Source organism: Hymenobacter daeguensis, assembly GCF_054780555.1.
This window is the reverse complement of the sequence record NZ_BAAGWC010000009.1, coordinates 22,487-137,829: the sequence shown is the minus strand read 5'-3', so window position 1 is coordinate 137,829 and position 115,343 is coordinate 22,487. Positions and strand designations below refer to the sequence as shown.

92 protein-coding genes (1 of these 92 cut by a window edge) are annotated in these 115,343 nt (G+C 61.0%); 37 read left to right on the top strand and 55 right to left on the bottom strand.

What is annotated here, in order from left to right; translation table 11 throughout:
* The 11 genes from ACYVHT_RS12235 to ACYVHT_RS12185 all read right to left on the bottom strand — a co-directional run.
* Window positions 1–805: the 5' portion of a PfkB family carbohydrate kinase gene (locus ACYVHT_RS12235; protein WP_460551866.1), read on the bottom strand. 206 nt of this gene lie to the left of the window's left edge; 805 of the gene's 1,011 nt are visible here — the first part of the coding sequence; its start codon is at window positions 803–805; its stop codon lies beyond the left edge, outside the window.
* Between the two features lie 128 nt (window positions 806–933).
* Window positions 934–2,367, bottom strand: coding sequence for a glucuronate isomerase (gene uxaC / locus ACYVHT_RS12230; protein ID WP_460551863.1), 1,434 nt, complete (start codon window positions 2,365–2,367; stop codon window positions 934–936).
* Between the two features lie 246 nt (window positions 2,368–2,613).
* On the bottom strand, window positions 2,614–4,269 hold the full coding sequence (locus tag ACYVHT_RS12225) for a UxaA family hydrolase (protein WP_460551861.1): 1,656 nt from the start codon (window positions 4,267–4,269) through the stop codon (window positions 2,614–2,616).
* A gap of 34 nt (window positions 4,270–4,303) precedes the next feature.
* Window positions 4,304–5,836: a tagaturonate reductase gene (locus ACYVHT_RS12220; RefSeq protein ID WP_460551858.1), complete on the bottom strand. Its 1,533-nt coding sequence runs from the start codon at window positions 5,834–5,836 to the stop codon at window positions 4,304–4,306.
* Between the two features lie 52 nt (window positions 5,837–5,888).
* Window positions 5,889–7,940, bottom strand: coding sequence for a pectate lyase (gene pelA, locus ACYVHT_RS12215; protein WP_460551855.1), 2,052 nt, complete (start codon window positions 7,938–7,940; stop codon window positions 5,889–5,891).
* Between the two features lie 180 nt (window positions 7,941–8,120).
* Window positions 8,121–9,917 carry a RagB/SusD family nutrient uptake outer membrane protein gene (locus tag ACYVHT_RS12210; protein ID WP_460551852.1) on the bottom strand — a complete coding sequence of 599 codons (1,797 nt, stop codon included), beginning with the start codon at window positions 9,915–9,917 and terminating at the stop codon, window positions 8,121–8,123.
* Between the two features lie 27 nt (window positions 9,918–9,944).
* Window positions 9,945–13,223 carry a SusC/RagA family TonB-linked outer membrane protein gene (locus ACYVHT_RS12205; RefSeq protein ID WP_460551849.1) on the bottom strand — a complete coding sequence of 1,093 codons (3,279 nt, stop codon included), beginning with the start codon at window positions 13,221–13,223 and terminating at the stop codon, window positions 9,945–9,947.
* A 530-nt stretch (window positions 13,224–13,753) separates the two neighbouring features.
* Window positions 13,754–15,448: a sodium/sugar symporter gene (locus ACYVHT_RS12200; protein WP_460551846.1), complete on the bottom strand. Its 1,695-nt coding sequence runs from the start codon at window positions 15,446–15,448 to the stop codon at window positions 13,754–13,756.
* A 286-nt stretch (window positions 15,449–15,734) separates the two neighbouring features.
* Window positions 15,735–17,645 (bottom strand): glycoside hydrolase family 88 protein, encoded by a 1,911-nt coding sequence (locus ACYVHT_RS12195; RefSeq protein ID WP_460551843.1) that lies wholly within the window; start codon window positions 17,643–17,645, stop codon window positions 15,735–15,737.
* A 74-nt stretch (window positions 17,646–17,719) separates the two neighbouring features.
* Window positions 17,720–19,423, bottom strand: a complete 1,704-nt coding sequence (locus tag ACYVHT_RS12190; RefSeq protein ID WP_460551840.1) for a glycoside hydrolase family 28 protein — start codon at window positions 19,421–19,423, stop codon at window positions 17,720–17,722.
* Between the two features lie 354 nt (window positions 19,424–19,777).
* On the bottom strand, window positions 19,778–22,294 hold the full coding sequence (locus ACYVHT_RS12185; protein WP_460551837.1) for a TonB-dependent receptor plug domain-containing protein: 2,517 nt from the start codon (window positions 22,292–22,294) through the stop codon (window positions 19,778–19,780).
* A gap of 211 nt (window positions 22,295–22,505) precedes the next feature.
* Between ACYVHT_RS12185 and ACYVHT_RS12180 the strand changes: the two genes are divergently transcribed.
* A complete protein-coding gene (locus ACYVHT_RS12180; RefSeq protein WP_460551834.1) occupies window positions 22,506–23,537 on the top strand; it encodes a LacI family DNA-binding transcriptional regulator in 1,032 nt (343 codons plus the stop codon).
* Window positions 23,538–23,539: 2 nt separating this feature from the next.
* Here ACYVHT_RS12180 and ACYVHT_RS12175 read toward each other — a convergent pair whose 3' ends face one another.
* The 8 genes from ACYVHT_RS12175 to ACYVHT_RS12140 all read right to left on the bottom strand — a co-directional run bounded on the left by ACYVHT_RS12175 (window position 23,540) and on the right by ACYVHT_RS12140 (window position 34,761).
* Complete coding sequence (locus ACYVHT_RS12175) at window positions 23,540–24,325, bottom strand: rhamnogalacturonan acetylesterase (RefSeq protein ID WP_460551831.1); 786 nt, start codon at window positions 24,323–24,325, stop codon at window positions 23,540–23,542.
* A 180-nt stretch (window positions 24,326–24,505) separates the two neighbouring features.
* A complete protein-coding gene (gene prmA, locus ACYVHT_RS12170; protein ID WP_460551828.1) occupies window positions 24,506–25,336 on the bottom strand; it encodes a 50S ribosomal protein L11 methyltransferase in 831 nt (276 codons plus the stop codon).
* Window positions 25,337–25,428: 92 nt separating this feature from the next.
* Window positions 25,429–28,827: a DEAD/DEAH box helicase gene (locus ACYVHT_RS12165; RefSeq protein WP_460551825.1), complete on the bottom strand. Its 3,399-nt coding sequence runs from the start codon at window positions 28,825–28,827 to the stop codon at window positions 25,429–25,431.
* A 45-nt stretch (window positions 28,828–28,872) separates the two neighbouring features.
* A complete protein-coding gene (locus ACYVHT_RS12160) occupies window positions 28,873–29,226 on the bottom strand; it encodes a DUF6150 family protein (RefSeq protein WP_460551822.1) in 354 nt (117 codons plus the stop codon).
* Window positions 29,227–29,325: 99 nt separating this feature from the next.
* A complete protein-coding gene (gene tpiA, locus ACYVHT_RS12155) occupies window positions 29,326–30,093 on the bottom strand; it encodes a triose-phosphate isomerase family protein (protein ID WP_460551819.1) in 768 nt (255 codons plus the stop codon).
* A 78-nt stretch (window positions 30,094–30,171) separates the two neighbouring features.
* Window positions 30,172–31,086, bottom strand: coding sequence for a TspO/MBR family protein (locus ACYVHT_RS12150; protein ID WP_460551816.1), 915 nt, complete (start codon window positions 31,084–31,086; stop codon window positions 30,172–30,174).
* Window positions 31,087–31,265: 179 nt separating this feature from the next.
* Window positions 31,266–34,109 (bottom strand): excinuclease ABC subunit UvrA, encoded by a 2,844-nt coding sequence (gene uvrA, locus ACYVHT_RS12145; protein WP_460551813.1) that lies wholly within the window; start codon window positions 34,107–34,109, stop codon window positions 31,266–31,268.
* Between the two features lie 103 nt (window positions 34,110–34,212).
* On the bottom strand, window positions 34,213–34,761 hold the full coding sequence (locus tag ACYVHT_RS12140) for a hypothetical protein (RefSeq protein WP_460551811.1): 549 nt from the start codon (window positions 34,759–34,761) through the stop codon (window positions 34,213–34,215).
* A 126-nt stretch (window positions 34,762–34,887) separates the two neighbouring features.
* Between ACYVHT_RS12140 and ACYVHT_RS12135 the strand changes: the two genes are divergently transcribed.
* The 8 genes from ACYVHT_RS12135 to ACYVHT_RS12100 all read left to right on the top strand — a co-directional run bounded on the left by ACYVHT_RS12135 (window position 34,888) and on the right by ACYVHT_RS12100 (window position 44,559).
* Window positions 34,888–36,285 (top strand): alpha/beta hydrolase family protein, encoded by a 1,398-nt coding sequence (locus tag ACYVHT_RS12135; protein WP_460551808.1) that lies wholly within the window; start codon window positions 34,888–34,890, stop codon window positions 36,283–36,285.
* Window positions 36,286–36,464: 179 nt separating this feature from the next.
* Window positions 36,465–37,949, top strand: coding sequence for an alpha/beta hydrolase family protein (locus ACYVHT_RS12130; protein ID WP_460551805.1), 1,485 nt, complete (start codon window positions 36,465–36,467; stop codon window positions 37,947–37,949).
* A gap of 98 nt (window positions 37,950–38,047) precedes the next feature.
* On the top strand, window positions 38,048–39,100 hold the full coding sequence (locus ACYVHT_RS12125; protein WP_460551802.1) for a ComEA family DNA-binding protein: 1,053 nt from the start codon (window positions 38,048–38,050) through the stop codon (window positions 39,098–39,100).
* 156 nt (window positions 39,101–39,256) lie between these two features.
* On the top strand, window positions 39,257–39,895 hold the full coding sequence (locus tag ACYVHT_RS12120; protein ID WP_460551996.1) for a (2Fe-2S)-binding protein: 639 nt from the start codon (window positions 39,257–39,259) through the stop codon (window positions 39,893–39,895).
* 17 nt (window positions 39,896–39,912) lie between these two features.
* A complete protein-coding gene (locus ACYVHT_RS12115) occupies window positions 39,913–40,899 on the top strand; it encodes an FAD binding domain-containing protein (protein WP_460551799.1) in 987 nt (328 codons plus the stop codon).
* A 12-nt stretch (window positions 40,900–40,911) separates the two neighbouring features.
* Entirely contained in the window at window positions 40,912–43,245 is a 2,334-nt protein-coding gene (locus ACYVHT_RS12110; RefSeq protein WP_460551796.1) for a xanthine dehydrogenase family protein molybdopterin-binding subunit, read from the top strand.
* A 3-nt stretch (window positions 43,246–43,248) separates the two neighbouring features.
* A complete protein-coding gene (locus tag ACYVHT_RS12105) occupies window positions 43,249–43,884 on the top strand; it encodes a nucleotidyltransferase family protein (protein ID WP_460551793.1) in 636 nt (211 codons plus the stop codon).
* A gap of 36 nt (window positions 43,885–43,920) precedes the next feature.
* Window positions 43,921–44,559 (top strand): NUDIX hydrolase, encoded by a 639-nt coding sequence (locus ACYVHT_RS12100; RefSeq protein WP_460551790.1) that lies wholly within the window; start codon window positions 43,921–43,923, stop codon window positions 44,557–44,559.
* Between the two features lie 6 nt (window positions 44,560–44,565).
* Here ACYVHT_RS12100 and ACYVHT_RS12095 read toward each other — a convergent pair whose 3' ends face one another.
* Window positions 44,566–45,843 (bottom strand): MFS transporter, encoded by a 1,278-nt coding sequence (locus ACYVHT_RS12095; RefSeq protein WP_460551787.1) that lies wholly within the window; start codon window positions 45,841–45,843, stop codon window positions 44,566–44,568.
* Between the two features lie 130 nt (window positions 45,844–45,973).
* Here ACYVHT_RS12095 and ACYVHT_RS12090 point away from each other — a divergent pair, with 130 nt between their 5' ends.
* The 3 genes from ACYVHT_RS12090 to nth all read left to right on the top strand — a co-directional run bounded on the left by ACYVHT_RS12090 (window position 45,974) and on the right by nth (window position 48,407).
* Window positions 45,974–46,378, top strand: a complete 405-nt coding sequence (locus ACYVHT_RS12090) for a hypothetical protein (RefSeq protein WP_460551784.1) — start codon at window positions 45,974–45,976, stop codon at window positions 46,376–46,378.
* A gap of 298 nt (window positions 46,379–46,676) precedes the next feature.
* Window positions 46,677–47,312, top strand: a complete 636-nt coding sequence (locus ACYVHT_RS12085; RefSeq protein ID WP_460551782.1) for an RNA polymerase sigma factor — start codon at window positions 46,677–46,679, stop codon at window positions 47,310–47,312.
* A 417-nt stretch (window positions 47,313–47,729) separates the two neighbouring features.
* Complete coding sequence (gene nth / locus ACYVHT_RS12080) at window positions 47,730–48,407, top strand: endonuclease III domain-containing protein (RefSeq protein ID WP_460551779.1); 678 nt, start codon at window positions 47,730–47,732, stop codon at window positions 48,405–48,407.
* 116 nt (window positions 48,408–48,523) lie between these two features.
* Here the strand turns inward: nth and ACYVHT_RS12075 are convergent, their stop codons facing one another.
* Both ACYVHT_RS12075 and gldB read right to left on the bottom strand, forming a co-directional pair.
* Window positions 48,524–49,726 (bottom strand): glycosyltransferase family 4 protein, encoded by a 1,203-nt coding sequence (locus ACYVHT_RS12075; protein ID WP_460551776.1) that lies wholly within the window; start codon window positions 49,724–49,726, stop codon window positions 48,524–48,526.
* An 84-nt stretch (window positions 49,727–49,810) separates the two neighbouring features.
* On the bottom strand, window positions 49,811–50,833 hold the full coding sequence (gene gldB, locus ACYVHT_RS12070; protein WP_460551773.1) for a gliding motility lipoprotein GldB: 1,023 nt from the start codon (window positions 50,831–50,833) through the stop codon (window positions 49,811–49,813).
* 81 nt (window positions 50,834–50,914) lie between these two features.
* On the opposite strand from gldB, the gene ACYVHT_RS12065 reads away from it, so the two are divergent.
* Window positions 50,915–51,592 carry a porin family protein gene (locus ACYVHT_RS12065; RefSeq protein ID WP_460551770.1) on the top strand — a complete coding sequence of 226 codons (678 nt, stop codon included), beginning with the start codon at window positions 50,915–50,917 and terminating at the stop codon, window positions 51,590–51,592.
* Between the two features lie 81 nt (window positions 51,593–51,673).
* Here ACYVHT_RS12065 and ACYVHT_RS12060 read toward each other — a convergent pair whose 3' ends face one another.
* The 3 genes from ACYVHT_RS12060 to ACYVHT_RS12050 all read right to left on the bottom strand — a co-directional run bounded on the left by ACYVHT_RS12060 (window position 51,674) and on the right by ACYVHT_RS12050 (window position 55,096).
* Window positions 51,674–53,281 carry an Rne/Rng family ribonuclease gene (locus tag ACYVHT_RS12060; protein ID WP_460551767.1) on the bottom strand — a complete coding sequence of 536 codons (1,608 nt, stop codon included), beginning with the start codon at window positions 53,279–53,281 and terminating at the stop codon, window positions 51,674–51,676.
* Window positions 53,282–53,717: 436 nt separating this feature from the next.
* A complete protein-coding gene (locus tag ACYVHT_RS12055) occupies window positions 53,718–54,638 on the bottom strand; it encodes a tetratricopeptide repeat protein (protein ID WP_460551764.1) in 921 nt (306 codons plus the stop codon).
* Window positions 54,639–54,787: 149 nt separating this feature from the next.
* Complete coding sequence (locus tag ACYVHT_RS12050) at window positions 54,788–55,096, bottom strand: HU family DNA-binding protein (protein ID WP_196286816.1); 309 nt, start codon at window positions 55,094–55,096, stop codon at window positions 54,788–54,790.
* A 220-nt stretch (window positions 55,097–55,316) separates the two neighbouring features.
* Between ACYVHT_RS12050 and mutY the strand changes: the two genes are divergently transcribed.
* The 4 genes from mutY (at window position 55,317) to recG (ending at window position 59,858) form a co-directional block, all read left to right on the top strand.
* On the top strand, window positions 55,317–56,369 hold the full coding sequence (mutY, locus tag ACYVHT_RS12045; protein WP_460551760.1) for an A/G-specific adenine glycosylase: 1,053 nt from the start codon (window positions 55,317–55,319) through the stop codon (window positions 56,367–56,369).
* Between the two features lie 143 nt (window positions 56,370–56,512).
* Entirely contained in the window at window positions 56,513–56,944 is a 432-nt protein-coding gene (locus ACYVHT_RS12040; protein WP_460551757.1) for a single-stranded DNA-binding protein, read from the top strand.
* Between the two features lie 156 nt (window positions 56,945–57,100).
* On the top strand, window positions 57,101–57,685 hold the full coding sequence (gene gldD / locus ACYVHT_RS12035; RefSeq protein ID WP_460551754.1) for a gliding motility lipoprotein GldD: 585 nt from the start codon (window positions 57,101–57,103) through the stop codon (window positions 57,683–57,685).
* 73 nt (window positions 57,686–57,758) lie between these two features.
* The gene (recG, locus tag ACYVHT_RS12030; RefSeq protein ID WP_460551751.1) at window positions 57,759–59,858 is read left to right on the top strand and encodes an ATP-dependent DNA helicase RecG; all 2,100 of its coding nucleotides are present in this window, start codon (window positions 57,759–57,761) and stop codon (window positions 59,856–59,858) included.
* Between the two features lie 63 nt (window positions 59,859–59,921).
* Here the strand turns inward: recG and ACYVHT_RS12025 are convergent, their stop codons facing one another.
* Window positions 59,922–60,149 (bottom strand): ADP-ribosylation factor GTPase-activating family protein, encoded by a 228-nt coding sequence (locus ACYVHT_RS12025; RefSeq protein WP_460551748.1) that lies wholly within the window; start codon window positions 60,147–60,149, stop codon window positions 59,922–59,924.
* Between the two features lie 361 nt (window positions 60,150–60,510).
* Between ACYVHT_RS12025 and ACYVHT_RS12020 the strand changes: the two genes are divergently transcribed.
* The gene (locus ACYVHT_RS12020) at window positions 60,511–61,968 is read left to right on the top strand and encodes a hypothetical protein (protein WP_460551745.1); all 1,458 of its coding nucleotides are present in this window, start codon (window positions 60,511–60,513) and stop codon (window positions 61,966–61,968) included.
* Between the two features lie 84 nt (window positions 61,969–62,052).
* On the opposite strand, the gene ACYVHT_RS12015 is transcribed toward ACYVHT_RS12020, so the two are convergent.
* From ACYVHT_RS12015 to ACYVHT_RS11985, 7 genes are all read right to left on the bottom strand, one after another.
* On the bottom strand, window positions 62,053–63,561 hold the full coding sequence (locus ACYVHT_RS12015) for a fibronectin type III domain-containing protein (protein WP_460551742.1): 1,509 nt from the start codon (window positions 63,559–63,561) through the stop codon (window positions 62,053–62,055).
* Window positions 63,562–63,787: 226 nt separating this feature from the next.
* The gene (locus tag ACYVHT_RS12010) at window positions 63,788–65,578 is read right to left on the bottom strand and encodes an acyl-CoA dehydrogenase family protein (RefSeq protein ID WP_460551739.1); all 1,791 of its coding nucleotides are present in this window, start codon (window positions 65,576–65,578) and stop codon (window positions 63,788–63,790) included.
* Between the two features lie 293 nt (window positions 65,579–65,871).
* Complete coding sequence (locus ACYVHT_RS12005; protein WP_460551736.1) at window positions 65,872–67,062, bottom strand: acetyl-CoA C-acetyltransferase; 1,191 nt, start codon at window positions 67,060–67,062, stop codon at window positions 65,872–65,874.
* A 45-nt stretch (window positions 67,063–67,107) separates the two neighbouring features.
* Window positions 67,108–67,473 (bottom strand): four helix bundle protein, encoded by a 366-nt coding sequence (locus ACYVHT_RS12000; protein WP_460551733.1) that lies wholly within the window; start codon window positions 67,471–67,473, stop codon window positions 67,108–67,110.
* Between the two features lie 127 nt (window positions 67,474–67,600).
* On the bottom strand, window positions 67,601–70,006 hold the full coding sequence (locus ACYVHT_RS11995) for a 3-hydroxyacyl-CoA dehydrogenase/enoyl-CoA hydratase family protein (RefSeq protein WP_460551730.1): 2,406 nt from the start codon (window positions 70,004–70,006) through the stop codon (window positions 67,601–67,603).
* Window positions 70,007–70,128: 122 nt separating this feature from the next.
* The gene (locus ACYVHT_RS11990; protein ID WP_460551728.1) at window positions 70,129–70,614 is read right to left on the bottom strand and encodes a MarR family winged helix-turn-helix transcriptional regulator; all 486 of its coding nucleotides are present in this window, start codon (window positions 70,612–70,614) and stop codon (window positions 70,129–70,131) included.
* Between the two features lie 100 nt (window positions 70,615–70,714).
* On the bottom strand, window positions 70,715–72,514 hold the full coding sequence (locus ACYVHT_RS11985; protein ID WP_460551725.1) for an AMP-dependent synthetase/ligase: 1,800 nt from the start codon (window positions 72,512–72,514) through the stop codon (window positions 70,715–70,717).
* A gap of 197 nt (window positions 72,515–72,711) precedes the next feature.
* Between ACYVHT_RS11985 and ACYVHT_RS11980 the strand changes: the two genes are divergently transcribed.
* From ACYVHT_RS11980 to ACYVHT_RS11965, 4 genes are all read left to right on the top strand, one after another.
* Window positions 72,712–73,869, top strand: a complete 1,158-nt coding sequence (locus ACYVHT_RS11980; protein WP_460551722.1) for a formimidoylglutamase — start codon at window positions 72,712–72,714, stop codon at window positions 73,867–73,869.
* Window positions 73,870–73,894: 25 nt separating this feature from the next.
* On the top strand, window positions 73,895–74,137 hold the full coding sequence (locus ACYVHT_RS11975; RefSeq protein WP_460551719.1) for a cytochrome b5 domain-containing protein: 243 nt from the start codon (window positions 73,895–73,897) through the stop codon (window positions 74,135–74,137).
* 42 nt (window positions 74,138–74,179) lie between these two features.
* Window positions 74,180–75,010, top strand: a complete 831-nt coding sequence (murQ, locus tag ACYVHT_RS11970) for an N-acetylmuramic acid 6-phosphate etherase (RefSeq protein WP_460551716.1) — start codon at window positions 74,180–74,182, stop codon at window positions 75,008–75,010.
* 95 nt (window positions 75,011–75,105) lie between these two features.
* Window positions 75,106–75,690, top strand: coding sequence for a hypothetical protein (locus tag ACYVHT_RS11965; protein WP_460551713.1), 585 nt, complete (start codon window positions 75,106–75,108; stop codon window positions 75,688–75,690).
* 92 nt (window positions 75,691–75,782) lie between these two features.
* Here ACYVHT_RS11965 and ACYVHT_RS11960 read toward each other — a convergent pair whose 3' ends face one another.
* From ACYVHT_RS11960 to era, 3 genes are all read right to left on the bottom strand, one after another.
* Window positions 75,783–76,052, bottom strand: coding sequence for a hypothetical protein (locus ACYVHT_RS11960; RefSeq protein ID WP_460551710.1), 270 nt, complete (start codon window positions 76,050–76,052; stop codon window positions 75,783–75,785).
* A gap of 168 nt (window positions 76,053–76,220) precedes the next feature.
* Entirely contained in the window at window positions 76,221–77,549 is a 1,329-nt protein-coding gene (der, locus tag ACYVHT_RS11955) for a ribosome biogenesis GTPase Der (protein WP_460551706.1), read from the bottom strand.
* A gap of 192 nt (window positions 77,550–77,741) precedes the next feature.
* The gene (gene era / locus ACYVHT_RS11950) at window positions 77,742–78,638 is read right to left on the bottom strand and encodes a GTPase Era (RefSeq protein WP_198978190.1); all 897 of its coding nucleotides are present in this window, start codon (window positions 78,636–78,638) and stop codon (window positions 77,742–77,744) included.
* 229 nt (window positions 78,639–78,867) lie between these two features.
* Between era and hemH the strand changes: the two genes are divergently transcribed.
* Window positions 78,868–79,914, top strand: a complete 1,047-nt coding sequence (gene hemH / locus ACYVHT_RS11945; RefSeq protein ID WP_460551701.1) for a ferrochelatase — start codon at window positions 78,868–78,870, stop codon at window positions 79,912–79,914.
* Window positions 79,915–79,980: 66 nt separating this feature from the next.
* Here the strand turns inward: hemH and ACYVHT_RS11940 are convergent, their stop codons facing one another.
* Together ACYVHT_RS11940 and ACYVHT_RS11935 are read right to left on the bottom strand one after the other, a co-directional pair.
* Window positions 79,981–80,433, bottom strand: a complete 453-nt coding sequence (locus ACYVHT_RS11940; protein ID WP_460551698.1) for a YlmC/YmxH family sporulation protein — start codon at window positions 80,431–80,433, stop codon at window positions 79,981–79,983.
* Window positions 80,434–80,449: 16 nt separating this feature from the next.
* A complete protein-coding gene (locus ACYVHT_RS11935) occupies window positions 80,450–81,106 on the bottom strand; it encodes a hypothetical protein (RefSeq protein WP_460551695.1) in 657 nt (218 codons plus the stop codon).
* Window positions 81,107–81,214: 108 nt separating this feature from the next.
* On the opposite strand from ACYVHT_RS11935, the gene ACYVHT_RS11930 reads away from it, so the two are divergent.
* Both ACYVHT_RS11930 and ACYVHT_RS11925 read left to right on the top strand, forming a co-directional pair.
* Entirely contained in the window at window positions 81,215–82,249 is a 1,035-nt protein-coding gene (locus ACYVHT_RS11930) for a DUF2157 domain-containing protein (RefSeq protein WP_460551692.1), read from the top strand.
* Window positions 82,246–83,439 carry a hypothetical protein gene (locus ACYVHT_RS11925; RefSeq protein WP_460551689.1) on the top strand — a complete coding sequence of 398 codons (1,194 nt, stop codon included), beginning with the start codon at window positions 82,246–82,248 and terminating at the stop codon, window positions 83,437–83,439. The genes ACYVHT_RS11930 and ACYVHT_RS11925 overlap by 4 nt, the downstream gene beginning before the upstream one ends.
* Before the next feature lie 58 nt (window positions 83,440–83,497).
* Here ACYVHT_RS11925 and ACYVHT_RS11920 read toward each other — a convergent pair whose 3' ends face one another.
* Both ACYVHT_RS11920 and glmM read right to left on the bottom strand, forming a co-directional pair.
* Window positions 83,498–84,658 carry a cysteine desulfurase family protein gene (locus ACYVHT_RS11920; RefSeq protein ID WP_460551686.1) on the bottom strand — a complete coding sequence of 387 codons (1,161 nt, stop codon included), beginning with the start codon at window positions 84,656–84,658 and terminating at the stop codon, window positions 83,498–83,500.
* Window positions 84,659–84,808: 150 nt separating this feature from the next.
* Window positions 84,809–86,206 (bottom strand): phosphohexomutase domain-containing protein, encoded by a 1,398-nt coding sequence (gene glmM / locus ACYVHT_RS11915; RefSeq protein ID WP_460551683.1) that lies wholly within the window; start codon window positions 86,204–86,206, stop codon window positions 84,809–84,811.
* Between the two features lie 74 nt (window positions 86,207–86,280).
* Here glmM and mazG point away from each other — a divergent pair, with 74 nt between their 5' ends.
* The 8 genes from mazG (at window position 86,281) to ACYVHT_RS11875 (ending at window position 93,661) form a co-directional block, all read left to right on the top strand.
* The gene (gene mazG, locus ACYVHT_RS11910) at window positions 86,281–87,138 is read left to right on the top strand and encodes a nucleoside triphosphate pyrophosphohydrolase (RefSeq protein WP_460551680.1); all 858 of its coding nucleotides are present in this window, start codon (window positions 86,281–86,283) and stop codon (window positions 87,136–87,138) included.
* A gap of 268 nt (window positions 87,139–87,406) precedes the next feature.
* Window positions 87,407–88,291, top strand: a complete 885-nt coding sequence (locus ACYVHT_RS11905; protein ID WP_460551677.1) for a MotA/TolQ/ExbB proton channel family protein — start codon at window positions 87,407–87,409, stop codon at window positions 88,289–88,291.
* Between the two features lie 92 nt (window positions 88,292–88,383).
* On the top strand, window positions 88,384–89,013 hold the full coding sequence (locus tag ACYVHT_RS11900) for an ExbD/TolR family protein (RefSeq protein WP_460551674.1): 630 nt from the start codon (window positions 88,384–88,386) through the stop codon (window positions 89,011–89,013).
* 53 nt (window positions 89,014–89,066) lie between these two features.
* On the top strand, window positions 89,067–89,603 hold the full coding sequence (locus tag ACYVHT_RS11895) for an ExbD/TolR family protein (protein ID WP_460551671.1): 537 nt from the start codon (window positions 89,067–89,069) through the stop codon (window positions 89,601–89,603).
* Window positions 89,600–90,427 (top strand): energy transducer TonB, encoded by an 828-nt coding sequence (locus ACYVHT_RS11890; RefSeq protein ID WP_460551668.1) that lies wholly within the window; start codon window positions 89,600–89,602, stop codon window positions 90,425–90,427. Before ACYVHT_RS11895 ends, ACYVHT_RS11890 begins: the two co-directional genes overlap by 4 nt.
* Window positions 90,428–90,717: 290 nt before the next feature.
* Window positions 90,718–90,987: a hypothetical protein gene (locus ACYVHT_RS11885; protein WP_460551665.1), complete on the top strand. Its 270-nt coding sequence runs from the start codon at window positions 90,718–90,720 to the stop codon at window positions 90,985–90,987.
* Window positions 90,988–91,042: 55 nt separating this feature from the next.
* Complete coding sequence (locus ACYVHT_RS11880) at window positions 91,043–91,975, top strand: PstS family phosphate ABC transporter substrate-binding protein (protein ID WP_460551662.1); 933 nt, start codon at window positions 91,043–91,045, stop codon at window positions 91,973–91,975.
* Window positions 91,976–92,029: 54 nt separating this feature from the next.
* Window positions 92,030–93,661, top strand: coding sequence for a tetratricopeptide repeat protein (locus tag ACYVHT_RS11875; protein WP_460551659.1), 1,632 nt, complete (start codon window positions 92,030–92,032; stop codon window positions 93,659–93,661).
* Between the two features lie 69 nt (window positions 93,662–93,730).
* On the opposite strand, the gene ACYVHT_RS11870 is transcribed toward ACYVHT_RS11875, so the two are convergent.
* The 14 genes from ACYVHT_RS11870 to ACYVHT_RS11805 form a co-directional block, all read right to left on the bottom strand.
* Complete coding sequence (locus ACYVHT_RS11870) at window positions 93,731–94,792, bottom strand: RluA family pseudouridine synthase (protein ID WP_460551656.1); 1,062 nt, start codon at window positions 94,790–94,792, stop codon at window positions 93,731–93,733.
* Between the two features lie 84 nt (window positions 94,793–94,876).
* The gene (locus ACYVHT_RS11865) at window positions 94,877–95,509 is read right to left on the bottom strand and encodes an OmpH/Skp family outer membrane protein (protein ID WP_460551653.1); all 633 of its coding nucleotides are present in this window, start codon (window positions 95,507–95,509) and stop codon (window positions 94,877–94,879) included.
* Window positions 95,510–95,550: 41 nt separating this feature from the next.
* Window positions 95,551–96,234: an OmpH/Skp family outer membrane protein gene (locus tag ACYVHT_RS11860; protein WP_460551650.1), complete on the bottom strand. Its 684-nt coding sequence runs from the start codon at window positions 96,232–96,234 to the stop codon at window positions 95,551–95,553.
* Window positions 96,235–96,273: 39 nt separating this feature from the next.
* Entirely contained in the window at window positions 96,274–98,727 is a 2,454-nt protein-coding gene (gene bamA, locus ACYVHT_RS11855) for an outer membrane protein assembly factor BamA (RefSeq protein ID WP_460551647.1), read from the bottom strand.
* A 78-nt stretch (window positions 98,728–98,805) separates the two neighbouring features.
* Complete coding sequence (locus ACYVHT_RS11850; RefSeq protein WP_460551644.1) at window positions 98,806–99,552, bottom strand: isoprenyl transferase; 747 nt, start codon at window positions 99,550–99,552, stop codon at window positions 98,806–98,808.
* Window positions 99,553–99,684: 132 nt separating this feature from the next.
* Window positions 99,685–100,440 (bottom strand): type IX secretion system protein PorG, encoded by a 756-nt coding sequence (porG, locus tag ACYVHT_RS11845; protein ID WP_460551641.1) that lies wholly within the window; start codon window positions 100,438–100,440, stop codon window positions 99,685–99,687.
* Window positions 100,441–100,490: 50 nt separating this feature from the next.
* On the bottom strand, window positions 100,491–101,372 hold the full coding sequence (locus tag ACYVHT_RS11840; RefSeq protein ID WP_460551638.1) for a DUF6089 family protein: 882 nt from the start codon (window positions 101,370–101,372) through the stop codon (window positions 100,491–100,493).
* A 136-nt stretch (window positions 101,373–101,508) separates the two neighbouring features.
* Window positions 101,509–102,402 (bottom strand): diacylglycerol kinase catalytic domain-containing protein, encoded by an 894-nt coding sequence (locus tag ACYVHT_RS11835; protein WP_460551635.1) that lies wholly within the window; start codon window positions 102,400–102,402, stop codon window positions 101,509–101,511.
* A gap of 69 nt (window positions 102,403–102,471) precedes the next feature.
* Window positions 102,472–103,920, bottom strand: coding sequence for a BamA/TamA family outer membrane protein (locus tag ACYVHT_RS11830; RefSeq protein WP_460551631.1), 1,449 nt, complete (start codon window positions 103,918–103,920; stop codon window positions 102,472–102,474).
* A 9-nt stretch (window positions 103,921–103,929) separates the two neighbouring features.
* Window positions 103,930–104,604 carry a CBS domain-containing protein gene (locus ACYVHT_RS11825; RefSeq protein WP_460551628.1) on the bottom strand — a complete coding sequence of 225 codons (675 nt, stop codon included), beginning with the start codon at window positions 104,602–104,604 and terminating at the stop codon, window positions 103,930–103,932.
* 134 nt (window positions 104,605–104,738) lie between these two features.
* Window positions 104,739–105,515, bottom strand: a complete 777-nt coding sequence (locus ACYVHT_RS11820; RefSeq protein ID WP_460551625.1) for an alpha/beta fold hydrolase — start codon at window positions 105,513–105,515, stop codon at window positions 104,739–104,741.
* 98 nt (window positions 105,516–105,613) lie between these two features.
* On the bottom strand, window positions 105,614–106,204 hold the full coding sequence (locus tag ACYVHT_RS11815) for an anthranilate synthase component II (RefSeq protein ID WP_460551622.1): 591 nt from the start codon (window positions 106,202–106,204) through the stop codon (window positions 105,614–105,616).
* An 80-nt stretch (window positions 106,205–106,284) separates the two neighbouring features.
* Complete coding sequence (locus ACYVHT_RS11810) at window positions 106,285–106,815, bottom strand: CvpA family protein (protein WP_460551619.1); 531 nt, start codon at window positions 106,813–106,815, stop codon at window positions 106,285–106,287.
* Window positions 106,816–106,909: 94 nt separating this feature from the next.
* The gene (locus tag ACYVHT_RS11805) at window positions 106,910–107,371 is read right to left on the bottom strand and encodes a GatB/YqeY domain-containing protein (RefSeq protein ID WP_460551616.1); all 462 of its coding nucleotides are present in this window, start codon (window positions 107,369–107,371) and stop codon (window positions 106,910–106,912) included.
* A 276-nt stretch (window positions 107,372–107,647) separates the two neighbouring features.
* Here ACYVHT_RS11805 and ACYVHT_RS11800 point away from each other — a divergent pair, with 276 nt between their 5' ends.
* From ACYVHT_RS11800 to ACYVHT_RS11790, 3 genes are all read left to right on the top strand, one after another.
* Window positions 107,648–108,361, top strand: a complete 714-nt coding sequence (locus ACYVHT_RS11800; protein ID WP_460551613.1) for a pyridoxine 5'-phosphate synthase — start codon at window positions 107,648–107,650, stop codon at window positions 108,359–108,361.
* A gap of 239 nt (window positions 108,362–108,600) precedes the next feature.
* Window positions 108,601–109,638: a tRNA 2-selenouridine(34) synthase MnmH gene (mnmH, locus tag ACYVHT_RS11795; RefSeq protein WP_460551610.1), complete on the top strand. Its 1,038-nt coding sequence runs from the start codon at window positions 108,601–108,603 to the stop codon at window positions 109,636–109,638.
* A 165-nt stretch (window positions 109,639–109,803) separates the two neighbouring features.
* On the top strand, window positions 109,804–113,103 hold the full coding sequence (locus tag ACYVHT_RS11790) for a T9SS type A sorting domain-containing protein (RefSeq protein WP_460551607.1): 3,300 nt from the start codon (window positions 109,804–109,806) through the stop codon (window positions 113,101–113,103).
* Between the two features lie 107 nt (window positions 113,104–113,210).
* Here ACYVHT_RS11790 and ACYVHT_RS11785 read toward each other — a convergent pair whose 3' ends face one another.
* A complete protein-coding gene (locus tag ACYVHT_RS11785; RefSeq protein WP_460551604.1) occupies window positions 113,211–114,209 on the bottom strand; it encodes an AAA family ATPase in 999 nt (332 codons plus the stop codon).
* Between the two features lie 456 nt (window positions 114,210–114,665).
* Between ACYVHT_RS11785 and ACYVHT_RS11780 the strand changes: the two genes are divergently transcribed.
* Window positions 114,666–115,343 (top strand): hypothetical protein (locus ACYVHT_RS11780; RefSeq protein ID WP_460551601.1); only part of this gene is annotated, 678 nt, incomplete at its 3' end.

Here is a 115,343-nt window from a genome sequence, read left to right as displayed (position 1 = left end):
TGGGGTTGATGTCGTAGGTCACGGTTTCCAGAAACTGCTGGCCGTCGTAAAAAATGCCTTTCAGGCCATTGTGCGAGGCGCTGTGCGTCTTGCGGCGGGTAGTGACCACCTGCTTGATTTGGGGAAACCGCGCCATCACCTGCCGGGCCACCGACACAAATTTGTTGTCGGTGCCGGGCTCGGGCACGATGCCGAACAGGTCTTCCGCATCGTTTTCGGAGCACACCACCACGTCGCAGCCCTGCACCAGCTCGCTCATCACGGCCTGGGCCGTCTGGCCATACTGCCACAGGTTGCGGCGGTAGTTCACGTCGGCCGATACGGTGATGCCTAGGCGGCGCGCGGCGGCAATGGCCTGGCGCGTGGCCTCGGCCGTGGTGGCCGAGATGGCGGGCGTGATGCCCGTCCAGTGCAGCCAGCCGGCGTTTTTCAGGATTTCATCCCAGTTGAAAGCAGCCGGGTCCAGGTTGGCGAAAGCCGAGTTGGCGCGGTCGTACACCACCTTGCTGGCGCGCATCCCCGCTCCCACTTCCAGAAAATACAGCCCAAGGCGGTCGCCCTGAAAAACCGTCGCGTCCATGTTCACGCCCAGGGCGCGGAAGCTTTGGGCAGCGGCGCGGCCCAGGTCATTGGCCGGGAAGCAGGTGACGTGGGCGGCGGGCACCCCCAGGCCAGCCAGCGAGGCGCCTACGTTGGCATCGCCGCCCCCGTACACGATTTCGAGGTGCTGGGCCTGGGCGAACCGATAGTTCAGCGGCGGCGAGAGCCGCATCATGATTTCGCCAAACGTGACAACTTGCTTCATTCTGGGGGGACTATGGGTAATATTCGGGTGCAGGGGCGGGGCCTGGCCCCGCCTGTTCGTTGCATTCGTGCTAACGGCGACTGTTCAACGATTCGGGCGGGGACAAGCCCCGCCCCTACTTATTCATTTTAAGCGGTTACAGCAGCGGCTTCCGCCACTTTGCCGAAGCCGAAATACTGTTTGGCGTTGCCGTAGCAGATATTCTGCACCATCGTGCCGAGCAGGTCCATATCGGCGGGGATTTCGCCGTTTTCCACATCGTTGCCGAGCAGGTTGCAGAGCACGCGGCGGAAATACTCGTGGCGCGGATACGAAAGGAAGCTGCGCGAATCCGTCAGCATACCCACGAAGCGCGAGAGCAGGCCCATGTTGCTCAGGGCGTTGATTTGCTTTTCCATGCCGTCCTTCTGGTCGAGGAACCACCAGCCGGAGCCGAACTGAATCTTGCCCGCCACCGAGCCGTCGTTGAAGTTACCAATCATGGTGGCAATCAACTCGTTGTCGGCCGGGTTCAGGTTGTAGATGATGGTTTTCGCCAGCTTGTCCTGCCCATCGAGGCGGTCGAGGAAGGTGCTCAGGGCGCGGCCCTGCGGGAAATCGCCGATGGAGTCCCAGCCAGTGTCGGGGCCGAGCTCGCGGAGCATGCGCGAGTTGTTGTTGCGCAGCGCGCCAATGTGGTACTGCTGCGTCCAGCCTTTCTCCCAGTCCAGCACGGCCAGCAGCACCAGCATGGCCGACTTGAATTTCAGCACCTCGTCGGCAGTCAGCTCGGCCCCGCCGCGCACTTTCGCGAAGATGGCGTCGATTTCCGCATCGGTGTATTCAGCGGCATAAATCTGCTCCAGGCCGTGGTCCGACAGGCGGCAGCCCACGCTGGCAAAGAAGTCGTGGCGCAGGCGCAGCGCCTTTTCGAGGTCGGCGAAGGTGCTGATTTCCACTTCGGCCGCTGCGCCCAGCTTGTCGAGGTACTGGTTGTAGGCGGCGGCCGATTCCGGGGCCATCGCCTTGTCGGCGCGGAAGGTGGGCAGCACGTTCACGGCGAAGCCGGAAGCGGCCAGCGCCTGGTGGTGCTCCAGCGAGTCGGCCGGGTCGTCGGTGGTGCAGAGGGTTTCCACCTGCATCAGCTGCAGCAGGCTCTGCACCGAGTATTCGGGCGTTTGCAACTTGGCGTTGCACTCGTCGTAGATGCGGCGGGCGCTGTCCTTGTTCAGCAGCTCGGTGATGCCAAAGTAGCGGCGCAGCTCCAGGTGCGTCCAGTGGTAGAGCGGGTTGCGCAGGGTGTAGGGCACCGTCTCGGCCCACTTCTCAAACTTCTCCCAGTCCGAGGCATCGCCCGTGATGTAGCGCTCGGGCACGCCGTTGGCCCGCATGGCGCGCCACTTGTAATGGTCGCCGTAGAGCCAGATTTGGGTAATGTTCTCGAACTGCTTGTCCTCGGCTATCTGGTCGGGCAGCAGGTGGTTGTGGTAGTCGATGATGGGCATCTGCTTGGCATACTCATGGTAGAGCGTGCTGGCCGTGGCCGTTTGCAGCAGGAAGTCGTCGGACAGGAAGGGTTTCATAAGCAGCGAAAATGAGGATGGGTGGGAGCCCTGATTGTGCGAGTGCTTCGGGAACCGAAGGTAGGCCGGGGGTGGGGCCTTATCTATCCTGAAGGCTCCTGAGCCCGGTATTTATTAACGAAAACGGTTGCGCAAATAAGTTTCGTTTGTCATCCTGAGCGGAGCGAAGGACCTTATCACCGAAGAACAGATTGCAGCAATTCAGCCGTGACAAGGTCCTTCGCTCCGCTCAGGATGACAAATGACTTACAGCGATACCCCACGCTTCCACGGAATGAAATCCGTCTGGTCGTGGCGCACGGCCGCAATTTCTTCTTCCCCGCTGGCCACGCGAATCACGTAATCGAGAATGCGCTCGCCGGCCTGCTCGATGGTTTCTTCGCCATCAATCACCGTTCCGGTGTTCACGTCGATGATGTCGGGCATGCGCTTGGCCAGGGCCGTGTTGCTGGCCACCTTGATGACCGGGGCAATGGGGTTGCCGGTGGGCGTGCCCAGGCCGGTGGTGAAGAGGACGATATTAGCCCCCGACCCTACTTCGGCCGTGGTCGATTCCACGTCGTTGCCGGGCGTGCAGAGCAGGTTCAGGCCGGGCTTGGTCACCAGCTCGGGGTAGTCGAGCACGGCCACCACGGGCGAGGAGCCGCCCTTGCGGGCCGCACCGGCCGATTTCATGGCGTCAGTAATCAACCCGTCGCGGATGTTGCCTGGCGAGGGGTTCATGTCGAAGCCCGAGCCGACGGCCACGGCGCTGTCGCCGTAAGCTTTCATGAGGCTGCTGAACCGCTCGGCGGTGGGCCGGTCCACGCTGCGGTCCACGAGTTCCTGCTCCACGCCGCACAGCTCCGGGAATTCGGCCAGAATGACCGAGCCGCCCAGCGCCACCAGCATGTCGGACACGTGGCCCAGGGCCGGGTTGGCCGAGATGCCGGAGAAGCCATCGGAGCCGCCGCATTCCAGCCCAATGTTCAACGCCTTCAGAGGGGCCGGCTCGCGGCGGGCCTGGTTGGCAATCATCAGGCCGGCAAAGGTTTGACGCAGAGCCGTGCTGATGAGGGTTTCCTCGGTGCCGAGCTTTTGCTGGTCGAGGATGTAGAGCGGCTTGCTGAAGTTCGGGTCGCGCTTCGCGATTTCGTCCTGCAGCATGCTGGCCTGCGCGTTCTGGCAGCCCAGGCTGAGCACGGTGGCGCCGGCCACGTTGGGGTGCGTGATGTAGCCGGCCAGCAGGCCGCACAGCGTCTGGGCATCCTGCCGGATGCCGCCGCAGCCGCCCTCGTGCGCAAGGAAGCGGATGCCGTCCACGTTCGGAAACGGGCGCGAGCTGCGGGCCGTGTCTTCGCCGGCGGCGAGGTCGGCGCTCAGGATTTCTTCAACCGACTTGCCGGCCTGCATCAGCTCCACCAGCTTGCGGGTTTCGGGCTGGTAGTTCTTGCGGCGGGCGTAGCCGAGGTCGGTAATCAGGGCATCCTGCAGCACCTGAATGTTGCGGTTTTCGCAGAATACCAGCGGAATCACCAGCCAGTAGTTGGCCGTACCCACGCGGCCATCGGCGCGGTGGTAGCCCATAAACGTGCGGTCCTGCCAGGAGCTTACATCGGGCGCGGTCCAGGCGGCGCGCTGGTGCGAGTTTTCGTCGTAGCTGTTGGTGGCGTGCTGCATGTTGGCCGTGGTGAGGCGGCCGCCGGGGCGAATATCCTGTTTGGCTTTGCCCACCAGCACACCGTACATCGTCACGGGCTGGCCCACGCTCAGGCCCAGGGGCGAGAGCTTGTGCTTGGCCGGAATGGCTTCGGAAGTAGTAACGAATCCATTTTCCCACGGCACTTCGGTGCCGATGGGCAGGTCGACGAGGGCGACCAGCACGTTATCGGCGGGATGGATACGGGCAACTTGATGTTTCATAACGGAGGTCAATAGCGCAGCTGTAATTCTAAAATTAATTAGCCAGGGCTGTTTTTTTGGTGAAAAATGCGCCCAGCGTGGCGGGCGCACCATCCTGTAACAATTGATTGAGGTAATGGCTTACCCGCTCATCGAAGCCGGGCAGGCTGCTCAGGTCGTGGCCCCAGAGCACGGTGTTGCGGAGCACGGCAGTGGTCAGCTCCTCGGGCGAGAGCTTGGTCCAGAGGTCGGCGAAGTAGCCGGCGCGGTCGTCCTGAATGAGGTAGGTTTCGCCGTTGGCTTCGCCCTGGCCGCTGCTGGGGCCGGTGGCGGTGTTGCGCATAAACAGCAGGTAGGCCGCAAAGCCCAGCGCCATGTAGTGCGGCACGGCCTCGTGCTGCTGGTAGTAGTGCAGCAGCGTAGGCATGTTGCGCATCTGCATCTTGGCGGTGCCCTGCATGGCAATGGCCAGCCAGCGGTGCTCCAGGAAAGGGTTGCGGAACCGGTCGAGCACCTGCATACCGAAGCGCTGGCCCACTTTCTCGTCTACCTGGTACGGGATGCCGGGCAGCAAATCGGCCAGCATCAGGTTGTGAATGAAGCGGGCCAGGTTTTCTTCTTCCAGGGCTTCGCGCACCGTGGTGCAGCCCATGAGGTGGGCCAGGGCGAAGCTCAGGGTGTGCGTGCCGTTGAGCAGGCGCAGCTTCAGCTCGCGGAACAGGGTGATGTCGGGCCGGATGACCACGCCCGTGGCCACGCTGTGGAACGAGAGCACCTCGCGCACCCGCTCGCCGCCCTCAATGGCCCACAGCGCGTAGGCTTCGGCCACGGTCAGCAGGTCGTCCTGGTAGCCGAGGTCGGCCTGCAGCTGGGCGTAGGTGGCGTCGTCGGGCTTGCCGGGCACAATGCGGTCCACCAGCGTGTTGCAGAAGTGGTTGGCCGTTTCGAGCCAGTCGATGAAGGCGCTGCCCAGGTCGTTGCGGTGGGCCAGCTCCAGCACAATAGCTTCGAGCTTGCGGCCGTTGTCGGGTATCAGTTCGGTGGGCACAATCACCAGCCCGCGCTCCGCGTCGCCTTTGAACGCTTCGAAGCGGGCGTGCAGCACGGCCAGCAGCTTGCCCGGAAACGACGAGGGCGGCGTGAGGTGAATGTCCTCGTTCACCAGCTGAATGCCGACTTCGGTGGTGTTGGAAATCACCACCTGCAGGTCGGGGCTCTTGGCAAATTCCAGCACCTCGGCCCACTGGCTTTTGGCCGAGAGCACGCGGCTGATGCTGCTGCACACCACGTTTTCTTCCACGGGCTTGCCGTCGTCCACGCCGCGCACGGCCACGGTATAAAGGCCGTCCTGGCGGGCAAAGGCGGTGGCATCGCCGCCGTCGGTGCTTTTCACCACCACGATGCGGCCGTTGAACACGCCCTGGCGGTTGGCCTCGTCAATCATAAAATCGGGCAGGCCGCGCAGCAGCACGCCGGTGCCGAACTGCAACACTTTTTCGGGAAGCTCAAACAGGGCCGGTGTAGGCCAGGCAACGGCCACAGCGCTGCTGGGGGCGGCCAGGGCCAGAGATTTATTCAGGATGTCCATTGCGGGTACGATGGGGCTAATGGTTATGGCGAAACGAAGCTAGCGGCGGGGTTTATCTGCTCCCTCCCGTACTCACCCGCTTCTGCCAGGCAGGATATTCTTTGGTCAATAATTTTTCGGGCCAGGTGCCGGCGTAGAGGTAGCCGGCGCGGCGCTCGTTTTCGATTTCAGCCAGCTGGTAATGCACCTGGCTGTCGCGGCCCACGAAAATGGGCCGGTCGGTATTCAGCTCGTAAAACCGCGCCCAGAGCGTGGCGCCCGCCTCGGGCACGATGACCCGGTCGCGGCCGGTCTTCTCCTTCGGGGCGACTATTTCCTTCATCGTGGTGTCCTTCAGCTTCACCTTCTCGAACCACGCCACCGCGCTTTCGATGGCCGTTTTCACCTCGGCCGAGGGGTTCTCCACCCCCATCAGAAACCGCACAATGTCCACCGACTCATCCCCGCTCAGCGAGGCCAGCTCGAAGGCGCGGGCCTTGGCCGGCTGCAGGGTCTTCTCGTCGTACTGCGCGCACCAGGCCGTGAGCTGGCCCTGGCGGCGGTACTGCGTTTTCAGCATGCAGTCCACGCCCCGGTCCACGGCCGTTTTGGCGCGCTGGGCGTAGCCGGCATCGAGCACGGCATACGGGCCGGTTTGGCCGGCCACTTTGCGCAGCACCAGCAGGGCGCGCACCATGGCGTTGTCGTTGTAGGTAATCTGGTGGCGGTAGAGGCTGAAATCGGGGTAATACTGCGGGAAGCCGCCGTTGGCGTACTGCATTTTCAGCAGGTAGTTCACGCCGGCTTCGGCGGCGGCGCGGTAGGCCGGGTTGTTGGTTTTCTGGTAGGCCTCCACCAGGTAGGTTATCTCGCGGGTGGTGGCATTGTTGTCGATGGTCGCGTCGGTGCGGCCTTTATCGGCCAGGGTGCTGGCGCGCACGGCGGGCGTGAGGCGGTGGCCGTAGTCCACCTTCTCGCTGCCCACGGCCTTGGGCCAGCCGCCCACATTGCGCTGGTACACCAGCATTTTCTCGGCGGTGCTGTCCGTTGCCACCGGCGCAATGGCCGGAGCCGGCAGGGCCGGCTGGGTCTTGTCCACGTTCCAGCGCCCGCCGAATGCCCAGTTGGCGGTGATTTGCTCGGGCCGGGGAGCCCCGGCGGCGGTGGCCAGGTTGTCCTTCATCCAGGCGTAGTCGCCGCCCTGGCGGTGGCAGTCGGCGTAGTACACGCGCCGGCCCCAGAGCCGGGCCCCGGGCCCCGACTGCGCCCAGTAGATGTCGGCATCGGCCATGTTCTGCGCGAACTTGCAGCCCACCAGGTAGAACTGCGCCTCCCGGTGAAACCGGCCCAGCTTGAAGCCATCGTCGCCGGTGAAGGTGCAGTTTCTCAGCACCGTTTTTGAGTCCTGGCTGCCCGAGCCGTCGTGCCAGATGGCGGCACTGGTGCTGTGGCATTCGAAGCGGCAGTTCTCGGCGTAGGCCCAGCCGCGCGGGCAGTAGAAATCCACGCCGCCTTCCAGGGTGCAGTCCTTGAAATAGAACAGGCCATTCTCCGTATCCCAGGGGCTCACGGTGTCGCCGCCCAGGGCCCGGAACGTGCAGTGTTTCACTGCAATGCGCGGCGAGCCGGCGAAGGTGCGCAGCGCCATCTGGTGGCCGCCGGAACCGATTTTCTTCGGCTCCGTGCTCCCAATGCAGGTTATTACTTCATCGGGCTTGCCCTGGCGGTCGAAGCCGTGGGAGTTGATGACCGTCAGGTTTTCGAGGGTCAGGTCGGGGGCGTTGCGCACGTTGAGGGTGGCCACGCCCCAGTCGTCGGGGCCGGCGGTGCAGTGCCAGGCATCGCGCGACTGGGCGTAGGTCAGCACCACGCCCTTCTCGCTTTCGCCCTGCAGCACCACCTGGTCCTTGCCGTCGATGTAGAGCTTCTCGTGGTACGTCCCGTTCTTAATCAGAATGGTGCGGGGCTGCGCGGCGTGGGCCGGCAGGCTGTTGATGGCCTCCTGCACGGTGCGAAAATCGCCCTTGCCGCTGGCCGCTACCACCACCGGCCCGGGGGCCGCAGGAGCTGCCCAGCCGGCAGGCGCCAGCGCCAGCAGCCATCCAAAAATCAGCACGCTTTTCATCGATAAGCACCGGCCCGCAGGCCCCGGAAAGTTCAGTTTACAGCAAGTGTTTATTCAATGGCGAAATAACAAGGGGCCGTGCGCCGCGAACAATGAAGAATTAGCCACGAGCAATAGGATATTAGCCGATTTGCTCATCATTCATCGCGCACAGCCCACGGCCCCTTGTTTTAAAAGCCCTTAGTAGCCGAAGTTCTGCTTCACGTTGGGGTCGGTATCCAGGGTGCTCTGCGGGATGGGCATGAGCTCCTTGCCGGCGTTGGGCACGAAGTCGGCGGCGAGGCCGGTGCCGCCGGGGCGGGTGTTGGTCAGGTAGGCGGCATCCACGGCCAGGCGCCAGTTTACGCGGGTAGTGCCGGTGGGCGTGGCAGCCGGGGAAGGCCGGTAGAACGAGCGGGCCCACTGAATCACGCCGTTTACCACGCGGTAGTACTGGTATTGCGGCACGTTGGTGTAAGGTGCGGTGCCGGCCTGCATCTTGGCCAGCTCGGCTTTGGTTTCGGCCAGCTTGCTGGCCAGCATGCCCCAGCGCAACAGGTCGTATTTGCGGATGCCTTCGCCACCAAACTCCAGCAGGCGCTCCTTGGTCAGCACGTTGAAGAAGCTCTCCTTGGTAGAGAAATCCAGGCCGGCGGCGGCGCGGGTGGCGTTGCCGCCGAAGCCCCGGGTACGCACTTCGAGCAGGGCGGCCCGAGCAGCGGCGGTGGGGCCGTTCAATTCATTCTCCGCTTCGGCAAACATCAGCAGCACATCAGCAAAACGAATGAGCACCCAGTTGTAGCCCAGGTAGTTGCCGGTACCCGAGAGGGTGGGCACGCGCCAGTCGCGGCGGAACTTGCCCGTGGTGACCACGGCCAGCGTAGTGCCAGCCTGGGCGTTGGTCGTGCCGATGGTGTAGGGCGTGAGGGTGATGTCGCGGCGCACGTCCGTCGAGTCGAAGGCGTAGAAGTAAGTGGGCACAGCCACGATGGTGCCCTGCGTGGAGCCATAGAGGGGCGAGGCGTTCAGGCGGGGGCCGTCGTAGTAGCCCAGCTTGCTGTCCGACACGGCGCTGCTGCCGCCCATGGCCACCTCAAACATGATTTCGTTCGAAGTCTCGCGGCGCTGCTCGTTGATGCTCTTGAACAGGTCGTAGTAGCTGGGGTTGAGCGTGTGCTGGCTGCGGTTGCGCATCAGGTCGGCGCACTCCTGCTGGGCAATGCGGTAGTAGGTCAGGTAGTCGGCCGGCCGCTCGATGACGCCGGTGCGGGCATTGGCCGAGTAGCCGCCGCGCTGCAGGGCCAGGCGGGCGCGCAGCGCCTTGATGCCGCCCTTGGTCACGCGCTCAGAAGCAGCCGCAATGTTGCTGCGCCAGGGCACCAGCTTTTCGGCTTTGTAGAGGTTGGCAATCAGGGTGTCGAGGGTCACGTTGCGGTCGCGCTGCAGCAGCTGGAAGCTGGCGCTGGCGTCGGTGGGCACGAAGGGGGCCGGCACGTCGCCCCAGTTGCGCACCAGTTCGTAGAGGTACTGGGCGCGCAGGGTCAGCGACTCGCCGTAGAGGCGGTGCAGGGCGGCGGTATCGGCAGCGGTGCCGTTGCGGTAAAGGCTCATCTGCGGGATGTTTTTGATGCAGATGTTGGCCCGCTCCACGCCCACGTACAGGTCGTTCCAGGGGTTGATGATTTCGGCGTTCGACGGCAGCGCTTTGTAGCGCGAGAGGCCCCGGTTGCCGGAGTTGGCCACGCCGGGTGCGCCAATCAGCTCATCGGTATCATACGGGTAATACAGGTTCAGGCGGGTGCCGTAGGTGCGGTCGCCGGAGAGCAAATCGTAGGCCCCGATAACGGCCGTGGTGGCCCCACTCACCGTGCTGAACAGCTGCTCGGTGGTGTAGTAGGCGTCGGGGGTTACGTCGAGGTAGTCTTTGCAGGCGCTCAGGCCGCCCACCAGGGCCAGCGCGGCGGCGCTCAGTGCCAGGCGAATATTGATGCGTTTCATCGGAAATGAGTCGGAATGTGGGTGGGATTACAGGGCGAGGTTCACACCGAAGAGGAAGGCGCGGCTGCGCGGGTACGCGGCGTAGTCGACGCCGGGCGTGAGGCCCGTGGAGCGGCGCGTGTTGGCTTCGGGGTCGTAGCCGGTGTATTTGGTGAAGGTGTACAGGTTGTTGGCCGTCACGTAGAAGCGCAGCTGCGTGAGCTTGGCTTTGCTGATGAGCGTTTTGGGCAGCGAGTAGCCCAGCGTGAGGTTGTTGATGCGCAGGAACGAGCCATCCTCGATGGCCCAGGAGTGGGTGAACAGCTGGCGGGTGGGCGTCCAGATTTGGGCGTTCTGGTTCAGGTCGCGCGACACAGCGGGGTCGGTAATCAGGTTGCCGTTGCCGTCGATGGTGCGGTACCGGTCGTTCATCAGGGCCAGCATGTTGCTGAGCGGGTTGATGGCACTGGTGAACTCCAGCTTGTTGGCGTTGTACACGTCGTTGCCATACACGAAGTTCACGAATATGCTGGCATCAAAGCCTTTATAGCTGAACTGGTTGTTGAAGCCGCCCGTGAGCTTGGGGTTGGCATTGCCGATAACCGTGCGGTCAAACTCATTCACAACGCCGTCGGGCACGCCGTTCGGCCCCGAAATGTCCTTGAGTTTGATGATGCCCGGGGCCACGGCCTGGCCCTGCACACCCGCATCGGAGGCTACGCTCGACTTCAGCACCCAGGCCTTAGTAGTGGCATTGTAGCCTTCAAAATCATCCACCGTATAGAAGCCCTTGCGGCCGTTGTCGAAGTCGGTCACGTAGCCATACATCAGGCCGATGGGCGAGCCCACGCGGGCCACAAAATCCTGCGAGATGGCCGTGCTGGCCCAGCCCGAGTACACGCCCGGAATTTCAGGCGCACCGCCCAGGTCCTCAATCCGGCCGCGGTTGAACGACGAGTTCAGGTTGGCCGTCCAGGTGAAGTCGGGGGTTTGCACGATGGTGCCGCTCAGCTGCAGCTCCAGGCCCCGGTTGCTGGTCGAGCCAATGTTTTGCAGCTGCGAGGCGTAGCCGGTGATGACCGGAATGGGCTTGGCCACGAGCAGGTCTTTGGTGGTGTTGTAGTACACGTCGGCCGTGAGCTGCAGGCGGTTATTGAACAGGGCCAGGTCCATGCCCACGTTGCGGGCAATGGTGGTTTCCCATTTCAGGTCAGGGTTTTCGAGGAAGGGCACGTTGGCGCCGCCCACCCGAATGTGGTTCAGCCAATACTCGCCGCCGCCGCCGCTTAGCAGGCGCAGGTAAGAGAAGTCGTTGATGCGGTTGTTGCCGGAGTGCCCGTAGCTGAGGCGGAACTTCAGGTCCGAAATCACCGAAATCGACTTGATGAAGTCTTCCTGCGAGGCGCGCCAGGCAAACGAAGCCGCCGGGAAATACCCCACGCGGTTGCCCGATTCCTTGGAATATTTCGACGAACCGTCGGCCCGGGCCGTGAAGGTGAACAGGTATTTGTCGGCGTAGGAGTAATTCAGGCGGGCAAAGCCGGAAAGCAGGCGCGAATTGGCCGATACGCCGGTGGTGGGCAGAATGGGCTGGGCCACCGTGCCGGCCGGCAGCACGCCCTGGTTGATGTTGGCCAACGCCTGCGCCGCCGTGATGTCGAGCGGCAGGAAGTTGGTTTGAATGTACTGCGTGGTGCCTTTCTGGGTGTAGATTTCCTGGCCCAGCAAACCGTCGAAGCTGTGCTTGCCTTTCTGCAGCGAATAGGTCAGCACGTTGGAGTTGTTGATGGTGGTGAGCACGCTCGACGTGAGCGAGGCAAACGGCAGGGCGGCGTAGTTGCCGGCCACCTGCCGGATGGTGGGCGAGTAGCGGCCGTTGAAGGTTTCGAGGCGCGAGTCGGTAATATCGAAGCCGGCCGTGGAGCGGAACACCAGGTTGGGCAGGATGGTCAGGGCCGCGTTGCCGCTCAGGTTATAGGTGCGGCGCTTGTCGAGGCGGTACTCGTTATCGATGGCAATAATCGGGTTCACCAGGCTCGACTGCTGGAAGAAGTCTTCGTCGAACTGCGTGGGGTCGAGGGCCCCGGCCAGCGGCACGGCCAACGGCTGAAACTCCACGGCGTTGCGCAGGCGCGAGGTGATGGTCGAGAGTGAGCTCGACGTACCGGCGCCGTTGATGGCCTGGTCGTTGAAACGGGCGTTCAGGCCAAACGAGAACTTCTCGGTGGCCTTGTTGTCGAAACGGAAGTTCACCAGCTTGCGCTCGTAGTCGGAGCCGCGCTGAATGCCGTCTTCCTTGTTGTCGGTCAGGCTCAGCGAGTACGTGGTGCCTTTGGCGCCGCCGGCCACCGACACGTTGTGGGTTTGCTGGAAGGCGTTGCGGCCAAACACCTGCTCCTGCCAGTCGATGAACGGCGCATTGCGGCTGCGGTTCAGCGTATCGCTCAGGTAGTTCTTCGAGCCGAAAGCCGTCTTAAAGGTATTGATGCCGCCAGCGGCCGTGCCCAGCGACTGGGCCCGCTCAAACTGGTAGTTCACGTACTCGGAAGGCTGCATCAGGTCGAGCTTGCGCGAGAGCTGGCGCACCCCGACAAAGCCGTTGTAGCTCACCACCACTTTGCCGTCGCGGCCCTTTTTGGTGGTGATGATAACCACGCCATTGGCGCCGCGCGCGCCGTAAATGGCTGTGGCCGAGGCATCCTTCAGCACGTCAACCGAGGCAATGTCCTGCGGCGAAATCACCGACAGCGCATTTTCTACCTGAATGCCATCGACCACGTACAGCGGCGAGTTGTCCTGGGTAATGGAGCCGCCGCCGCGCACCCGAATCTGCACGTTGGCGTTGCCGGGCGTGCCTTCGGCCGAGGTGAGCTGCACGCCGGCCAGGCGGCCCGTCAGGGCCTCGGCGGCCGAGTTCACGGGCACGTCCTTAATCTGCTGCGCCCCGACCGACGACACCGAGCCGGTTACGTCGCGACGCTGCACGGCCTGGTAGCCAATCACGACCACGTCTTCCAGCTGCTTGCTGTCCGAAGCCAGCGACACGTTGATGGTGGACTGGCTGCCCACTTTCACGGCCTGCGACACGTAGCCCACGTAGCTGAAGCGCAGCGTGGCGTCCTTGGTGTTGGCTGGCAGCGTAATCGAGTAGTCACCGTTCGGGCCGGTGGAAGCGCCATTGGTAGTGCCCTCCACGAGCACCGTAACGCCGGGCAGGGCCTCGCCCTCCGCCGATTTGACAACGCCCTGAACCTGACGGCTCTGGGCTGCCACAAAGCCAATGCTCCCCAGGAGCAGCAGCCAAAGCAGGAGAAAATGTTTTTTCATAAAGTGAGAAAAAAGTGGGGTGGGAGTTTAAAAAAGAGTTATGGCTGGAAGGAGGCCCCTCTACCAGCAGAGCTGGCCGGCAAAGTGCCGGGGAGGCGCAGGTAGAAAAAGGACGATACAGAGAAGGTGAGCGAGTGCTTCCACACCCCTGTGCTTACGAGGTGGCGGGGCTGCTTCTTAAAGGTTTCATGAATCATTCACCAAAAGCAAGAGTTGGACAATCTTTTTTTGTGCAATCGATGCCGGGAACGATGCCAGTCTTCAATCCGGCCCTAACTTATTGGGCTAAAACCGTCTGAGCAGCTCAAAAAGAAAGAACCCGGCTTTGGTCAGCACCACGCCGGGCTTTTCACCTTTTTTTGAATTATTCCGATAAACCCGCCCTTGCAGGCCGATTTATCTCTCAGTCCATCGGGGCCGTCCTCATCGGCCCACTGTTTCCGGCTCCGCGCCTGCCACCGGTCCAAAAAAAATGGCAGCGGGCTTGCGCCTGCTGCCATTGACTACCCCAAAAGAGGAACCCCGGGCGACTACCAGTAAATGGTGTAGAGCGCCGTGAGAATAACAATGATGGATGCCGCACCAATCACGAAGCTGGGCTGCGGCTTGAACATGCTGCTGTCGATTTCCAGGCCCTTGGTTTTCACGCCACGGGCGTTTTCAAACAGGCTGATGATAATCATCATGATGACGCAGATGACGAACACGAAGCCCATGCGGTCAAGGAACGGAATCTCATACACACTCGAGCCCTTGGGCTGCACGGCGAAACCGAACGGGGCCAGGAAAGACAAGTCGACGTAGGTGGGCAGAAATTTGAACATCACCGACAGCAGGAAGCCACCGATGGTGGCAAACAGCGCCGCCGTCGAAGTCGTTTTCTTCCAGAAGAAGCCCAGGATGAACATGGCGAAAATACCCGGCGATACGAAGCCGGTGTACTCCTGAATGTACTGGAACCCCCCTTTCTTATCGATACCCAGGTGCGGCGCGATGAGCACGCCCAGAATCATGGCCACGACCACGGCAATTTTGCCGGTGGCCACCAGCTGCTTCTCGGTGGCGTCGGTTTTGAAGATTTTGTGGTACACGTCGAGCGTGAAGATGGTCGCAATCGAGTTGGCTTTGCCGGCCAGCGAGGCCACCACGGCGGCCGTGAGGGCGGCGAAGGACAGGCCCTTCAGCCCCACTGGCAGAATGTTGAGCAGCACCGGGTAAGCTCGGTCGGGGTTCAGGTCGGCACCGGCACCAAACTCGGCGGCGCCAAACACCTGCTGCTTGTAGAGCACATAGGCGGCGATGCCGGGCAGCACCACAATCACGGGCATCAGGAGCTTGAGGAAAGCGGCAAACAAAATACCGGAGCGGGCCGTGGGCAGGTCGGCGCCCAGGGCGCGCTGGGTGATGTACTGGTTGCAGCCCCAGTAGTTGAGGTTCACAATCCACATGCCGCCGAGCAGCACCGTGAGGCCCGGCAAATCGAGGTAATGCTCGTTGTCGCGCTTGAAAATCATCTGGAAGTGGTCGCTGGCGTGCTCGGTCATCAGGTTGAAGCCGTTGATGACGCCGTGCGTGCCGTAGTGCTCCGATACTAGGTTCAGGGCCAGGTAAGTGGTAGCCAAACCGCCGAGGATGAGGAAGAACACCTGAATAACGTCGGTGAAGCCGATAACCTTCATACCGCCCAGTGTGATGATGACGGCAAAGCCAGCCAGCATGTACATGCAGAAATTGAGGTTGAGGCCCGCGATGCTGCTGATGGCAATGGCCCCGAGGTAGAGAATCGAGGTCAGGTTCACCACCACGTAGAGCGCCAGCCAGAACAGGGCCATAATCATGGCCACCGTGGAGTTGTAGCGCTGGCTGAGGAACTGCGGCATGGTGGCAATGTTGTTCTTCAGGTACACCGGAATGAAGAACACGGCCACAATGACCAGCGTGATGGCCGCCATCCACTCATACGTAGCAATGGCCAGGCCCATGGCAAAGCCCGAGCCCGACATGCCCACGAACTGCTCGGCCGAGATGTTGGAGGCAATGAGTGAGGACCCAATGGCCCACCACGTCAACGACCCTTCGGCGAGGAAATAGTCCTTGGAGTTGCCCTCCAGCGTGCCATCGTGGCCGGTTTTGCGGCGATATACCCAGATGCCGTAGCCGGATACGATGATGAAATAGACGAAGAATACGATGTAGTCAATCGTACTGAGGGTGTGCTGGTTCATTGACGAAATGAGTGGGAATTAAAGCGGCAGCCGGCCTCCGAAGCGTCTCTAATGCAAGGGTGACGAAGCTATGGGAAAGTAATGTTCCGGTAAAAAAACGGCTTCTGAAAGGTTTTTTTTTAAATCGGCCCAATTAAAACAGGGCATTTTTACGCAAACGTTTGCATGAATTATCTATCGGTTTCGATTGCGTAGCACCGTGCCTCGAAGCTGCTTCAGCGCAGCGAACATAAAAAAAGCCGGGCAAGCCCGGCTCTTCTCTCACCCTAAACTAAGTAAGCACTCGCTATTTGCTCAGGAGCCAGCCGGCAAGGTCCTTGCCCGCCTGAAAATTCTCGAACGAAGCCGGAATCTTGCGGCCGTCGGTGTACTCGTTGTACAGCCAGGGGTCGCCGAGGATGAACACCTGGCCTTTGCCCAGCCGGGCGGTGGCCATGATGACTTTGCCATTGTTGGTGACCAGCGGCTGGGCCGGCGCGGCCACCGACAGCACCGACAGCTCCTTCACGTAGGCCGTTTTGGCGTTTCTGAACACGGCTTTGCCCGAAGACAGGTCCACCTTGCCCTGCTCGAACTGCGAGCCCTGCACCATGTTCACGCTCTGGTCGGTGAACTGCACGCCGAAGTTTTTGGCCAGCTCGTTGAAGTGCTTGATTTCGCAGTTGGCGGTGTCGTTGGCCAGCAGCACGAGGGTGCCGCCGCCCTTCACCCACTCGGTAATGGCCTTGCTGTCGGCGGGCTGGATGTAGTTGGGCTTGGGCGACTCCTTGCGCGAGTCCGGGTCGACGATGATGTAGACGCTCAGGTTTTTGAGGCTGGCGGCGGTGGGGGCCGTGGGCACGGCTACGGTTTTGGCGCCCAGCTCGCGGAACTCGTTGCCCCACAGCCAGAAGCCGCCGTGGGTGCGGTCTTCCCAGGTGTAGTGCCACTGCTCGGGCGCGCCGGTGAAGACGTTTTTGCGCATCTCGTGGTTGAAGTAGTAGTCCAGCCCCACGGTTTTGCCCTGACCGATGCCGTCCTCGGCCGCAATTTCCATCTCCGTGCTGGCCAGGATGAACGGGCCCACGCCCTTCAAATCATTCTTCCGAATCGGCTCAGACAAGTAATACTCGAAGGAGCCGTCGCGGTAGGGCTTGCCGCCCAGGCCGCCCACGCTCACCGTGCCGTTGAAGGCCAGCGCGCCGCCGGCTTCCGTTTCCACGAAGGTTTTCAGGATGCCGTCGTAGCCTTTTTTGGCCACGGCCGCGTACTTTTTATCGAGGTAGCCGAGGCGCACGCCCTTGGCCAGCGCGTACACAAACATGCTGCTGCCGGAGGCTTCGGCGTAGTTGCCCTTGCGGCCTTCCTGGCCCATCACGAGGCTCCAGGTGCCGGTCTTGGGGTCCTGGTACTTGGCCACGGCGGGCGCCAGCCGCTGCAGCGCCTTGATGAGCATGGGCCGCTGCGGATGGTTCTGGGGGAAGTAGTCGAGCACGTCGACTATTGCCATGGCGTACCAGCCAATGGCGCGGTCCCAGAAATTGGGGCTCTGGCCGGTGGTTTTGTTGGCCCAGGCCTGCTCCTTGCTCTCGTCGTAGCCGTGGTAGAGCAGGCCGGTTTTGGGGTCGACCAGGTGCTTTTCAATCAGGGCAAACTGCTTGGCCACATCATCCAGGCCGGCGGGCTGGTTGAAAACCGTGCTGTACTCGGCGTAAAAAGGCTCGGCCATGTACAGCCCATCGAGCCACATCTGGTTGGTGTACACCTTCTTGTGCCAGAAACCGCCTTCCTTGGTGCGCGGCTGGCCATCAAGCTGCTTGCGCAGGTACTGCACGGCCTTGATGTACTTCTCATTGCCGGGCACCGAAACCTGGCTCATCAGCAGCAGGGCGCGGCCCGTGGCCATGTTGTCGAGGTTGTAGTCCTCCGGCTTGTAGCGCAGGATGCTGCCGTCGGCCTGCACCGAGTAGTCGAGGTTTTTCTTGATGTAGCTGAAATACCGGGCGTCGCCGGAGCGCTGCCACACGCGCTCCATGGCGTGCATCATCAGGCCCTGCTCGTAGCCCCAGCCGGCCATCTTGTTCTTCCCAATCATCATCGAATCGGGGTGCCAGGTCATGAAGGCATCGGCCATGCGCTGGGAATAGGGCGCGGTCTGGGCGGTGCTGGTTTCGGCCAGTAGGGCCAGGGCCAGCAGCGGAAGGATGGTTTGTTTCATTGTCGGAATTTAGAAGAACGTCATGCTGAGCTCGTCGGAGCATCGCACGTGCGGTTGTGTTTTCAAATAGCGGGCTACCGCTGGGCCACGGTCACGGTTTTCTTCGCCACTTTCTCGCCCAGCTGCACGTCCTTTTTGGCCTTCTTGGTGTCGGTGTTGGTCAGGCGAATGTCCTTGCTGCGGTCGCCGGTTACGCGCAGCAGCAGCTCGGCCCCATTGGCGTAGCGGATGCCATCCAGCGCAATGTTGCGGCTGTTCTGCACTTCCATCACCGGCATGGTTTCGGTCGAAATCAGGGTCACGTTCTTCAAGCGGATATTCTCAGCCTCCTGACACACAAGGCCCTTTTTGCTTTCCAGCACCGCGTTTTCGATGCTGATGTCCTTGATGCTCATCTCGGGCAGGCCGCGCACCAGAATGCCGGTGGTGGCGCCTTTGCAGGTGATGTTCCGAATCTGGAAGTTTTTGAACTGCGGCGTGCCCTCGTTCAGCGGCTTGGCCTCGATGACGGGCGGCGCGGTGCTTTCGCCGGCCAGCGGCACGGGGTCCTTGGCGGCGTAGTACATGTCGAACAGCACGGCCTCGCCGGCAATGTCGGTCATGTCCACGCCGTCCACAAAGATGTTCTCGACCACGCCGCCCCGGCCCCGGGCCGTTTTGAAGCGCAGGCCCACGTCGGTGCCCATGAAGGTGCAGTTGCTCACATACAGGTTGCGCACGCCGCCCGACATCTCCGAGCCAATCACGAAGCCGCCGTGGGCGTGGTACACCCGGCAGTCGCGGATAATGAAATTCTCCGTCGGCACGCCGCGCTTGCGGCCCTCCTCGTCGCGGCCGCTCTTGATGCACAGCCCGTCGTCGCCCACGTCGAAGGTGCAGCCCTCAATCAGCCCGTTGCGGCACGATTCCACGTCGATGGCATCGGTGTTCTGGCCGTACCAGGGGTTGCGGGCCGTCACGCGGCGCACGGTCAGGTTCTCGCACAGCAGCGGGTGAATGGTCCAGGCCGGCGAGTTCTGAATCACAAAGTCTTCCAGCAGCACCTGCTTGCAGCGCGTGAGGCTCAGCATGTTGGGCCGCAGAAAGTCGCGAATGTCGTCGAAATCGGCCGGGTTGAGGCTCTTGCGGGGCGTGCGGCCGGCCGCCAGCAGGTTGCCTTTCAGCGAGCTGGCCGAAGGGTACCAATAGTCCTTCTTGTCGTTGAGCACGCCGCCCGACGCCAGCAGCTTCTGCCACTGCGTTTCGTTGAGCTTGCTCTTTTTCACGGGCCGCCAGGCATCGCCGGCGCCGTCGAAGGTGCCGCCACCGGTGATGGCGACGTTGGTCAGGTCGGTGCCCGAAATCGGGGCCTGGCTGCGGATGGCCTCCTCCCCTTCCCAGGTGGTTTTGATGAGCGGGTACTGGCTGCGGTCGGCCGTGAACTGCACCAGCGCGCCGGTGGCCAGGTGCAGGTTCACGTTGCTTTTCAGCACAATGGGGCCCGTCAGCCACAGGCCGCGCGGCACCAGCACCGTGCCGCCGCCCACGGCGCAGGCCTCGATGGCTTTGCGGAAGGCCTCGGTGTTGAGGGCCTGGCCGTCGGCCACGGCGCCGTACCTGGCCAGGTTGAAGGTGTCTTTTTTGAAAGACGGCTGCAGCACTACGGGCAGGCCAGGCTTGTCAGACATGGCGGAATTATCGGCCAGGAAAACCTGGGATTTCGGGGTTTCGGCCGGCCGGAAAGCCGCGGCCAAGAACGCCGTGGAGCCTGCCAGCAGCAGTGCCAGGGATGATTTCATGGGTGGGAATGAACAAGGCGGCCCCCGTCCGAGCCGTCGTTTTGAGAGAAAAAGGCCGTGTCGCCCTAACAATATTAGGCCCCTGCCGCACCTCAACTTCCCTGTACTGGCCCGGAAAGCCACCTTTTTTTGCGCAATCGTTGCCGGGAACGTTATCAAACGAACCGTTTTCTGTCGTGCGCAGGCCGTTACCCGGCTGCAAATCGTTCCGGAATTATTCCTAACCAGATGATGCGCAAAAGCCCTGCTGCGGAAATCAACAGGGCTTTGGGAGCGAATGGCAACCGCCGGCACAATGGGGTGCCGGCGCAAACCGGCCCGGCCATCCTCGGCGGGCCGGGCAGAACCGGAGGGTTATTTCCCCCTCACGCTCAGGGTGCCGCTGCCCAGGGCGGGGCGGCCGTCCAGGCTCAGTCCCTCGGCCGTGGCTTGGAAGCTGCCGCTGCCATCGGCGGTGAAGAAGTGCAGTTCGGCTTCGCCCTTGGCGTTGGTACTCACCAGCGGGTTCCAGTAGAGGGTGCTGGTGCGCGGGTCGGCGGGTGGGTTGGTGAGCAGGGCGTTGTAGCGCGGCTGGTAAAACTCGCGGGCCTCGTAGAAGCCGGCCAGCTTCACGGTGGCAATGCCGGGGGCGGGGCCTTTTTCGGGGCCTTTGTAGTTGGGATTGGCGCGCTTGGTATAGATGGCAATGGCCCCGCCACTGCCGCCGAAAATGGCGGCTTCGTTGCCCTTGAACACTTCCACCGACTCGACATCGCCCGCCGTCAGGCTGCTAATCATGTCGATGTCCACCCGGTTGCCGTCCAGAATAAACAGCGGTGAGCCGCTGTTGCGAATCTGGGCCGTCATGTTGGGCGGGTTGCCGCTGATGGTGAGGCCCGCCACCCGGCCCTGCAGGTATTGCAGAATGCTCATGGCCGACTGCGCGGCGGGCTCATTGGCGAAGTCAATCACGGTGCCGCCCGTGGCCCCGTAGAGGCGACGCGGGTCGTCGCGGGGCACGGCCTCGCGCTTGGCCGTCACGGCTACGTTGCTCAGGGTGATGTTGCGCACGGCTTTTTCGGGGTGCAGGTCCAGCTCGGCGGCCTGCACCTGGCGGCTGCGGCGCACAAACGTGGACACCGCCGCCGGGGCCTGCGCCAACGACGGCAGCACGGGCAGCGGCGGCCCATCGGGGGCCGGGCCCATGTCGGGCCGAATGATGACGTTGCTGCCGCCTTGCGCGCGCCGCGCCTGGAGCGTAATCAGGGCCGTGTCGCGCACCGGCACGCCGCTAAAGCTGAAGCGCCCGTCGGCATTGGTGCTCCCCGTCACGATGTTGCGGCTGGGCCGGGTTTGCAGAAACGTAAGCTGGCTGTTGGGGATGGGGCGGTTGCCGTGCTCGCTCACCACCTGGCCCACCAGGCTGATGTCTCTCTCCGGAGCAAAGCGCACGGCGGGCGCCTGGCCGGCCAGCACCTCCTTCCACACAAAGCGGCGCCAGCCCTGGGTGAGCAGCAGGTCGTCGAGGGCCAGCAGGGTGGCCGGGGCCTGGTCGTGGAAATAGTAGCCGGGGCTCTGCACGTAGCCCGTCAGGTCGGAGGTCAGCAGCAGGTTGGAGGCAATGGTTTCGGCATTGGGGTCGAGGGCGGCCAGGCCGGCATCGCTCACCCCCACCGAGAAAGTAGTGGCCACGGGCTGGCCGGCGGCATCGGTGACGCGCACGGCCAGCTGCACCGGGGCGTGCGCGCCGTAGCTGGGCTGGTCGGGCGTGATGCTGATGCGCAGATTGGTGGGGCCGTTCTGGGCAAAGGCCAGCCGCTCGCACTGCGGGCTGCCCTGCGCATCGAACAAGGTGAAATGCACAATGCCGGTGGGGTAATTCTTTTTCGGCATCCGCCAGGTGGCGGGCGCATCGCCGGTGAGGGTGCGCGGGCCGGGATAGGCCGCCACGCCCCGCACCTGCGTCATGAGCTGCACGGGGCCGGGCGCGGGGGCCCCGGCCGCGCCCCGGTAGCGGGCCTCCACCACAAAATCGGCCCCGCCATCCACAACGTGCATGACGTAGCCGCTGGGCTTGGCCGCGGGCAGCGGGTAATCGACCGCGCTGCCGTCGGGCAGGGTGAGGTGGGCGTGGTAGCGCTGGCCCGCGCCGGGCACGAAGGCAAAGCGCCCCATGCCGGCGTGGCGGCTGCTGAAATCCTTCACAATCACAGCATTCTGCGCGTTCAGAAGCTGGCCGCGCACGTCGAGCCCCCGGCCGCTGGCATCGGTGGCCTTGCAGCCCACCACGGCGGGCAGGCCCTCTACCAGGTAGCCGCCTTCGGGAAAAAACTGCACGTCGGGCCGGGCCGCGGCGGCGGCGCGGGCACGGGCATAGGCCGTGGTGGGGGCAGCCGGCTTGCTGGGCTCCTGCGGGCCGAGGGGCGAGGCGGGCCACACGCTCAGCTGGCGGCTGTATATAAAATCTTCGCCGGCATTGCGCATCCAGTTGGTGTAGGCGCGCAGCACGTAGGTGCCGGCGGCCAGGGTGTCGGCAATGTCGAGGTCGCCGGTGGCGCGGCCGCCCTGCAGGCGCAGGGTGCGGCGGGCCACCACCTTGCGCTCGGGCGAGAGCAAATCGACGTGCAGCACGGCGCTGAGCGAGTCGAGCTGGTGCCGCGAGGCATCGACCACGTAGGCGCTGAACCAGATGGTTTCGCCGGTGCCGTACACGGGCCGGTCGAGGTGCAGGTAGGCTTTTTCCTGGCGGGCGGCGGTGTAGAACTCGCCCAGCTGGCGCGCAATGCGGGCCAGCAGGGGCTCATCGGTTGGCTGCGGCCGAAAGGCCGACAGGGCCGCACCCACGGCCAGCAGGCCCACGGCCATTGCTTGTTGCAAACGCACTTTTCTCATACGGGGCATTCGGGCAAAAACGGCTGGCTCACAACACCGGAACCAGGCCCTAGATTAGGCTGCAAAGATGGCGACGGCATGAAGCCCGCGCGAGGGTTGGGTTTCGTTTGGCCGATATTAACCGGCCTATGCAGCGAGCGGGGTTCCGATTTAGCTAAAAAATCGGTACTCTTGCACTGGATTTGGCTTGTGTACTCCTTTCCCTACGCGCTTGGACCCCGTTACCATTAAGGACATCGCGCACGCGCTGAACCTGTCGACCTCGACGGTATCCAGGGCATTGCGCGACAGCTACGAAATCAGCCCCGAAACCAAGCGGCTGGTGATGGAATATGCCGAGCGGCTTAATTACCGGCCCAATCCCATTGCCCTCAGCCTGAAGGGCAACAGCAGCAAAGCGCTGGCCGTCATCGTGCCCCAGATTGCGAACAACTTCTTTTCGCAGGCCATCAACGGCATCGAGGCCATTGCCTACAACCGGGGCTACCACGTCATCATTTTCCAAACCCACGAGAGCTACGAGCGCGAGGTGGCCAACGTGCGCCAGGCCGTGGCCCGCCGCGTCGATGGCCTGCTCCTGTCGCTGAGCAGCGAAACCTCCGACGTGGCGCACCTGAAAACGGTGATTGAGCAGGGCGTGCCGCTGGTGCTCTTCGACCGCGTGGCCGCCGAGCTGCCCGTGACGCAGGTGGTGGCCGATAATTTCGGCGGAGCCTACGCCGCCACGTCGCACCTGCTCCAGACCGGGCGGCGGCGCATTGCCCACCTCACCATTCCGCCCTACCTCAGCATTGCGCAGGAGCGCCTGGCCGGCTACCGCGCCGCGCTGGAGCAATACGGCGTGCCCTACGACGAAAACCTGGTGCGCTACGGCACCTTCGGCCCCGACGAGGCCGGGCCGCTGGTGGACGAGCTGCTGGCTCTTTCGCCTCCGCCCGATGCCTTTTTCACGGCCAGCGACCGGCTGGCGCTGGGCGCGCTGGGGGCGTTGCAGCAGCGCGGCATCGGCGTACCCGGGCAGGTGGCGCTGCTCAGCTTCACCAACTCGCAGTCGGCCCACCTGCTCAACCCGCCGCTGAGCACCGTGACGCAGCCGGCCCAGGAAATCGGCCAGCTCGCCGCCGAGCGCCTCATCGAGCAGATTGAGCGTAAGAACAAAAGCACCGGCCCCAGCACCATGAAGCTGCCCACCACCCTGGTGGTGCGGGAGTCGTCGCGGGCGGTGGCGAAGGTGGTGGGGTAATTTTACCGGGCCTGCGGGTCCACCGTTTTGGGTGCCTCGCGCTGCACAATGCGGCTGGCCAGCTCCAGTTTCAGCGCACGGATATCGGCCAGCACGATTTGCGCCATTCTGCGGGCTCCCAGCTCGTTGAAGTGGGTGTTGTCTTCCTTGCCGGCGGGGTAGTTGGGGTGCTCGCCGGGCAGCAGCTGGTTGAAGAGCAGGCGGGAGTTTTCGACGCCCATTTGCTGCAGCAGGGCCTGGCTTTCGCGGTCGAGGTCGATGAGGGCAACCTGCTGCTCGCGGGCGGTGACGCGCACGATTTCCGAATACACGTTGTGCGTGCCTTCCACCTGGCCGGCCGCGTCGAACTTGCGCCGGGCCACGGGCGTGATGAGCACGGGCGTAGCCTTTTTGGCGCGGGTTTCGGCAATGAAGCGGATGAGGTAGTTCTTGTAATCGGCTTCGGGCGTGTAGCTGCGCTTGGTGGGCACCTCGTCGTTGTGGCCGAACTGGATGAACACGTAGTCGCCCTCGTGCAGGGCGGCGGCCACGGGCTGCCAGCGGTTTTCGGCCACGAAGGTTCTGGTGCTGCGGCCGTTCTGCGCCCGGTTGTCCACGGTCACGGTTTCATCGAAGAAAATGGCAAACGGCATGCCCCAGCCCGTTTCGGGGTAGTTCTTCACCTCTTTTATCGACATCGTGGAATCGCCGATGAGGTACACGGTAATGTGCGCCGGCGGCATCACAAACGCCGTCAGCAGCAATATGCCAAGCGTGGCGATGCAGCCGATAATCCGATGAATGAGCATGAGTAAATTGGGCGGATTCGACCTGGTTGCATCTGATTGGAAAGTCGTTTTTTAAAGCGTCTGTCAGCCTGAGCGGAGCGAAGGACCTTACCACGGCCGAACGACCAGCCTTAATTCAAACGCAGCAGACGTGACAAGGGCCTTCGCTCCGCTCAGGATGACAGCTTTTTAAGCCTGCGACTACTCTTTCTCAAAAATAGCCGACACCCAGCTCCGCAGCGTGCGGTGGCGCTGGTAGCGCAGGCCATGTTTGCTGGCTTCGGCCTGAATCTTCAGCAGGTCTTCCTCGTAGAAGCCGCTGAACAGGATGGGCCGGCCGGTGGGCAGCAGGCGGGCGTATTCGTGCATGTCTTCGAGCAGCACGTTGCGGTTGATGTTGGCCAGGATGAGGTCGAAGGGTTCCTCGTTGGCCAGCGTCTCTACGCCGCCCAGGCGGCACTCGATGCTGTGGCACTGGTTTTCGGCGGCGTTGTCGCGGGCGTTTTCCACGGTCCAGGGCTCGGTGTCCACGGCCAGCACCTGGCGGGCGCCCAGCAGCTCGGCCATGATGGCCAGAATGCCGGTGCCGGTGCCCATGTCGAGCACGCGCAGGCCTTTGTGGTCCACATCGAGCTGGTTTTCAATCATCAGCGCGGTGGTTTCGTGGTGGCCCGTGCCGAACGACATGCGCGGCATTATCACAATGTCGTAGTCGACGCCGGCCGGCTCGGGGTGAAACGGGGCGCGCACCGACACCCGCTCGGCAATGATGAGCGGCTGGAAGTTCTTCTCCCACTCGGCGTTCCAGTTCTGGCGCGTGATGACGCGGTGCGAGTGGCTCAGCTCGCCCTGGCCCTCGTAGCGGCTCATGACTTCGGCCACCGCGTCGGGGTTGAAAATGTCCTCGGTGGTGTAGGCACGGAAGCCCTCGTCGGTGTCCTCAAAGGTGTCGAAGCCTACTTCGGCCAGCTCGGCCACCAGGATGTCGGCCAGCTCGCGCGGGGCCTCAACGGTCAGTTCAATAAAATCCATGCTGCAAAAGTAGGGTGCGGGGCTTGCCCCCGCCCGTCGTTGGACAGCCAATGCGGAATCATTCAGCGACGGGCGGGGGCAAGCCCCGCACCCTACTCAAATAACCCCAGCAGCTCCTCGCGCGACAGCGACTTGAGCACGGCCGCATCGGTCCGGATGAGGTCGCTGGCCAGGGCGGTTTTGCCGGCCTGCATGGTCTGGATTTTTTCCTCGATGGTATCCGGGCAGATGAGGCGCACGGCCACCACGGGCTTGTCCTGGCCCAGGCGGTGGCTCCGGTCGATGGCCTGGTTTTCCACGGCCGGGTTCCACCACGGGTCCACGAGGTACACGTAGTCGGCCTCGGTGAGGTTGAGGCCGGTGCCGCCGGCTTTCAGGCTGATGAGGAACACGCGCACCGTCGGGTCGTGCTGAAACGTGGCCACGGCGGCGGCCCGGTCGCGGGTCTGGCCCGTGAGGTAGGCCGTGCGGATGCCGCGCTCCGTGAGCGCCGTCCGAATCACGTCCAGCATCCGCACAAACTGCGAAAACACCAGAATCTTGTGCTGCGGGGCCTTGTTATCAATCTCGCGCAGCAGCACCTGCAGCTTGGCCGAAGCCGCGCCGAAGCTCTCGTCCTCGCGCAGCAGGGCCGGCGAATCGCAAATCTGCCGCAGCTTGGTGAGGCCCTGCAGAATGTGCACCCGCTCCTTCAGCGGGTGGTCGGGGTGCTGGCCCATCAGCCGGTCGCGGTACTCCTTGCGGTGGAAATCGTAGACGCGGCGCTGCTCCTCGTCCATGGGGCAGTGCAGCACCATCTCGGTCTTGGGCGGCAGCTCGGCCGCCACCTGCTGCTTGGTGCGGCGCAGCACGAAGGGCTCGATTTTGCGGCGCAGCGCCCGGGCGTGCACTTCCGAATGAAACTTGTCGATGGGCAGCGCAAACTGGTCTTTGAAGTGCTGCTGGCTGCCCAGCAGGCCGGGGCAGGCAAAGGAAAGCTGCCCGTAGAGGTCGTAAGTATTGTTTTCGAGCGGCGTGCCGGTGAGCACCACGCGGTTGCGGGCCTGCAAAAGGCGCGCCGCCCGGTAGCGCAGCGAATCGGGGTTTTTGATGGCCTGCGACTCGTCCAGAAACACGTAGTTGAAGCGGTAGTGCTTCAGGAAAGCAATGTCGGAGAGCAGCGTGCCGTAGGTGGTCAGCACCACGTCGTAGTGGGCAAAATCAGCCGCGTCGCGCGGCCGGTCCGGCCCGTGCGCCGTGAGCAGCCGCAGGCCGGGGGCAAACTTCGCCGCCTCGGCCTGCCAGTTGAAAACCAGCGACGTAGGCACCACCACCAGGCTGGCCGCGCCGGGCGCTTTGGCCCGCTGCGTGAGCAGAAAAGCCAGCACCGTAATGGTCTTGCCCAGCCCCATGTCATCGGCCAGGCAGCCGCCGAAATTGAAGGCATCGAGAAAGCCCAGCCAGCTGAGGCCATGCTGCTGGTAGGGCCGCAGCTCGCCGCGCAGGTCGGGCGGCGGAGGCAGCGGGGCAATGCCGGCGAAGCCGGCCACCCGGGCTTCGTATTCGGCCAGCCGGGAGCGGGTTTCGGGGGCCAGGGCGGCGGCCTCGTACTCGTCCCGAATGGCGGCGTAGTTGATGTTGGGCGTGCGAATCCGGTCGCCCACCAGCTCACCGGCGGCGAAGTAGCGGGCAAACTTCGCAATCCATTCTTCCGGCAAAATGCCCTGGGTGCCGTCGCCCAGCGTCACGTATTTGCTCTTGTTGCGCAGGGCTTTATGAATGCTGGAAACCGATGCCCGCAGCCCGCCAAAATGGACGTGCAGCTCCGTTTCGAACCAGTTGATTTCGGTGCCCACCCGCACCGTTACCTTCGCCTTATTGGGGTTCAGCCGGTTGTTTTTCAGCTCATTGAAGCCCAGCACCGTGATTCCTGCCTGCTCCCAGCCCTCAAACGCTTCCAGAAACCATTCCTCCTCCAGAAACTGCCGCCGCGACAGATACAGCGCCTCGCGCCCCAGCTCCAGCTGCTCCTCAAACGCCGGCTGCTGGCGCACCAGCAGTCCCGTAAACGCCAGCTCGGCCGCCCGGTCACGGGGCACCGAAAAGGGCTTGCCCGTGGCCGGGTCGGTGGCGTGAATGGTTTTGCGCGAGAGAATGGGGACTTCTACGCTGCCGTATTTCATCACGGGCAGCACGTCGATGAAGCCGCCGGAATCGGCCAGGTAAATCAGGCGCGCCGGGGCGCTCACAAAGCCCTGCTCGATTAGCTGCCCCGGCGTGGCGGGCGCCAGGTCGGTGTACACGATTTCGACCCGGTTTTCCAACCTGCTCAGAATGCTTTCCTGAAAGGCCGGAAACTGGCTCTGGTGCAGCAGCAGCGCATTGTGCCGCGCCTTAAAAAAGGTCAGCAGCCGCATCACCTCCGGCCGGTCGGGCAGGTGCCAAACACCGGGCTGCAGCGCCACAAACGCGCCGAACTTCAGGGGCAGCAGGCGCAGGTCGTGGGGCTGGCCGTTGAGCACCACGCAAACCGAGATGGCGAAAAACGGCGCTTCTTCCTCCACCAGCACCTGCACCTCCGCCTTCGCCAGCCGTAGCGCGATGGGCCGCAGCGTCGGGGCCGTGGTTTTCTCCGAAACCGGGGCGTCGCTCACGTACACAGGCAGGCCCAGCGGGTTGCGCACCAGGGCAGCCAGCGCCTGCTGGTCGGCCTCGGGGTTGCGCTCGGTGTGCTGGTGCTGCAGCTGCGAGATGCCGGTGTAGAAGCGCAGCACGGCCAGGTCGTCGCCGGCCAGCCCGGCTTCGAGGGGAGGCACCCAGGCCAGCGGGTTTTTCGGCTTGCCGCCGGCAGTCAGCGTCGCTTCGAAAAGATGGACGGTGAGATGGTCGTAAAACTTATGCCTGCCCACCACCACGATGCGCTGAGTGGGCGGGGCATCGGGCCGGGGCAAAACCGCCCGGGGCGGCGGCAGCAAGGCCTCGGCCAGCTGCCGCTGGGCAGCCGGCGTGAGCGGAAGCAAGCCCGCCCGCCGGGGCATTATCTCCAGCCGCTGATTTGCGTAGCGCAGGCTGAAGTACGCTTCCAGATTCGGCTCTTTTTCCAGGCCGTAGGGCCGGGCGGCGGCCACCAGCTGCTGGCAGCGCAGTTTCTCATCAAAAAAAACCCGCAGCTCCGGCCGGTGCAGCAGCGCCAGCAAAACGGGCACCTGGTGCTCGCACAAGGGCGAGTCCGTGACCGCCGCGCAGGGGCAGCTTATGCGCAGGCCGGCGGCCGTCTGGGTCACGGCTACCGTCGGAAACCACGATTGCGCCGAAGGCTGGCCAAAGGTCCCGTCGTTGATAAGCAGCGTTTCGGGCTCAATGGTCAGGTAATGGCGGCCGGGGGCCGGGCCGCCATCCGGGCCCGCACTGTGCGCCGCGATGAGGCCCGCCGTGAGGTCGGCTACCGCAAGGCCCTGAAAAGTATAGGTGTGCGCCGCCGGGTCGTCGTATGCAGTAGCGTCGGGTGGCATCGGCAGAGCGGGCAGGCGCGGGCTAAGGAGCTGATTAGCGCGTTGCTAATTATTGGTTTTGCAGCCCGCAAACGAGCGCACGGTGGTGTAGTGAATGCTTAAATCGGCCCGGCTGCGGTCCGTCACCACCAGCAGCACGTAGTCGGCAAAGTCGCGGGCGGGCGCATCGGCCCACAGCCCGACCTTGTCGGCAAACAGCCGGTTGTTCTCCTTGAAAACCAGCAGGTCGGCAAAGGCTTCCTCCGGCTCAACATAGACTGTGCCGTGGCAGTAGGTACGCCGGGCGGGGTCGGTTTCGAGGTACACCGAGCCGTAGATTTTGCACGGCTCCAGCGGGCCGGCAGCGGGGCTTTTGGCCGGCAGCAGGGCCAGGAAAAAGGTTAACAGGAAAGAGAGCATTTGACAAGGGTTTAGTTTTGAATGTTGAGGGTTGAGTGTCAAAGGCAATGCCACGCTACGCGTTCAACTCAACACTCAACCCTAAAAATTCAACCCTCCTTAAAACGACCGGATAATTGCCGTGAAGTCCGCCGCTTTCAGCGAAGCGCCGCCGATGAGGCCGCCGTCCACATCGGGCTGCGCAAACAGCTCTTTAGCGTTCTGCGCGTTGGCCGAGCCGCCGTAGAGAATGGTGGTATCGAGGGCCGCCTGGGCATCGTAGGCGCGGGCAATCTGCTCGCGGATGAAGGCGTGCACTTCCTGCGCCTGGGCGCTGGTGGCGGTGCGGCCCGTGCCGATGGCCCAGATGGGCTCGTAGGCAATGGTCACCTGGGCAAATTCTTCGTTGCTAAGGTGAAACAGGCCCGAAGCCAGCTGCTGGCCAATGAAGTCAAACGTTTCGTCGGCCTCGCGGGTGTCCAGCGACTCGCCCACGCAGAAGATGGGTTTCAGGCCGGCGGCCAGGGCGGCTTTCAGCTTCTGGCCCAGCAGCTCGTCGTCTTCGCCGAAATACTGCCGGCGCTCGGAGTGGCCCAGAATCACGTATTCGCAGCCCACCGACGCCAGCATCCTGGCCGATACTTCGCCGGTGAAGGCGCCGCTTTCCTTCTGGTGGCAGTTCTGGGCGCCGAGGTGGAATTTCGAGTTTTCGGGCAGCTTTTCGCCCACGCTGTGCAGAAACGGAAACGGCGGGCAAACCACGATTTCCGGGGCATTGGCGGCAGAAGCAGCTTCGCCGGCCAGGCTAGTAATTTCTTCTACCAGGGCCAGGGCCTCGGGGTAGGTCAGGTTCATTTTCCAGTTGCCGGCAACAAGGTTTTTGCGCATGATGAGCGGAGCGAGTGATGTGGGAGTACGCTCACAAAGCTACAGGCCAAAGCCGGTTGGCAACGACAGGTGCGCGGCTTACCGGCCCGCACGCTCGGCGTTGCGGGCCGCTATTTCGGCCTCCACGGCGGCAGCGGCTTCATCGCGCAGCTGCCAGGGCGTTTTGCGGCCGCCCAGGCGCGAGAAGCCAATGCCGGCCAGCGCAACGATTGCCGCCCCAATCAGCGCGGCCCAGCCCAGCTCGGGCACTTCGCGCAGCCGCACCACCCACACCCACACCAGGGCCCAGGCCACCACCAGCGGAAACACCATGTCGCGAAACACGCGGCTCATAATCAGCCCCAGCGCCACCACCACAAAAATCAGCGCCAGCGTCAAAGTCACCGAAGCGCCTTCGGCCGTCTGCCAGCCCATCTGCCGCAGGCCGATGGTGATGTTGATAACCGCGGCCACCGAAATCCAGCCCAGATACAGCGAAAACGGCACGCCGGCCAGTGCCGGTGCGGCATCGGCAAAAATGCGCCGCCGGGCCCGGCCGTACGTCACAATCAGGCTGCCGAGAATGAGCAGCATCACGCCCACGCTGGGCAAAATCAGCTCGTAGGCAAATAGCACCACCCAGGCGGCGGTAGCCAGATTTGCCACAATGAGCGGCTTGGCCAGTGCATCGGGCAGCGACAAATTGCGCTGCGCCGGCAGCAGCTGCCACACGGCATACCCCATCAGAGTCAGAAAAATTAGCCCCCAGATGCTGAATGCGTAGCCCGCCGGCGTGAGCAGCGTAGGGTATCTGGCCGAAACCGCGCCCATCGTATGCCCCGCAAAAGGATGCGTATTCGAATAATAGTTTAGCCCGATATTGCCCACGATGGCCAGTGCCGCCGTCCAGCGCCACAACTGCCCCGTAGCCGAGTGGTCGGGCGCAGCATAATGGTCTGAAACCGATTTAGAAGCAGGTTTTCGCTCCAATGGCATGGTGGACGTGGTGGGCATAATCGCAACGGTTGGGGAGGTGAGAAGCGAAAGGGCGACGAACTTACGGATTTATCTTCACCGTTGGTTCTCAATCAGACCGTTCGCACCTTACAAGACGCTAGTTATACTAAAAAAGCTTCTCTATAAACCCGCACAAATGCTATTTGGCAATCGGTCTTCGAATTATGCGGGTGGCCTTACTGCACCTTTTCGGCCAGAAAGCGGGCCGTGTGGTTGGTATCCCTGAGCTTCACCATGGCCTCGGGCGTGCCCTCAAACAGCAGATGCCCGCCGTTGAGGCCGCCCTCGGGACCGAGGTCGATAATCCAGTCGGCGCACTTGATGATGTCCACGTTGTGCTCGATGATGAGCACCGAGTTGCCCTGCTCGATGAGGGCGTTGAGCGCGCCCAGCAGCTTGGCGATGTCGTGGAAGTGCAGGCCGGTGCTGGGTTCGTCGAAGATGAACAGGATTTTCTCCTGCTGCAGCGTGGCGCCCTTGGTGAGGAAGCTGGCCAGCTTCACGCGCTGGGCCTCGCCGCCGCTCAGCGTGTTAGCCGACTGCCCGAGGCGGATGTAGCCCAGGCCCACGTCCTCGAGCGGCTTGAGGCGCTCGGCCACTTTGGGCTGGCTCTGGAAGAACTGCACGGCATCGGCCACGGTCATTTCCAGCACCTCGTCGATGCCCTTGTCCTGGAATTTAATTTCCAGAATGTCCTGCTTGAACTTGTGGCCGCCGCAGCCCTCGCAGGTCAGGTAGATGTCGGCCATGAACTGCATCTCGATTTTCACCTGGCCCTCGCCCTGGCACACTTCGCAGCGCCCGCCGTCCACGTTGAAGCTGAAGTGCGAGGGCTTGAGGCCCCGCGCCTTGGCCAGCGGCTGCTCCGAAAACAGCGTCCGAATCTGGTCGTAGGCCTTCACGTAGGTCACCGGGTTCGAGCGCGAGGACTTGCCGATGGGGTTCTGGTCCACGAACTCGACGTGCGACACCTGCCCGTTCACGCCCGTCAGGCGGTCGAACTTGCCGGTGCTTTCGCCCGCGCCGCCGCCCAGCATCTTCATCAGGGCCGGGGCCAGGATGCGCTTGATGAGCGTGGACTTGCCCGAGCCCGACACGCCGGTTACCACGGTCATCACGCCCAAAGGCAGCTTCACGCTCACGTTTTTGAGGTTGTTTTCGCGGGCGCCGGTCAGCTCCAGGGCGTTGCGCCAGGGCCGTCGCACTTTGGGCACGGGCACTTCCATGCGGCCGCTCAGGTACTGGCCGGTGTAGGTTTCGGTGTCCTGCAGCAGCTCCACCATGGTGCCCTGAAACATCAGGTTGCCGCCGCCGCTGCCGGCCTCGGGACCGATGTCGATAATCTGGTCGGCGGCCTCCATCATCTTTTCCTCGTGCTCCACCACTACCACCGTGTTGCCGAGCTGCTGCAGCGAGCGCAGCACCCCGATGAGCTGCTCGGCATCCTTGGGGTGCAGGCCGATTGAGGGCTCATCGAGCACGTACATCGAGCCCACCAGCGCCGAGCCCAGCGAAGTAGCCAGCGAGATGCGCTGGCTCTCGCCGCCGCTCAGCGTGTTGCTCAAGCGGTTCATTGTCAGGTAGCCCAGGCCCACGCGGTTGAGGTATCCGAGGCGGTTGGTGATTTCCGTCACGAGGCGTTCGGCTACTTTTTGCTCGTGCTCACTCAGGGTCATGTTTTCGAAGAACGTCAGGGCCTCCGAGATGGGCAGCAGCACGATGTCGGCAATGCTGCGGCCGTCGATTTTCACGTACTGCGCGTCTTTGCGCAGGCGGGTGCCGCGGCAGTCGGGGCAGGTGGTGCGGCCCCGGTAGCGGCTTTGCAGCACGCGGTACTGAATTTTGTGGGTCTGCTCGGCCACCCATTTGAAATAGGCGTCGAGTCCCTGAAAATACTTGTTGCCGGTCCAGAGCAGGCGCTGCTCGGCCTCGCTCAGCTCATTATACGGGCGGTGAATGGGAAAATCGAAGCGGATGCCGTTTTTCAGCAGCGGCTTCAGCCACTCGCCCTGTTTTTCGGTGCGCCAGGGCGCAATGGCCCCTTCATACACCGTCATGCTCTTGTCCGGAATCACCAAATCCTCGTCGATGCCCAGCACCGAGCCGAAGCCCTCGCAGGTCTGGCACGCGCCGTAGGGGTTGTTGAAGGAGAAGAAGTTGACGCTGGGCTCTTCGAAGGTGATGCCGTCCAGCTCAAACTTATCGGAGAAGGTGCGGACGTCGTCGCCGTTCAGATGCACCACGCAGGTGCCATGGCCTTCAAAAAACGCGGTTTGCACCGAGTCCGACAGACGGAACAGCAGGTCCTCATCATCGGGCCGCAGCACGGCGCGGTCTATCATGATGTAAACGTCGCCTTTCACCTCGGGCTGCCCCTCCCCTATCAGGTCCTCAATCTGCGACGTCACGCCCTCAACCACCACGCGGCTGTAGCCTTTCTGCAGCAGCAAATCCAGCTCCTTGCTCATGGGGCGCGTCTTGTCGACACGGTGCAGCGGGGCCAGCACCATGGCACGGGTGCCCTCGGGCTGCGCGGCCAGGAAATCGACCACGTCGGCCACGTTGTCCTTGCGCACCTGCTCGCCGCTCACGGGCGAGTACGTGCGGCCCACCCGCGCAAACAGCAGCTTGAGGTAGTCGTAAATCTCGGTGCTGGTGCCCACCGTCGAGCGGTTGTTCTTGATGCTGACCTTCTGCTCGATGGCAATGGCCGGCGAAATGCCCCGGATGTAATCCACGTCGGGCTTGTCCATGCGGCCCAGAAACTGGCGGGCGTAGCTGCTCAGGCTCTCCACGTACATGCGCTGGCCCTCAGCATACAAGGTATCGAAGGCAAGGCTCGACTTGCCCGAGCCCGAGAGGCCCGTGACGACGATGAACTGGTTGCGCGGCAGAGCCACGCTGAGGTTTTTGAGGTTGTGAACCCGGGCGTTTTTGATGAGGATGAATTCGCGCGGGTCGAGGTTATCAATGGCGTTGTCGGCGGGGGCCGAAACTTGCAAAGCGTCTTTTTTGGGCATAAACGAACTAACAGCCAAGTGGGGCCGGAAGGTTTCGGCCAAGGGCATTTGCTGTGAGTACGAAGGTACGGCCGGGGCGAAGGCAATCTACCGACGTTGTAAGTCAATTGTCAGTTTTGCTGAGCTGATAATAAGGCCCATTCGCCAAGTTATGCGGGTGAGTGTTTGCGACCTGCTTGCTTGTAAACTCATTACTCCAATACACCCTAACTGTTTTGCTCTGGTCCCCAAAGTCCTCCAGCTTAAAATCCATGAACCCCAGCCGAGTACTGCTGGAATTATTCCGCGAATAGGCAAGCTTATTTCCCGAACCACGACACAATGTGCCATAGAACACGAGCGTCTGGCCCGCTGGAATATCGATTTCTGTTTCTACATTTTTATCACAGCCATCTGAGCAGAAGCCATAAATTCCCTTTGAAACCCACGACTCTTCCCAACTACACGTCATCGTCGAAATTCTGCGAGTTTTATTGCTTTTGTTCTGAAGTTTCACTTTAGCATAAAGTACAGGCCCTGCATGTTTTTTACCACTTTTATCAATCCCCGTTACTTCTACAACTACTGCTAAATCTTGATAACCGGAAATTAAGTGCTGCGCCCTTGCTGCAAAGCAACTCGTCAGCATTACCAATAAGATAATATTCTTCATAAAGGCAGTCTTTCGCAGAGGTAACGCTAAAAAATTGCTTGAAATATAAAAAGTGATTTTATCTCAACATTTAGAAATTTGTCTAATTATCTTCGTAACATTGCGCATCACTTCACCGCTACTGCTATGCCCATGCTTACCCGCTCCTTTCTCGGTGCCACCGTTGCCGCGCTGCTCGGCCTCACCGCCCATGCCCAGACCGCCCAGCCCAGCCTCACCGGCGACTGGTCGGGCACGCTGGGGCCGCTGGAGTTCACCGCGCACCTCACCGACCCGGCAGGCGGGCCGCGCACGGCCACGCTCGACATCCCGGCCCAGCACGCCAACGGTCTGGTCATGCAATTCACCGCGCCGGCCGACAGTGTGTACCTGCGCATGCGGCAGCCCGTGGCCGCACAGTTTGCCGGCCGCCGCTCGGCCGATGGCCAGCAGCTGACCGGCGAGTGGCAGCAGGGCCTGCGCTCGTTTCCGCTCACCTTCACCCGCAGCAACGGCGCAGCCAAACCTGCCGGCCCCAAGCGACCCCAAACGCCGCAGCCGCCCTTCCCCTACCAGTCGGCCGACGTGACGTTTAAAAACGACAAGGCCGGCATCACGCTGGCCGGCACCTACACCGTGCCGGCCGATAAGGGTCCGTTTCCGGCCGTGGTGCTGCTCACCGGCTCGGGGCCGGAAGACCGCAACGAAACCATTATGGGGCACCAGCCCTTCGCGGTGCTGGCCGACTACCTGACGCGCCACGGCATCGCCGTGCTGCGCTTCGACGACCGGGGCGTGGGCCAGAGCGGCGGCACGCTGAAGGGCAGCACCAGCGCCGACTACACCACCGATGCCCAGGCCGCGCTGGCGTGGCTGCGCACCCAGCCCGGCATCCGCAAAAACCAGGTGGGCCTGCTGGGGCACAGCCAGGGCGGCACGGCGGCCATTGGGGCGGCAGGCCAGCCGGGCGGCCCCGATTTTATAGTGCTGCTGGCCGGGCCGGCCCTCCCCGGCGATGAGCTGATTGTGCAGCAGTCGGTAGCCCTGGCCCGCCTGCAAACCACCGATGCCGCCCAGCTGGCCGCCACCGAAAAAACCCAGCGCGCCATGACGCAGATTATTCAGAAAACGGCTGACGACGCCCAGGTGCATACCCAGCTGCTTGCCCTCTACAACCCCACCAACGACGCCAATACGGCCGCCGCGCTGGAGTCGCAGCTCGGCATGATGACTTCGCCCGACTACCGCCACCTGCTGGCCGACCGCCCGGCCCAAACGCTGGCCAAAGTGCGTTGCCCGGTGCTGGCCCTCGGCGGCAGCAAAGACCTGCAGGTGCCCGCCACCGCCAACCTGGCCGCCACCACGGCGGGCCTGAAGGCGGCCGGCAACCGCGACGTGACCGTGAAAGAACTGCCCGGCCTCAACCACCTGTTTCAGACGGCCGGCACCGGCAGCCCGGCCGAGTACGGCACCATCGAAGAAACGTTTTCGCCGGGGGCGCTGGCCGTCATTGGCGACTGGATAGCGCAGCATACCCGGAAATAGTACGCACTCCGGCGGTGCCGTTTTTGTAGCAAGGCTGCCTCGCAAGGGCAGCCTTTCTTATTCGAAATACCTGACTGCTCAAAGACCAAAAATCATTGCCTGCAAAAAACATTTGTTGTACTTTTCGACCTTCATTGTCTTTTATATGTTATTCATTGCGCTTTTTATAGTCTGATTCCATGATAAGATTTATACTTGCCGCCCTTCTTCTACTGGCACTCATCACCGGAAGTGTGGTGGTAGCCTTTGCGGCACCGCCCGCCCCCGTGCCGCTCAACGGCCAGTGGAAGGGCCCCCTGAAGCTGCTTGGTGGCGAAATCACCGTCATCATCACCATCGTACCGCTCACCAACGGCACCTACTACGCGGCCCTCGATGCCCCGCAGCAGCGCATCAGCCGCATGCCGGTGGACGTGGAGCTGAAGGATGACAACCTGACGCTGCGCATCGAGCAGGCCGGCAGCAGCTTCGTGGGCAAGGTGCAGGACGAGGGCGCGACCCTCAGCGGCATCTGGAAGCAGCCCGGCGTAACCGGCCCGATGGTGCTCAAGCGGGCCGAGGCTTCCAAGCAGGCCGTTACCAGGTTTAAGGCCACGCCGCCCTACCGCGAGAGCGACGTTGCGTTTACCAACCCGGCCACCAAAAACCGGCTGGCCGGCACGCTCACCATTCCGGCGGGCGAGGGACCGTTTGCGGGCGTGGTGCTGGTTTCCGACTCAGGGCCGCAGACCCGCGACGTGGACGTGAACGGCTACCGCATGTTTGGCCAACTGGCTGACTACCTGACGCGCCACGGCATTGCCGTGCTGCGGTTTGATGACCGGGGCGTGGGCAAATCGACCGGCCACTACGCCACCGCCACCACCGCCGATTTCGTGACCGATGCCCAGGCCGCCCTCACGTTCCTGCGCGCGCAGAAGCTGGTGGCAGCGCACCGCGTGGGCCTGCTGGGCCACGGCGAGGGGGCCAACGTGGCGCTGCTGGCCGCCGCTACACCGGGCCGGGCGCCGGCCTTCGTCGTGTCGTTGGCCGGGTACGGGCAGCTGGGCAGCGAGGTGCTGCGCCGCCAGCAGAGCGAAATCATGCGCCTGATTGGGGCCGACCCTTCGCAGGTGAAAGCAGCCCAGGACGTGTACCAGCGCACGGTGGACGTAATTCGCCAAACCCCCGACAACGCCGTGGCCCGTCCTAAGGTAGCTTCGCTGCTCACGGCGGCCAACATGGGCCTCGATGCCAGCATGGCCCGGGCCCGGGCCGTGCAGCTGACCTCGCCGTGGTCGCGCTATTTCTTCGACTTCGACCCGCAGGCCAAGCTCGACAAGGTGCAGTGCTCGGTGCTGCTGCTCAACGGCACGTCCGATTTGCAGGTATCGAGCAAGCGCAACATGGTGCCGCTCTACAAGGCCCTGCGCCGCGCCAAGCGCACGGCCACCGAATACAAGCTCGACGGCATCAACCACTTGTTTCAGCCCGCGCCCAACCAGTGGCCCATGATAAACGGCACCCAGCAGGCCGTTTTCTCACCCGAGGGCCTGAAGCTCATCCATGCCTGGGTGGCCCAGGAAACCCGCCCGCCCGGCGACCCGCTCCCCGTGACGGTGAAGCGCCCCGGCCCTACCCGCAAAACCAACCGCACGCCCAGCACCAGCAAGGCCCGGAGCTAGTTTCCGGGGGTGGTACGGCCGGGCTATTTTGCTTATACTTGCACGCTGTCCTCGTATAAATGAGGGCTTTGGCTACCTGCTCCGCTTCTTCTACCGCCATGTCTGCCCTGCCCTCCCCGCGTCCGCGCTGGTCCTGGAATGCCCTTAACCCAATGCGCTGGGTCCGGCGCTACTTCGGCTACTCGCGCGGTGAGGCACGGGGCATGGTGGGCATCCTGCTGCTGATGGCAGGCTTCGTGACCGCACCCATTCTGCTGCGGCCCGAGCTGCCCAGCTACCTGCCATCTGCCGACCAAAAGGCGCTGAATGAGCTGGCTGCGCAGCTAAAAGAGCACCGCACCACCGACCCCGGCTACGCCAGCCGCTACCCGAAGCGGGAGTATAAAAAGTTCGAGCGCGGCGCTTCCCGCTATCCGCAGGTGGCGCGCGTGCGCCTGGCCCCTTTCGACCCCAACACGCTCTCGGCCGAAGGATGGGAGGCGCGCGGCGTGCCGCACTTTGTAGCCAGCCGCATGGTGAAATACCGCGAGGCGGCCGGCGGCTTCAAGGCCAAAGCGCAGGTGAAGAAGATGTACGGGCTGGAAGACTCGGTGTACCAGCGCCTGGCCCCGTTTATGCAGCTGCCCGACGAAGCCCCCAGGCGCGACTACGCGGCCAGCAGGCCGGGGCCGGACGGCAAGCTTCCGCCTTTCGCCAGCGCCGATGGTGCACCGGCCAAATTTCCCCGCAAGCCGCGCAACCTCCGGCCCTTCGACCTGAACACGGCCGATACCACGCAGCTCATGCAGATTCGGGGCATTGGCGCGGGCCGGGCCAGGTGGGTGGTGCGCTACCGCAACCAGCTCGGCGGCTATTTGCGCGAGGACCAGCTCGACGAGGTTTTCGTGCTGCGCGACGCGCCGGACTTGCGCGACAGCCTTCGGAAATACACCTTCATTGCGCCGGGCTTCGCACCCAAAACTCTGAACGTGAACACGGCAACGTTTGACGAGCTGTACCTGCAGCCCTACATCGGCAAGCCCCGGGCGCGCATCATTGTGGCGTATCGGCAGCAGCACGGACCGTTTAAAACGGTGGAGGATTTAAAGCAGATTCCCATTCTGAAGCCGGCCGACTGGGAGAAAATGCGGCCTTACGTGCGCTGCGAGTAAGCCCGCCACCGGGCTCTTCGAAAAAAGATTCGCCGGTAAGCAACCCTTGGAAATGGTAGTATCGTAGTAGGTGGTTGAACTTACCCGCCCGGCCAGCCCCACCAACGGGACACCAGCGGCTGAATAAGACCGGACTTCTCTTCCCTCCTACTTATGATGGATAACCCTACGCCCGATGCGGCTGCGCAGCCCGACGGCCTGGTGCCCAGCGACGGCCGCCGCTCGTTTATCAAGCAAGCCACCGGGCTGCTGGGCCTGGCCCTGGCCCCGCCCCTCATCGGCCAGGCCGAGCGGCTCACGGCGCTGTCGAAGAAGGTAGCCGGCGTGAGCGAGATGCGCCTGAAAGTGAACGGCACGCTGCGCACCATTCAGGCCGAGCCCCGCGTGACGCTGCTCGACGCCCTGCGTGAGCGCCTCGACCTCACGGGCTCGAAGAAAGGCTGCGACCACGGCCAGTGCGGGGCCTGCACCGTGCTGGTGGACGGCCGCCGCGTGAACAGCTGCCTCACCCTGGCCGTGATGGTGCAGGGCAAGGAAATAACCACCGTAGAAGGCCTGGCCAAAGGCGAAGAGCTGCACCCGCTGCAAGCTGCCTTCATCGAGCACGACGGGTTTCAGTGCGGCTACTGCACGCCCGGCCAGCTCATGTCGGGCGTGGCGTGCCTCAAAGAAGGCCACGCCAAAACCGATGCCGACGTGCGCGAGTGGATGAGCGGCAACCTGTGCCGCTGCGGGGCCTACCCCAACATTGTGGCCGCCATCCGGCAGGTGGAGCAGAGTGGTTTTAAAGGGTAAGTTTTAGACGCAGGACCATGAACGACTTCACCTACCTCCAGCCCACCCAGCCGAAAGAAGCCACCGCTGCCGTGCGCGACAACAAGGAGGCTGCTTTCATCGCCGGCGGCACGACGCTGCTCGATTTGATGAAGCTTAATGTGGAAAACCACAACGAGCTTGTGGATATCAACAACCTCGCTTTCAGAGGAATCGAGCAAACCAGCGACGGCCTGCGCATTGGGGCGCTGGAGCGCATGAGCGACGTGGGCGAGCACCCGCTGGTGGTGCAGAACTACCCGGTGGTGTCGCAGGCGCTGCTGCTGGCGGCTTCGCCGCAGCTGCGCAACATGGCCAGCATCGGGGGCAATATTCTGCAGCGGACGCGCTGCGGCTACTTCCGCGACACGGCCTTCCCGTGCAACAAGCGCGTGCCCGGCTCGGGCTGCCCGGCGCAGGACGGCGAAAACCGGGGCCTCGCCATCCTGGGCACCAGCAAGTCGTGCATCGCCACCTTTCCCGGCGACCTGCCCGTGGCCCTGGCTGCGCTCGATGCCGTGCTGCTGCTGGAAAACGCCAAGGGCAAGCAGCGCCGCGTGCCGCTGGTCGATTTTCACCTGATGCCCGGCGACACGCCCCAGAAGGAAACCGTGCTGGAACCCGGCGAGCTGATTGTGTCCGTCACGATTCCGGCCGCCGCGCACGCTCGCAACTCAACGTACCTGAAAGTGCGCGACCGCACCTCCTACGCCTACGCGCTGGCTTCGGCGGCCGTAGGCCTGGATGTGCAGGGCGGCACCATTCGCGCGGCGCGGGTGGCGCTGGGCGGCGTGGGCACCAAGCCCTGGCGCTCGGCAGCGGCTGAGAAAATCCTGACCGGTGCGCCGGCCACCGAGGCCACGTTTCGGGCTGCTGCGCTGGCCGCCCTGCGCGACGCCCAGCCCCGCGAACAGAACCGCTTCAAAGTAGAATTGGCCCAGAACACGCTGGTGCGCGCCCTCACCGACCTGGCCACCAAGTCTTAACGCACCCGAGCCATGTACGACAACGAACCTGCTTTCTTCGAAACCTCGCCCAGGCCCAACGTGGTGGGCAAGCCGCTCAACCGCGTGGACGGACGCGACAAGGTGATGGGCCGGGCCAAATACGCGGCCGAGTACCCGCTGCCCGGCCTCACCTACGGCGTGCTCAAAACCAGCGACATCGCCAAGGGCCGCATTCAGAGCATCGACACCAGTGCGGCGGCCAAAGAGCCCGGCGTGCTGGCCATCTACACCCACCTCAACCTGCCGCCGCTGGCCAAAACCCCCAACGATGCCGAGGGCAAAAAAGCCATTGGCGCGCCCATGGGCTTCCTGCCGCTGACTTCGGATGTCATTTATTACGCCGGCCAGCCCGTGGCCATCGTGGTGGCCGATACCTTCGAGCGCGCCACCCAGGCCGCCCGGCTGGTGCGCGTGAGCTACGCTGCTGACAAGCCCATTGCGGCCTACACCAACCCGGCGGCCCAGCTGTTCGACCCCGAGAAAATTCAGGATGGCAAGGCCGACGGGCACGTGCGGCGCGGCAATGCCAAAGCCGCGCTGGCCAGCGCGCCGGTGAAGCTCACGGCCACCTACACCCACGCCATCAACCACCACAACCCGATGGAGCCGGGCGCCACCACCGCCGTGTGGGAAGCCCCCGACCGCCTCACCGTGTACGAGGCCACGCAGGGCGTGACGCGCACCCAGAAGGCGCTGTCCACCATGCTGGGCTTGCCGCAGGACCAGGTGCGGGTCATCACCAAGTTCATCGGGGGCGGCTTTGGCTGCAAGGGTTCGTGCTGGCCGCACACCGTGCTCACGGTGCAGGCCGCCAAAGGCGTGGGCCGGCCGGTGAAGCTGGTGCTCACGCGCCAGCAGCAGTTCACGAGCATGGGCCACCGCGAAGACCAGACCCAGACCCTGAGCGTGGGCGCGACCAAAGAAGGCAAGCTGCTGGCGCTGGTGCACGAAAAAACGTCCACCACCTCGCCCTGGGATAACTACGCCGAGGCCAACAGCAAAATCATCAACCTGCTCTACGAGTGCCCCAATTTCGAAGCCAGCTACCAGCTGGCCCGGGGCAACGTGATGACTTCCACCTTCACCCGCGCCCCGGGTGAGGCACCGGGCTCGTTCGCCATCGAGTGCAGCATGGATGACCTGGCCTACCAGCTGGGCATCGACCCCATCCAGATTCGGCTGCTGAACTACGCCGAAAAAGACCCCAGCACCGGCCAGCCTTGGAGCAGCAAAGGCCTGCGCGAGTGCTACGCCCGTGGTGCAGAGCTGTTTGGCTGGAGCAGGCGCAACCCCAAAGCCGGGGTGACGCGTGATGGCAAAACCCTGGTGGGCTGGGGCATGGCCACGGCCAGCTACCCGGTGCACAACTCGCAGGGCACGGCCCGCGTGCGCCTCTACGCCGACGGCCACGCCGTGGTGCAGGCCGGCGCCACCGACCTCGGCACCGGCACTTATACCGTGATGACGCAGGTGGCGGCCGATTCGCTGGGTTTGCCGCCCGAGAAAATCCGCTTCGAGCTGGGCGATACCAAACTACCCACGGCCCCCAACTCGGGCGGCTCGGTGGCAGCGGGCACGGTGTCGTCGTCCGTTTATATGGCAGCGCAGGACGTGTGGGAGCGGCTGACCAGAATGGCCATTAAAGACCCCAAGTCGCCCCTTTTCAAGGCGAAGCCCGAAGACGTGGTGATGGAGAAAGGCCGCCTGCAGCTGAAAGCTACCCCCGCGAAAGGCGAAGACTTCATGGCCCTGATGAAGCGGGCCGGCCTGGACGACATTGAAGGCACCGGCCAGGGCAAATACGGCGCGGGCTACGAGGCCGGCCAGCGCGCCAACACCGCCAGCGACGCCCACAAGGACGAAGCCGGCAAGCACTCCATGCACTCCTTCGGCGCGCATTTCTGCGAGGTGCATGTGGACCCGCAGCTTGGCACCGTGCGCGTTACGCGCTGGGTGAGCGTGCACGCCGCCGGCCGCATTCTCAACGCCAAAACGGCCCGCTCCCAGATTATCGGCGGCAGCATCTTCGGCATCGGCGCGGCCCTGATGGAAGCCACCGTGCGCGACCCGCACTACGCCCGCTATACCAACGCCGACCTGGCCGACTACCACATCCCCGTAAACGCCGACATCCCGGACATGACCGTGGAATTCATCGACGAGCACGACCCCTACATCAACGCCATGGGCGTGAAAGGGATTGGCGAGATTTCGATGGTGGGGGTATCGGCCGCCGTGGCCAACGCCGTGTTCCATGCCACCGGCAAGCGCGTGCGCGATTTGCCCATCACGCCCGACAAAATTCTGGGCACGAAGGCTGTTTGATTTATGACTGCTGACACCCTTTCCAGCGCCACCGCTCCTGCTTCGGCCGGGCCGGTGGCGCTGCTGTTGCTGGCTGCCGGGGCCTCTACCCGCATGGGCCGGCCCAAGCAGCTTCTACCCTACCACGGCAAAACGCTGCTGCGTCGGGCGGCCGAAACGGCCGTGGCCAGCGGCTGCGCCCCCATTATTTTAGTAACCGGCGCACTACATGAGGCATTGGTGGCCGAAGTGGCCGACCTGCCCATCCGGGCGGTGCACAATGCCGCCTGGGAAACGGGAATGGCCTCGTCCATTCGAACCGGGCTGGGGGCCCTGGCCGTGGCGCGGCCCGCGGCCGTGCTCATCATGCTCTGCGACCAGCCCTTGGTAACGCCGGAGCTATTGCGCCAGCTGGCAGCCCAGCATCGCCAAACCCAGGCCCCTATTGTGGCGGCGGCCTACGGCGATACGCTGGGCGTACCGGCCATCTTTTCCCAGACCATGCTGCCCGATTTGCTTCAGCTGCAAGGACAGCAGGGCGCGGTGCGGCTCGTGGCCAGCCTGGGCACCCTGGTGGGCCGGGTGCCTTTTCCGGCGGCCCGGTTCGATGTAGACACACCGGCGCAATACGCCTCGTTGTTGCACGAAAACCCTTACTAAAGCCGGCTGTCAGCCGCAGCCCCAATCCGTAAGTACATGCCCGCACCCACCGACTGGCTGCACATTGCCCAGCGCCTGCAAGCCCTCGCCCAAACCGGCCTCGCCTACGCTTCCAACGGTTTCGAAACCGAGCGCCATCAGGAAATCCACGCCCTCAGCATGCAGATGCTGGCCAATCTCACCCACGAGCCAGTGGCCCGGCTCAACGCCGTTTTTGCCAACGAAACCGGTTATCCTACGCCCAAAGTGGACATTCGGGCCGTCCTCTTCCGAGGTACTGATGAGCTCCTGATGGTGCAGGAAAAGATAGATGGCAACCGCTGGTCGTTGCCCGGCGGCTGGGCCGACGTGGGCTACACGCCCTTCGAAGTGGCCGTGAAGGAAGTGCAGGAAGAAACCGGCCTCGCCTGCCGGGCCGTGCGCCTGCTGGCCTTGCTCGATAAAAAGCAGCACCAGCACCCGCCGCAGCCGTGGTACGTGTACAAGGCCTTCGTGCTGTGCGAAGCTACCGGCGGCAGCATCCAGCCCTACACCAACGAAACCGCCGAAGTACGCTGGGTGCACCGCGACGAGTGGCCCACGCTCGATTTATCAGTGGACCGCGTGACCCTGGCCCAGCTCGAAACCATGCTGGGGTTTGCCCGCAACCCCGATTTGCCTACGCTCTGCGATTGAAGCAACCTACTTCGCCGCCCCCGATTCCAGCTTCCGCAGCTTGTCGGCCCGCCAGGCCGTGACGGCCACCACCAGCAGCGTCATCAGGCCGCCGAATACCACCGAGCGCACCGTGCCCAGCAGCTTGGCCGCCGCGCCGCTCTCGAAGGCCCCAATCTCGTTTGAGGAGCCAATAAAGATATTGTTCACCGCCGATACCCGGCCCTTCATGTATTCCGGCGTGTAGGTGTGGATGAGCGTGGAGCGCACAATCACCGACACCGAGTCGAACACGCCCGTCAGAAACAGCAGAAACAGCGACAGATAGAAGTTTTTCGACAGCGCAAAGGCAATGGTGGCCAGCCCGAAGCCCGCCACCGCCCACAGCAGCTTGCGCCCGGCGTGGCGCTTCAGCGGGAAGTAAGTCAGGAAAACCGCCATCAGCACCGAGCCGATGGCCGGCGCCGCCTCCAGCTGCCCAAAGCCGGCCGCGCCCACCTTCAGAATGTCGGTCGCAAACACCGGCAGCAGCGCCACCGCCCCCCCAAACAGCACCGCAAACATATCCAGCGACAGCGCCGCCAGCACCAGCTGGTTGCTGAAAATAAAGCGCAGCCCGCTCAGCACGCTGTCTTTCAGGTTGAGCCGCTCGCCCTCCATCGGCGGCAGCTCGCGGCTTGCAATGCGTACAAACTGGAACAGCGCCAGCGCCAGCAGGCTCGTGCTCACCAGGTACGAATCGGCCACGCCCAGCCTGGCAATCAAATACCCGCCGATGGCCGGCCCCAGCACCGACGAGGCTTGGTAAGTCGTGCTATTCCAGGTAATGGCGTTGGGCAGCAGCACCCGGTCGGGCAGCAGCTGCGGCATGAAGGAGAACAAGGCCGGCCCCATAAAGCCCCGCGCAATGCCGCTCACGAAAATCACCCCGTACAGCGGTATTGTGTAGAGCGCATCCTTGGCCAGCAGCCCAATGCCGTAGGGGCTGGCAAAAAATGCCAGCGCCGCCGCGCACAGCAGCAGCAGCGCCAGGGCCACCACCACAATGTTCTTGCGCCGCACCGAATCGGCCACGTAGCCGGCATAAAGCGACACCACAATGCTGGGCACGGCTTCCGACAAGCCAATCAGGCCCAGCGCCAGCGGGTTGTTGGTGAGGTGGTAAATCTGCCAGCTTACGACCAGGCCCTGCACCCGCGTGGCCACCGTGAGCAAGGTGCGGGCCGACACCAGGCGGCGAAAATCGGGAATGCGGAGGGCCGCGTAGGGGTCGTGGGCCGGGGCCTCGTCGGGGGTCGGGAGCATAGAGTAACCAAGGTGGCCGGTGTGGCGGCCCGTCGTAAAGGTAAACCGGGCCAGCGGCGGCAGGTTGGATTGGCGCCCGGCTTGCGCCTACCTTGTGTACGCAACCCCCACGGCTGCCCCACTCCCCCTCATGTTCGATTTCGGCCTGGAAATAACGCCCCGCCCCGACCTGCCGGCCATCGTGGCCCGCTGGCAGCGCGAAATCACCGAGCCCGAATTGCAGCGTGGCTACCTTGCCATCCTCGACGCCGGCGACGCCCTCGGCTGCTGGCGCTGGCTCCTCGACCTGCGCCGCCGCGAAGAGCTGGCCTCGCCCGCGCTGGGCCTTTGGATGCACAACGACTTTTTTCCGCGACTTGCCGGCCGCTACCCGGCGGCGGTCCGCATTGCTTTTCTCATCTCGCCGCTGCGGGCCGCGCAGGAAAAATCCAGCAGCTCTGCCGCTGGCCTGAGTGCCGACAGTCGTGGGGAACATGGCTACCAATCCGGTCTTTTCACCGACGAAGCCGCCGCCTACCAGTGGCTGGCCCAGTGATTCCGGAGCACGAGCCACAAAGTTTTACGCTGTGCCGGAAACTTTTTTTCGAAAAAACACCTAAGCCGTTTTCTCAAAAAATGGCCTGGATGAAGTTTCCGGGAAGGTTGCTCGCTTTTTGCAAAAAGATTTTGTCATTTTTCGACCAATCCCTATTGCGAAAGTGGAGTGCGTTTCTCTACATTTGAATCGATGCAAGCGCGCTGAAATCCCGGCTGCCGCATCCCCTCCAATTTTTTTTCTCGGTAACTGCATACTATGGCCTAAAGCTCTACGTTCCCCTATTCCGTAGCCCTTTATGGACCTCTTGCAACCGAGCGACTCCGCGCTCATCTCGCTCTACCTGGCCGGCCAGGAATCCGCTTTCGCCATCCTCCTGGAGCGGCATCGCAGTCGTGTGTTCACGACCATTCTCCTCATCGTGCGCGACGAGGACGTGGCCGAGGACCTCTTGCAGGATACGTTCATCAAGGCCATTCACACCATGAAGAGTGGGCGCTACAACGAAGAGGGCAAGTTTGCCCCCTGGATTTGCCGCATCGCCCACAACCTGGCCATCGACTCGTTTCGCCGGGGCAAGCGGGCACCCCACGTCAGCCTCACCGACAACGAGCGCCTGAGCAATACGTTAACCATTGCCGATGACGGCCCGGACGATATTCTGGCCCGCGAAGAAACCCACACCCGCCTGCGGGCGTTAATCCAGGAACTGCCCGCCGCCCAGAAAGAGGTGCTGCTGATGCGCCACTACGGCGACATGAGCTTCCAGGAAATTGCCGACGCAACCGGCGTGAGCATCAACACCGCTTTGGGCCGGATGCGCTACGCGCTGATAAACCTGCGGAAGAAAATGACCGCAAATTCCCTCGATTATGATTCAAACCTTACCCCATTCGACACTTCTCCAGTATGTGTACAACGAATTGCCTCCTGAAAGGCAGCGCGAGGTAGAGGAGGTCCTGCAGCACGACCCGGACTTGGCCGCGACCTGCGCCGACCTCCTTTTGGCCCAGCGGGCTCTCGACGGCGTGCGTCGGGAACCGCGGCCCGAAACCTCCGAGGCCATTTTGCGCTACTCGCGCACTTTTTTGAGCAAGTCCTGAGCCCCTTCAATTTTTTGTGGCTCCCGCTGCACGCGCCCCGCTGGCGCGAGAAGCTGAAGCATGAGAAGACAGACCGTTAGTAACCGTCTGTCGTGCCGAACACAGAGAAGCACCTTATTACGCCGGAACAAGTTGTTCGAGCGTGACAGGGTGCTTCTCTGCGTTCAGCACAACCGCTCCACACAAGCCCGTTGGATAACGACACTGCAGCTCTTTCTACTTTTGCTGCCCCTCTCATTCTTCACTGCATGACTCGCGCCGAACGGTTCCGCTTCCTACTCGACTATTTCACCACCAATTTTCCGGAGCCGAAAACCGAGCTTGCCTACCGCAACCCCTACGAGCTGATTGTGGCCGTCGTGCTCAGCGCCCAGTGCACCGACAAGCGCGTGAACCAGGTGATGCCCGCGCTGCTGGCCGAATTTCCTACCGCCGCCCACCTCGGTGCGGCCACGGCCGAGGATATTTTTCCTTTCATCCGCAGCGTTTCTTACCCGAATAATAAAGCTAAGCATCTGGCCGGCTTGGGCCGAATGATTACCGAGGACTTCGGCGGCGAGGTGCCCAGCCAGCTCGACGAGCTCCAGCGCCTGCCTGGTGTGGGCCGCAAAACGGCCAACGTGGTGGTTTCCGTCATCTACAACCAGCCCGCCATGGCGGTTGATACGCACGTTTTCCGGGTGTCGCACCGCATCGGCCTGGTGCCGAAAACGGCCACGACGCCGCTGGCCGTGGAGAAGGGGCTGGTGAAGTACATTCCGCAGGAGCTTATTGCCAAAGCGCACCATTGGCTGATTCTGCACGGCCGCTACATCTGCGTGGCCCGCACGCCCAAATGCAGCAGTTGTCCGCTCGCGCCCAGCTGCGCCTATTTCGAAAAAACCTTTAGCAAGCCACCGGTGGCCAAGCCGAAGCCGACAGCGTAACAGCGGACTGCCTGTCGTTACAAATATGCCCGCCTTCGCTTTGGCATAAGCCGGTATAAACCCGGCACTGTTCGGCACAAACCGTTGCATATTACAGTGTAACCCGCGCCCAGGCTTTATCCGGCCGCAGCTTCCAGTATCTGCTGCACACGGGCGGCGAGCAGTTGGCGGTCGAACTCCTGAATGGCCAGCCGGTGGCCCTTGGCTCCTGCTTCGGCCAGCAGCCCGGGCTGGGCTAACAGCTCCCGCAACCGGCTCACAAGAGCCATCGCGTTGCCGGCCGGCACGTACCAGCCGCAGCCGTGCTGCTCCACCAGCGCTTTCGTCCAGCCGGTATTCGTCACCACCACGGGTGTGCCCACGGCCAGCGAATCATAGAGTTTGGCCGGCGAATTGGAATCCAGCACCGGCAAGCCCAGGAACGACACCACCGATACCGTGGCCAGCGCAAACCAGCTGAATACCTCGTGCCGCGCCTGCCCGCCCACCAGCCTGATGCGCCCCGGCCACCGCGCCGCCGCCGCCGCAATCAGCGGCTCGAAATAGCCGTGCCCCAGAAACAGCCAGACGGCTTCTGAATCGGCAGCGGCCATCGCCTCGGCCGCCGCAACCAGCGTTGGCACATCATTGGCCCGCCCAAAGGTGCCGGCGTATAAAATCACCTTTGCCCCCGCCAGCCCGTGCTGTTGCCGGAGTGCCGCTACGGCCTGGGGCGTAGCGCGAGCCGCCAAATCCAGGTCGGTGCCGTTGAGCACGGTGGTGACTTTGCCGGCCGGAATGCCCAAATCCGTCACGTAGCGCGTCATATCCGGCGAAAGCGGCAGAATGTGCCGGGCGCTTTTGTACAGCCGCTTTTCCAGCTGGTACAGCTGCTGCCGGGCCAGTGCGGTGGGTACTGCCCCCATCGCAATCGGGAAAGCCGGCCACAAATCCTGCACCTCGAACACCCACGGCACCCGCCGCCAGCGCGCCACCTGCGCCGCCGCCCAGGCCGCCGTCAGCGGCGTACTGATGCCCCATATCACGTCCGGCTTGTCAATGCGCAGCCCTTCGCGCACGGCCCAGGCGGCGTATTGCGCAAACGCCAGCGCCCGCCGCGCCGGCCCCATTTTGTTCTCGTAGGGCACCTCTGCCGCCCGAATTTCCACTCCCGCCGGCACCCAGGCAAACTCCTGCGTCAGCCGCTGGCTTTTCCAGGCGGGCGTAGTCAGCAGCGTCACCCGATGCGTTTTGGCAATATGCGCCAGCAGCGTGTAGTGCCGGCTCGTGGCCGGGCAGTCGGGATTGGTGTGGTACTGGCTGAAAACGGCAATGTGCATGAAGTCAAGTGGTGAATGGCTGAATGCGTGAATGGGTGAATACTTGGCGGTAGCCGCCCGTTCGCCCGTTCTGCCGCTCACCCATTACCTTTTCGGCCGGTAGTGCGAGTCGTTCAGAATGCGCTGGGCATTCTTCTCTGCCATCAGGCGGGCCAGGCTCACGTCGGGATGCTCGGCCACGTACTTGCGGATGATTTGCAGGCCCACCCACTGCCCCACCCGGCCGGGGCAGGTTTTGTCGATTTCGGGCACATTGGGCCGCTCGCCCACGTATTTCTGCAGCTGAAAGGGCGTGGTTGAGTAGAGCAGGTTTTTCTCCAGAAAATGCGCCCACACCCGGCCTTCGTTGGCCTCCAGGCCCACCATTTCGCGCTCGGTATAGCCCATCAGCAGCGAATCAGGAGTGCAGGGCAGCACCCGGCTGGCAAAGTACAGCGCCTTGCCCTGGTGTATCATGGCATCCAGCATGGTGTTGGCAGTCAGCTCGTGGCGGTTGTATTTGCTCGAAACGGCCTGGGCCACCAGCGGCATCAGGCCGGCCGGGTTGTAGCGACGCAGCATATACTGCGGCAGGTCGGGCCGCTTGCTGGCTTTGGGGCCCGCAAACCAGTCAAGGCTCATCACCAGCAGGCTGTCGTTCACGTAGATATCCTTGGCCAGAAAGCCACTCACGTAGGTAGCCGTCGGCGGCACCCGGAAATCGGTGAAATAATAATGCACCCGCCGGAACATCTCCCCCAAATCGTGGCGCAAGGCCGCACTATCAGGAAAGGCCGCGGCCGTTTCCTGGCCCAGCTGTTGCAGCGCCGGGTTGGTTGCCAACTGCACCAGGCTGCTGTCGAGCGCTGCTTCGGTAGCCGGCTGGCGTTGCAGATAATACTTCGCAAACGTCGGGTTAGCATCCATAAAGCGCTGCGCATCGGCCGGCGTTTTCAGGCCGAAAAAGGCAGGCTCCAGCCGTTTCAGGCGCATGGGCACGGCCGCCGCATCCTCGGCATCGTCGGGGCGGCAGCCCTCGGCCGGTCCGCTCTTACAAGCGCTCAGGCCTAAGCCGATTCCCAGAAACAAGGGCAGCCACCGCCGCCAGGCAAAATTATTCGTATTCACACGCGTTACTTTGATGTAAAATTAGCCAAAACCTGTCGGCTGTCGGCATTGGCCGGGCGCAATCGTATTTATCCAGTTTGTATGAAGAAGCTACTCCTCCCCCTATTGGCCCTTGCTGCTACCATCGGCACTGCGTCGGCGCAGGTCGAAATCGGCCTGAAAATATCGCCCTCCATTACCAGCCTGCGGGCCGAGTCAACTTCTGCCAACGCCTTCAAAAGCGACGGCAGCCAGTTTGGTTTCGGCGGTGGCCTGGTGGTCGATTATTTCTTTGGGGAAAACTACGCTTTCAGCACCGGCCTGCTGCTCACCGGCAAGGGCGGCACCATTGCCTATACCGATGTATCGGGCAATGTTCCCCTCCCGGTTAAAATGAAGCTGACCACGCAGTATCTGGAGCTGCCGCTGTCAGTCAAGCTGTTCACCAACGAAATTGCCCCCGCCACCCGTCTTTACTTTCAGGTTGGCGGCTCCTTAAACGTGCCCATCGGTACGCGCATCGGCGGCGAGAAATTCTACCGGGACCCCGCCACCGGCGTCGAAAACAAAGCCAGCGACTACATCTACTTCATTGATGCCGATGCCCTGGCCGGCCTGGGCGTGGAGTACCAGCTGGGCAAAAGCACCAAGGTATTTGCTGGTTTCAGCTACCATCGCGGCCTGGTTGACGTCGACCACTATTTCGAAAGCAAGCGCGACTTCAAAGACGTCACGCTTAAAAACAGCGGCGTTGCGCTGGACCTGGGCATCAAGTTTTAGGTTTTCGAATCAGGCAAAAAGCCCCGCCGGCAGCACGAATGCTCCGGCGGGGCTTTTTGTCTGCTTGCCTTTTAGCGAGTGCTAATCCACAATTTCCACCTCGCGGTCCTGCAGGCGGCTCATGGCGGCAGCCGACGAACGCAGCTGAATTTCCTCACCCCGCTCGTCTTCGATGCGGTAGTCGGTGAGGCCCAGGCTGCTGTCGTTCACAACTTTCACCCACTTGTAGTACTTGAGGTACCATTTCATCTGGCGCGAAATCAGGCCCTTCGTGTAGTAGGCATACAGGAACGGGTGCACCGACAGCGTGATGCCCGACTGGTTCTGGTTCACCAGCAGGTCGTCGATGCTGTTGTCGATGTCGTCCGTCACCTGGATAGAGGCCGAGATTTTGCCGGTGCCGCCGCAGGTGGGGCACACCTCGCCGGTCACGATGTTCTCGGCCGGGCGCACCCGCTGGCGGGTGATTTGCAGCAGGCCAAACTTCGTGATGGGCAGCACCGTGAACTTGGCTTTGTCGTGCTTCATCACGTCGCGCACGGCATCTTCCACCTTCTTGCGGCTTTCGGCCGAGCGCATGTCAATGAAATCGACCACGATGATGCCGCCCATGTCGCGCAGGCGCAGCTGGCGGGCCACTTCCTTGGCTGCCAGCATGTTAATCATCAGCGCCGTCGCTTCCTGGTCGTTTTCCTGGTTGCTCTTGCTGCCCGAGTTCACGTCGATGACGTGCAGGGCTTCGGTGTGCTCAATCACGAGGTAGCCGCCACCGGGCACGGTCACAGTCTTGCCAAACAGCGTTTTCAGCTGCTTCTCAATGCCGGTCTGCTCGAAGATTTTGATTTTCGAGTTGTGCAGCTTCAGCAGGCCAAGTTTATCGGGCGCAATTTTCTGCAGGTAGTCGCGCATCTCGTCGTACATCGCCGGGGCATCCACGGTAATGCTGTCGAACGACTCGTTCAGCATGTCCCGCACCATCGATGACGTACGGCCCAGCTCACCGAGCACCTTATCGTTGGGCTTGGCGGTGCGCAGCGTGGAGTACAGCTGCTCCCACTTCGCCACCATGTCCTGCATGTCCTTATCCAGCTCAGCCACTTCACGGCCCTCCGCCACGGTGCGGATGATAACACCGAAGTTTTCAGGTTTAATGCTGGCAATGAGCCGTTTGAGTCGGTCACGCTCACCCTTGCTCACAATTTTCTTGCTGACGCTGATGGTGTTCGAAAACGGCATCAGCACGAGGTAGCGGCCGGCCATCGAAATGTCGGTGCTCACCCGGGGGCCTTTCGTCGAAATAGGCTCCTTGATAATCTGAACAACAAGCTGTTGTCCTTTCTTAAACACGCTTTCGGCCTTCCCCACTTTGTCGAGAGGAGCCTCAAACGTGAATTTCTCTAGTCCGGCAGTCGCCGCGCGGCCGTTCTGGACCGTGCGTACCCATTTCGTGAATGAGTTGTACTGCTCGCCGAGGTCGCCGTAGTGCAAAAACGCGTCCTTCTCGTAGCCAATGTCCACGAAGGCAGCGTTCAGGCCGGGCATCACCTTTTTCACGGTGCCCAGGAAGATGTCGCCAACCGAATAGTTGGTGTCGTTGCGGTCGAAATGGTATTCAATCAGCCGCTTGTCTTGCAGCAACGCAATCCGCTCGCCTTCCTGAGTAGAATTAATGACTAATTCATTACTCAAAGCCTTGATTTAATTAAGGTAACCTGCCGGAAACTGCCACCGAAGGCCTACCCCGAAACTAGCAAAGGGAAGCCAGAACCCGGTGGTTCTGGCTTCCCTCGCGAGCCACGGGAAAAGCACCTAGCGCGGCCTCCCTCGGAGGCTACGTGAGAGATAGGCGGCTGACTCCCTTCCCGTTAGGAAAACTGCCGGCCGCCGCTACGCCCCGTGAGGCTTACTTCTTCTTGTGGCGGTTCTTGCGCAGGCGCTTCTTGCGCTTGTGGGTGGCAATCTTATGACGCTTTCTTTTTTTACCGCAGGGCATGATGCTTGGGGGTTAAGTTGGTGATTGTTCTGGTTTTTCGTTTCCGACTTCTGGCTTTTTGATTTTGGTTTTTTGATTTTGGTTGACAATGGTTTGAAACCATCGAAAAACCAGAACCAAACAACCAAAAGCCTACTTCAGCTTGGCAATTTCCTCCTCTACCGAAGCGGCCAGCGCCGGGTCGTTGCTGAGGCTTTTGGCGGCGAGGAAGGCTTGTTTGGCTTCTTCTTTGGCGCCGGTGCGGGCCAAAGTTACGCCGAGGTAAAATTGTCCGTTCACGTTTTTCGGATTGACTTTCACCAAATCCTGGAAACGCTTCACGGCTTTGTCGTACTGGTTGCTTTGCACCGCGAGTATCCCCATGTTATACAGGGCTTTCTCGTTGCGGGGGTCGGCTTCCAGCACTTCGCGCAGGTAGGTTACGCCCTGCACAGGGTTATCGGAGGCCATATAGGCCATGCCGAGATTGGTTTTGGCATCAAGGTTACCGGGTTGGTCCTTCAATACCCTGGCATAGAGCTCGCGCGCCTTGCCGCCGAGCAGTTTCACCCGCTCATCGGTGGCTGCAAAGCTAAATGCCTGAAAATAGGCATCGGCGGCCTGCTGCCAGTTTTGGGCACTGGGCTTGGCCAAGGCCACTTGTTCCAGATAATAGCCCGCGCTGTCGAACCGCTCCACGCTGTTGTAGCGGCGGGCCAGGTTGGTGGCCACGGCAGCTTTGGCAGCGGGGGTGGCGGCGGCGTTGTATTCGCCCAGCAGCCGCGTCAGCTCCTGCCGTTGGGCAGGCGTGGCCGTGGTGTGCGGGGCGGCGTTGGGGCCCTTGTTCTCAGTGGCCGTGGCCGGCACCGCACCCGAGGAAGCCTCGGTTTTGGAGCCGTTGGTGGCCATGCCGCCGCCGTCGCGGTTGGCCGTCGCGGCAGCATCCTTGCTCAGCTCCGATTTGCTTTCCTTGGGCTTCATGATGCCCTTGGGCAGCAGGAACAGGCCGCCAGCCAGCACAAGTGCGGCGGCAACGAGAACCAATTGGTGCGGAGCAGAGCTGGTAGTAGCCATAGGCTGAAAAAAACCGGCCGCCGGGCTTTCCCTCGCGGAAAAGACACCGGCGGCACGGCCGGCAATTTTTCAGTGATTAATGCTTCATGAGTAATGGCCAATGACCATCATCACCAACCGTTAATCACCAATCGTTAAGCATTGATAAACTAAGCTTTGGCAGCAGTCGATTTTACTTTCTTGCTGTTCTTGATTTTCGCCACGAAGGTTTTCGACGGCTTGAAGCTCGGGATGTAGTGCTCCTCGATGATGAGCGACGTGTTTTTCGAGATGTTGCGGGCTACTTTACGGGCGCGCTTCTTGTTTACGAACGAGCCGAAGCCGCGTACATAAATGTTGTTGCCCTCGGTCATCGAATCCTTCACGACTTTGAAGAAGGCTTCAACAGTCATCAATACATCAGCTTTCTCGATGCCGGTCTTCGTGGAGATTTCGGCGATTACCTCAGCTTTCGTCACGTTGGTATGGTACTTAGGTGGTTGAAAAAAATACAGTTGCAGGCAAAAAAACTCCCTAATTCCAGCGTAAGCCTTTGCCTCGTAGGCGGTTCGCCCTTGAATTGGGGCCACAAAGGTAACCCCATTTTTTTGTTTTCCCAATCAACCATCCCAAACTAGTTGCAGTCCCAAATTATTCGCTTTCAAAATTTTGGCCCTAAAAACTCCTCAGCCTTCCTTTTTGGCCTCGGCCCTGCTGGCCTGGTACCCCCGCCACCAGCGCGACCTGCCCTGGCGGCATACCCGCGACCCCTACGCTATATGGCTATCTGAGGTCATTCTGCAGCAAACGCGTGTAGCCCAGGGCCTTCCCTACTATGAAACCTTTTTGGCCGCTTATCCTACGGTGCAGGCCATGGCCGCCGCGCCCGAGGCCGAGGTGCTGCGCTACTGGCAGGGCCTGGGCTACTACTCCCGGGCCCGCAACATGCACCGCACCGCCCAGCAGGTGGTGACTGAATACGCCGGAAAGTTTCCCTCTACCTATGCGGAGCTGCTGAAGCTGCGCGGTGTGGGTCCCTACACGGCGGCGGCCATTGCCTCCTTTGCTTTTGATGAGGCGGTGGCCGTGCTCGATGGCAACGTGTACCGGGTACTGGCCCGCATTTTCGGGCTGCACTCGGACATTGCGGCTCCCAGCTCCCGCAAGGAGTTTCAGGCCGTGGCCGACCGGCACATTCCGGCCTCTACCCCGGCCGATTTCAACCAGGCCATTATGGAGTTTGGGGCCATTCAGTGCACGCCGGCCAAGCCGGACTGCCTGTTTTGTCCCCTGCAACAGAGCTGCTGGGCGTTTCAGCACGGGCAGGTGGCGCTGCTGCCGGTAAAAAGCAAAGCCAAGGCGTCGCGGACGCGCTACTTTCACTACTTCGTGCTGCGCTACGGTGAGCAAACCTACCTGCGCGAGCGCCGCGAGAAAGACATCTGGCAGGGGCTTTATGACTTTGCGCTGGCCGAAACCACGGTGCCCGAACTGCCGCCCGCCGAGCTGGCGCGGCACCTGGAGGCGCTGGGTGCCGTGCTGGACACCAGCCAGGTTTCGGAGCCCAGCGCGGCCTACAAGCACGTATTGAGCCACCAGAAGCTGGAGGCGCGCTTTCATCCACTGGTGCTGGCGCAGCCGCTGCCAGCAGCCGCTGTGCGCGATTTGGGCCTGCGGGCGTACTCACCCGCAGAGATTGAAGCGCTGCCCAAGCCAAAACTGATTGCTAACTATTGTGACCAGAATCTTTGAAAAGCAGCCTGCCAATATTTTTGGCCGAAATCAGCAAAAATATTTAGCAAACTCTTGCAATAACGCCGGCTTAATTTCTTATCTTTGAAGCAAGAAAAGGCCGGGTGGCTTTTTTGATTCTGTATTTCCTAACGTGCAATAATATGGCCGGAGTGAACAAGGTGATTTTGGTAGGCAACCTGGGCAAAGACCCCGAAGTGCGCCACTTGGAAGGCGGTGTGAGCGTGGCTCACTTTACCCTCGCCACCAACGACTACTACAAAGACAAGCAAGGCAACCGCGTGGAGCGCACCGAGTGGCACAACATCTCGGCGTGGCGCGGCCTGGCCGACATGGCGGATAAATACCTCAAAAAGGGCCAGCAAGTGTACATCGAGGGCAAGCTGCGCACGCGCCAGTACCAGGACAAGGACCAGCAGACGCGCTACATCACGGAAATCGTGGCCGATGAGATTTCGATGCTGGGCGGCCGTCCGCAGGGCGCCGGCCCGGCCCCGGATGCCAGCGGCGCAGCCGTGCCTGAGCCGCAGCACAGCTTCCGGCAAGAGCCGGAGCTGGACCAGCTGCCGTTCTGAATTCCGGGTATCGGACTGACGGGCCTGTGGCTGCAGCTGTCCAAATCGATGATTGACAAAGAGCCCTGGCACTGTGCCGGGGCTTTTTTCGTTGCGATGCCCGTTACCTTTGAAGCTATGAAGGCCGGGCTATTTCAGGCTGAAGCCGCTTTTTGCATGAGATATTTTTCAACCGCGTCGTTGCTGCTGGGCTTGGCGCTGCTGGCGAGCTGTTCGTCGGCCCCGGATTTTACGCCGAAGCCCAAGGGCTACAACCGCATTGACCTGCCCGCGCACCGCTACCAGCTGCTGGGCGGCGGCCACCCCTACGAGTTCGAATACTCGAAGGAAGCCGTGATTAAGCGCGATTCATCGTACATGGCGCAGCCGCACTGGCTGAATGTGTACTACCCCCGGCTGCACGCCAACGTGCAGATTACCTACATGGACGTGCAGCGCGACCGCCGCCTCTACAACAAGATGATGGAGGACGCCCGCAAGCTCACCGGCAAGCACGAAATCAAGGCGACGGCCATCGATGAGCGCATTTTGAAAATGCCGAGCGGTATGCGCGCCTCGGTGTTTGAGCTGCAGGGCGAGGTGCCGAGCCAGTTCCAGTTTTATACCACCGACAGCACCAAGCACTTCCTGCGCGGTGCGCTCTATTTCAAAACCGCCACTGCCAACGATTCGCTGGCTCCGGTGATTGAGTACGTGAAGATGGACATGGTGCGGATGTTGAATACGCTTAAGTATAAATGAGGAATGAGGAATGAAGAATTGTGCAGGACGACAATTCCTTATTCTTCATTCCTCGTTCCTCATTCCTCCAAGGATGAGTAATTTCTTCAATACCCGGCTGGAGTTTCTGCGCTCGGTGGGCAGCACCCAGCGGGCACAGCTGTTGGGTAAGGAGCTGAACCTGTTTACCTACGGCGACCTGATTCAGCGCTACCCCTTCCGGTACCTCGACCGGACGCAGGTGTACAAAGTGGCCGACCTGAACGACGACCTGCCCTACGTGCAGGTGCGCGGCATGCTGCGCGGCAAGGAGCTGGTGGGCGAAGGCCCCAAGCAGCGCCTGACCGCCAAGGTGGGCGACGGCACCGGCGAGCTGGAGCTGGTGTGGTTCAAGGGCATCAAGTGGGTGCAGCAGGTAGCCAAAAACAACCAGGAGTACATCGTTTTCGGCAAGCCCACCATGTTCAACGGCCGGCCCCAGATGGCGCACCCGGAGCTGGAAGAAGTGGGTGAGAACAAGCCCGGCCAGAGCTTTCTGCAGCCGGTGTACAACACCTCGGAGAAGCTCAAGAACTACCACCGCGTCGATAGCAAGGCCATTATGCGAATGACGGCGGAGCTGCTGAAGCTGGCCCAGCCCCACATCCGGGAGTCGTTGTCGCCGGCGCTGATTGAGCGGTATGGGCTGATGCCCAAGGCCCAGGCGCTGCAGCAGATTCACTTTCCCCAGAATGCGGAACTGCTGGCGGCGGCGCAGTTCCGGCTGAAGTTTGAGGAGCTGTTTTTTGTGCAGCTGAAGCTGCTGCGGCAGCGCGACCAGCGCAAGGTGACGCTGGCCGGACAGATTTTTAAGGAGGTGCCGACGCTGGTGGATTTCTATAAAAACCACCTCACGTTCGATTTGACCGGTGCGCAAAAGCGGGTCATTCACGACATCTACAAGGATTTTTGCGCGGGCAAGCAGATGAACCGGCTGCTGCAGGGCGACGTGGGCTCGGGCAAAACCATTGTGGCCTTCATCTCGATGCTGATGGCGGCCGACAACGGCGCCCAAAGCTGCCTGATGGCCCCGACTGAGATTCTGGCCGACCAGCACTACACCGGCCTGAAAGTGTACGCCGACGCGTTGGGCATTAAGATTGGCAAGCTTACGGGCAGCACCCGCACCTCTGAGCGGCGCGTGCTGCACGAGGAGCTGCGCAACGGCACCATGCACATGCTGGTGGGCACCCACGCGCTGCTCGAAGACGTGGTGCAGTTCCGTAACCTGGGGCTGACCATCATGGATGAGCAGCACCGCTTTGGGGTGGCGCAGCGCTCGAAGCTGTGGCAAAAAAATCCGCACATCATCCCGCACGTGCTGGTGATGACGGCCACGCCCATTCCGCGCACGCTGGCCATGACCCTGTACGGCGACCTGGATGTGAGCGTGATTGACGAGCTGCCGGCCGGCCGCAAGCCCATCGTGACGGTGCACCGGTTTGACGCCAACCGCCTGAAGGTGTTTGAGTTTATCCGCGACCAGGTGAAGATTGGGCGGCAGGTGTACATCGTGTACCCGCTGATTGAGGAGTCGGAAACGATGGACTACAAAGACCTGACCGACGGCTACGAGAGCGTGGCCAGGGCTTTCCCGGAGATGCAAATCAGCATCGTGCACGGGCGCATGAAGGCCGAGGAAAAGGACTACGAGATGCAGCGCTTCATCAACCGTGAAACGCAGATTATGGTGGCCACCACCGTGATTGAGGTGGGCGTGAACGTGCCCAACGCCTCCGTGATGGTGATTGAGTCAGCCGAGCGGTTCGGCCTTTCGCAGCTGCACCAGCTGCGCGGCCGCGTGGGCCGGGGAGCCGACCAAAGCTACTGCATCCTGATGACGGGCTTTAAGCTGAGCAAGGATGCCCGTACGCGCCTCGAAACCATGGTGCGAACCAACAACGGCTTCGAAATTGCCGACATCGACCTGAAGCTGCGCGGCCCCGGCGACCTGATGGGCACCCAGCAAAGCGGCGTGCTCGATTTGCTGATTGCCGACCTGGCCAAAGACGGCCGGATTCTGAGCGAAAGCCGGGCAGCAGCGCATACCATTCTGGCCGAAGACCCCAACCTGGCCGACCCGCTGAACGCCAATATCCGGCATCACATCGAGAGCCTGCCGGCCACGGCAGTGAACTGGAGCCGGATTAGCTAGGACTTTTCCGGAAAAAAGTATGGGCAAAAAAAAACGACCTTGATAAAAGTCGCTGCTGGCTGCCTAAAACATTTCGGCTAAAAGTCCGCTACCGCTCTGCTGCGGCTGGGCCTTCTCTCGGCCACTCTGCACGGGCTGGGAACCATAAACCTGGTGCACCAGCACCACATTGGAGCTGGAGGCTTTTTGGGTATTTACGGTTTGCGCAACCGTAGCAGGAGACGCCTGCTTGGCCATTTTACCACTGATAATGAGCGCAGTTAACAACGAGAACTTAAGCAAGGATTTCATAATATAGTAGAATATTTGCGGGTGCAAAGGTACAATGGGACGGTGCCCGGTTCAACAATTTTGTTTTCAAAAGCCCTTCAGCTCAACGGGTGAGCTGACTAGAGGGCTGGAAAAGAGCGCGAATTTTTCGGCCTCCTACTTACCCCGATTGGGTATGTTTTCGGAACACGAAGTAAACGGATGCCCTGTACGGGAGTGAGGACGGAAGTGTTATGCTTCGGCTATTTTTTTGTTAGTACAGCCCCAACATTGTTGGGCTCAGGAAAACGATAACGCCGTGAGCGTGGGCCAAAAACGGTACTTTTGGGCGCTTTCAGCACTTACCGTTTTTTTTCTCATGCTTCAACTACGTCCGAATTTTATGCTGCGACGCGCCCTGTTCCTTGGCCTGACGAGTTTGGCCACGGCTGGCCTGGCTGTGCCAGCGCTGGCTCAGAAAGTGAAGTCGGCTCCGTTTAGCTACCTGCCCGAGCAGGGCTCCGACCGCTACGACATGCGCGTGCCCCACAAAACCCTGGCCCTGGCCGATGGCTCCGGCTTTGTCATTCTGGCCCACCAGAGTGCCGGCGGATACGCCGTGGAGCGCTACGATGCCGACCTCAAAAAGCTCTGGACAACCACCATTCCCATTTCGCCGGGCGAAACGCTGGAAGCCTTTGGGCGCGGCACGCAGCAGGTGCTGGTGGTGCTGCACCACAAGGACGACAATGGCCAGAACCTAACCGCGGTGCCCGTGAACCTGCAAAGCGGCCAGAAGGGTGCGCCCAAGGTGGTGATGGCCGCTGCCGCGCGCGACCGGCGGCCGGGCGTGTCCATCTCGCCCGATGGCAGCCGGCTGCTGGCCTTCCGCTACCTCACCCGCGAGCAGCAGGTGACGAGCATTGTGGCCACGCTGTTTGACCAAAGTCTGGCGCAGCTGGAAGAGAAAACCTACAACTTCCGCGACCAGGGCGACTTTTTCTCGCCGGCCGTGCACGTGGCCAACGACGGCACGCAGTACGTCACGCTCATCAGCGACGGCATGAAGAAGCTGACCGTGCGCCGCTACCCGGCCGGCGCTTCTACCGAAATCAAGGTGCTGGGCGTGCCCGTGGGTGGCGTGTTTGGCGGCAAGGCCGTAACCGTGCGCGATGCCCGCTTCACGGTGCTGAATGATGGCAGCCTGTATGCCGCCGCGCTGTGCGCCGACTACACCACCGGCGAGTACTACAGCCTGAAAGTGGTGAAATTCGATTTCAGCAGTGCCTCCGGCGACATGAAGTTCTCGCCGGAAGTTCGTTTCACCCCAGCCTACCTGGCCGAAGTGACCAAAGCCACTGGCCGCGAGACGAAACGCCTCGAAGATTTGTACCTGGGTGAGCTCTTACTCACCCCCGAAAAGCAATTGGTGGTGGTAGCCGAAAAGCATTTTGAGGAAGGCGGCGACGACTCGCCCGTACACGCCCGCGAGCTGCACGTATTCGGCTATAACGAGTTTGGCGCGCCTACCTGGCATAGCATCGTGGCCAAAGACCAGGTGGCCCCGGCCGTGGATGCCTATACCGGCATTGGCTTCCGGGCTGCGGTGTTTGGAAGCACGGTACACTTGCTCACGCTCGAAACCATTGACAAGAAATCGGACCTCTACCTGCGCCGCGTGAATGCCCAAACCGGCATTATCAGCCCGCCCGAGCGCCTGAAGCTGAACGTGGCCGACGACCAGCATCTGGCCTACGTGAAAGATTTCACTACCTGGCTCAATGAGAAAACCATCGTCGGCGTGAGCCGGCCGAGCAAGAAATCGGCCGCGCTACAGCTGGAAAAGATTGTGGTGAAGTAACGCAGCTTCGAGCTTAGCCATAGCTGAAAGGCCACTCCTTATAATAAGGAGTGGCCTTTCCATTTTTATGCTATTTAATTCAGCTTATTCGACCACCAGCCGCTGGCTGGCCGACTGCCCTCCGGCCGCTACACGCACTGAGTAGAGACCGGGAGCCAGCCCGGCTAGGTCGAGCTGGACGCGGGTTTCGCTGGCCCTCGTCAGCAGTACAGCCTGGGTCCGGACTGCCTGGCCAAGCGCATTCAGCAGCGTTAACTGGGCCCGGGCCGCACCGGGCACCGCTGGCAGCACCACACTGGCCGTGTGGTGCGCCGGGTTCGGAAACAGCTCCACGACACCCGCGCCCAGAGCGGCGTGAACCGCCAGTGCGCCCCGGAAAGCGAAGCTGATGGGCCCGGTAGTGTTGCTGGTAGGCTGACCGCTAACGCCACAGATACTTTGCACCTGCACGACATACGTCTGGCCCGGAATCAGGCCGTTGAGTGTGACGGGGGTGGTGGAAGTGGTGTAGGTGGAATGGTATTGCAGCGAGTCGCCGGGAATACTCCAGGAGATATAAAACCCACTGTTGCCGGCTCCGGGAGTAAAGCTGATACTGGCCGTAGAAGTGCCAGTAGCCGTGATGGTCACGTTGGTGACCGGCCCGCAGTTGGCTACGGTGGTGGTAGCGAAGCCGTGGGCCACAGCCGGCGCGGCACCGTTGGGGCAGTTGGCAATGATATCCGAATCGTAATTAGTGCCCGGCTGCAATCCCGTAAACGTCACCGGCGAGCCCGCTACCGTCAGGGTTTGCACAGGGCCATAGGTACCGGTCCAGTATCGGATGGTGTAGTTAAGCGCGCCAGCCACCGGCACAAAGCTTACGGTGACCGAAGTTGGGGAAACCGCCGTATTGCGCACGTTGCTAACCTGGCCGCAGGTGCCCACCGCAGGCGGCGTGGTAAACTGAATGCGAACCGGAGCTGAAGTGGCAGGAGTTGTGGTGCCATTGCCGCAATTGGTGACGACGGTAGCAATGTATTGGGTAGCAGGCAGTAGACTACCCGTAAACGTAGCCGGCGAATTGTTAACCGTCATTGTGCGGGCACTGGACGAGTCACCCACCACCTGAAACCGGACTGTATAGCTCAGCGCTCCGGCCACCGGCTGGAAATTGACGTACGTAACGGTTGGGCCGCTACTGAGGGAGAGGCCCGTAACCGAGCCGCAGCCGCCCGCCCCAGGACCACTACCACCGCCTACCTGAAAGCCCACCCACGGCGAGCCCGTGGTAAGGCCCCCGGCGCAATTGCTCATCACCGATACCCGGTAATAAGCACCCGCCCCAGTCCGCAGCCCCGTCAGGGTAACGGGCGAAGTCGTAGTATTCACGCTCATCATGCCGGCAGTGGTTGAGTCGCCAATCCAATAGTAGCGCACCGTGTAGCTCAAGGCCGTAGCTGAGGGCGTAAAGCTTATCACCGCAGTAGTGGTACCTAGCACCGGGCTCACGCTGACGTTGGTGGGCGGCGCGCAGGTTTGGGCGTGGGCGGCGGGCGTCAGCCAACCCAGCGCGGCCGCAAATACAGCCAAAAAAAGAGTAATGGTTTTCATAAACACAGAAAGGAAAAGAAACGGATGAACCCAAAGCCGGGCGGCCGCGCCGTGCTTTTCTTTCAGACCAGGCAGCCTTGTAAAAGGCTGCCGAACCTCGTTACTTTTCTGCATAACATTCTTCAGATATAGCTCAAGCCCCCGCCAATCCATAAAAAAAAGGCCGCTCCTGAACTCAGGAGCGGCCTTTTGCCTAGAAAATTATGGAATCCGAAAAATCTATTTTCTAGAACGCGTACTCGTTGTCCGTAATCAGCTTGGCGGCGATGCGGCGCCGTGCCTCTTTCACGTTCAGCAGCTCGGTTTTGGTGAAGCGCTTGAGGCCCATGAGCAGCAGGCGCTGCTCGTCGCCCTCGGCCATGCTGCCGATGGCGTCTTTGCCGGCCTTCTCCACAATGTCCACGGCATCGGCCAGGTACACGCGCGCGATGTCGGCTTGCAGGGCCTGCGCTTCCTCGCCTTTGGCAGCGGCTTCCTTCTCCACGCGGAGCAGGGTGCTCTCGGCGATGTAGGTTTTAATGGCCATGTCGGCGATGTTCATCAGCAGCTCCTGCTCCTTGGCCAGGGTGGCGGTGAACTTCTGCACAGCCGAGCCGGCCACCATCAGGATGGCCTTTTTCAGGTTGGCGATGGTTTTCAGCTCCTTGCTGAACAGGCCGGCTTCCTCGTCCTGGCTCAGGCTCGGGATGCTCATCAGCTCCTGCTGCACGGCCTGGGCGGGGCCCATCAGGTCGATTTCGCCCTTCAGGCCCTTCTTCAGAATCATGTCAACGGCCAGCAGGCGGTTGATTTCGTTGGTGCCCTCGAAGATGCGGTTGATGCGCGAGTCGCGGTAGGCGCGGTCCATCGGGTAGTCGGCCGAGAAGCCGTAGCCACCGTAAATCTGCACGCCTTCATCCACCACGTAGTCCAGCACTTCCGAGCCCTCCACTTTCAGAATGGCGCACTCCACGGCAAACTCGCGGGCGGCGCCCAGCAGGGCCTCGTTGGCACCCTTGCCTTCGGCCATGAGCTGCTGCTCCATGCGGTAGATGTCAGCGCCGGCGCGGTAAATGCCCGATTCGGCAGCGTAGATGCGGATGGCCTGCTGCGCCAGCTTGTAGCGGATGGCGCCAAACTTCGAAATCGGCAGCTTGAACTGCACCCGCTCGTTGGCATACTTCACGCTCTGAGTAGCAGCCATTTTGGTAGCGCCCAGACAGGCGGCGGCCAGCTTGATGCGGCCAATGTTCAGCACGTTGAAGGCGATGAGGTGGCCTTTGCCAATCTCGCCCAGCACATTTTCTTTCGGCACCAGCGCATCAGACAGGAACACCTGGCGGGTCGAAGAACCCTTGATGCCCATCTTGTGCTCCTCGTTGCCGAGGCTCAGGCCGGGCGTGTTCTTCTCCACGATGAAGCCGGTGAACTTGTCGCCGTCAATCTGGGCAAACACGATGAACACATCGGCAAAGCCGGCGTTCGTAATCCACATTTTCTGGCCGTTGAGCACATAGTGCGTGCCTTCAGCGTTGAGCACAGCTTTGGTTTTGGCGCCCAAAGCGTCGGAACCGGAGCCGGGCTCGGTTAGGCAGTAGGCGCCCATCAGGGTGCCGTCGGTGAGGCCGGGCAGGTATTTGGCTTTCTGCTCATCGTTGCCAAAGTACAGGATGGGCAGCATGGCGATGCCCGTGTGCGCCGCAAATGCCACCGGGAACGAGTGGCCGCCGCCCACACCTTCAGTCACCCGCAGGGCCGTGGTGAAATCCATGTCCAGCCCGCCATACTGCTCCGGAATGCTCACGCCGAACAGGCCGAGCTGGCCGGCTTTCTCCATCAGGCCGCGCATCAGGCCTTCCTCGTGGTTGTCGAGGCGCTCGAGCAGCGGATGCACTTCCGTTTGCACGAAGTCCAGACAGGTCTGGTGCATCATGTTCTGCTCTTCGGTAAAATCGGCCGGCGTGAAAACGCTCTGGGCATCGGTCGGCTTGATGATGAATTCGCCGCCCTTCAGGCTGGCTTGCTGCGTGGTTTCCATGTCGGTTGGGGTGGGTGTGGAGTTGAAAAGTATTAGGCTAGCCTACTATTTAGAGAAACAACGAGGCCAGCGGTTTAGTGTTGCAAGATAAGAAAAAATGTTAGGCGTGCCTACTATATCAGTGAAAGAAAACCCCGGCGGTGCGGGGTTTTCTGATTTTACTTAGAACGTCATGCTGAGCTTGGCCGAAGCATCTCGCTCGCTCCATTTAACGATTGAGTTACTACCACACGCGAGATGCTTCGGCTGCGCTCAGCATGACGTTCTATTTAGTTTAGCAGCGACACAGAATGCTACTTCAGCAGCTCGTAGATGCCGGCGACGCCTTGGCCACCGCCCACGCAAGCCGTGACGATGCCGTACTTCTTGCCACGCTCGCGCAGCTCATCGAATAGCTGGATGCTGAGCTTGGCACCGGAGCAGCCCAGCGGGTGGCCGAGGGCAATGGCGCCGCCGTTCACGTTCAGCTTTTCGGGGTCGATGCCGAGCTCGCGCACCACGGCCAGCGACTGCGAGGCGAAGGCTTCGTTCAGCTCAAACAGGTCGATGTCTTCGAGTTTCAGGCCGGCTTGCTTGAGCACTTTCGGCACGGCTTTGATGGGGCCCATGCCCATGATGCGCGGGTCGACGCCTTCGGTGGCGTAGTTCACCATGCGGGCGATGGGCTCGAGGTTCAGCTCCTTCACCATGCGCTCCGACATCACGAGGACGAAGGCCGCGCCGTCGGAGGTCTGGGACGAGTTGCCGGCCGTGACGGTGCCGTTGGCAGCGAACACGGGGCGCAGCTTGCCCAGGGCCTCTACCGAGGTGTCGGCGCGGGGGCCTTCGTCGGTATCCACCACGTAGGAGCGGTTTTTCTTCTTGCCGGTGGCCTGGTCCACGTAGGTTTCCTCTACCGTGATGGGCACGATGCTCTTGGCAAACTTGCCGGCCTGAATGGCTTTGATGGCCTTCTGGTGCGAGTTGTAGGAGAATTCGTCTTGGTCCTGGCGGCTGATTTTGTAGTCGTTGGCCACGGCTTCGGCGGTGAGGCCCATGCCCATGTAGTAATCCGGGTGCGCCATCGCCAGCTTGTAGTTGGGCACGGTTTTCCAGCCCACGGTGGGCACCATGCTCATGCTCTCGGTGCCGCCCGCAATGATGCAGTCGGCCATGCCCGAGGAGATTTTGCCCACCGCCATGGCGATGGTTTCGACGCCGGAGCCGCAGTAGCGGTTCACGATGAGGCCGGATACGTTGATGGGCAGCGCCAGCAGCGAAATGAGGCGGCCCATTTGCAGGCCCTGCTCCGCCTCCGGCACGGCATTGCCGACGATTACGTCATCAATGCGCGTGGGGTCAAGAGCCGGCACCTGGGCCACCAGGTGTTTGATAACGGCAGCGGCGAGGTCGTCGGGCCGGGTGAAACGGAGGCCGCCCCGGGGGGCTTTGCCCACGGCCGTGCGGTAGCCTGCTACGATATATGCGGTGTTGTTGCTAGACATGAGACGTTAGACTTGAGACATGAGAATCGTTGGACCAATTCTGTGTCATGATTGCGAATCAATTTTATTTTGGAAGGCATAAAGCAGCCGTTCCACTTCTTCAATCTGGCCTTCGGCGGCCGTCAGTTGCTCCGGACTGATATAGCCGAAATCGGCTGCCAAGAGCATCTGAGTGTGCAGTTCGTAGCAGGAGCCATTAGCAATGCGTAGAAACTGTGCGAACTCTTTATTCCCACCCCTGCCTGCTCCCTCAGCAATATTGGAAGGCACCGAAACGGCCGAACGGCGCATCTGGGAAATCAACCCAGACCGTTCGTTGCTCGGAAAATCCATGCACAAGCGGTAGGTCGTTCGCGCTACATCCATGGCCCGTTGCCAAACGATTAGTTCTTTGAAACGGTGCTTGAACATGGAATTGATTTTAGTAAGACATGAGACGTTGGACCTGAGACATGAGAAAAAGTCAAAAGTCTGCTTTAGAACGAACTAGGACAGTTCTCATGTCTCAGGTCTAATGTCTCATGTCTTAGTATGCCTCTTAATTGCGTAGCGGCTTACCAGTCGTCAAAATGCTCTGAATCCGCTCCAGCGTCTTGCGTTCGCCGCAGAGGCTTAGGAACGCCTCGCGCTCCAAATCCAGCAGGTATTGCTCGCTCACTTCCGTGGGCGACGACAAATCGCCGCCGCACATCACATAGGCCAGTTTGTCGGCAATGAGCTGGTCGTGGGTCGAGATGTAGTTGCCTTGCTGCATGGCATACACGCCGGTTTTGAACATGGCCAGCGCGCCCTTGCCGTGCACTTTGATGTTGGTTTTCTGCACGGGCTGGGTATAGCCGGCATCGGCCAGGTCGAGGGCGGCCGATTTCGCGGCGGCGATGACACGGTTACTGTTCAGCACCACTTCATCGCCCCGGCGCAGGAAGCCCAGGTCAAACGCTTCGGCGGCGGAGGTCGAAACCTTGGCCGTGCTGATGGTCATGTAGGTGTTGCGCAGCAGGTTGAATTCCGGCTCGCCGTCTTCGTATTTGAGGGCGGTGCGCAGGGTCATTTCCTTGGTGCCGCCGCCGCCGGGAATCAGGCCCACGCCAAATTCCACGAGGCCGATGTAGGATTCGGCCGCCGCTACCACGCGGTCGCAGTGCAGGTTCAGCTCGCAGCCGCCGCCAAGCGTGAGGCCATGCGGGGTACCCACCACCGGGATACTGCTGTAGCGCATCCGCATCATGGCCTGCTGGAACTGCTGAATCATCATGTTCAGCTCGTCGAATTCCTGCTCCAGCGCCTGCATGTACACGAGGCCCAGGTTGGCGCCGGCCGAGAAGTTCGGCGCGTCGTTGCCCACCACGAGGCCGCGGTAGCCGGCTTCAGCCATCTCCACCCCTTTCAGCAAGCCCTGAATCACGTCGGTACCCAGCGAGTTCATCTTCGAGTGGAACTCCACGTTCAGAATGCCATCGCCGAGGTCGATAACCGAGGCGCCCGCGTTTTTCCACAGCACCTTGCCGCTGGCCCGCAGGTTGTCGAGAATGATGAAATTCTCCACGCCCGGAATGGCCTGGTAGCTCTGGCTGGCCTGGTCGTAGAACTTGCGCACGCCGTCTTCCACCTTATAGAAGGTTGCATTGCCGGCGGCCAGCATCTCCTCTACCCACGGGGCCACGGTGCGGCCGGCTGCTTTAGCGAGGTCGGCGCCAGCCTGCACGCCCAGCGCGTCCCAGGTTTCAAACGGGCCCAGCTCCCAGCCGAAGCCGGCACGCAGGGCATCGTCAATCTTGTAAAGCTGGTCGGAAATTTCCGGCACCCGGTTGCTCACGTAAGCAAACAGGCCACCGAAGCTCAGGCGATAAAACTCGCCGGCCTTGTCCTTGCCACCCACCAGCACCTTGAAGCGGTCGGCCAACTTCTCGATGGGTTTGGTCATTTCCAGCGTGGCGAATTTCACCTTCTGGCTCGGCTTGTATTCCAGCGTGTTCAGGTCCAGCGCGTGGATTTCCGACTTGCCGCCCTCCCCTTTCACCTTCTTGTAGAAGCCCTGACCGGTTTTGTCGCCCAGCCACTTGCTCTCGCCCATCTTCTTCACGAAGCCGGGCAGCACGAATACGTCCTTGGCCTCGTCATTCGGCAGGCCCTGGGCCAGGCCGTTGGCCACGTTGATGGTCGTATCCAGGCCCACTACATCCGAGGTGCGGAGCGTCGCCGATTTCGCGTGGCCAATCACCGGGCCAGTCAGCTTGTCGGTTTCTTCCACGGTCAGGCCCAGCTTCTGCATGGTCTGCATGGCGTCGAGCAGGGCCCACACGCCCACCCGGTTGGCGATGAAGCCCGGCGTGTCCTTGGCCAGCACCACCGTTTTGCCCAGGTACAGGTCGCCGTAATGCTGCAGGAAATCCAGCACCTCCGGCTTGGTTTCCGGCGTGGGGATGATTTCCAGCAGCTTCAGATAGCGCGGCGGGTTGAAGAAGTGCGTGCCCGCGAAGTGCTGCTTGAAATCTTCCGAGCGGCCCTCGGCCAGCAGGTGAATCGGAATGCCGCTGGTGTTGCTGGTAATGAGCGTGCCCTTCTTGCGGAACTGCTCCACCCGCTCGTAGAGGCTCTTTTTGATGTCGAGCCGCTCGATAACGACCTCAATCGTCCAGTCGCAGCCGGCAATGTCCTTCAGGTTGTCGTCGAAGTTTCCGGTCTTGATTTTGGCGGCGTCGGCCTTGCGGTAGAGCGGCGAAGGGTTGGAAACGATTGCAGCCTGGAGCGCAGCATTCACAATGCGGTTGCGCACGGCCGGGGCGTCCAGCTTCAGGCCCTTCTTTTCTTCATCGGGCAGCAGCTCTTTGGGCGCGATGTCGAGCAGCAGCACCTGCACGCCGATGTTGGCGAAGTGGCAGGCGATGCGCGAGCCCATGACGCCGGAGCCGAGCACGGCCACTTTCTTGATGGTTCGATTCATAGGAATTTTAAACGGTCATCCTGAGCGGCGCGAAGAACCTTACCACGTTCGCACCTTAATGAATAGTTAATCTGACGAAAGCAGCCGTGATAAGCTGCCGCTTTCGTCAGCCTGACAATGCTTTAGCTGTAAGTAGTCGGCGATTCAGCCCGCAATGGCTTTAGGGTAAAGTCCTCAAAAAGCGTTTTGCCTTCAATCATGCCCGTAATCTGGGCGGCTACCTTGAAGAAGGTATCCAACTGGCTCTGCGGGATTTTCTCGCGGATTTTCAGGTTGAAGTGCCGCACCGTCTGACGCGAAACCTCCTTTTTTTCCAGCCCCAGCGGCGTCAGAAAAATGCGAACCGAGCGCTTGTCCACCGAGTCGGCCTGCTTATAAATCAGGCCTTTTTCCTCCATGCTCCGCAGGATGCGGGTGAGGCTGCGGGTTTCGAGGCCCAGCAAGGGGGCAATTTTGGTGGCGGGCGTGCCGCGGTCCTGGTCGATATTCAGCAGCACGAAGCCGATGCTCGTGGTGATATCATTCTGCGCCGCCTGGGTGTTGTACATCCGCGAAATGGCGTGCCAGGCTACTTTAATGTTGTAATCGACGGTTTCTTCGGCTTTCATGGGCGGGCTGATAGTGCGGTAAACTTACGAAAAATATATTAGGCTTGCATAACAGTTCACAAAAAAGTAGCGCGAACTAAAAGCCCGCGCCACCGCCACGTTAGTGGGCCGCCCGCTCGCGCGGCTCCTTTTCGGCCCGGGCGTACATGTCGTCAATCAGGTCCTTGTTTTTCTCGGTGATAACCTTGCGCTTCACCTTCATGGTGGGCGTCATTTCGCCGCTCTCCACGGTCCAGAGCTCGGGGAGAAGGGTGATTTTCTTCACCTGCTCCCACTGCGCGAAGCTCTGGTTATATTTTTTCACCAGGCCTTCGTAGAGGTCAATCACCTTCTCGTTCTTCACCAGCTCCTCGTTCGAGCCCGTGGGCACGCCGTTGCGCTTGCACCAGCCTTTGAGGTCGGAGAAGGACGGAATCACCAGCGCGGAGGCAAACTTCTGGTCGGCGCCCACCACCATGGCCTGCTCAATCAGCGGGTCTTCCTTCAGCTTGCCTTCGATGACCTGCGGCGCAATGTACTTGCCGCCCGAGGTTTTGAACATTTCCTTCTTGCGGTCGGTGATTTTCAAAAACTTACCGTTCACCAGCTCGCCAATGTCGCCGGTATGAAACCAGCCGTCTTTGTCGATGGCTTCGGCGGTGAGGTCGGGCTTGTTGTAGTAGCCCTTCATCACCGATGCCGATTTGGTCAGAATCTCGCCATCCTGGGCAATTTTGACTTCCATATTGTCGATGAGCGGGCCCACCGTGCCAATCATGTTGTTCTCCGGCTCGTAGCCGCCCACGGCAATAACGGGCGAAGTTTCGGTCAGGCCGTAGCCTTCCATCACGCGAATGCCGGCCGCCCAGAATACGCGGGCCAGGCGTGGCTGCAAGGCGCCGCCGCCACTCACGATGCAGCGCAGGTTGCCGCCCAGGGCATCGCGCCACTTGTTGAAAATGATTTTGTTGGCCAGCGCCAGCTGCGTGTTGTAGAGGAAGCCCTGGTCCTTTTGGGTATCGTATTTCAGGCCCAAATCGAGGGCCCAGAAAAACAGACTTTTTTTGATTCCGGTTTGCTCGTGGCCTTTCTCCACGATTTTATCATAGACTTTTTCAAGCAGGCGCGGCACGGTGGTAAAAATCTGCGGCTTCACTTCGCGCAGGTTGTCGGCGATGACGTCCATGCTTTCGGCGTAGTAGATGCTCACGCCGTTTATCATGTAGAGGTAGGTCACCATGCGCTCGAAAATGTGGCAGAGCGGCAGGAAGCTCAGGGCTTTATCGTCCTTGTTGACGGGCACGAAACGCTGCGAGCTACGGCAGTTGCTCAGGATGTTATCGTGCGTGAGCATCACGCCTTTGGGGCTGCCGGTGGTGCCGCTGGTGTAGATGAGGGTGAGCAAATCGTCGGGCTCCACGGCTGCTTTCAGCGGCTCCAGGTCGGCTACATTGCCTTTTTTGCCGATTTCGAGCAGCTCGCTAAAGTGGCGGGCCCCTTCAATCTTATCGAAAGTGAAGACGTTTTCGGCCGGAATATCCAGGCCTTGCGTGGCTTCTTTCACCTTGTCGAACAGCTTCTTGTCGGCCACGAACACGGCGCGCACGCCGGCATCGGTGAAGATGTACTTGTAGTCCTCGACGGTGATGCTGGGGTACATCGGCACGCTGGTGGCGCCGATTTGCGAGATGCCGAAATCGGTCAGCATCCACTCGGGGCGGTTCATGCTGATGATGGCCACTTTATCGCCCCGCTTGAGGCCCAGCGAAACCAGACCCAACGAAACCAGATTGGCCTGGTCCTGCACCTGCTGGCTGCTGATGGGCACCCACTGGCCATCGATTTTAGAGGCCAAAGCGTCTTTTTTGGGCGACTCGGCAATTTGGTGAGTGAGAATGTCAAAGGCGCGACGAACGTCCATGGGTGGGGTTTAGTAAAGCGTGTCGGGTGAATTTCCGCTTAAATAAAGCGCTTTTTTGGGGCTATGTCACTACCGGCTTGGCCGAACGGCAGCGAACTCAGTACGGCTAAAAACCAAATGCGTAGCGAAAACGGTCAAAATCCCCGAAAACCCGGCTTTTTTCGGTGTAATTTTGGCCCCTTGCATTCCCGTTCCCAATGAATCTGGCCCTGTTTTTCGACCCGCTGCCGGAAACGCTGACCGACGCCGTGCCCGCCCCTACCACGCTGGCCGCCTACGCCACCCGCTTCACCGAAACCTTCCCCGACTGGCGCGCTGCCGACCTGGCCCTCATCGGCCTGGACGAATGGCGCGGCAGCGCCGCCGGCCCGCCCAGCACCCGCCGCCACGGCCCCAACGAAGTGCGCCAGCGCTTCTACCAGTTGCAAAAAGGCACCGGCCTGCTCCGGTTGGTTGACCTGGGCAACCTGCGCCCCGGCCTCACGCTGGAAGACACTTACCAGCGGCTGCGCGAGATAATCGGGGCGCTGCTGGAAGAAAACACGGTGCCCATCCTGCTGGGCGGCAGCCACGACCTGGATTATGGCCAGTTTCTGGCCTACGAGGTGCAAAACCGCACCATCAACATCACCGTGGTCGATTCGCGGCCCGACATGGCCGAACCCGGCCCCAGCACGCCGGCCGAGGAAAGCCACCTGCGCCGCCTGCTGGTACACGAGCCCAACCTGGTGTTCAGCCTGGCCCACCTCGGCCATCAGCAGTACCTCACGCCGCCCGAGGTGACGGTAGCCCTCGAAAAGCTGCACTTCGATACCATGAGCGTGGGCGAGGTGCGCGCCGACCGCCGCCTGGCCGAGCCGCTGGTGCGCCAGGCCGATTTCATGAGCGTGGACATTGCCGCCATTCGCTGGCAGGATTCGCCCGGCTACTTCCCGGCCAACCCTTTCGGCCTGGGCAATGAGGAAGCGACGCAGCTATGCTGGTACGCTGGTCATAACGAGCAGCTTAGCTCCTTCGGCCTCTATGGCTACCGCGCCGATGTGGACCCCAACGGCCTGGCTGCCGCCACCATTGCCACCATGCTCTGGTACTTCGTGGAAGGCTTCTACCACCGCCGGCCCGAAACCGGCTTCGGCACCTTCCGCTTTCTCACCTACACGGTGGTGCTGCCCGGCAACCCCGACAAGCTGGTGTTCTACAAATCGCGCCGCGCCGAGAAGTGGTGGATGGAAGTGGAACGCCTCGGCGACAACACGGTGAAGCGCGTAATCCCTTGTACGTACGAAGATTACCTGAACGCTTCGCAGGGCGACCTGCCGCAGCGCTGGATTCGGCTGCAGGCGCTGCTGAGCTGATTTGCATGAAGCGCTGAACAATGCAATGACGGACGAACCCACAACCTACACCAAATCCCAGCTCGCCCTGCGCAACGGCCAGGACCGCGACGAAATCTGGGTGGCCTACCAGGGCCGGATTTATGACGTGAGCCGCTCGCGGCTGTGGCGGCGCGGCAACCATTACGAGCACTGGGCCGGCCAGGACCTGACGGCCGAGCTGGACAAAGACGCGCCGCACACGGCCAATGTATTCGATAATTTTCCGGTAATTGGCCGGCTCCTGTAGAACATGCCTTAGCCTGTTCGCCGCGAGTATGAAAATCTATTTTTGAACAAGCTAAAGCAGGTTCTACAAGCGATGATGACCACCGAAGCCCCCTCCGAATTCAACCACCTCGAAACCCTTTCGACCCCCGAGCTGCTGGCCGGCATGAACCGCCTCGACCATACCGTGCCCGAAACGGTGGCCAAAGCGCTGCCGCAGATTGAAAAGCTGGTGGATGCCATCGTGGCGCGGCTGGGCGCGGGCGGGCGGCTGTTTTACATCGGAGCGGGCACCAGCGGGCGGCTGGGCGTGGTAGATGCCTCGGAATGCCCGCCCACGTTTGGGGTGCCGCCCGGGCTGGTGGTGGGCATCATGGCGGGCGGCGACGGCGCCATTCGGCAAGCCGTGGAAGGGGCCGAGGACGATGCTGAGCAGGCCTGGATTGACTTGCAGCAGCACGACATCAATGCCAAAGATGTGCTGGTGGGCATTGCCGCCTCGGGCCGCACGCCCTACGTCATTGGCGGGCTGAACAAGGCGCGGGCGGCCGGCCTCGCCACCGGCTGCGTGGTGTGCAACGCCGATTCCGGCGTGGCAGCGGCCGCCGAGTTTCCGGTGGAAGTGGTGACGGGACCGGAATTCCTCACGGGCAGCACCCGCCTTAAGGCCGGCACGGCGCAGAAGCTGGTGCTCAACATGCTTACCACGGCCACGTTCATTCGCCTGGGCCGGGTGAAAGGCAATAAGATGGTTGATATGCAGCTCTCGAATGAGAAGCTGGTGCACCGCGGCGAACAGATGCTGATGGACGAGCTCGGCATCGAAGAAATGGAAGCGGCCAGGCTGCTGAAGCAGTACGGCTCGGTGCGGGCGGCACTGGATTCGCGGCGGTAGGAACGCGCCGCGGCACGTTCGGCGTTGACAACGGTACAGCTACTGCTGAAACTGAACGCGCCGTGGCGTGTTCCTACGTCAAACCGTCCTGCCGCATGCACACCATTGAGCCGCACTACAACTGGATTGAGCAATACTCGGCCTCCGAAGACCCTCGCTCGCCCCTTTTCGAAGCCGAAAACAGCCTCGACACCTACACCAACACCATTTACGGCTACTACATCCATCCGCAGTGGGACAGCCTGGGGTCGGATACGCTGTTTTTTAAAATCCTCTTTGCCGACTACGAGCTGGGCATTGCCGTGCTCGAATTCATTGGGGAGTGGAACGATGCTATCGAAAACGACATCATGGAGCTGAAGCGGAACATCATCGATGTTCTGGTGCATGAGGGCGTTCGCAAATTCATCCTCATCGGCGAGAACGTGTTTAATTTCCACGGCTCCGACGACGATTATTACGAGGAATGGTACGAGGACGTGGAAGATGGCTGGATTGCGGGCCTCAATTTCCAGGAGCACGTGCGACGCGAAATGAAGCAGTATAATGTGGATAACTACATCAATTTTGGTGGTCAGCTCGACGACCTGCCCTGGCGCACCTACGAGCCGCGCCGCCTGTTCGAAGTGGTGGACAACCTGCTGAACCGCCGGCTTGGGCTGCCCGAAATCGAGCTCTAGCGCGGACTACAAAGCCTGTACGTCAGCCCAAACGCAAAACAAAAAAGCCTCTCCGCAAGCGGAGAGGCTTTTTTGCGCTAAAGCAGCAAGAATTACTTCTTAACTTCTTCGGTCGTGGTGGTCGTGGTGGTAGCGGGAGCACCAGCAGCGTCCATTTTGTCGGCGTTGTCCTGGATGGCTTCGCCTTTGGCATCGGCCGAGTCACGAACTTCATCAGCCTTCTCTTCCATGGCGTCAGCTTTGGCTTCGCCGGCTTCTTTCACGTTTTCGCCAACTTGCTCCTGAGCATCTTCTTTCTTGCTGTCGCACGAAGAGAAGGTGAACGAACCGAGGGCCAGGGCGAGGAACAATACTTTTTTCATCTTGGGTTGGGGTTAAAATGTGGGTTGATTTTCAGGCAACTTCCAAAGTGCTACTTAAAGCAAATCTTCAGATTCGGGGCTTTATACCCTTATGCCGGAGAGGTAACCCGCCACCGATAAAATTTTTGTGAAGAATTTCTGAAATTGTTCCAACAGCCTGCTGCTGCCTTATTTCTTGCGGAACACGATGCCAATGGGCACGCCCGTGAAGTCGAAATGTTCGCGCATGCGGTTTTCGAGGTAGCGCGTGTAGTTGGTTTGCACGTACTGCGGCAGGTTGGCGAAGAAGGCGAACACCGGGTTGTGCGTGGGCAGCTGCGTCACGTACTTGATGCGAATCATCTTGCCCTTGAGCGCAGGCGGGCCGTACTTTTCAATCTCCTTCAGCATCACATCGTTGAGCTGCGAGGTTGGGATTTTGCGGCGCTTGTTGTGGTACACTTCAATGGCCGTTTCGATGGCCTTGTGCACGCGCTGCTTGTTCAGCACCGAGATGAAGATGACGGGGATGTAGGAGATGGGCGCAATCTTTTCGAGGATTTTCGCCTCGAACTCCTTGGCCGTGTTGGTGTCTTTGTTCTCCACCAAATCCCACTTATTCACCAGAATCACAATGCCTTTGCGGTTCTTATCGGCCAGGGTAATGATGTTTACGTCCTGCGCCTCGATGCCGCGGCTGGCGTCGAGCATCACGATGCAGACGTCGGCTTCTTCCAGGGCGCGCAGGCTGCGCATGTTGGCGTAGAACTCCACGTCCTCGCTCACCTTGGCCTTGCGGCGCAAGCCGGCCGTATCGACCAGGATGAACTCCTTGCCGAAGGCGTTGTAGCGGGCCGAAATCGAGTCGCGCGTGGTGCCGGCAATGTCGGTCACGATGCTGCGGTCTTCGCCTAGCAGCAGGTTCACGAGGCTGGATTTGCCCACGTTGGGGCGGCCCACCACGGCAATGCGCGGGATTTCCGACTCGGGCTCTTCAATGCCGGGGTCGTCGAAGTGGCTCACCACGGCGTCGAGCAGTTCGCCGGTGCCGTGGCCGTTCTGGCTGCTGATGGCGAAGATTTCGCCATCGCCGAGGCCCAGCGAGTAGAATTCGCCCACGCCGTTGGCGCGCAGGTTGGTGTCGGCCTTGTTGGCCACCAGGTAGATGGGCTTCTTGCCCAGGTAGCGGCGCAGCACGTGCGCAAACTCCTCGTCGAGGCCGTGCACGCCGGCGTCGGCATCCACCATGAAGAGCACCACGTCGGCCTCCTCAATGGCCAGCTTCACCTGCTTGTTGATTTCGCCCTCGAAAATGTCTTCCGAATTGTGCACGTAGCCGCCCGTGTCAATCACGGTAAAGTTCTTGCCAATCCAGTCGCCGTAGCCGTAGTGGCGGTCGCGGGTAACGCCGCTCTCGTTGTCCATGATGGCCTTACGCTGGCCCACGAGGCGGTTGAAAAGCGTGGATTTGCCCACGTTGGGCCGCCCTACAATGGCGACCGTGTTTTGCTTTGACATGATGTGTGGCCCCAGCCGCCGACCCGACCTAGATTCGGCAGTGCCCGGGGTGTGTTCGTTATAGATGGTCGGAATGTATTTTTTCTGTCATCCTGAGCGCAGCGAAGGACCTTATCAAGCTTGAACAGTTTGCAGTAATTCAACTGCTGCTAACGTGATAAGGTCCTTCGCTGCGCTCAGGATGACAGACGATTATTGATAACCGAAACGCGAAAGGGCCTTGGCATCGGTGCGCCAGTTCTCGTTCACTTTTACGTGCAGCTCCAGGAACACCTTTTTCAGGAAAAACTTCTCCATTTCCTCGCGCGCCCAGGTGCCTACTTTTTTCAGCGCCTCGCCGCCCTGGCCGATGACGATGCCCTTCTGGGAGCTGCGCTCGACGTAGATGATGCCACGAATGCGGATGATGGCGTCTTCTTCCTTAAACTCTTCAATCACAACTTCGCAGCTGTAGGGAATCTCCTTTTTGTAGAGCTTGAAGATTTTTTCGCGCACCATTTCGGCGGCGAAGAAGCGCTCGGGCTTGTCGGTAAGCTCGTCTTTGGGATAGTAAGCCGGGTGGATGGGCAGTCGCTCGAGCACCATTTCCAGCACCCGCTCGGTACCGAAGGCGTTGAGCGCGGAGATGGGCAGCACCTCGGCGGCATTGGGCAGCTGCTCTTTCCAGTAGGCCAGCTTGGCCTCCACGTCGGCCTGTTCGGCCTGGTCGATTTTGTTGACGAGGAGGATGATGGGCGTGTCCACCATCTTGCGCAGGCGCTCCACGACCGGTTCTTCGTCGTGCTTCTCGTAGATGTCGGTCACGAACAGCACGACATCGGCGTCTTCGAGCGACGAGTACACGAAGCTCATCATGGCATTGTGCAGCTCGTATTTGGGCTGGATGATGCCGGGGGTATCGGAATAAATCAGCTGGAAATCATCGCCGTTGAGGATGCCCAGGATGCGGTGGCGCGTGGTCTGCGCCTTGCTCGTAACGATGCTGAGCCGCTCGCCCACCAGCGCGTTCATGAGCGTGGACTTGCCCACGTTGGGCTTGCCAATGATGCTCACGAAGCCGGCGCGGTGGGGTTTAGTTTCGGGGTTCACGATGGATGGGTTTGATAATCAGGGCCGCAAAGGTACGGCTTTCGAATGGCAAAAGCTAGGATGGTGTTGAAATCGGGCCAGCAGCGCCGGGCGCGAAACCATGCCGGTTGCCGGCTGTTTGCTGGGCGGATGCTGTAGCGCGGACGTTGTCGGCCGCGTCCAGAGCTTACCCACTCGCGGACTAAAAGTCCGCGCTACACTCCGCCGCTTGCTTCCGAACTTTGTCTTAATGAATTCTCCCGCCTCGCCCACCCGCCGCATTGGCGTGCTCCTCGTCAACCTCGGCACGCCCGACTCGCCCAGCACGCCCGACGTGCGCCGCTACCTCAACGAATTTCTGACCGATGGCCGCGTGATTGACATGCCGGCTGCCGTGCGCTACCCCTTGTTTCAGGGCCTGGTGGTGCCGCTGCGGGCGCCGAAATCGGCTAAGATTTACCAGCAGCTGTGGGATGCCGAGCGGGGCTCGCCGCTGCTCTACCATGGCCTCGACCTGCAGGCCAAGCTGAAAGAAGTGCTGGGCAAGGACTACGTGGTGGCCTTCGGGATGCGCTACCAGAAACCCAGCATTGAGAAGGCGCTGGAGGAGCTGCGCGACGCGGCCGTGGACCGCATTATCGTGCTGCCGCTGTTTCCGCAGTACGCGTCGGCTAGCACCGGCTCGGTGCAGGAGAAGGTGATGGACATCGTGAAAGACTGGTGGATAGTGCCCAACATCAGCTTCATCAGCACCTTCGCCGACGACGAGGGCTTTATCAGCAGCTTCGCGGCGCGGGGCAAGGCCGAGATGGCCAGGCACGACTACGACCACATTGTGTTCAGCTACCACGGCATTCCGGAGCGGCACGTGCTGAAAGGCAGCTTCAAGGGTTACTGCAAGCTGGACACCTGCTGCGCCAGCTATAATAAGAACAACCGTTACTGCTACCGGGCGCAGTGCTTTGCCACCTCGCGCCTGCTGGCGAAGGAGCTGGGCCTGCGCGACGACCAGTACACCGTCACCTTCCAAAGCCGCCTGCAAAGCCGCCTGCGCGACCCCTGGCTGCAGCCCTACACCGATGAGGTTATCAAGGAGTTTCCGGCCAAAGGCATCCACAACGTGCTGGCCTTCTCGCCCGCTTTCGTGGCCGACTGCCTGGAAACGACCATTGAAGTGGGCGAAGAATTCAAGGAAATGTTTGAGCAGGCCGGCGGTAAGCACTGGCAGCTGGTACCCTCGCTGAACTCGGAGCCGCAGTGGGTAGATGCCGTAGCCGCCATGGTGCGGCAGCATTAACCCCCCGAGGCTATTTAACCAGACGGCCCCGCAGCGTGCGTTACGCGGCGGGGCCATTTCTTCCGGCTACGATGCCCGGCGGCGGCTGTAGAAGCTGTCGGCATCGAACGAATCCTGCTCGTAGAAGCGCGGGCTGGCCGTGCCCGGCTCCCGGCCCAGCGCCCGCAGCATGGCTTCTTCGTACTCGCGGGTAATCTGAATTTCGATGTAGGGCGGGTAGCTCAGCACCGATTCGGTGTTGAGCGCCGGCACAAACACGTTGTCGCCATCGGCATCGAGCGAAGCGGCCCCGATGGGCAGCAGAATGTGGTTTTCGTAGTCGTTGATTTGAAACCGGGGGTCGAGCTCAATGTCCAGGTAGCGCACTTTCAGCGCCATAGGGTCCACTATCAGCTCAAATACGGAGCCCAGCGCCTGGCCATCGTTGCCGCGCAAGGTCCAGCCGCGCACGTCGGGGTTGTCATCGGCTACTTCAAATTCGGTGAGGTCGCGCAGGCGACGCAGGACGGGAGTTTCCATTGCGCTTTTTTTAACGTTATTGCTTGGGCTCGCTCAGGGCCTTTACGGCGGCGGCGGCCTGGGTCAGAAACTGCTTGTTCTGTTGCTGGTCGGCCGCCGTGGCGCTCCGGCCAGACAGCTGGCCCGCCAGGCGCACCAGCTCATTGGCCTGGTCTTCCAGTTCGGGGTAAGCCTTCTGCTGCATGGCGCGAATAAGGCCGGCCGCCGCCACAAAGCCGGGGCGCAGGCTGGCCCCGGGCTCGCCCAGGCGGGCGGTGGCACTGGTCAGGTTGTCGCGCTGCTCGGTGGTGGTGGGGTCGCGCAGGTCGTCGCGGTCGGTGAGGGCTATCAACACGCCCGACAGCTTTTGCAAGCCGTTCAGGGCGTAGTCGGGGGCGGCAGGATTGGTGGCTGCCTGGGCGGCCAGGGTAGCGGGGGTGTAGTCGCTGCCGGCTTCGGCGGGCACCACCGAATCGGCGGGGGGCGGGGTGGCCCGCGCCTGTTCGGCAGCAGTGTTGGGAGCCAGGGTATCGACGGGCACGGCTTCGGTGGTGGTGTTGGCCGGGGCGGGCTCGTCGGCGGGGTCGGGCCGCAGGAAAAAGTAGGCGGCTACGGCCAGCACAGCGGCAGCCAGCAGCACCAGCAGCCACGGGCTCGGAGCCGATTTCTTGCGTTGAATATTGATGTCAGCCATAAATGCGCTACAGTTGCTTTTGGCCTTACGAGGCGGGGCGAAAATAGTCGATTCCGGCCGCGATTCCCGTACTTGCCGCCGTTCCGCTGGCCCACTTCATCTGCGCCCATGCCTTCCCGCCCCTCCCCCGCCCCCTACCTTGCCGAGCTGCAGGCCCGGGGCTTGCTGCCGCCGGCGCAAGCCGCCGCCATTGCCGAAGCCGAAGCGGGGCGGCCGTTTTCGCTGCACTACGAGCTGCGGGCGCTGCTTTACCTGGGCATCACCCTGCTGGCCGGTGGCTTAGGCGTGCTCATTTATCAGCACATAGCCCGCATTGGCCACGGCGTTATCATCGCGGCCATTGCCGTGCTCATGGCCGCCTGCTTTGCTTACGCAGCCCGGCATCGGCCTCCGTTTACCTGGGGCCTGGCCCCCAAAACCTCCGTCGGGGCCGATTATCTGCTGTTGCTCGGCTGCCTGTTGTTTGTGGTGCTGGAAGGCTACGTGCACTACCAGTACGGCATCTTTGGCAACCGCTACGGGCTGGCCACGGCCTTGCCGGCGCTGGTTTTTCTGCCGCTGGCCTACTGGTTCGACCACCGGGGTGTGCTGGCGATGGCCATTACGGCGCTGGCCTCGTGGGTGGGCCTCACGGTAGCCCCGCTATCGGTGTTTTCCGGGAATGACTTCTGGAACGACCAGATTCAGCGGGTGGCCTTCGGGCTGGGCGTGGTGCTGATGGCAGCCGGGTTTCATGCCGAGCATAGCCGCCGGAAGGCGCATTTTGCCTTCACCTACCTGCTGCTGGGCTGCAACCTGGCCCTGGCTTCGCTCACCACCACCACCCTGGAGGCGGTTTTTCACGAGCACCATTTCACCATTCTGGGCTCGGCCCTGCTCACGCTGGTGCTGTGCGCCGGGCTGCTCTGGTATGCGCGGCGCACGCAGTCGTACTGGTTTCTGGTGCTGGCGGCGGGGTATGCCTACATTGCCGTGGGCTGCCTGCTGGCGCAGGCCATCATGGCGTTGCCCGAGGTGCTCATCGTTGCGTCGCTGCTCATCGTCTTCCCGCTTTCGGCGCTGGCAGTGGTGCTGTTTTTCGTCAACATCAAAAAGATTTTGCGCGGCCCGGCGGCCACTCCTCCCCCGGCCAACCAGCCATGAAGCACCAGGCATACCCCCCCGAATGGGCTTTTCGGAAGGCGTTGCGTGGGCGCGCCGCCCGCTGGCAGCGCCAAAAGCTGCTCAGTGCGGCGCAGCTGGCTGCCATTGAAGCGGCTTACCCCCTGCCCTACTACCGCCCCGAGTGGCCGCTGCGCGTGGGCTTGTTTCTGTTTGCGCTGCTTGGGCTGGTGATGGCCGGCGGCTTCAGCTTTCTCATCACCCACGATTCGCCCATTGCGGCGGGGCTGCTGCACTGCGCGGCCTGCTTCGCCCTGCTGGAGCTATTGGTTCGGGAGCGCCGCTTCTACCACGCCGGCGCCGACAATGCCCTGCTGTATGCGGGCCTGAGCGGGGCTATCGGGCTGATTTTCTACATCAGCTCCGAATACCTCTGGCCCCAAAGCGCGGCCTTTCACCTCGACCTCGGCAGCAGTTTTTTAGTGCTGCTGGCAGTGCTGGCTTTGCTCGCGGCCGCCGTCATCCGCTATGCCGATGCCCTGGTGGCCGCAGCCGCCTTCATGACCACCCTCCTGCTGGTGAGCCTGTTCGGCATGAAAAGCACGTTGGGTCAGGCATTGCTGCCGTTTCTGCTAATGGCCACCGCCGCCGCCGGCCTGGTGCTGCGCCGCAGTCTGGCGCGCCACCTGGCCGGCTCTTACCTGGCCGATTATTACGCCTCCGCCCTGCTGGTGCTGAAAGTGCTGAGCTTGACGGCATTTTACCTCGGCGGCAATTACCTGGTAGTGCGCGAAGGCAACGCCGAGCTGCACCATGCCCAGCAGTCCATCCAAATACCATTTGCTCCGGTTTTCTACGTGCTCACGGCAGGGATTCCCCTGCTATACCTTGTGTTCGGGCTGCGCCGGGCCGACCGCCCTCTTTTGCTCATTGGGCTGCTGGCGCTGGCGTTTTCCATTTTCACCGTGCGCTACTACCGCTCTCTGCTGCCGCCGGAAGTGGCCGCCGTGCTGGCCGGCACCGTGCTGACGGTGCTGGCGGGCTTCCTGCTGCGCTGGCTGCGCCCGGCCCGTTTCGGCCTCACTTCCGAAGCCGATGACGAGCCCCGGCACTTCAACCTCGAAAACCTGATTCAGGCCCAAACCGCCCACCCGCCCACTGCTCCGGCTGGCGGCGGATTCGGGTTCGGCGGCGGCGCGTCGGGCGGTGGCGGGGCCACCGGGCAGTTTTAAAGGCAATAAAAAAGGCGCGAAAATTTTCGCGCCTTTTGCCTTTTTCATTCGAAACCACTTAAGCAGTTACCGGCCGGTAGAGCTTGGCCAGCTGCACCACGGCATAGTCGACTTCGGCCGCCGTATTCATCTTGCTCATCGAGAAGCGCACCGTGGCCCGCTCGGGGTCGCAGCCCAGGGCATCGAGCACGTGCGAGCCGGCCTGGGCCCCACTGGTACACGCCGAGCCGCCCGAAGCCGCTACCTTATTAATGTCAAGGTTGAACAGCAGCATCTCGCTGATGGCCGACGGCGGCAGGCTCACGCTCAGCACTGTGTACAGGCTTTCATCGGCCACGGCCGAGCAGCCGTTGAACTGCACGTCGTCTACTTCAGCCCGCAGCCTGGCAATAAACCGGTCCTTCAGGCCCTGCACATGGGCCTGGTGCGCGGCCAGGTCCCGGATGGCAATTTCCAGCGCCTTCGCCAGGCCCACAATGCCGTACACATTCTCGGTGCCCGAGCGCACGTTGCGCTCCTGCGCCCCGCCGTGAATGAGCGGGCTCACCTGCAGGCCGCTGCGGGTATAGATGAAGCCCACGCCCTTCGGCCCATGAAACTTGTGCGCCGAGCCCACCAGAAAATGGTTTTTCAGCTGCTGCACATCGTGCCGGTAGTGGCCCATCGTCTGCACCGTATCGGTGTGGAAAATGGCATTGTGGCGCGCACAAATCTCGCCAATGGCCGCAATGTCGTTCAGGTTGCCGATTTCATTGTTGGCGTGCATGATGCTCACAAACGTGCGCGGCTGCGTGGCCAGCAGCTCTTCCAGATGCGCCAAATCGAGCACGCCCCGGTCGTCGTGCTTCAGGTAGTGCAGCTCAATTTCGCCCGACTTCTGCAGCGCCTGCAGCGGATGCAGCACCGCGTGATGCTCCAGCGGTGACGTGATGGCGTGTTTCAGCCCCAGCGTGCGGATGCTGCCAAAAGCGGCGTAGTTATCCGCCTCGGTGCCGCCGCTGGTGAAAATGATTTCGGCCGGCGCAGCATTCAGCAGGTGGGCTACCGTCTTGCGCGCATTCTCGATGGCGGCGCGCACCTGGCGGCCCGGTCCGTGCAGGCTGCTGGGGTTGCCGTAGTACTGGCTCAGGAAGGGCATCATGGCCTCCAGCACCTCGGGGTCGAGGGGCGTGGTGGCGGCGTTGTCGAAATAGACGAAGGGCTGGGTGGTGGGAGTCATAGGTGAAGGTAAAAAAACCAGCGGCCGAACGTGGGTGCGCCCGGCCGCCGGGGGGTTCTTTTTAAACTTTTGGCCCGTGCGCTGCGCCCAACGCCCACACTTGCCCATTAAGAAATCATGACCTTTTGGCTCGCCCTGTCCAAAAACGCCTTAGGCCTTGACGGCAATGATTTCCTTGATGTCGCCAATAATTTTCTGGGCCAGATAATCAGCCGTTGCGTTCGAATCCGATTCGGCGTAGATGCGAATAATGGGCTCGGTGTTGGACTTGCGCAGGTGCACCCACTCCTTGTCGAACTCAATCTTCACGCCGTCAATCGTATTGACCGGCTGCTTGGCGTAGCGCTTTTCCATTTTCGCTAGCACGTCATCGGTGTTGATGTCCGGCGTGAGCTCAATCTTGTTCTTGGAGATGAAATAGCCCGGGTAAGAATTCCGCAGCCGGCTCACCGTCAAGCCCGATTTGGCCAGGTGCGTCAGGAACAAGGCAATGCCCACCAAAGCATCGCGGCCGTAGTGCAGCTCCGGGTAGATGATACCGCCATTGCCCTCACCGCCAATCACGGCGTTGGTTTCCTTCATTTTGGTTACCACGTTCACCTCTCCCACGGCGGCGGCGGCGTAGCTGCCGCCGGCTTTTTCGGTCACGTCGCGCAGGGCGCGGGTGCTGCTCAGGTTGCTCACGGTGTTGCCGCCGCCCAGCGCCTTCAGCACGTAGTCGGCCACGGCCACCAGGGTGTATTCTTCGCCGAACATCTCGCCGTTTTCGCTCACCAGCGCCAGGCGGTCCACGTCGGGGTCTACCACGATGCCGAGGTCGAAGCCGCCCTTTTCCAGCACTTTGGCAATGTCGCGCAGGTGCTCGGGCAGCGGCTCGGGGTTGTGGGCAAAGTCGCCGGTGGGCTCGCAATGCAGCTTTTCAACGGTGGTCACGCCCAGTGCTTCCAGCAACTGCGGCACCGCAAAGCCCCCCGACGAGTTCACCGCATCCACCACCACCCGGAAGTTGCGGGCTCTAATGGCTTCCACGTCCACCAGCGGCAAGGCCAGAATGGCTTTGATGTGCTTTTTGAGGAAGGTATTGTCAGTGGTGTACTGGCCCAGCTTGGTTACCGGGGCAAAGTCAAAGCCTTCGCTTTCGGCCAGCGCCAGCACCTGCTGGCCGTCGGTATCCGAAATAAATTCGCCTTGTGCGTTCAGCAGTTTCAGGGCGTTCCACTGCTTGGGATTGTGCGAGGCCGTGAGAATGACGCCACCGGCAGCCTTCTTGGCGGGCACGGCCATTTCCACCGTAGGCGTGGTGCTCAGCCCGAGGTCGCACACATCAAGGCCGAGGCCTTGCAGGGTAGCGGCCACCAGCCGGCTCACCATCTCACCCGAGATGCGCGCATCGCGCCCAATGATAATCAGCTTGCTGCCTGCATCTTGCGATTGCACCCAGGTGCCATATGCGGCGGCGTACTTCACCACATCAAGCGGAGTCAGGCCCTGCCCAACCGGGCCGCCGATGGTGCCACGAATGCCGGAAATAGATTTTATTAAAGTCACGGAGTAGTTTTTTTGAGCGCGTAAAATTAGGCATTCGTCGCCGGTTGGCGGCACGAAGTTTTATCTTTGGAACAATGGAAAACCCCAATCCTCCCGCTGGTCCACTATTGGCCAGTACCCGCCGGCCGGCCCAGCTCGAAGCCTTCGGCCGTTTGCTCGATGTGCTTGACCGCCTCCGCACCGAATGTCCCTGGGACAAAAAGCAAACCCTGCAAAGCCTGCGTCACCTCACCATTGAGGAAACCTACGAAATCAGCGACGCCATCCTGCGCGACGACTTGCCCGACCTGAAAAAGGAGCTCGGCGATGTCATGCTACACCTGATTTTCTACGCCCGCATTGCCGCTGAAAAAGGTGCTTTCGACATTGCCGATGTGCTTAATGCCCAGTGCGAAAAGCTCATCTATCGCCATCCGCACATCTACGGCGATGTACAGGCCGACGACGAAGAAGCCGTCAAGCGCAACTGGGAGCAGCTCAAACTCAAGGAAAAAGGCAACACCAACGGCGTGCTCGGCGGCGTTCCTGCTTCCTTGCCCGCGCTGGTGAAAGCCATGCGGATTCAGGAAAAAGCCCGCGGCGCCGGCTTCGATTGGGAGCAGCCGGAGCAGGTCTGGGAAAAAGTAAAGGAGGAACTCACCGAGTTCGGCGACGAATACGGCCACGGCCATCCCGAGCGCATGAATCAGGAAAAAGCCGCCGATGAATTCGGCGATTTGCTGTTTTCGCTGGTCAATTTTGCGCGCTTCGCCGGCATCAATCCCGAAGAAGCACTAGAACGCACCAACCGCAAGTTTATCAGCCGTTTTCAATACCTCGAAACCGCCGCCGCTGCCAACGGCCAGCAACTCGCTGACCTCACCCTGGCCCAGATGGATGTGTACTGGGAGCAGGCAAAACGCCGCTCGCCCCAACCCAACGGCACTAATTAGCGTTGGCTTCATTCTACGTCCACTTTAGTCGATGCGGAATTGCCTTAGGTAAGTTTTCTTTGGTGAGGCCACACTTTTTGGTTAGGTTTGCCAAGGTGATAGGCGGCAGTGTGCATATTTAGATTTGATAAGTACCATTTCAGCTCTTTCGTTGAGGGGTTTATCGTTTGTCTTTAGTGCTTCATTACGCCCTAACCGACTTTTTTGCTTTTTCTTTACCCACTCAATTCAACTACAACACTCAATAACCTCCAAACACTCCGGAACAATGGAACAGAAAAATGCCACGAATATGAGCCCACGGCCCGCCGCAACGGCCGCCAAAGCCGAAGCCCAAAGCAGCGGTGGTGCCTCGCTGTTCTCCGTCATCGTTATCATTCTTGCTTTCGTCATCAGCTATTGCGTCTATAAATTCGTGTTTGGTGATGCCAGCCACTTCCAGGGCGGCAACAACGAAAACAACCCTAACCCCGGCGATTACCTCGGCGTGGTGTACAAAGGCGGCTTCATCGTGCCGTTCCTGCTCACCATGTTCCTCTGCGTTATCACCTTCTCGATTGAGCGTATGCTGACCATCGCGAAGGCCAAAGGCTCGAAAGGCATCGAAAGCTTCGTGCGCTCGGTACGCCAGAAGCTGAACGTGAACGACATCAATGGTGCCCTGGCCGTGTGCGACCAGCAGAAAGGCTCGGTAGCCAACGTGGTGAAAGCCGGCCTGCTGAAATACAACGAGATGGCTCGCGAAACCAACATGACCACCGACCAGAAGGTCCTCGCCATCCAGAAAGAAATCGAAGAAAGCACTGCCCTGGAGTTGCCGATGCTGGAGAAAAACCTGGTTATCATCTCGACCATCGCCTCTATCGCCACCCTGACGGGTCTGCTCGGCACGGTATTCGGCATGATTCGCGCCTTCGCCGCTCTGGCGCAGGCTGGTACTCCTGACGCCGTAGCCCTGGCAAACGGTATCTCGGAAGCACTTATCAACACGGCTCTGGGTATCGGTACGTCGGCACTGGCTATCGTTGCCTACAACTATTTCACCAGCAAAATTGACGAGCTGACCTACAGCATCGACGAGGCTGGCTTCAGCATCATCCAGACGTTTGCCGGCCAGCATGGCAGCAACGCCACCACGACCCGCACGGTTTAATTTTTCTTGCTGGTTCGCATCTGCTGATGCACTAAAACGCGGGGCGGTTCGTTTTACGGAACGAGTCGCCCCCTTTTAACCCCCACCTCGCAATGCCTAAAGTAAAACCGCACCGTACCTCGCCGTCGCTCGACATGACGCCGATGGTCGACCTGGCCTTCTTGCTGGTGACGTTCTTCATGCTCACCACCAAGTTTGCTCCCGAGGAGTCTGTGGTGGTAGATACGCCATCATCCGTTTCGGAGCTTAAACTCCCCGAAAACAACGTTATTACGCTGACCGTCGACAAAAACAAGCGCGTCTTTTTTGGCGTTGATGCGAAGCAGACCAAAATTCAGGCTTTGCAGAAAGTAGGTGCCAAATACGGTGTCAACTTCACTGCTCAGCAGGCGAAAGAGTTTGGTGACCTGCCCAACTTTGGCTTGCCCATCAGCCAACTCGGCTCCTACCTCAACATGAGCAAGGAAGACCGCAAGCAGGTTAATTCCAAGCAGCCCGGTGTTCCGATTGACTCGCTCAACAACCAGTTGATTGACTGGGTGCTGGAGTCGCGTCGTGCCAATCAGGCCATCTTCAAAAAGCCTACTTACATTGCCATTAAGGGCGACGGCGATGCCGATGTACCCACGGTGCAGCAGGTAATTAAGATTTTGCAGGAAAAGGACATCAACCGCTTCAACCTCATCACGGACATGGAAAACAAGCCCGTAGCCACCCGTTAGTATCGGGAAGTTACGACAGCTCTTTTTTCAGTCTTTTCACTTAAGTAAATCCCATGGCAGAAATACAAGGCAAAGCCGACTCCGGTGGAAAAGGTGGGAAGAAGCGGGCCAAGAAAATGTCGACCAAAATCGACATGACCCCAATGGTGGACTTGGCCTTCCTCCTGCTTACCTTTTTCATGCTGACTACTACCTTCGCCAAGCCCAACGTGATGCAGCTCACGATGCCGGTGAAGAAGACCGACGACGTAGAGGATACCAAAATCAAAGCCTCGCAGGCTATGACCATTATCCTCGGCAAAGACAATAAGGCTTACTATTACTTCGGACTGAATACACCGCTCGACAAGACGGTGCCCAAGCCCGAGTTGAAAGTGACCAACTTCTCGGCTACTGGCATCCGGCAGGTCCTGCTGGACCGTCAGCGCCAGCGCCCCGAGCCCATCATTCTTATCAAGGCAACGGAAGATGCCAAGTACAAGAACATGGTTGACATTCTGGACGAGATGAACATCACCAACCAGAAGAAGTATGCCTTGGTGAAGGTACCTCAAGACGACCTGACCCTTATTAAAGATTCAGCCCTATGATGGACAATGCGCAAATCGCTAAGGCCAGCTTAAACGACATCGTTTTCGAGGGTCGTAACAAGGCCTATGGGGCATACGTCCTGCGGCGCCTGTACCAACGGCACGTAACGCGGGCATTGATTATTGCTACGTCGTTATTCATCCTACTGGTCGCTTTCCCGCTTATCGCGCAGTATCTCAAAGAGAAGATGCCGAAAGAGGAAAAGAAAACGCTACAGGAGAACGTGCTGATGGATGCGCCCCCGCTGGACGAAACCAAGCCGCCACCCCCTCCCCCGCCGCCTGAGGCTCCGCCGCCTCCGCCGCCTAAGCTGACCACCATCAAATTCACCCCGCCGGTGGTGAAAAAGGATGAGGAAGTAAAAAAGGAAGAGGTGCCTGACCAGGAAGAATTGAAGGATAAGGCCGTATCGACGGTGACCGTAAAAGGCAACACCGATGCTCCTGACCTGACTGAACTTTCCGGCGAAGGCGACAAAGTGGTTGAAGAGGTAGTTGAGAACAAGGTCTACACCTATGTGGAACAAATGCCTCAGCTGCCCGGTGGTGGTGGTAACGCTGCTATCGTAAACGCCATCCAGAAGGCGGTGAAATACCCCCCGCTGGCATTGCGCAACCAGGTTGAAGGCCGCATCTTCGTTAGCTTCACCGTGAACCCGCAAGGCGACGTTTCGGATGTGAAGGTGGTGAAAGGTCTTGGTTCCGGCTTGGACGAGGAAACAATTCGGGCGGTAAAAACCCTGCCCAAATTCATCCCCGGCAAGCAGAACGGCCGGGCAGTAAGCGTTTCGTTTACTGTACCGATTACCTTCAAGATTCAGTAAGCGTTGCTTCTGAATCGATTTGAAAAGAAAGCCCGAATCAAGCACCTGCTTGGTTCGGGCTTTTTAGTTGCCAGCAACGCAGCTACAAACGTGGCAGCATCCATCTGCAATACACGTACTATAAGCCGACATCATGCGTTATGTACCGCTTATAGGCACCGGTCGCTTCACTTAGACATAGCAATTCCTGTCTTTTTTGTAAGCTAGCTTAGCAATGACAAATTATTCTACCGAACCTTTGCAGGCGGTTTTACGGTTTAGTACATCTCCATTCCTGCATTTTCATTTTTATGCTTAACCTGCCTACTACCGAGGAACGCCTCGGTAAGTCCCCCCAACGACTGGTACGTTACTTTGTGCTGCTGATGGCCCTGGTCTATCTGGGGTTGGGAGTGTGGCTCTGGTGGACGGCCGATACGGCTTCGGGTGGTGGCATCATTCAGCTAGGCCCTACGGCCCGTAAGGTGCTGGGCACGGTATTCATTCTCTACGGCCTGCTTCGCTTTGGCCGAGGCTACCAAACCTATTTCCGCAAAAAAACCTTTTCTGATGATGAATAAGCGCGCTCATTTTCTTATTGCCGGATTGGCTACGGCAGTGGCCGGTGCTATTGCCGTGGCTGCATGTAATGGGCCTGGTTCGCCGGGGGCGCAGGACACCCCGACGAGTGGCACCGTAGCAGTGAGTGTGGACGAAACCTTTGCGCCTATTCTGCAGGCTCAGGTAGATACGTTTGCCAAGCTCTACCCGAATGCTCATGTGCAAATGAGCTTCCAGCCGGAAGAGAAAGTTATGCTGGACCTTATCAACGATAAGGTGAAGCTGGCTGTGGTGACGCGGGATTTGAATGCCGAGGAAATGGCCGAGTTTGCCAAGCAAACCATCACGCCGCGCACCACACGCATCGGCATCGATGGGCTGGCAATTGTGCTCAACCGCAACAATCCGGACTCGCTGCTGACGGTGGCCCAGCTAGCCGATATTTTCACCGGCAAAACCAGCACTTGGAGCCAGGTCAGCGGCAAGAAAGGCTTATCGGAAATCAACGTGGTATTTGATGCAAATCGCAGCAGCACCACACGCTTCGTGAAAGATTCGGTGACGCGGGGCGCGGCCCTGACCACGCGGGTATTTGCGGCGACTTCCAATCCCGGCCTGCTCGATTACGTGGCCACGCACCCCAACGCTATCGGGGTGGTGGGCGTGAACTGGATTTCGGACCGCGACGACCCTACGGCTATGAAATTTGCCCGCAAGGTGCGGGTGGCCAGCATCACGGCGCGCCCCAATCCGAAGCCCGACGATTTCATACAGCCCTACCAGGTGTACCTGGCAGAGAAGACTCCTGAGCAGCTGGCCGAACACCCGGATTTGCAGAATTACCCACTTCGGCGCAACCTTTACGTCATCAGCCGGGAGGCGCGGGCGGGGTTGGGCACGGGGTTTGCATCCTTCGTTGCTGGCAAGAACGGCCAGCTGATTTTTCAGAAATCGGGCCTAATGCCTGCGCAGATGCAGGCCCGTATTATGGTTACGCCTAAACTGTAGCCGCCTTCTGCGCGTACTTTCTTTTCATTGCTTTTTCATCCTTTTTCCCATCCTATGAGTTTCAAGCCCTGGAAACAGCCGCTGCTCGCCGCTGCCCTGATTGCGGCCGGCACTACGGCAGCCACCGCCCAAAACGTGCAAAACGCTCAGCGTGCCATCGAGCTAGGCCGCTACAACGAAGCCCGCGCCATTCTGCGCCCCGGCGCTACTCCTGAAACGGCTTTTGAGTTGGGCCGCCTGTACCAAATGCGCGACATGCCGGATTCGGCCGCGTTTTTCTTTAATAAAGCCGCTGGTACTTCGCCGTTTGGCCAAGTAGCTGCAGGTCGTGCCGCACTGGCCAAAGGTGATTTCAGCGGAGCTGAAAGCCAATTTGAAGCTGCTGCCAAGGCCACCAAAAACAAAGATGCCAAAGTACTGACGATGATTGCGCAGGCATATGGCGAAGCCGATGGCAAGGACACAAAAGGCCTGAAATACATTGATGCCGCCCAGGTTGTCAACAAAAAGGACGAGCCCGCGCTGATGGTAGCCCGTGGCGATATATACCTGCACACTGACCAGGGCGGTGGCGAAGCCATGAACAGCTTCGACCGTGCTACTACGGCCAACCCCAGCTACGCGCAGGCCTATTACAAAAAGGGTGTGCTGAACGTACGGGCCCGCAACTTCAACGAAGCACGTACCAACCTTACCAAAGCCACTGAGCTGGACCCCAGCTACGCTCCCGCTTACCGCGAACTGGCTGACATGTACTATTACGCTGGTCAATACGACCTGGCGCTGAGCACTTTCAAGAAGTACACCGACCTGGCCGAGCCTTCGTCGAACACGAATGCGCAGTATGCCTCGTTCCTGTACCTGACCAAGAAATATCCTGAAGCGCTGACGGAGGTTAACAAGGTGCTGGTATCTGAGCCTAAAAACCTGACGATGAACCGCCTGAAGCCCTATCTGCTGTACGAAACCGGTGATTACACTGGTGCAGCCACGGCCATGGATACTTACATGAAAGTAGCCCCGGCCGATAAGATTATCGACGAGGACTACATCTATCAGGCAAAAATTCTGAGCAAGACGGGCAAAGGCGACGAAGCTATTGCCCTTATCGGAAAGATTATTGCCAAAGACCCCAGCAAGGCCTGCGACTTCCAGAATGATTTGGCAACCATCTATGCCAACAAGAAGGATTACAAGGGTGCTGCCAAAGTGTATGAGTACAAGCTGAAGAACTGCAAAGGCGACCTTACGGACCAGTTCCGCATGGCGGTGGCTTTGACCGGTGATAAGGCTTATACCCGGGCTGATAGCGTTTACAACATCATCCTGACGGCCAAACCGACCTACGCCCCTGGCTATCTGGAGCGGGCCCGTGTAAACAACAGCCTTGATTCCGATGGTAAGAAAGGCTTGGCAAAGCCGTATTACGAGAAATACATCGAGCTGTCGAAGGCGGAAGGAGCCGACCCTGCTAAGTTTAAAGCGGGCGTGATTGAGGCAAATGGCCAACTTGGCGTGTACAGCGCCAATGCCGGCGACAAAGCCGGTGCCGTACGCTACTTCGAGCAGGTATTGGCAATCGACCCTACCAATAAAGGCGCGCAGGACAACATCAAAATCCTGCAAGCTCCGGCCCGTACCACCAAGACCACAACTACCAAGACTACTACGATTAAGAAAAAGTAGTTGATTGGTGATACAAAAAGGCCCCAACGTTTCTCACGTTGGGGCCTTTTTGTGTTTAGGCACGGCGAGTTATTTAGCGACCCAACTCCGCCATTCTTTCAGAACTCCTTCAAAGTCCGGAGGTAGCTCTGCCTCAAAGAAGAGTTGCTCGCCCGAGGTTGGGTGCGTGAAGCCCAGGGAACGTGCGTGCAGAGCCTGCCGGGGCATGGTTTGGAACGCATGCTCGACAAAGTCGCGGTAGGCACCCGTATTCTGCCCAACCCGAATCCGGTCGCCCCCATAAGTAGCATCCGAAAACAAGGGGTGGCCGATGTGCTGCATGTGCGCCCGAATCTGGTGGGTACGGCCGGTTTCGAGCACGCAGCGCACCAACGTGACCGGGCCGAAGCTTTCCATCACCTCATAATGCGTCACAGCGGGCTTTCCTTGCTCGCCGCCGGGATATACGGCCTGTACTTTGCGGTCGCGCACGCTGCGGCCAATATGCCCCCGAATAGTGCCTGTGGGCCCCGGTGGTGTGCCCCACACCAAGGCCAGGTAGCTGCGCTGAATGGTGTGGTGGAAAAACTGGTTGGAAAGGTGCGTCATGGCAAACTCGGTTTTGCCGATTACCAGCAGCCCCGAGGTATCCTTGTCGATGCGGTGCACCAGCCCGGGCCGAATTTCACCATTGCGCCCGGTAGGCAGGTTGGCCAGGTGATGGGCCAGGCCATTTACCAAAGTACCCTGCCAGTGCCCATAGGCCGGGTGCACCACCAGGCCCGCCGGCTTATTCACAATGAGCAGCTCGGCATCTTCGTAGCGAATATCCAGGTCCATTTCCTCGGGCAGCACCCGGCCCGTTTCGCGGGGTGGCTCGGGCAGGGTTACGGTAATGGTGTCCTGCGGCTTGACGCGGTAGTTGGGCTTGACGGGGGTGCCGTTAACTTCCACGGCCTGGGCGCGAATGGCTTCCTGCACTTTGTTGCGCGAGGTATTGCGCAGGCGGTTGTGCAGGAATTTATCGATGCGCAGCAACTCCTGCCCCCGGTCCACCACAATGCGGTGGTGCTCGTACAGCTCGTCGCCGCCTTCTTCGTCCTCCAGGTCGGGAGCCGTGATGTCGTCGGCGTCCAAATCATCAATCAGCATAGCGAAGGCAAATGGTTATGAAAAAAGCCGAAGCATTCGCTCCGGCTTTTTGCTTTTCAGGCAGGCGGCGGTAACCGCCCCGAATTACTTGGTTTTGACTTTGGTCTTTCCCGGGGCCGGGGCCGGCGTAGTTGCTGGCGAAGTCGGCTTCTGAATAACGGGAGCCTGAGCACCTGGAGTGATGCCCATTTTCTTCAGCACCAGGTCCGAAATATTACCCGATTCGGGGGCGTGCAACAGCAGCGGGCTGCCGCCGCCGTCCGAGTTGAACACGTAGGTGAAGCCGTTTTCGTCGGCCACGGCATCGATATTCTTCTGGAGCTTGTCGAGGGCCGGCTTCAGCAGGGTCTGCTGTTTCTGCTGCAACGACTGCTCGGCGCTGCGCTGGAACTCCTGAATGGACTGCTGGAGGCTTTGCAGCTCTTTCTGCTTATCGGCTTTTACCACGTCGGTCATCGTGGCCTCGCCTTTCTGGTAAGCCTCGCCTTTGGCTTGGTATTCGGCGTACTTGCTTTTCAGCTGGGCTTCCAGCTGGGTATTGTAAGCTTTCAGGTCCGACTCAATCTGTTTGCTTTCGGGCATCTGAGCCAGCACGTACTGGACATCGGTATAACCAATTTTCAGGGGAGCCTGGGCCTGCGCGGAAGTGGCGGCCAGGGTTCCGGCGGTCAGCAGAGCGGCGGCGAGCGTCAGACGAAAAATTTTCACGAGATTCATCAAAAAGAAAAAGGGTCAGAAAAATGTTGGGACAAAGGTAATTACTTCTTTTTGGTAGACCGCGCTGCGGGCTTGGCCGCTGCTTTCGTACCGGTAGCCGGTTCTGGCGTTCCAGAGTCCGACTCGAAGTTAGGGTCGACCGGGGTTTTGGGCGGCGCTACGGTTTTCAGCGGGCCTTTGGGCCCGGGCTGGTTGCGGTCTTCGGCCCCTAAACCCAATTCCTCCATCACAAATTCCGTGTAATCGTGCGCCGGATTGGTGTAGAGCATGGTCAGGTCGCTGGCCTTGTCGAACAACACCGCCAGCTGCTTTTTCTTGGCCACCTTCTCGCAGGCTTCGAATACCTTGTCCTGCACCGGCTTATTCAGTTCCTGCCGCTTCTTAAACAGCTGGCCTTCGTAGCCAAACTGTTTGTTGCGGTAGGCCTTGATTTCCTGTTCTTTCTTCAGGATTTCATCCTGCCGCTTCTTTTTCATGGGCTCGGTAAGCACCACTTCCTCGGCCTGGTAGTTGTGGTAGAGCTTGTCGAGGTCCTTTTGCTGGGCCTCAATCTCCTTCTGCCAGGTATCCGACAGCTTGTTTAATTCCTGCTGAGCTTTGGCATATTCCGGCATCTTGGCCATAATAAACTCAGAATCGACCCAGCCAAATTTCTGGGCCTTGGCACCAAACGCACTTGTAATCAGGAGCAATAAGGCCAGCAACAGGCCACCGAAATTCTTCATACCCGAGGAAACGTGAAATCCTGTCTGCTAGTGCCTGCCCTAGCGAATTTGCTGACCAATAATGAAGTGGAAGTGGTTGGGGTCCTGCTTGGTGCCAGCGGCCGTGCCAACGGGCGGCACCACCGAATCGAAGCCGTGGCCGTAGTCGAAGCCCAGCAGCCCGAAGGCTGACATGAAGATACGTGCCCCGACCCCGGCCGAGCGGTATAGCTTGTAGGGGTTGTAGTTGGTATAGGAGTCGTAGGCGTTGCCGGCCTCCGCGAAGGCCAGCACGTACACCGTCGCGGCCGGGTTAAGGCTGACCGGGTAGCGCATCTCCAGCACGTATTTGTTGAAGGCGATGCCACCGCTCTGGCCGCTCTGGGCCGTGGGAATAGCAAAGGCCGCGTTCGGGTCGTCGTAGCCACGCAAACCGACGTAATCGGTTCCAACCAGGTAGTTGCCGCCGCCATTGTAGCCAAGGCCCGCGCCCCCCATCTTGAAGCGCTCAAACGGCCCCAGTTCACGGTTCGAGTTGTAGTTGCCGAGGTAGCCGAAGTGCGCCCGCGTGTTCAGCACCAGCTTGCCCACGATGGGCGTAAACCACGACGCGTCGAACATCCATTTGTGAAATTCAATCCACTGGTTGTTGTTGGGGTGGTCGGGGTTAAGCAGCGAGTACGGTGGAGTCAGGTTCACGCTCAGGCTCAGCGACGAGCCCCGGCGCGTATAGGTCGGGTTGTCGATGCTGTTGCGGGCCAGCGTGGTGTTAAACGTAATGTTGTTGGCAAAGCCCGTAGTGAAGCCCGGCAGCAGCGGGTAGTTCTGCGTCTGATATTGGCTGTACGACAGCGAGTTGCTCAACGTGAAGTAGTCATCCGGCACCCGCAACTGGCGGCCCAGGCCAATGGTGGCACTGTTTACTTTAATGAATTGGTCGGAGGCTGCATCCAGGCTCGTACCGGTACGTTGCACACTGTGGTTCAGGCTAAAGGAGAACGAGTTCGGCCGGCGACCGCCCAGCCAGGGCTCCGTAAACGACAGCGAGTAAGCCTGGTACTGCACGCCATTGGCCTGCACATTAAGCGACAGGCGTTGGCCGTCGCCCGCAGGCACTGGCGTCCAGTTGCGTAGCGTTCCGGCTTTGCGCAGCGAGAAGTTGTTGAATACCAAGCCCACTGTGCCAATAAACCCGGCATAGCCGCCCCAGCCACCCGACAGCGTCACCTGGTCCGAAGGCTTTTCCACGACCGTGTAGTTAATGTCCACCGTACCATCGGCGGGGTTGGGAATGGGGTTGATACCGATTTTCTCGGGGTCGAAATAGCCCAGGGTGGCAATTTCACGCTGCGAGCGGATGAGCAGTTCGCGGTTGAACTTGTCGCCGGGTAGCGTGCGCAAGGTGCGGCGTAGCACATGGTCGCTGGTTTTGGTATTGCCAGCGATGTTAATGTCCTTGATGTGTGCCTGCACCCCCTCACTGATTCGCATCTCAATGTCGATGGAATCGCCTTCCACCTTGGTTTCCACCGGGTCGATGGTGAAAAACAGGTAACCATCGTTCAGGTACAGCGACGAAACGTCCTGCCCCGTGGGGTTATAGTTCAGGCGCTTGTCCAGCGTTTCCTTGCTGTAAGGACTTCCTGATTTGATACCCAGAATGTTAGACAGCGTCTTATCATCGTACAGGTAGTTGCCATTCCAGGTAATGTGGCGGAAATAGTATTTCGGCCCTTCATCTACCTGAATGCGCAGGGCCAGGCCCTTGTCGTCCCGCATCAGTGTGTCGCTCACAATGGCCGCATCGCGGTAGCCTTCCGCGTTGTAGAACTCCAGCAGCTTCTTTTTGTCTTCCTCGTACTCGCTGCGCTGGAACTTACCGGCCGTCAGGAATTTATAGGGCTTGCGCTCTTTTGTCTTCTTCAGCTTGCCCTTCAGCTTACGGTCAGAAAATGCTTTGTTTCCTTCAAACGCAATGTCATGAATCCGAATTTTAGAGCCCTTATCCACGTCAATGCGCAGGGCCACGCTGTTGGATAGCGCGGAGTCGTTCACCTGAATAATATTGACCTTGGTATCGAGGTAGCCCTTGTTCACGAAGAACTTGCGTACCTGCGTCCGCGTATTATTCATCAGGGCATCGGTCACCACCTTGCCGCGAATCAGCGTAATCTTCTTGGTCAGGTCTTCCGTTTGGCCCTTGCGAATGCCCGTAAAGGTAAATTTCGACAAGCGGGGCCGCTCCTTCAGGTTGTAGTCAAGGAAAATCTTATTGCCCTCAATGCGCGCAATCGTCACGCTGACATCTCCCAGAATGCCCTGGGCCCAGAGTTTGCGAATAGATTTTCCAATCTCCTCACCGGGCACGTTGATGGCATCCCCCACGCGCAGGCCCGTCAGGCTGATGAGCGTATTGGGGTCTAGGTAGCGGGTCCCGCTCACCGTGATGCCGCCCAACTCATATTTTTTGGGTTCTTCGGCTCCGGTCGGTGTCTGTTGGGCACTGGCAGACAAAGCTCCCCAGCTGCCCAGAACCACTAAAACGAGCAGATATTTGAAAAATAAATTACGCACAATAACCATTACAAAAATTTAAGATACCGCTACCTGCTCGCTGGTTTTGCCAAATCGCCGTTCCCGACGCTGATACGCCCGAATAGCGTCCTGAAAATGCTGCTTCCGAAAATCCGGCCACAGCAAGTCTGTGATATACAACTCTGTATAAGCCAGCTGCCACAGCAAAAAGTTGCTAATGCGCTGCTCTCCACTGGTTCTAATCAACAGCTCCGGGTCGGGCATGCCTGCCGTCACCAAATATTTGCTGACAGTCGCTTCCGTCACGTCAGCGGGTTGCAATTTGCCGTCGGCTACATCGGCGGCCATTCGCTTCGCAGCCTGGGTCAGGTCCCAGCGTCCGCTGTAGCTAAGCGCCAGCACCAGGGTCATGCGCGTGCCGCCCTTGGTCAGTTCCATGGCTTCAGCCAGTTCCCGCTGGCAATTGCCGGGCAGGGTCGAAATGTCCCCAATGGCTTCCAGCCGAATGCTGTTTTTCAGCAACGTGGCCGTTTCCTGACGAATGGTGTGCACCAGAAGCTGCATCAGTGCCATCACCTCCAGGGCGGGTCGGTTCCAGTTCTCCGTCGAGAAAGCGTAGAGCGTTAAATAACGCACGCCCAACTCGGCGGCCTCTTCCACGGTTTCGCGCACGGCCGTGATGGCACTCTGGTGCCCGAACACACGCAAGCCCCCTCGCTGCTTTGCCCAACGCCCATTGCCGTCCATTATGACAGCCACATGGGCAGGAATATTTTGAATATCAATTTCGGCCTTGCCGGTCATCTTTGCGGTTTCGCTAAAAGAGGACGCAAGTTACGGAAATGGTTGCATTTAGCCGGACAATTCCATAAATGGCCTGCGCCGCCAGCCTGTCAGGCCGCCAGCCAGTCGGCTTAATGGCCAGGCAGCTAACGATTATTTTAACAGTTTTTTATTCTTTTTATACAGGTCCGGGCACCGGATTTTAAAGAACGTATAGGATAAGCTGATGCCGCTATAGTAGTACCAATCCTGGTCATGCGGGTTGACAAGCAGGGGGTCCTGCTCACTCAGATGGTCCAGCTGGTCCGTAAACGTTTTACGCACCCCAACTTCCGCGCCCAGGTTGATATGCTGCGACAGGGCATATTTCAACCCCACGCCCGCCGGAATGGCAATGCCCAGCATGGAGCCCTCCTGCTTGAAACTGCCTGTGAGAGCAGAATTGTTGGTTACCGTAGTGGTATTGGCATAGAACCCCGCGATTCCGGCAAACAGGTAGGGGGTAAAATGGACCTTGTCGGTGCGGTAATGGTAGTCGCGGAAATTATATTCCACTACTGCTGATGCTTCAATTACGCTGCCCTTGGTATTGGCTTGCCGGTATCCTTGCAGGGGCGGCACTCCACCATTCGCGCCGTCCACGTTCCCATCATCGGCCCGCAGCAGGCCGGCCATCAGGCCTCCCCGCAAGGTGATGGGCACCGACACGTCTTTGCGATAGAAAGCGGTGAGAGCCGGGCGGCTGTTCTGCAGCTGCAGTTCCGGCGATATCTCGCCACGGTAGTTGGTAGCTCCGAGACCAATACCTATTTCACTGGTATTCTGCGCAGTAGCGGAGAGGCAAAAAAACGCACTCCCCGCCTGCAGCGCGCAGACGAGGAGTGCGTTTTGAATAATTGAATTCGTCATTCTAAGCTAAGTGCTGACTGAAGAGTAATTGCTCAGCCAGTGGCCACTGGCTAGCGGAACTTGGGGTTCTTGATGCGGGGCGTCAAGATGTAGTTCAACGTAACACCCGTTACGATGTACCAGTCGGTTTTATTGCCTACGTCGCCGCGCGCCTCACCGGGGTTATCGAAACCGGGGAATTTGGTACGGTCAAGCGTAATGTCATGGCCGAAATAAGTTGCGGCGCCGGGAGCCAGCGATGCTACGGGAGCGTATTTGCCTCCTACGTCGTCGAGGTAGTCGGTGAATGTTTTGCGCCAGCCGATTTCCAGGCTTGCGTCAAAGTTACGGTTGATGCGGTAGCGGATACCACCACCGAAGGGAATCGAGAACTGGGTTTTGCTGTAAGCAGTAGCCTGGCCTTCGGTTTTCAGCGGCTGCAGGTCAACGTAATTACCGCTCTGGTCGAGGCCTTGAGGATTGTTGTAGAAGCCGGCAACACCAGCAAATACGTAGGGCACGAAGTCAGGACGCTTGAGGTAGTTGTTGCGGTTTTCAATCAGGTCCACAATTACCACACCCGAAGCTTCCAGAATGTCGTTGCGGAAGTTCATGTTGCGGTTGTAGCGGAAGCGCGAATCAGCGCCGCTGGCATCAGCAGCCTGAGAGTCATCGCCCGAGATACGGCCATACGACAGACCGATGCGAGCCGATACACGCGGGAAAAAGCGGCGGGTGAGCGAAACCCCGGCCCCAACGCGCGTAGCGCCGAGGCGGAGGCTGGTAAAGCTAGTTACCGGGGTGATGTCCCCGAAATAGTTCATGGCGTTCAGGCTGAAGCCAACCGAGTTGTATTGCTTCCGCTTGCTGAATTGCTGGGCATCTGCTTCAGGAGTTGCCACCAAGGCAAGCCCAAGCACAAAGGCCGTGGAATAAGTGAAAATATTCTTCATAAGGCAACTAAAGTGATGAGGCGTGGGGCAAGTATGAGAACCGCACAGTGAGCGCGCATTTTCAGACGAAGACAAAAGTAGGCGATATTGGGAACTAAAAAAATTTTACCGGTTCTTTTCCCGAAAAATTCTGCTGCTATACTTGAATACCTGCTGGATTGCGACGGTCGAGGCCCCAATTTAATTTGCTGCGCAAGGTACTGAGGAAGTTGACGTGGTTGAGCTTTACCAGACGGGCATTAAAGTTTTCGCGGCGAACAGCAATTTGAACGGACGCTTCGACGGGGAGCGAGCGGGAATCGAGGGCAAGCATGTAGCTGGTGCTACGGCCTTCAATCTCGAAGGAAATCACGCTTTGGTCGGACACCACGAGTGGGCGAACGTTCAAATTGTGGGGGCATACGGGAGCAATAATAAAATTGTTCGTCTGGGGCAGCATTACCGGTCCGCCGCAGCTCAGCGAGTAGCCGGTAGAACCGGTGGGCGTGGCCACGACGAGGCCATCGGCCCAGTAGGAATTTAGGTACTCGCCGTCAATGTACGTATGGACGACAATCATGGATGACGTGTCGCGCTTGAGGACGCTGAACTCGTTGAGCCCGAAGTTCAGATTGCCGAATACATCGGGGTCGGTATCAACGCGAATAAGGCTGCGCTCTTCGATGGTGAAATGGCCTTTGAAGAGGGCATCGATGGCCTGGGTGATGCGGTCGGGGGTGACGGTGGCCAGGAAACCGAGGCGACCGGTGTGAATGCCCAGGATGGGGATTTGCAGGCTGCCGACGTAGGTAACGGTGTCGAGCAGGGTGCCGTCGCCGCCGATGCTGAGGACGTAGTGCACGCCACGCAGCGAATCGCCCCGGCGGAACTCGGTGGTGCCTTCGGGCAGGCGCAGGCGGTTGTCGAGGAAGGTGCGGAAGGCTTCGCCGATGCGGACTTCGGCCCGGCGGGCGGCCAGGTCGTCGAGCAGGGCCTGAATGGCCGGGGCGGCTTCGTCGTCGAAAGGCTTGCCAAGGATGGCGATTTTCATGCGGAGAGTGAAAGCAGAGGCTTAACGTATCGGGCGGCGAGGCAATAATTTAGTAATTACCCCGAGCAGCTATATCGGGAATTCGGCGCGAAAGAAGTAGCCGGTCTGGCCCAGGCCGTTGAGGGTATACTCGGCGGTGAACACACGGTCGTAGAAAGTAACGAGGTGCAGGCCGAGGCCACCGGCGCGCAGAAATTGATTGGCAAGACGGTTTTGGGGCAGGGGATGCGGGGCGACGACGTAGCCGGCATCGGCAAAGATATTGAGATAGAGCGCGAGCGGAATGGCGTTGACCTTGGGATTGTCGGAATTGAGCTGAATGACTTTGGGCTGAAACAGGCGGTAGGAAAAGCCCTGCTGGACCAGGCCATAATGGCGGCCGTCGATGACGTACTCATCGTAACCGCGCACCAGGTCGTCGTAGCCCAAGGCGCGGGTGTCGGGATAGGAGAAGCGGCGCGAGAGCCGGCCCTGCGCCGTGAGGCCGAAGCTGTAGTAGAACCGGTGGCCCAGCGACAGGTAACGGGCGTAGTTCAGGCGCAGGGTGGTAAGGCCGGGGGTGGTATTGTCCAGAAAAACGCGGTGCGTGAGCGTGGCCTGCGCATACTTGCCGGTGAGGGGGTAGGCGAAGGTGTTGCGCTGGTTGCGGGTACTGGTGAGGGTGAAATCGAGAAACTCACGCTGGGTACGCCCCAGAAAATAGTCGTAGTTGTAATAGTTGACGGAGTCGCTGATTTGCTCGCGGTGATACGAAACATCGAACGCCGTGCGAAACTGCACGGTGTGCCGGAAACGCAGGCCAGCCGTGGCGTAGAAGCGCTGGATGGGAAAGCCTTCGTCGGCGCGGTAGGGCACCAGGCGGTCGGCCAGGGTGATGTAGTCGAGGGCGTGGCTTTGGTAGAAGGAAGCGCCCACGCCAAAGCCCAGGCGGCGGTAGCGCCCCACGCCCGGCACTTCGTAAAACAGCTCGTACTTGCGGTTGAAGCCAAGCTGCAGGTTGGCAATTACCTGCTCGTTGCGGCCCCGAAAGTTGGTTTTGGTGAGGTGAACGCCGTAATCGACCCGCCGCCAGCGGTCGGAGCGGTTGAGCCAGGAGCGCAGGTTGCGGTCGGCCAGCGAGAGAATGGGGACGGGAAAGGTGTACCAGCGCTCCTGCACCCCAAACACGATGAGCAGGCGGCCGTTGGCACAGCTGGCCTGGGCCACCACGGCGTGGAACAGCTGGAGGTTGAACAGCCGGCGGCGGTTGGCTTCGAGGCGGGCGGGCAGGTCGGCGAGGGTGAGGGTATCGCCTTCGTGAAAATCCAATTCAGCCCGCAGAATGCGCTCTTTGGTGACGGCATTACCCGCATAAAGAATGGTGCCGACTGCCGCCCGGCTCACGCCCGGGCAGGGCACAATGCGCACCAGGGTATCGGTGGGGGCCACCACGGGGCGCAGAGGCCGCAAGGTGTCGGCGGGCGTTTGGGCCAGACCGGCAACCAGCAGCCGCAACGACAAAAGTAGAATTCCTAACACCCGATTCGTTTAGACGCTCAGGTAGCGCAGGAGCGCATCGTAGCGCTCCTGCTCGTCCTCGTTGGCCACGGCCACGCCGCTGAACTGAGCCGTAACCACGTAGCCAAACCGCTCCAGCGTGGCCGTGATGCGGGCCAGGTTGTCGGTATTGAGCTTGATGGTGAGGCGGATGCGGTAGGGGTCCACTTCGTCCTGCGCCACCTGGGCGCTGATGATTTTGGCGTTATTCTCCTCCACATAGCGGCTGATTTGGGTGAGCGAGTAGTCGCGCTCCTCCATGCTCAGCACAATGATGCCGCCTTGTCCGCCGGCCGGGTGCTGCCCGAAAGCAGCCAGCGCATCGGCAATAGTGACCACGCCGGCGTACTCATGCCGCTCATCAACGACGGGCACGAGCTGGATTTTATTTTCGATGGCCAGCTCCATCACGCGGTAGAAGTGCTGGTCGGGGCGCACGTACACGTCGCCAAAGTTGAGTGGCAGCTCGGAGAGCAGGGTTTCGGGGTCGTCGAAGTCGGCGAGGTCGGATTCGGTGACGAGGCCGCGGTAGTGGCGGTTGTCGAGCACGGGCAGCTGGGCCACGTGAAACTCATCGAGCCAGCGCGCTGCTTTGCCCGCCGAATCGGTGCCCTTCAGGGGCGGTATCATTTCGTTGAGTAAGTCTTCGGCGAGCAGGGCGGACATATTCTGGCGGATAACGGGTTAGGAAATAGTAGAAGCGGGAATTAAGTGGAAAGGAATAGGGTGAAAGATAAAATAGTACCGGATAGGATGATGAAACGCTGAACAACAATCGGGCCGCCGCGAAAATATGCCGTTTAGGCAGCTATGGCGGGGGCCGCTTCGGTAGTACGCAAAAACCGGCTCAGGTAGGCATTAAATCCGGCGGGGCGCTCCATCATGGGGGCGTGGCCGCAGTGGTCGAGGAAGCGCAGCTCGGCGCGGGGCAGCAGGGTGGCAAACTCGTGGGCCACGGGCGGCGGGGTGATGGTATCGTTCAGGCCCCACACCAGCAGTACGGGCACCTTTATTTTGGTTAGCTCCTTGCTGAGGTTATGGCGTTGGGCCGAGCGCGCGATGGAGATGATGCGCAGGCACTTGGCGTTGGAGTTGGTGATGGCGAAAACTTCGTCAATCAGCCCCTTGGTGGCCACGGTGGGGTCGTAGAACGTGTAGCCGACCCGTTCCTGCACGTAGCTGTAGTTGCCACGCTTGGGGAAGGAGCCCCCCATGCTGTCCTCGAACAGGCCGCTGCTGCCGGTGAGCACCATGCGGCTGACGCGGCCGGGATTCTTGAGCGTGTAAACCAGCGCAATGTGGCCGCCCAGCGAATTGCCGAGGACGGTGAAGGCAGGCGGCAGGCCCACGGCAGCAATAAAGCCTTCGACGTAGGCCACGAGGCCGGGCACGCCGGCCTGGGTGAGGGGCATGTCGTACACGGGCAGCAGCGGAATGACTACGCGGTAGCTGGCCGAAAACGCATCGACCACGCCCTGCCAGTTGCTGAGGGCCCCAAACAGGCCGTGCAGCAGCAGCAGCACCGGGCCCTGGCCTTCGTCCACAAACTCGTACCCTTGCTCCTGCTTCGTTTCCATGCGCGTGGTCTGTGTTCTGAATTGTTGGTTTTCGCGGCGGGCCGCTGCGGCTTTTGCCATCAGAAACCTGCCGCTGGCTACGAGCAACCAATAACTCGCTAGGCGGTTTTGGCAATGATACAACAGCGAAGCCAATTGCCCAAAATGGCCAGCCCGTGCGGGGTGAGCAGCGCTTCGGGGTGGAACTGGACGCCGTAGAGCGGCAGCGTGCGGTGCCGCAGGGCCATGAGCTCGGCCGGGGGGCCGGGGGTGCGGGCCAGCGGCACCAGGGCCGGCGGCAGGGGCTCGCTCACGATGAGCGAGTGGTAGCGCGTGATGAGCTGCGTGGCCGGGAGCCCGGCAAACAGCGCCTCGGCGGTGTTGCAGTGCATTTCGGACACTTTGCCGTGCATGGGCCGGGCGGCCCGCGTCACGGTGGCCCCGAAGAACTCGCCCAGCGCCTGGTGGCCCAGGCACACGCCCAGCATGGGCACGTCCTTATGGTAGGCCCGGATGAGGGCCGGCATCACGCCGGCCTGGGACGGGGTGCCGGGGCCGGGCGACAGCACCACTCCGTCGAACGACTCGACGTGCAGCGCGGCCAGGGGCACGTCGTTGCGCCGCACCACCACTTCGGCCCCCAGCTGGCGGAGGTAGTCGGCCAGCGTGAAGGTGAAAGAATCGAAGTTGTCGAGGAGGAGCAGGCGCACGGCGGAAGGATTGAGTTTTGAGGGTTGGGGGGGGTGAGTTGCCGAGGAGGAGGTTGCAGGCTCAACTCACCCTTCAACCCTCAACCCTTCACAAAGGCGGTACGCATACGCACGAGCAAATCCTGGGCGAAGGGCAGCACGTAGCCGGTGATTTGCAGGGCCAGCGGGGTGGCTTGCCGCACAATGGGCAGCACCTGCGAGCCGGCCACGAGCTTGGGCGAGAGCAGGTGCACGCCCGCCACGCCGGTGCCGTAGAGCAGCAGGCTGAGGCCGAGAATCCACTTCAGCACGCCGGCAGCCCCGCCGAGCAGGTTGTCGAGCACGCCGAGGGGGGTGAGGTGCACGGCGGTTTTGAGCAGGCCGCCCAGCAGGTGCACGCCCCACATAATGCCCACAAACACCAGCGCAAACGAGAGCAGCGGCAGCATCCCGAAGGCATCGCCCACGTACTGCCGCACCAGGGGCACGGCCGCCGAAAGCAGGCTCAGCCCCCCGATGGCGGCCAGCACGAAGGCCAGCAGCGACACCACTTCCAGCACCAGCCCGCGCCGAAAGCCCTTCACGGCCCCAATGCCGAGCGGGAGAAGCAGCAGGATGTCGAGGGCAGTCATGTTTTCAATGAGTGAATGGGTGAATGGGTGAATGAGCGACTAGACGAATGACCCCATTCCCCCATTCGCTCATTCACCCATTCACTCATTGAAACTACAGATTCGTGTTGTTCAGCAGGTGGCTCAGCACGTCGGAGATGCGCTTGCCATCGGCCTGGCCGGAGAGCTCGCGGGCGGCTACGCCCATTACTTTGCCCAGGTCGGAGGGGCCGGTGGCGCCCACGCGCTGGATGATGTGGACCAGCTTCTCGACCAGGTCGGCTTCGGTGAGCTGGGCGGGCAGAAACTCTTCGATGATGGCCAGCTCGGCCAGCTCGGTTTCTTCGAGGTCGGAGCGGAACTGCTCCTTGTAGATGGCGGCGGCGTCGCGGCGCTGCTTGGCGGCTTTGTTGAGCAGCTTGAGCTCGGCTTCGCGCGTGAGGGCTTCGCCGTGGGCGCCGTCGGCGGTTTCGGCCAGCATGATTTGCGATTTGATGCTGCGCAGGGCGGTGAGGCGCACTTTGTCTTTGGCAAGCATGGCCTGTTTGATGGCGGCGTCGATGTCGGTTTTGAGCATGGGAAGTGAGTTGGGGTATGGGGGTGTGCGGGTAGGAGGGCGTGGGGCAGGAAGGTGTAAATTTGACCCGAAGCTACGGCTCCAATTGTCATCCTGAACGTAGCGAAGGACCTTACGGCGTTTGCAGTCCGTCGTCCTGCGCGCCGCGAAGGACCTTACCACGGTTGCGCTGATTGGTTTACGGCTAACCGTTCGGCCGGGATAAGGTCCTTCGCGGCGCGCAGGATGACAGCTGGTTTTCGTCACCACCCCACCAATCCGCCCATCCACCACGCCATGACCAAGCTCAGCGTCAACATCAACAAACTGGCTACCCTGCGCAACGCCCGGGGCCACAACCGCCCCGATATTCTGCAGGCCGCGCGCGACATCGAGCGCTTCGGGGCCGAGGGCATTACGGTGCACCCGCGCCCCGACGAGCGCCACATCCGCTACCAGGACGTGCGCGATTTGAAGCACATCGTGACCACGGAGCTGAACGTGGAGGGCAACCCCACCCCCGATTTCCTGGACCTGTGCCGCGAAGTGCGCCCCGAGCAGGTGACGCTGGTGCCCGATGCGCCCGACGCCATCACCTCCAATGCCGGCTGGGACGTGGTGACGCACCAGCAGTTTCTGCGCGAAGTGGTGGCCGAGCTGAAGGGCATGGGAGCCCGCGTGAGCATCTTCCTCGACCCCGACGTGGCCCTGGTGGAGGCCGCCGTGAGCACCGGCACCGACCGCATTGAGCTCTACACCGAAGCCTACGCCGTGCAGTACCTCGCCGACCGCGAAGCCGCCGTGGCCCCCTACCGCGCCACGGCGGCCCGCGCCGGCCAGCTGGGCCTGGGCGTGAACGCCGGTCACGACCTCGACCTCGACAACCTGGCCTGGCTGCACCAGCAGCTGCCCGAGCTGGCCGAAGTGAGCATCGGCCACGCCCTGGTGTGCGATGCCCTCTACCTGGGCCTCGAAAACACGGTGCAGCTCTATAAAAGGCAGCTGCGGTAGGCCGGGCAGCGCTGCCCGGCCTGGCTGAGGCACCTCGGAAGCACCCGCCATTGGTGGCGGGCCCTCCTTGAGGCCCTAAGGACGGCTCGCCACCGGTGGCGGGCCATGCTTGAGGCCTTGAGGACGGCTCACCATCGGTGGCGGGCCATGCTTGAGGCCCTGAGATGCACCAACCGCGCGCGGCGGATGCTTCTTAGGGTCCGCCGGTTATTTTCTTTCTACGCACGTACACTGCTGCCATGCCCCGCCTTTCCCTTTCCGAGTTTGAAGCCCTGCCCTACCCCATTCTGGATGTGCGGGCCCCCGTTGAGTTTGCCCACGGCCACGTGCCGGGGGCGCTCAATCTGCCGCTGTTTACGGACGAGGAGCGGGCGCGCATCGGCACCACCTACAAGCAGGTGAGCCAGGAGAAGGCCGTGCACCTGGGCCTGGAGTTTTTCGGACCGAAGATGTCGGCCATGGCCAAGCAGGCCAAAAAGCTGGCCCCCGGCAAGGAAGTGCGCCTGCACTGCTGGCGCGGCGGCATGCGCAGCGGCGCGGTGCTGTGGCTGCTGGAGCTGGCCGGCTTCAGGGTGCACCTGCTCGACCACGGGTATAAGGACTACCGCCGGGCCGTGCTGGCCTCGTTTGCCCAGCCCCGGCAGTGGCGCGTGCTGGGCGGCCTCACCGGCAGTGGCAAAACCGATGTGCTGCACCAGCTGGCCGCCATGCCCGGCGAGTACGTGCTCGATTTGGAAGGGCTGGCCCACCACAAGGGCTCGGCCTTCGGCAGCATTGGGCAGCCGGCCCAGCCCACGCAGGAGCAGTTCGAGAACAACCTGGCCGCCGCCCTGGCGCAACTGCCGACGGATGCGCCCATCTGGGTAGAAGACGAAAGCCGGCAGATTGGCCGGCTCACCATTCCGGCCGCGCTGTTTGAGCAGCTGCACCGCGCCCCGCGCTACGTGCTGGAAGTACCGCGCGCCGCCCGCGTGGCCAAGCTGGCCGCCGAGTACGGGGCCGAAGCCCCGGCCGAGCTGGCGGCGGCCATCGAGCGGCTGCAAAAGCGCCTCGGCGGCCTGGCCACCAGGCAGGCGCTGGCCGCGGTGGAGGCCGGCGACTTCGCGCGCATGGTGGAGCTGGTGCTCGATTATTATGACAAAACCTACGCTTACGGCCTGGTGCCCCGGCCCGGGGAGCCGCCCCGCACGGTGGTGCCCGTGGCCGGCTGCGATGCCGCCGCCAATGCCCGGCAGCTGGCAGCGGCTGCAACCACGGCCCCGGTTAGCCGACTCTAGTGGCCGACGCGAAGGCGGATTACCGTCGCATTTGCGGCAAACGACGTATTTTGCCCCCAATTCCCCCTTCCGGTTACCAAAACCGCGCATTGCGTCCATAATGCCGCGGTTTCATCCACCACTTTTCGTTAACTTTTTCCTATTTCCCACTTTTCCCCATTTTCCATGTTGACAAACTTACACGCGCGGCTCAAACAAGCCGGCCGGTGGCTGCCAGTGGCATTGCTGCCGCTGCTGCCCCTCGCGGCACGGGCCCAGGCCCCTGCCAATGACAACCCCTCCGGGGCCATTGCGCTGCCCCTGGGTGCCACCTGCACCCCCCTCAGCACCACCAACACCGGGGCCACCACCACGGCGGTTACCGGCCTGGGCTACACAAACCCCGGCTGCGGCATCGCCGCCAGCCCCAAGGATGTGTGGTACACCTTCACCACGGCCGCCAGCGGCCAGCAGGGCAGCACGGCGGTTACCATCACGGTATCCGGTACGCCGGCCGGCCAGGTGCGGGTATTCTCGAGCACGGGTGGCGCAGCAGGTCCGTTCGTGACCGTGGGTTGCGCGGCAGGCACCACCAACAACACGCAGGCACCCGCTCTCGCCCTGCGCGGCCTCACCCCGGCCACTACGTACTACGTCGATGTATCGGGCTACGGCTCGGCCGACACGCAGGGGGCCTTCACCATTTGCGCCACTACGCTGGTGCTGCCCGCCAACGACGTGGCCGTATCCGGCATCTATTCGCTGGGCCAGGTGGCCCTGGCTTACAACTCGCCGCAGGTGGCGCGGGCCGTGGTCACCAACCTCAGCCTGGGTGCGCTCACCAACGTGCCCGTGACGCTGACCGTGTCGGGCGCTACCACGTTCACCTCTACGCAAACGGTGGCTTCGCTGGCCCCGAACGCCTCGGCCACGGTAACGTTTCCGGGCTACACGCTGGCCGCCACGGGCGTGAATACGCTCACCGTGACGGTGCCCACCGATGACGTGACCTCCAACAACAGCCAGGTATTTACCCAGAACGTGACGGCCAACCGCCTGGCGTTCGTCGATGGCACGCAGCCGCTCAACGCTACGGGCGTGGGCATTGGTGCCGCCGGGGGCATTCTGGCCGCCAAATACAACCTGGCTACCGCCGGCACCATTGCCAGCATTACGCCTTCGTTTGTGGGTGCCGGCGCGGGTGCCACCACCTACCAGGTTCAGCTGTATGATGCTACCGGCACGGGCGGCACGCCCGGCACCCTGCTCTACACCTCGCCGACCCAGACGCGGCCCACGGCCACGGGCTCGCCGGTAGTGAGCGTGCCCAACATTCCGATTGCGGCCGGCGACTTCTACGTAGCCATCAAAGAGCTTGACCTGAACGTGGGCCTGGGCTACCAGGTAGAAGACCCGCTGCGTCCCACCACGTTTTACTTCCAGGTGCCCGCCGGGGCCTGGACGGCTGTGAACACGACCACCCTGCGCACCCGCCTGGCCCTTGAAGTGAGCGTGGTGCCGGCTCCGGCCTGCGCCGCCGTGCAAAACCTTACCACTACCGGCGTGACCACCACGGCCGCCAACGTAACGTTTACGCCCATCACCGGTGCTACCTACACGGTGACTTACCAGGCAGGTACCGGCGCGGTGCAAACCGTTACGCCCACGCCTTCGGCTTCGCCCGTCGCGCTGTCGGGCCTCACGCCCAACACCACCTACACCGTGACGGTGGTAACCAACTGCACGGGTGGCACTACGTCGGCCGCCGTGACCACGACGTTCACCACGGGCTCGACGGCTCCGGCCAACGACGAATGCACCACGGCCACGGCCCTGACCGTGGGCACCACCTGCACCAATACCCTGGCCACCAACGTTGGCGCCACGGCTTCGACCGGTGCCCCCGCGCCGGGTGCCAACTGCTTCCTGGCTACCACGCCCATCAGCAACGATGTGTGGTACACGGTGGTGGTGCCCGCCAGCGGTAACCTCACCGTGACGACCAGCACCGCCACCGGCACGAGCGTAACGGATACCGGCCTGCTCGTGTACTCGGGTACCTGCGGCAACCTCACCGAAGTAGGCTGCAGCGACGACATCAGCGGCACCAACTTCTTCTCGAGCGCAGTAATGACCGGCCTCACGCCCGGCGCTACACTGTATGTGCGCGTGTGGAGCTTCGGCACCACGCCCACCGGCCAGTTCAACATCTGCGCCACCAACCCGGCCGTTGTTGCCAACGACAACCCAACGGGTGCCGTGACGCTGACGCTGGGCACCACCTGCACGCCCACCAGCAGCACCAACGTGGGTGCCACCACCACCGCCCCCTCGGGCTATACCAACCCCGGCTGCGGCGTAGCGGTGAGCCCCATCGACGTGTGGTTTAAATTCACGACGGCCGCTACCGGCGTAGGCAGCACCGATGCCAGCATTCAGGTAACGGGCGCACCGGCCGGTCAGGTACGGGTATTCTCGGCGGCTAGCGCGGCGGGTCCGTTCACGCAGGTTGGCTGCGCCGCCGGCACTACCAACAACACCGTGGCCGGCCCGGTACGCCTAACCGGCCTCACCCCCAACACCACGTACTACATCGCCGTGTCGGGCTACGGCTCGGCCGACACGCAGGGGGCTTTCACCATCTGCGCCGTGGGCCTGGCTGCTCCCGCCGCCCCTTCCTACGCCACGCTGCCCTATTCGGAGAGCTTCGAAAACACTTGGATTAGCGTAGTGAACACCAACGAAGCCCCTAACAACAGCTGGCGCAACACCCCCACTTCGGGCAACAACTCGTGGCGCCGCGAAGATGACGGAGCCTCGGCTTCCTGGACCAGCCCCACTTCGGGTGCTGTTACGCCCAGTGCTACGCTGGGAACGCACGCCGCTCGTTTCCACAGCTACTATGCCCCCAACAACGCGCTGGGCAACCTCGACCTGTACGTGAACATGAGCACCTCGACCAATGCCAAAGTGCTGAACTTCGACTACGTGAACCTAACGGGTACCGACTCGCTGAAGATATTTGTGAGCACCAACGGCGGGACCACGTTTACCGCTGCGCCGGTGCGCCAGCTTGGCGTGAGCGCTACGTTTGCTCCGGTGCAGGGCATCACCATTGCCAGCACGTCGGCAACGACCGTGATTCGCTTCCAGGGGAAATCGGATTTCGGCGATGATGACATCTACATCGACAACCTGCGCCTGAGCGTGGTGACGGCCGCCCAGAACGCTGCCCTGGCCGCCAACGTGAACCTCTACCCCAACCCGGCGCACCAGAGCTTCCAGCTCAGCGTGCCGGCCGGTATGCGCAACGCCTCGGCCCAGCTCATCAACGCCCTGGGCCAGGTGGTGCAGACGCGTCAGCTGAGCCTGCCTGCTGCTGGTGGCACTACCAGCTTCAACGTGAGCGGCCTGGCCGCTGGCGTGTACTCGCTACAACTCCAGTCGGGCGCCGACCTGGTAGTGAAGCGCGTGGTGGTGGAATAACCCTCCCTGCTTCGCATAAAAAAAGGGCTGACCGCATGGTCAGCCCTTTTTTTATGCGAAAACGGCAGCGGTAAGGGATGGAGAGGAATAACGTCCCGCTCCCCGCTTTAGCTGATGGGCACCTTGCGCAGAATGGCCTCAATCAAGTCCTGGGTGCGGATGCCGTCGGCCTCGGCCTCGTAGGTGAGCAGGATGCGGTGGTTGAGCACGTCGGCGGCGACTTCCTTAATGTCTTCGGGCAGCACGTAGTCGCGGCCTTCGAGGTAGGCCACGGCCTTGGAGGCGCGGTGCAGGGCAATGCTGGCCCGGGGGCTGGCCCCAAACTGCACGGCCGAGGCAAACTCGGGCAGGTCGTAGTCGGTCGGGCGGCGGGTGGCAAACACCAGTTCGATGAGGTATTTCTCCAGCGTATCGGAAATCTGCACCTGGTTGATTTGCTGGCGAATGCCGAAAATATCGGCCTTGGTCAGGATGGGCTGCACGTCTTCCACAAAGCTGAGGTTGGCCATGCGGCGCATTACCTCCAACTCGTCGGCTTTCTTGAGGTAGTCGACGTGCACTTTCAGCATGAAGCGGTCGACCTGGGCCTCGGGCAGCGGGTAGGTGCCCTCCTGCTCCACGGGGTTTTGGGTGGCCAGCACCAGAAAGGGCAGGTCGAGCGGATAGGTGGTATCGCCGATGGTGACCTGCTTTTCCTGCATGGCTTCGAGCAGGGCGCTCTGCACCTTGGCCGGCGAGCGGTTGATTTCGTCGGCCAGCACGAGGTTGGCGAAAATCGGCCCTTTCTTGACCTCGAAGATGGACTGGTTCTGGTTGTAAATCATGGTGCCCACCAGGTCGGAGGGCAGCAGGTCGGGGGTGAACTGCACGCGCTGGAAGTGCAGGTGCAGCACCTTGGCCAGTGTGGAGATGGTGAGGGTTTTGGCCAGGCCGGGCACGCCTTCGAGCAGAATGTGGCCGCCCGTGAACAGGCCGATGAGCAGGCGGTTGAGCAGCGGCTGCTGGCCTACCACTACCTTGCCCATCTCGGTAAACACCTGGCGGATAAGGGGATGGTAATCGACGGGAGTGGATGGCGAAGCAGGAGCGTCGGAAGCAGGGTGCATAGGGAGCAACGTATTGCGAAACTGTGGCCGCAAGGTAGGCACCAGGGGGGAAGCAGCCATTATGTTCAGGACTGGCCCCTACCGGCTGTTCCGGGTCCCCCGGTGCTGGTTGCTGGCCCGGCCTCGGAGCGGCCTGCGTTCAGCTTGCCAACGGTGGCTGCCGCAGCTTAGCGCGGCACTAATGGTCAGCTGTGCGCTCTTTATGAATTTAATAGCGCCGGCCGTCATAACGAACAAACTCCACTATATAATAGGAAAGAAAATTTGCTTTTCAACAATTAAACTCCCTACTTATACCCAATAAGCCGCTACTCATTTATCGTGGCTTATTAAACGTCCATTTTCACTCATCACCCTTTACAAAAGTCAGGTATGCAAAATCCTCTACTGACCAGGTGGCTTAGCAGGCCACTTTCTGCTTTTAATAGGATGCCCCGCTGGGGGCAATGCCTATTGTTGCTCTCAGTGCTGCTGGGCAGCAACGTTGTGCAGGCGCAGACGGTAACCATCCCGGCCGCCAACACGAATACCGGCTCAACCCGCTTCCCAATGGGCTCGTGGTTTGGGTACGAGCGCACGGCGATGCTCTACACGGCGGGCGAAATCAGTGCGAGCGGCACGATTACCAGCGTCGGTTTTTATCTGAACTCCGTGTCGTCGCCGGGGGCACCGCCCGTCAGAATTCTGATGAAAACCACAGCGGCCACCACCCTGACCTCCGCGACGGTGGCCACCGAGGAAACCGGCGCTACACTGGTATATAATGCAACCCCCGCCGTGGGCAGCTATGTTGCAGGACAATGGGTTACGCTCACGCTGAGCACTCCTTTCGCCTACGCAGGTACTTCCAACCTGGAAGTTATCGTGGAAACCAATGCTACGGGCGGCGGCAACGAAGGCAGCACAAGCAAGCAATTCCGCTACAGCACGGCCACCGGCCGGGCCCAGACCTGGGCCACGGATAATTCTCCGCCTACGAGTACGGGCTCCATTACATCCAGCCGCCCCAATATTCAACTTGCTGGTCTGACGCCGCTGGCCTGCGGGTCCCCATCGGGGCTGACGGCCGGCAGCATCACCAGCACCACGGCCAGCGTGAGCTTCACGGCCGGCAGCGGCAACACCAGCTACGCC

Excerpts from the sequence above, each read along its gene's own strand:
- uxaC (WP_460551863.1), bottom strand. The coding sequence starts at position 2,367 with ATGAAACCCTTCCTGTCCGACGACTTCCTGCTGCAAACGGCCACGGCC.
- ACYVHT_RS12225 (WP_460551861.1), bottom strand. The coding sequence starts at position 4,269 with ATGAAACATCAAGTTGCCCGTATCCATCCCGCCGATAACGTGCTGGTC.
- ACYVHT_RS12220 (WP_460551858.1), bottom strand. The coding sequence starts at position 5,836 with ATGGACATCCTGAATAAATCTCTGGCCCTGGCCGCCCCCAGCAGCGCT.
- pelA (WP_460551855.1), bottom strand. The coding sequence starts at position 7,940 with ATGAAAAGCGTGCTGATTTTTGGATGGCTGCTGGCGCTGGCGCCTGCC.
- ACYVHT_RS12210 (WP_460551852.1), bottom strand. The coding sequence starts at position 9,917 with ATGAAACGCATCAATATTCGCCTGGCACTGAGCGCCGCCGCGCTGGCC.
- ACYVHT_RS12205 (WP_460551849.1), bottom strand. The coding sequence starts at position 13,223 with ATGAAAAAACATTTTCTCCTGCTTTGGCTGCTGCTCCTGGGGAGCATT.
- ACYVHT_RS12200 (WP_460551846.1), bottom strand. The coding sequence starts at position 15,448 with ATGAACCAGCACACCCTCAGTACGATTGACTACATCGTATTCTTCGTC.
- ACYVHT_RS12195 (WP_460551843.1), bottom strand. The coding sequence starts at position 17,645 with ATGAAACAAACCATCCTTCCGCTGCTGGCCCTGGCCCTACTGGCCGAA.
- ACYVHT_RS12190 (WP_460551840.1), bottom strand. The coding sequence starts at position 19,423 with ATGAAATCATCCCTGGCACTGCTGCTGGCAGGCTCCACGGCGTTCTTG.
- ACYVHT_RS12185 (WP_460551837.1), bottom strand. The coding sequence starts at position 22,294 with ATGAGAAAAGTGCGTTTGCAACAAGCAATGGCCGTGGGCCTGCTGGCC.
- ACYVHT_RS12175 (WP_460551831.1), bottom strand. The coding sequence starts at position 24,325 with ATGCTCATTCATCGGATTATCGGCTGCATCGCCACGCTTGGCATATTG.
- prmA (WP_460551828.1), bottom strand. The coding sequence starts at position 25,336 with ATGGATTTTATTGAACTGACCGTTGAGGCCCCGCGCGAGCTGGCCGAC.
- ACYVHT_RS12165 (WP_460551825.1), bottom strand. The coding sequence starts at position 28,827 with ATGCCACCCGACGCTACTGCATACGACGACCCGGCGGCGCACACCTAT.
- ACYVHT_RS12160 (WP_460551822.1), bottom strand. The coding sequence starts at position 29,226 with ATGCTCTCTTTCCTGTTAACCTTTTTCCTGGCCCTGCTGCCGGCCAAA.
- tpiA (WP_460551819.1), bottom strand. The coding sequence starts at position 30,093 with ATGCGCAAAAACCTTGTTGCCGGCAACTGGAAAATGAACCTGACCTAC.
- ACYVHT_RS12150 (WP_460551816.1), bottom strand. The coding sequence starts at position 31,086 with ATGCCCACCACGTCCACCATGCCATTGGAGCGAAAACCTGCTTCTAAA.
- uvrA (WP_460551813.1), bottom strand. The coding sequence starts at position 34,109 with ATGCCCAAAAAAGACGCTTTGCAAGTTTCGGCCCCCGCCGACAACGCC.
- ACYVHT_RS12140 (WP_460551811.1), bottom strand. The coding sequence starts at position 34,761 with ATGAAGAATATTATCTTATTGGTAATGCTGACGAGTTGCTTTGCAGCA.
- ACYVHT_RS12135 (WP_460551808.1), top strand. The coding sequence starts at position 34,888 with ATGCCCATGCTTACCCGCTCCTTTCTCGGTGCCACCGTTGCCGCGCTG.
- ACYVHT_RS12130 (WP_460551805.1), top strand. The coding sequence starts at position 36,465 with ATGATAAGATTTATACTTGCCGCCCTTCTTCTACTGGCACTCATCACC.
- ACYVHT_RS12125 (WP_460551802.1), top strand. The coding sequence starts at position 38,048 with ATGTCTGCCCTGCCCTCCCCGCGTCCGCGCTGGTCCTGGAATGCCCTT.
- ACYVHT_RS12120 (WP_460551996.1), top strand. The coding sequence starts at position 39,257 with ATGGATAACCCTACGCCCGATGCGGCTGCGCAGCCCGACGGCCTGGTG.
- ACYVHT_RS12115 (WP_460551799.1), top strand. The coding sequence starts at position 39,913 with ATGAACGACTTCACCTACCTCCAGCCCACCCAGCCGAAAGAAGCCACC.
- ACYVHT_RS12110 (WP_460551796.1), top strand. The coding sequence starts at position 40,912 with ATGTACGACAACGAACCTGCTTTCTTCGAAACCTCGCCCAGGCCCAAC.
- ACYVHT_RS12105 (WP_460551793.1), top strand. The coding sequence starts at position 43,249 with ATGACTGCTGACACCCTTTCCAGCGCCACCGCTCCTGCTTCGGCCGGG.
- ACYVHT_RS12100 (WP_460551790.1), top strand. The coding sequence starts at position 43,921 with ATGCCCGCACCCACCGACTGGCTGCACATTGCCCAGCGCCTGCAAGCC.
- ACYVHT_RS12095 (WP_460551787.1), bottom strand. The coding sequence starts at position 45,843 with ATGCTCCCGACCCCCGACGAGGCCCCGGCCCACGACCCCTACGCGGCC.
- ACYVHT_RS12090 (WP_460551784.1), top strand. The coding sequence starts at position 45,974 with ATGTTCGATTTCGGCCTGGAAATAACGCCCCGCCCCGACCTGCCGGCC.
- ACYVHT_RS12085 (WP_460551782.1), top strand. The coding sequence starts at position 46,677 with ATGGACCTCTTGCAACCGAGCGACTCCGCGCTCATCTCGCTCTACCTG.
- nth (WP_460551779.1), top strand. The coding sequence starts at position 47,730 with ATGACTCGCGCCGAACGGTTCCGCTTCCTACTCGACTATTTCACCACC.
- ACYVHT_RS12075 (WP_460551776.1), bottom strand. The coding sequence starts at position 49,726 with ATGCACATTGCCGTTTTCAGCCAGTACCACACCAATCCCGACTGCCCG.
- ACYVHT_RS12065 (WP_460551770.1), top strand. The coding sequence starts at position 50,915 with ATGAAGAAGCTACTCCTCCCCCTATTGGCCCTTGCTGCTACCATCGGC.
- ACYVHT_RS12055 (WP_460551764.1), bottom strand. The coding sequence starts at position 54,638 with ATGGCTACTACCAGCTCTGCTCCGCACCAATTGGTTCTCGTTGCCGCC.
- ACYVHT_RS12040 (WP_460551757.1), top strand. The coding sequence starts at position 56,513 with ATGGCCGGAGTGAACAAGGTGATTTTGGTAGGCAACCTGGGCAAAGAC.
- gldD (WP_460551754.1), top strand. The coding sequence starts at position 57,101 with ATGAGATATTTTTCAACCGCGTCGTTGCTGCTGGGCTTGGCGCTGCTG.
- recG (WP_460551751.1), top strand. The coding sequence starts at position 57,759 with ATGAGTAATTTCTTCAATACCCGGCTGGAGTTTCTGCGCTCGGTGGGC.
- ACYVHT_RS12025 (WP_460551748.1), bottom strand. The coding sequence starts at position 60,149 with ATGAAATCCTTGCTTAAGTTCTCGTTGTTAACTGCGCTCATTATCAGT.
- ACYVHT_RS12020 (WP_460551745.1), top strand. The coding sequence starts at position 60,511 with ATGCTGCGACGCGCCCTGTTCCTTGGCCTGACGAGTTTGGCCACGGCT.
- ACYVHT_RS12015 (WP_460551742.1), bottom strand. The coding sequence starts at position 63,561 with ATGAAAACCATTACTCTTTTTTTGGCTGTATTTGCGGCCGCGCTGGGT.
- ACYVHT_RS12010 (WP_460551739.1), bottom strand. The coding sequence starts at position 65,578 with ATGGAAACCACGCAGCAAGCCAGCCTGAAGGGCGGCGAATTCATCATC.
- ACYVHT_RS12005 (WP_460551736.1), bottom strand. The coding sequence starts at position 67,062 with ATGTCTAGCAACAACACCGCATATATCGTAGCAGGCTACCGCACGGCC.
- ACYVHT_RS12000 (WP_460551733.1), bottom strand. The coding sequence starts at position 67,473 with ATGTTCAAGCACCGTTTCAAAGAACTAATCGTTTGGCAACGGGCCATG.
- ACYVHT_RS11995 (WP_460551730.1), bottom strand. The coding sequence starts at position 70,006 with ATGAATCGAACCATCAAGAAAGTGGCCGTGCTCGGCTCCGGCGTCATG.
- ACYVHT_RS11990 (WP_460551728.1), bottom strand. The coding sequence starts at position 70,614 with ATGAAAGCCGAAGAAACCGTCGATTACAACATTAAAGTAGCCTGGCAC.
- ACYVHT_RS11985 (WP_460551725.1), bottom strand. The coding sequence starts at position 72,514 with ATGGACGTTCGTCGCGCCTTTGACATTCTCACTCACCAAATTGCCGAG.
- ACYVHT_RS11980 (WP_460551722.1), top strand. The coding sequence starts at position 72,712 with ATGAATCTGGCCCTGTTTTTCGACCCGCTGCCGGAAACGCTGACCGAC.
- ACYVHT_RS11975 (WP_460551719.1), top strand. The coding sequence starts at position 73,895 with ATGACGGACGAACCCACAACCTACACCAAATCCCAGCTCGCCCTGCGC.
- ACYVHT_RS11965 (WP_460551713.1), top strand. The coding sequence starts at position 75,106 with ATGCACACCATTGAGCCGCACTACAACTGGATTGAGCAATACTCGGCC.
- ACYVHT_RS11960 (WP_460551710.1), bottom strand. The coding sequence starts at position 76,052 with ATGAAAAAAGTATTGTTCCTCGCCCTGGCCCTCGGTTCGTTCACCTTC.
- der (WP_460551706.1), bottom strand. The coding sequence starts at position 77,549 with ATGTCAAAGCAAAACACGGTCGCCATTGTAGGGCGGCCCAACGTGGGC.
- hemH (WP_460551701.1), top strand. The coding sequence starts at position 78,868 with ATGAATTCTCCCGCCTCGCCCACCCGCCGCATTGGCGTGCTCCTCGTC.
- ACYVHT_RS11940 (WP_460551698.1), bottom strand. The coding sequence starts at position 80,433 with ATGGAAACTCCCGTCCTGCGTCGCCTGCGCGACCTCACCGAATTTGAA.
- ACYVHT_RS11935 (WP_460551695.1), bottom strand. The coding sequence starts at position 81,106 with ATGGCTGACATCAATATTCAACGCAAGAAATCGGCTCCGAGCCCGTGG.
- ACYVHT_RS11930 (WP_460551692.1), top strand. The coding sequence starts at position 81,215 with ATGCCTTCCCGCCCCTCCCCCGCCCCCTACCTTGCCGAGCTGCAGGCC.
- ACYVHT_RS11925 (WP_460551689.1), top strand. The coding sequence starts at position 82,246 with ATGAAGCACCAGGCATACCCCCCCGAATGGGCTTTTCGGAAGGCGTTG.
- ACYVHT_RS11920 (WP_460551686.1), bottom strand. The coding sequence starts at position 84,658 with ATGACTCCCACCACCCAGCCCTTCGTCTATTTCGACAACGCCGCCACC.
- mazG (WP_460551680.1), top strand. The coding sequence starts at position 86,281 with ATGGAAAACCCCAATCCTCCCGCTGGTCCACTATTGGCCAGTACCCGC.
- ACYVHT_RS11905 (WP_460551677.1), top strand. The coding sequence starts at position 87,407 with ATGGAACAGAAAAATGCCACGAATATGAGCCCACGGCCCGCCGCAACG.
- ACYVHT_RS11900 (WP_460551674.1), top strand. The coding sequence starts at position 88,384 with ATGCCTAAAGTAAAACCGCACCGTACCTCGCCGTCGCTCGACATGACG.
- ACYVHT_RS11895 (WP_460551671.1), top strand. The coding sequence starts at position 89,067 with ATGGCAGAAATACAAGGCAAAGCCGACTCCGGTGGAAAAGGTGGGAAG.
- ACYVHT_RS11890 (WP_460551668.1), top strand. The coding sequence starts at position 89,600 with ATGATGGACAATGCGCAAATCGCTAAGGCCAGCTTAAACGACATCGTT.
- ACYVHT_RS11885 (WP_460551665.1), top strand. The coding sequence starts at position 90,718 with ATGCTTAACCTGCCTACTACCGAGGAACGCCTCGGTAAGTCCCCCCAA.
- ACYVHT_RS11875 (WP_460551659.1), top strand. The coding sequence starts at position 92,030 with ATGAGTTTCAAGCCCTGGAAACAGCCGCTGCTCGCCGCTGCCCTGATT.
- ACYVHT_RS11870 (WP_460551656.1), bottom strand. The coding sequence starts at position 94,792 with ATGCTGATTGATGATTTGGACGCCGACGACATCACGGCTCCCGACCTG.
- ACYVHT_RS11865 (WP_460551653.1), bottom strand. The coding sequence starts at position 95,509 with ATGAATCTCGTGAAAATTTTTCGTCTGACGCTCGCCGCCGCTCTGCTG.
- ACYVHT_RS11860 (WP_460551650.1), bottom strand. The coding sequence starts at position 96,234 with ATGAAGAATTTCGGTGGCCTGTTGCTGGCCTTATTGCTCCTGATTACA.
- ACYVHT_RS11850 (WP_460551644.1), bottom strand. The coding sequence starts at position 99,552 with ATGACCGGCAAGGCCGAAATTGATATTCAAAATATTCCTGCCCATGTG.
- porG (WP_460551641.1), bottom strand. The coding sequence starts at position 100,440 with ATGACGAATTCAATTATTCAAAACGCACTCCTCGTCTGCGCGCTGCAG.
- ACYVHT_RS11840 (WP_460551638.1), bottom strand. The coding sequence starts at position 101,372 with ATGAAGAATATTTTCACTTATTCCACGGCCTTTGTGCTTGGGCTTGCC.
- ACYVHT_RS11835 (WP_460551635.1), bottom strand. The coding sequence starts at position 102,402 with ATGAAAATCGCCATCCTTGGCAAGCCTTTCGACGACGAAGCCGCCCCG.
- ACYVHT_RS11825 (WP_460551628.1), bottom strand. The coding sequence starts at position 104,604 with ATGTCCGCCCTGCTCGCCGAAGACTTACTCAACGAAATGATACCGCCC.
- ACYVHT_RS11820 (WP_460551625.1), bottom strand. The coding sequence starts at position 105,515 with ATGGAAACGAAGCAGGAGCAAGGGTACGAGTTTGTGGACGAAGGCCAG.
- ACYVHT_RS11810 (WP_460551619.1), bottom strand. The coding sequence starts at position 106,815 with ATGACTGCCCTCGACATCCTGCTGCTTCTCCCGCTCGGCATTGGGGCC.
- ACYVHT_RS11805 (WP_460551616.1), bottom strand. The coding sequence starts at position 107,371 with ATGCTCAAAACCGACATCGACGCCGCCATCAAACAGGCCATGCTTGCC.
- ACYVHT_RS11800 (WP_460551613.1), top strand. The coding sequence starts at position 107,648 with ATGACCAAGCTCAGCGTCAACATCAACAAACTGGCTACCCTGCGCAAC.
- mnmH (WP_460551610.1), top strand. The coding sequence starts at position 108,601 with ATGCCCCGCCTTTCCCTTTCCGAGTTTGAAGCCCTGCCCTACCCCATT.
- ACYVHT_RS11790 (WP_460551607.1), top strand. The coding sequence starts at position 109,804 with ATGTTGACAAACTTACACGCGCGGCTCAAACAAGCCGGCCGGTGGCTG.
- ACYVHT_RS11785 (WP_460551604.1), bottom strand. The coding sequence starts at position 114,209 with ATGCACCCTGCTTCCGACGCTCCTGCTTCGCCATCCACTCCCGTCGAT.